This is a genomic window from Tautonia sociabilis (genome assembly GCF_003977685.1).
Classification (GTDB): domain Bacteria; phylum Planctomycetota; class Planctomycetia; order Isosphaerales; family Isosphaeraceae; genus Tautonia; species Tautonia sociabilis.
On sequence record NZ_RYZH01000010.1, the window covers coordinates 57,672 to 144,608 of the forward strand.

Annotated in this window: 67 protein-coding genes (1 of these 67 cut by a window edge); 30 read left to right on the top strand and 37 right to left on the bottom strand. The window is 70.3% G+C overall.

Annotation, left to right across the window (positions count from 1 at the left end):
* Together TsocGM_RS07005 and TsocGM_RS07010 are read right to left on the bottom strand one after the other, a co-directional pair.
* On the bottom strand, positions 1-1,233 hold the 5' portion of the coding sequence (locus TsocGM_RS07005) for a Tm-1-like ATP-binding domain-containing protein (protein ID WP_126724590.1). The gene continues 9 nt to the left of window position 1, outside the view; only the first 1,233 of its 1,242 coding nucleotides appear in the window; it begins with the start codon at positions 1,231-1,233; its stop codon lies beyond the left edge, outside the window.
* Positions 1,234-1,353: 120 nt separating this feature from the next.
* Positions 1,354-2,151 (bottom strand): HpcH/HpaI aldolase family protein, encoded by a 798-nt coding sequence (locus TsocGM_RS07010; RefSeq protein ID WP_126724591.1) that lies wholly within the window; start codon positions 2,149-2,151, stop codon positions 1,354-1,356.
* A gap of 289 nt (positions 2,152-2,440) precedes the next feature.
* Here TsocGM_RS07010 and TsocGM_RS07015 point away from each other — a divergent pair, with 289 nt between their 5' ends.
* Entirely contained in the window at positions 2,441-3,595 is a 1,155-nt protein-coding gene (locus TsocGM_RS07015) for a glycosyltransferase family 4 protein (protein ID WP_126724592.1), read from the top strand.
* On the opposite strand, the gene TsocGM_RS07020 is transcribed toward TsocGM_RS07015, so the two are convergent.
* A complete protein-coding gene (locus TsocGM_RS07020) occupies positions 3,519-5,285 on the bottom strand; it encodes an ArnT family glycosyltransferase (protein ID WP_126724593.1) in 1,767 nt (588 codons plus the stop codon). The genes TsocGM_RS07015 and TsocGM_RS07020 overlap by 77 nt on opposite strands.
* Positions 5,286-5,393: 108 nt before the next feature.
* Between TsocGM_RS07020 and TsocGM_RS07025 the strand changes: the two genes are divergently transcribed.
* Positions 5,394-6,779: a hypothetical protein gene (locus tag TsocGM_RS07025; protein ID WP_126724594.1), complete on the top strand. Its 1,386-nt coding sequence runs from the start codon at positions 5,394-5,396 to the stop codon at positions 6,777-6,779.
* 6 nt (positions 6,780-6,785) lie between these two features.
* Here the strand turns inward: TsocGM_RS07025 and TsocGM_RS07030 are convergent, their stop codons facing one another.
* The 11 genes from TsocGM_RS07030 to groL (TsocGM_RS07080) form a co-directional block, all read right to left on the bottom strand.
* Positions 6,786-7,760, bottom strand: coding sequence for a peroxiredoxin family protein (locus tag TsocGM_RS07030; protein WP_126724595.1), 975 nt, complete (start codon positions 7,758-7,760; stop codon positions 6,786-6,788).
* 154 nt (positions 7,761-7,914) lie between these two features.
* A complete protein-coding gene (locus TsocGM_RS07035; protein WP_126724596.1) occupies positions 7,915-9,309 on the bottom strand; it encodes a glycosyltransferase family 4 protein in 1,395 nt (464 codons plus the stop codon).
* Complete coding sequence (locus TsocGM_RS07040) at positions 9,303-10,265, bottom strand: NAD-dependent epimerase/dehydratase family protein (RefSeq protein WP_126724597.1); 963 nt, start codon at positions 10,263-10,265, stop codon at positions 9,303-9,305. Before TsocGM_RS07040 ends, TsocGM_RS07035 begins: the two co-directional genes overlap by 7 nt.
* A 119-nt stretch (positions 10,266-10,384) precedes the next feature.
* Positions 10,385-11,314, bottom strand: a complete 930-nt coding sequence (locus TsocGM_RS07045) for an NAD-dependent epimerase/dehydratase family protein (RefSeq protein ID WP_126724598.1) — start codon at positions 11,312-11,314, stop codon at positions 10,385-10,387.
* A gap of 317 nt (positions 11,315-11,631) precedes the next feature.
* Positions 11,632-11,829 carry a DNA gyrase inhibitor YacG gene (locus TsocGM_RS07050; RefSeq protein ID WP_126724599.1) on the bottom strand — a complete coding sequence of 66 codons (198 nt, stop codon included), beginning with the start codon at positions 11,827-11,829 and terminating at the stop codon, positions 11,632-11,634.
* Positions 11,830-11,841: 12 nt separating this feature from the next.
* Complete coding sequence (locus TsocGM_RS07055) at positions 11,842-12,159, bottom strand: FmdB family zinc ribbon protein (RefSeq protein WP_233578512.1); 318 nt, start codon at positions 12,157-12,159, stop codon at positions 11,842-11,844.
* A gap of 54 nt (positions 12,160-12,213) precedes the next feature.
* Positions 12,214-12,765, bottom strand: a complete 552-nt coding sequence (grpE, locus tag TsocGM_RS07060; RefSeq protein ID WP_126724600.1) for a nucleotide exchange factor GrpE — start codon at positions 12,763-12,765, stop codon at positions 12,214-12,216.
* 55 nt (positions 12,766-12,820) lie between these two features.
* Entirely contained in the window at positions 12,821-13,978 is a 1,158-nt protein-coding gene (gene dnaJ, locus TsocGM_RS07065; RefSeq protein WP_126724601.1) for a molecular chaperone DnaJ, read from the bottom strand.
* 215 nt (positions 13,979-14,193) lie between these two features.
* Positions 14,194-15,822, bottom strand: a complete 1,629-nt coding sequence (groL, locus tag TsocGM_RS07070) for a chaperonin GroEL (protein ID WP_126724602.1) — start codon at positions 15,820-15,822, stop codon at positions 14,194-14,196.
* Between the two features lie 179 nt (positions 15,823-16,001).
* Entirely contained in the window at positions 16,002-16,298 is a 297-nt protein-coding gene (gene groES, locus TsocGM_RS07075; protein ID WP_126724603.1) for a co-chaperone GroES, read from the bottom strand.
* Between the two features lie 169 nt (positions 16,299-16,467).
* Complete coding sequence (groL, locus tag TsocGM_RS07080) at positions 16,468-18,111, bottom strand: chaperonin GroEL (protein ID WP_126724604.1); 1,644 nt, start codon at positions 18,109-18,111, stop codon at positions 16,468-16,470.
* A 362-nt stretch (positions 18,112-18,473) separates the two neighbouring features.
* Here groL (TsocGM_RS07080) and TsocGM_RS07085 point away from each other — a divergent pair, with 362 nt between their 5' ends.
* Complete coding sequence (locus TsocGM_RS07085; RefSeq protein ID WP_126724605.1) at positions 18,474-19,388, top strand: alpha/beta hydrolase; 915 nt, start codon at positions 18,474-18,476, stop codon at positions 19,386-19,388.
* 10 nt (positions 19,389-19,398) lie between these two features.
* Here TsocGM_RS07085 and TsocGM_RS07090 read toward each other — a convergent pair whose 3' ends face one another.
* From TsocGM_RS07090 to TsocGM_RS07100, 3 genes are all read right to left on the bottom strand, one after another.
* Positions 19,399-20,007, bottom strand: coding sequence for an NUDIX hydrolase (locus TsocGM_RS07090; RefSeq protein WP_126724606.1), 609 nt, complete (start codon positions 20,005-20,007; stop codon positions 19,399-19,401).
* A gap of 21 nt (positions 20,008-20,028) precedes the next feature.
* Positions 20,029-21,783: an aspartate--tRNA ligase gene (gene aspS / locus TsocGM_RS07095; RefSeq protein ID WP_126724607.1), complete on the bottom strand. Its 1,755-nt coding sequence runs from the start codon at positions 21,781-21,783 to the stop codon at positions 20,029-20,031.
* A gap of 361 nt (positions 21,784-22,144) precedes the next feature.
* Positions 22,145-23,260 (bottom strand): aminopeptidase, encoded by a 1,116-nt coding sequence (locus TsocGM_RS07100; RefSeq protein ID WP_126724608.1) that lies wholly within the window; start codon positions 23,258-23,260, stop codon positions 22,145-22,147.
* A 169-nt stretch (positions 23,261-23,429) separates the two neighbouring features.
* On the opposite strand from TsocGM_RS07100, the gene TsocGM_RS07105 reads away from it, so the two are divergent.
* Positions 23,430-24,203: an SDR family NAD(P)-dependent oxidoreductase gene (locus tag TsocGM_RS07105; protein WP_126724654.1), complete on the top strand. Its 774-nt coding sequence runs from the start codon at positions 23,430-23,432 to the stop codon at positions 24,201-24,203.
* Positions 24,204-24,238: 35 nt separating this feature from the next.
* On the opposite strand, the gene TsocGM_RS07110 is transcribed toward TsocGM_RS07105, so the two are convergent.
* A complete protein-coding gene (locus tag TsocGM_RS07110) occupies positions 24,239-25,663 on the bottom strand; it encodes a hypothetical protein (protein ID WP_126724609.1) in 1,425 nt (474 codons plus the stop codon).
* A 216-nt stretch (positions 25,664-25,879) separates the two neighbouring features.
* On the opposite strand from TsocGM_RS07110, the gene TsocGM_RS07115 reads away from it, so the two are divergent.
* The 3 genes from TsocGM_RS07115 to TsocGM_RS07125 all read left to right on the top strand — a co-directional run bounded on the left by TsocGM_RS07115 (position 25,880) and on the right by TsocGM_RS07125 (position 29,464).
* Positions 25,880-27,013: a metallophosphoesterase family protein gene (locus TsocGM_RS07115; RefSeq protein ID WP_126724610.1), complete on the top strand. Its 1,134-nt coding sequence runs from the start codon at positions 25,880-25,882 to the stop codon at positions 27,011-27,013.
* Positions 27,014-27,209: 196 nt separating this feature from the next.
* Positions 27,210-28,673 carry a glycoside hydrolase family 13 protein gene (locus TsocGM_RS07120; RefSeq protein ID WP_126724611.1) on the top strand — a complete coding sequence of 488 codons (1,464 nt, stop codon included), beginning with the start codon at positions 27,210-27,212 and terminating at the stop codon, positions 28,671-28,673.
* Positions 28,670-29,464, top strand: coding sequence for a class I SAM-dependent methyltransferase (locus TsocGM_RS07125; RefSeq protein WP_126724612.1), 795 nt, complete (start codon positions 28,670-28,672; stop codon positions 29,462-29,464). The genes TsocGM_RS07120 and TsocGM_RS07125 overlap by 4 nt, the downstream gene beginning before the upstream one ends.
* 28 nt (positions 29,465-29,492) lie before the next feature.
* Here TsocGM_RS07125 and TsocGM_RS07130 read toward each other — a convergent pair whose 3' ends face one another.
* Positions 29,493-30,491, bottom strand: coding sequence for a nucleotidyl cyclase domain-containing protein (locus TsocGM_RS07130; RefSeq protein WP_126724613.1), 999 nt, complete (start codon positions 30,489-30,491; stop codon positions 29,493-29,495).
* Between the two features lie 288 nt (positions 30,492-30,779).
* On the opposite strand from TsocGM_RS07130, the gene TsocGM_RS07135 reads away from it, so the two are divergent.
* The gene (locus tag TsocGM_RS07135; protein ID WP_126724614.1) at positions 30,780-31,364 is read left to right on the top strand and encodes a hypothetical protein; all 585 of its coding nucleotides are present in this window, start codon (positions 30,780-30,782) and stop codon (positions 31,362-31,364) included.
* A 33-nt stretch (positions 31,365-31,397) separates the two neighbouring features.
* On the opposite strand, the gene TsocGM_RS07140 is transcribed toward TsocGM_RS07135, so the two are convergent.
* From TsocGM_RS07140 to TsocGM_RS07155, 4 genes are all read right to left on the bottom strand, one after another.
* Complete coding sequence (locus TsocGM_RS07140) at positions 31,398-32,576, bottom strand: M20 family metallopeptidase (RefSeq protein ID WP_233578520.1); 1,179 nt, start codon at positions 32,574-32,576, stop codon at positions 31,398-31,400.
* Between the two features lie 103 nt (positions 32,577-32,679).
* On the bottom strand, positions 32,680-33,243 hold the full coding sequence (efp, locus tag TsocGM_RS07145; protein WP_126724615.1) for an elongation factor P: 564 nt from the start codon (positions 33,241-33,243) through the stop codon (positions 32,680-32,682).
* 141 nt (positions 33,244-33,384) lie between these two features.
* On the bottom strand, positions 33,385-34,443 hold the full coding sequence (locus TsocGM_RS07150) for a methyltransferase (RefSeq protein ID WP_126724616.1): 1,059 nt from the start codon (positions 34,441-34,443) through the stop codon (positions 33,385-33,387).
* A complete protein-coding gene (locus TsocGM_RS07155) occupies positions 34,440-34,964 on the bottom strand; it encodes a hypothetical protein (protein WP_126724617.1) in 525 nt (174 codons plus the stop codon). Before TsocGM_RS07155 ends, TsocGM_RS07150 begins: the two co-directional genes overlap by 4 nt.
* A 175-nt stretch (positions 34,965-35,139) precedes the next feature.
* On the opposite strand from TsocGM_RS07155, the gene epsC reads away from it, so the two are divergent.
* Positions 35,140-36,093, top strand: a complete 954-nt coding sequence (epsC, locus tag TsocGM_RS07160; protein WP_126724618.1) for a serine O-acetyltransferase EpsC — start codon at positions 35,140-35,142, stop codon at positions 36,091-36,093.
* A gap of 16 nt (positions 36,094-36,109) precedes the next feature.
* On the opposite strand, the gene pyk is transcribed toward epsC, so the two are convergent.
* Positions 36,110-37,576, bottom strand: a complete 1,467-nt coding sequence (pyk, locus tag TsocGM_RS07165; protein WP_126724619.1) for a pyruvate kinase — start codon at positions 37,574-37,576, stop codon at positions 36,110-36,112.
* A 385-nt stretch (positions 37,577-37,961) separates the two neighbouring features.
* Here pyk and TsocGM_RS07170 point away from each other — a divergent pair, with 385 nt between their 5' ends.
* The 6 genes from TsocGM_RS07170 to TsocGM_RS07195 all read left to right on the top strand — a co-directional run bounded on the left by TsocGM_RS07170 (position 37,962) and on the right by TsocGM_RS07195 (position 45,601).
* Entirely contained in the window at positions 37,962-39,935 is a 1,974-nt protein-coding gene (locus TsocGM_RS07170) for a hypothetical protein (RefSeq protein ID WP_126724656.1), read from the top strand.
* Between the two features lie 105 nt (positions 39,936-40,040).
* Complete coding sequence (locus tag TsocGM_RS25880; RefSeq protein ID WP_158633412.1) at positions 40,041-40,976, top strand: hypothetical protein; 936 nt, start codon at positions 40,041-40,043, stop codon at positions 40,974-40,976.
* Positions 40,977-41,124: 148 nt separating this feature from the next.
* Positions 41,125-43,488, top strand: coding sequence for a TRAFAC clade GTPase domain-containing protein (locus tag TsocGM_RS07180; protein WP_126724620.1), 2,364 nt, complete (start codon positions 41,125-41,127; stop codon positions 43,486-43,488).
* A gap of 186 nt (positions 43,489-43,674) precedes the next feature.
* Positions 43,675-44,412 carry a hypothetical protein gene (locus tag TsocGM_RS07185; protein WP_126724621.1) on the top strand — a complete coding sequence of 246 codons (738 nt, stop codon included), beginning with the start codon at positions 43,675-43,677 and terminating at the stop codon, positions 44,410-44,412.
* 133 nt (positions 44,413-44,545) lie between these two features.
* Positions 44,546-45,325 carry a class I SAM-dependent methyltransferase gene (locus tag TsocGM_RS07190; protein WP_126724622.1) on the top strand — a complete coding sequence of 260 codons (780 nt, stop codon included), beginning with the start codon at positions 44,546-44,548 and terminating at the stop codon, positions 45,323-45,325.
* A gap of 69 nt (positions 45,326-45,394) precedes the next feature.
* On the top strand, positions 45,395-45,601 hold the full coding sequence (locus TsocGM_RS07195; protein ID WP_126724623.1) for a hypothetical protein: 207 nt from the start codon (positions 45,395-45,397) through the stop codon (positions 45,599-45,601).
* 112 nt (positions 45,602-45,713) lie between these two features.
* Here the strand turns inward: TsocGM_RS07195 and TsocGM_RS07200 are convergent, their stop codons facing one another.
* Complete coding sequence (locus TsocGM_RS07200) at positions 45,714-46,061, bottom strand: hypothetical protein (protein ID WP_126724624.1); 348 nt, start codon at positions 46,059-46,061, stop codon at positions 45,714-45,716.
* A 168-nt stretch (positions 46,062-46,229) separates the two neighbouring features.
* Between TsocGM_RS07200 and TsocGM_RS07205 the strand changes: the two genes are divergently transcribed.
* A complete protein-coding gene (locus tag TsocGM_RS07205) occupies positions 46,230-47,363 on the top strand; it encodes a M28 family metallopeptidase (protein ID WP_158633413.1) in 1,134 nt (377 codons plus the stop codon).
* Between the two features lie 45 nt (positions 47,364-47,408).
* On the opposite strand, the gene TsocGM_RS07210 is transcribed toward TsocGM_RS07205, so the two are convergent.
* Positions 47,409-49,232: a tetratricopeptide repeat protein gene (locus TsocGM_RS07210; protein WP_126724626.1), complete on the bottom strand. Its 1,824-nt coding sequence runs from the start codon at positions 49,230-49,232 to the stop codon at positions 47,409-47,411.
* Between the two features lie 307 nt (positions 49,233-49,539).
* On the opposite strand from TsocGM_RS07210, the gene TsocGM_RS07215 reads away from it, so the two are divergent.
* The 12 genes from TsocGM_RS07215 (at position 49,540) to TsocGM_RS07270 (ending at position 62,761) form a co-directional block, all read left to right on the top strand.
* Positions 49,540-50,085, top strand: coding sequence for a 3-hydroxyacyl-ACP dehydratase FabZ family protein (locus TsocGM_RS07215; RefSeq protein ID WP_126724627.1), 546 nt, complete (start codon positions 49,540-49,542; stop codon positions 50,083-50,085).
* 284 nt (positions 50,086-50,369) lie between these two features.
* Positions 50,370-50,759, top strand: a complete 390-nt coding sequence (locus TsocGM_RS07220) for an acyl carrier protein (RefSeq protein ID WP_126724628.1) — start codon at positions 50,370-50,372, stop codon at positions 50,757-50,759.
* Positions 50,760-50,922: 163 nt separating this feature from the next.
* Positions 50,923-51,501, top strand: a complete 579-nt coding sequence (locus TsocGM_RS07225; protein WP_233578522.1) for a 3-hydroxyacyl-ACP dehydratase FabZ family protein — start codon at positions 50,923-50,925, stop codon at positions 51,499-51,501.
* 109 nt (positions 51,502-51,610) lie between these two features.
* Positions 51,611-52,927 (top strand): beta-ketoacyl-[acyl-carrier-protein] synthase family protein, encoded by a 1,317-nt coding sequence (locus TsocGM_RS07230; RefSeq protein WP_126724629.1) that lies wholly within the window; start codon positions 51,611-51,613, stop codon positions 52,925-52,927.
* Positions 52,928-52,988: 61 nt separating this feature from the next.
* A complete protein-coding gene (gene fabF / locus TsocGM_RS07235; protein WP_126724630.1) occupies positions 52,989-54,284 on the top strand; it encodes a beta-ketoacyl-ACP synthase II in 1,296 nt (431 codons plus the stop codon).
* 66 nt (positions 54,285-54,350) lie between these two features.
* The gene (locus TsocGM_RS07240; RefSeq protein WP_233578524.1) at positions 54,351-55,373 is read left to right on the top strand and encodes an alpha/beta hydrolase; all 1,023 of its coding nucleotides are present in this window, start codon (positions 54,351-54,353) and stop codon (positions 55,371-55,373) included.
* Between the two features lie 160 nt (positions 55,374-55,533).
* A complete protein-coding gene (locus TsocGM_RS07245) occupies positions 55,534-57,243 on the top strand; it encodes a GH3 auxin-responsive promoter family protein (protein ID WP_126724632.1) in 1,710 nt (569 codons plus the stop codon).
* A 117-nt stretch (positions 57,244-57,360) separates the two neighbouring features.
* Positions 57,361-58,602, top strand: a complete 1,242-nt coding sequence (locus TsocGM_RS07250; RefSeq protein WP_126724633.1) for a DUF1571 domain-containing protein — start codon at positions 57,361-57,363, stop codon at positions 58,600-58,602.
* Between the two features lie 247 nt (positions 58,603-58,849).
* Complete coding sequence (locus TsocGM_RS07255; protein WP_126724634.1) at positions 58,850-59,257, top strand: response regulator; 408 nt, start codon at positions 58,850-58,852, stop codon at positions 59,255-59,257.
* Complete coding sequence (locus tag TsocGM_RS07260; RefSeq protein ID WP_126724635.1) at positions 59,184-60,626, top strand: hypothetical protein; 1,443 nt, start codon at positions 59,184-59,186, stop codon at positions 60,624-60,626. Before TsocGM_RS07255 ends, TsocGM_RS07260 begins: the two co-directional genes overlap by 74 nt.
* Before the next feature lie 82 nt (positions 60,627-60,708).
* Entirely contained in the window at positions 60,709-61,890 is a 1,182-nt protein-coding gene (locus TsocGM_RS07265) for a dipeptide epimerase (protein ID WP_126724636.1), read from the top strand.
* Entirely contained in the window at positions 61,883-62,761 is an 879-nt protein-coding gene (locus TsocGM_RS07270) for an alpha/beta fold hydrolase (protein WP_126724637.1), read from the top strand. Before TsocGM_RS07265 ends, TsocGM_RS07270 begins: the two co-directional genes overlap by 8 nt.
* Positions 62,762-62,815: 54 nt before the next feature.
* Here the strand turns inward: TsocGM_RS07270 and TsocGM_RS07275 are convergent, their stop codons facing one another.
* From TsocGM_RS07275 to TsocGM_RS07315, 9 genes are all read right to left on the bottom strand, one after another.
* A complete protein-coding gene (locus TsocGM_RS07275; protein ID WP_126724638.1) occupies positions 62,816-63,874 on the bottom strand; it encodes a hypothetical protein in 1,059 nt (352 codons plus the stop codon).
* 30 nt (positions 63,875-63,904) lie between these two features.
* A complete protein-coding gene (locus TsocGM_RS07280; RefSeq protein WP_126724639.1) occupies positions 63,905-65,419 on the bottom strand; it encodes a class II fumarate hydratase in 1,515 nt (504 codons plus the stop codon).
* A 146-nt stretch (positions 65,420-65,565) separates the two neighbouring features.
* A complete protein-coding gene (locus TsocGM_RS07285) occupies positions 65,566-66,360 on the bottom strand; it encodes a UDP-2,3-diacylglucosamine diphosphatase (RefSeq protein ID WP_126724640.1) in 795 nt (264 codons plus the stop codon).
* A 101-nt stretch (positions 66,361-66,461) separates the two neighbouring features.
* The gene (locus TsocGM_RS07290; RefSeq protein ID WP_126724641.1) at positions 66,462-70,880 is read right to left on the bottom strand and encodes a DEAD/DEAH box helicase; all 4,419 of its coding nucleotides are present in this window, start codon (positions 70,878-70,880) and stop codon (positions 66,462-66,464) included.
* Positions 70,881-70,997: 117 nt separating this feature from the next.
* Positions 70,998-72,467 carry a sulfatase gene (locus tag TsocGM_RS07295; protein ID WP_126724642.1) on the bottom strand — a complete coding sequence of 490 codons (1,470 nt, stop codon included), beginning with the start codon at positions 72,465-72,467 and terminating at the stop codon, positions 70,998-71,000.
* 47 nt (positions 72,468-72,514) lie between these two features.
* Complete coding sequence (locus tag TsocGM_RS07300) at positions 72,515-74,371, bottom strand: DUF5060 domain-containing protein (protein WP_126724643.1); 1,857 nt, start codon at positions 74,369-74,371, stop codon at positions 72,515-72,517.
* A 94-nt stretch (positions 74,372-74,465) separates the two neighbouring features.
* Positions 74,466-75,896, bottom strand: coding sequence for a dihydrolipoyl dehydrogenase family protein (locus tag TsocGM_RS07305; protein WP_158633414.1), 1,431 nt, complete (start codon positions 75,894-75,896; stop codon positions 74,466-74,468).
* A gap of 252 nt (positions 75,897-76,148) precedes the next feature.
* On the bottom strand, positions 76,149-76,913 hold the full coding sequence (locus TsocGM_RS07310) for a sugar phosphate isomerase/epimerase family protein (protein ID WP_126724645.1): 765 nt from the start codon (positions 76,911-76,913) through the stop codon (positions 76,149-76,151).
* 162 nt (positions 76,914-77,075) lie between these two features.
* Positions 77,076-80,831 carry a hypothetical protein gene (locus TsocGM_RS07315; RefSeq protein ID WP_126724646.1) on the bottom strand — a complete coding sequence of 1,252 codons (3,756 nt, stop codon included), beginning with the start codon at positions 80,829-80,831 and terminating at the stop codon, positions 77,076-77,078.
* 268 nt (positions 80,832-81,099) lie between these two features.
* On the opposite strand from TsocGM_RS07315, the gene TsocGM_RS07320 reads away from it, so the two are divergent.
* Positions 81,100-82,299 (top strand): alpha/beta hydrolase, encoded by a 1,200-nt coding sequence (locus TsocGM_RS07320; RefSeq protein ID WP_158633416.1) that lies wholly within the window; start codon positions 81,100-81,102, stop codon positions 82,297-82,299.
* A 47-nt stretch (positions 82,300-82,346) separates the two neighbouring features.
* On the opposite strand, the gene TsocGM_RS07325 is transcribed toward TsocGM_RS07320, so the two are convergent.
* Complete coding sequence (locus TsocGM_RS07325) at positions 82,347-83,546, bottom strand: baeRF10 domain-containing protein (protein ID WP_126724648.1); 1,200 nt, start codon at positions 83,544-83,546, stop codon at positions 82,347-82,349.
* Positions 83,547-83,674: 128 nt separating this feature from the next.
* On the bottom strand, positions 83,675-84,286 hold the full coding sequence (gene nadD / locus TsocGM_RS07330) for a nicotinate-nucleotide adenylyltransferase (RefSeq protein WP_126724649.1): 612 nt from the start codon (positions 84,284-84,286) through the stop codon (positions 83,675-83,677).
* Positions 84,287-84,417: 131 nt separating this feature from the next.
* Between nadD and priA the strand changes: the two genes are divergently transcribed.
* A complete protein-coding gene (priA, locus tag TsocGM_RS07335; protein ID WP_126724650.1) occupies positions 84,418-86,718 on the top strand; it encodes a replication restart helicase PriA in 2,301 nt (766 codons plus the stop codon).
* The last annotated feature ends 219 nt before the right edge of the window (positions 86,719-86,937 follow it).

Genomic DNA, 86,937 nt, shown 5'->3' on the forward strand with positions numbered 1-86,937 from the left:
GCTGCCCTTCCGCATCACCCCGAGCAGAAGGCGGGCGGCCTCGTCGGCGAAGGCGGGGTCGTTGAGATGCAAGGGGAGGGACTCGACCCGGACGTGACTGGCTCCCGCCAGCCCCTCTCGGATCGCGCCGAAGAGGCGGGCATCGGCCTCGGGATCATGGAAGGGCTGGCCGGGGGCGTCGAGGGCCGAGACGCCGAGTTCGGGGAGGAGGACGACGGTCTCGGCCCGGGAGGGTCGGAGGGTGGCGGCGATCCGACGACCGAGGGCCTCGCACTCGTCGGGAAGGGTCCGCATCAGCGTGACGGTCGGATTGTGGACATGGAGCGTCCGGCCCCGGAAGGCCTCGGGGACCGTCGCGATCGGCCCGAAGTTGACCATATCGAGCGCCCCGACACTGACGACCTGGGGCACGCCGGCGTCGACGGCCGCCTGGAGGCGGTCGGGGCCGGCGGAGAGGACGCCGCCGACGAGCTCGTCGGCCAGCTCGGTCGTCGTCAGGTCGAGCACGGCATCAACGAGGCCGTCTCGGATCAGACGTTCCATGGACTGGCCGCCGACTCCGGTCGCGTGGAAAACGATGACCTCGCAGCCCTCGGCTTCGAGGGCCCTGCGCGAGCGGTCGACGCAGGGGGTCGTGACGCCGAACATCGTCGCGGTGACGAGCGGCCCGTCGGGGGCCCCGGACTCGTCCCCGGGCAGGGGGAGTGACCGGCCTCGGACCATGCCGGCCATCGCATCGGCCGCGTTACCGAGCACTTGGCGGGTGATCCGGTTCAGGCCGGCCACGTCGGCGACGGCGGGCAGAAGCATCAGGTCGCTGCCGCCGACATAAGGCCGGGTCTGCCCGCTGGCGAGCGTGCTGACCATTACCTTCGGGAGCCCGAAGGGAGCGGCCCGCATCGCGGCGGTGCCGATGGTCGTGCCGGCCGAGCCCCCGAGGGCCAGGATGCCGTCGACCGTTCCGGTCGCAAGGAGGCCCTCGACAACCCGGGAAACCCCGAGGGCGGCAGCGGAGACGGCCCGGCCGCGATCCCGATGGCGGAGGACCTCCTCGGTCGACGTGCCCGCCTCCTGGAGCACGCGATCTCGGCCGATGTCCGGCTCGATCGCCGGAGGGGAGCCGGTGCCGGCATCGATGACCAGCACCTCCAGGCCCGAGGCGAGGAGCCGATCTCGGACGAACGCGATCTCCAGTCCCTTCGTGTCGAGCGTCCCGATCAGGACGACGGCCATCTCGGCGACCTCCCCCCTCGGCGGCCGGCCTCACCAGGTGGCCGGCCGCCGGGTGATCGATTCCGGATTACCGATTCTCCAGCGTCCGAGGCGATGGTCCGGGGACGACCGGCGAGTCCGTCAATAATTCGCCAGCGTACCGGCCCCTTCCCCCTGGTTGAAGCGATTGGCCAGCGCGGAGGCGTTCTGGAGCATCATCGCCAGCTCGCTGCCGACCGCGATGAAGCGCCAGCCCTCCTCGATGCGTCGGGCCGCGTCGTCGGCGGTCTTCACATGAATCCCGCAGGGGACCTTGTGGCGGGCGGCGGTCTCCCGGATCCGGGTGAGGACCTCCTCCAAGCGCTCGGGGGTGGGAGCGACTCCCCGGGAATCCCGGAGGGAGGCGGCGAGATCGTTCGGCCCGACGAAGATGGCGTCGATGCCGGGAACGGCGTAAATCTCGTCGGCCCGGTCGACGGCGTCGATGTGCTCGGTCTGGAGCACCACAAGGATCTCCTCGTCGGCGCCGGCGAAGTAGCGCTCGGCGGTCGTGCCGTAGTTCAGGGCATGCAAGGCCCCGCCGAGGGAGCGGTTGCCCCGAGGGGGATACTGGCACGCGGCGACGGCGACCTGGGCCTCCTCGGCAGTCATCACCATGGGCACGACGATGCCCATGGCACCGCAATCGAGCACCGACTTGATCAGGTCGTGCCGGCAGCAGTTGACCCGGGCCAGGGGGGTGCAGCCGGCGTCGGCGATGGCGCCGAACATGAGGGCGGCGGTCTGGATGTCGGTGTGGGTGTGTTCCATGTCAACCGTCAGCCAGGGCAGGCCGGTGCGTGCCAGGAACCGGGCGGCGAAGGCGCTGCCCAGCGACAGCCAGGTGCCGACCTGCGGCTTGCCCTCGCGCAGGGCCCGCTTGACGGGATTCGGCTTCACGGTTCGGGGCTCCCTCGGGGTGGGGACGGGGCCCGGCGGAGCCGGGCGGTTGGGCGCCCAGTCTGGCACGGCGGAGGCCGTCGGGCAAGCGATCGGCTGGCGGCGGAGGAGAGGCCGATCCTCCTCGGTGTCCTTAATGGGATGTTCATTTTCCCCGCCGGCGGGCGAGAACCTCCGGTTCGCGTGGCCTCTCGGCCCAGGGAATGCGATGATAGCCACGATGGGACTCAACATCCCCTGGCCCGATCGGTGAACCGAGGACATCGGGGGGAGATCGCGAGGCGAGAGGATGCGGATCACGATTGTCAGCGAGACCTACTTCCCGCAGGTGAACGGCGTCTCCCGGACCCTCTCGCAACTGGTCCGGGTGCTGACCGAGGCTGGCGACGAGGTCCAGCTGATCCACCCCGATTACGGGGAGCCCTCCCGAGCGGTCGGAGCGTACCGGGTGCCCTCGGTGCGGATCCCGTTCTATCCGGACCTCCGCCTGCCGGTGCCGCCGTATCGCGGGGTCCGCCGCGCGATCGCCCGGTTCCGGCCGGAGCTGGTCCACATCGCCACCGAGGCGACGCTGGGCCTGGCGGTCCTGCTCGACGCCTCGGCCAGGGGGATTCCGATCGTTTCGAGCTTCCACACGAACTTCGACCAGTACTCGGACCACTACCGGGTGGGGTGGGCCCGAGGGGGGATCTGGCGGTATCTGCGCTGGTTTCACAACCGGACGAGGGAAACCTACGTGCCGTCCCGGGCCACGATCCTGAACCTGGAACGCCGGGGATTCCGGAACCTGGTGCTCTGGCCCCGGGGGGTGGACGCCTCGCTCTTCCGCCCGGATCGCCCCGGGAGGGCCCAGCTCAGAAGGGCGCTTGGCTTCTCCGAACAGGACGTGGTGATCGCCTACGTTGGCCGGGTGGCGGTGGAGAAGAACGTCGAGTATCTCGCCGAGGCCCTGGCGGAGGCGGCCCAGAAGTCGTCGAGGGCCCGGCCGCTGATCGTGGGGGAGGGGCCGGCCCGGCCCGTGCTGGAGGAACGGCTCCGGGGCGTCGCCACCGTTGTCGGCTTCCGATCGGGGGAGGAGCTGGCGGACCACTACGCCGCCGCTGATCTGTTCGCCTTCGCCAGCCGGACGGAGACGTTCGGCAACGTGGTGCTGGAGGCGATGGCCTCGGGCCTTCCCGCGATCGTACTCGCCGAGGGAGGCCCGGCGGAGATCGTCCGCCACGGCGAAACCGGTCTGGCGATCGCACCCGATGCCCCTCCCGGGACCTTCGCCGAGGCCCTGCTCGCCCTGGCCGAGGACGGCCCGCTGCGCCGCCGGATGGCGGAGAACGCCCGGGATTTCGCCCGGTCGCAGAGCTGGGAACGGATTATGGGAGCCCTCCGGGACCGCTACGCCGCGATCGTCGAGGCCGACGACCCGGCGACGCTGGAGCCGATCGCCTGAGCCGGTCGGCGTCGAGTTGGAGGTCCGCCCATCGGTCCTCCCGGATCCAGAGCCCCCTTCCGTCGGGGGAGACGGGCACGAGGCTCGAGGGCAGATATCCGGAGGAGAGAAACTCCCGGAGCGCCGGGAAGGGCGGATAGGCCACGAAGACGAGTTCAGGGCGGGTGTCTCGGAGGTCCGCCATCAGCTCGTCGATCCGGGGGGAGACGACCGGATGCGGCCGGTCGGCATAGTCCCGCATCAGGTTGTTCGTGAAGAAGTGCCGGGAGGCGGCATCGAGCCCCGAGTAGAAGAGCAAGGGGCTCTGCCATCCCCAGATGTGCAGCCTCGGGTCGTCCCAGCCGGCGGTCTGCTCCCCGAGCAGCCGGCCGAGCTTGCGCAGCTCGACCCACTGCCGGCCCCCCTTGTACCGGATCGTCAGCTCCTCGGCCGGGACGAGCAGGTAATCCCGGATCTGGATCGCGCCGAAGGCGAGGATCGCCGAGAGGAGGCCGAGCCCGATCGCGGTCGACCACCACCGTCGGGGACGGGCCGCGAAGGCGTCCGAGACGGCGACCGCGACCGACAGCGCCAGGCCGGGGACCGGCAGCAGATAGTAATGCGCCCAGTACAGCCCCGGGGCGAGGACCTGAAGCACCGCCGAGGCCGTCCACGCCGCGGCAGCCCTCCGGCCGAAGCCTCCTCGACCGATGGCGAGCCAGATCAACGACGGCAGACCCGCCAGCCAGATCGGCCAGGAGCCGAGTCCCCACCAGACGAGGTAGTCCGAGGTCCCGAACGGAGGGGGGAGGTTGCCCGAGGGGTCGGCGTTCCCGGTGAGCCATCGGATCGCGGGGGACGGAGCGTTCGGCTCCGGGGAGACGTCGGCCGCCAGGGCTCGGCCGTGTCGGACGATGTCGTCGAAGGCCTCCGCCGTGACCCCCTGGGCGGCCAGGACGGCCCCGGCGACGAGGATCGGGGCGACGAGGCCCAGGAAGAACGCTCCGAGAGACCGGAGGAGCGACCTCACCCCGGCCTCCCCGGGCTCGCCTTGCCTCGGCAGGGCGAGCACCGCCACCACGAACACCGGAACGTGGAGCGCCGCCACCTGCTTGACGAGGATCGCCAGCCCGAGGGCAACGCCCGCCGAGACGAGCCAGGCCCCCCGCCGTCGGGAGGATCCGGCGGCGGCGACCGTCGCGGCCAGCGCGGCCACCGAGAAACAGTTGATCGCCTGTTCGAGCTGCGCCCCATTGCCGTAGAGGTACGGGTCGGTGCTCAGCAGGGCGCAGAGCAGGCCGGAGAGGACCGCCGCGCCAGGCCCTCCGAGCCGGAGGCCGAGCCACCAGACGATCGCGACCGAGGCGAGGACGAAGGGAATCGGCAAGAGTCGGATCGCCAGCTCATCGGGGCCGCCGAGGGCGACGGCCCCTTCATAGATCCAGTAGCCCAGCGGCGGCTTGTTCTCGCTCAGGTCGGCGTAGAGCCGGTCGCCTTCGATCAGGCGGCGGGCCATGTAGGCGTAGGCCGCCTCGTCGCAGTCAAGGGGCTCGGACTCTCCCCGGACAACAGGATACGGAGCGACGCCGAGGCGAGCGTCCAGGGTCGGCCCGATGGTATGGCCGCGCCACCAGGCGGTGACAGCGAGGATCGCGAGGAGACCGATCAGAGCCGGGGCCGGCGTCCGGGGGCTCGTGTCCAGGTTGGCCAAGGGGCCCCTCCGGCGGTTAGAATCCAGGTCGACAGCCCCGGGCGGGCCCGGATCGCCCCTCCCGCTGCCCAGGAGCGAGGGGACCTCACCGCTCCCCCGATCGACCCGATGGCTCTGAACGATTCTACCGAGACGGCCCGGCCCGGTGCATCCGGCCCGACGGCTCCCCTGCCTCGGCCCATCGGGCGACTGCGGGCGGCGATCCCGGCCGCGCTCTATGCCGCCGCTCTGATCGGGCTGGCCGAGCCGCCGAGGATGAGCGGGAACGTCTGGTCGCGGTACATGACGATCGAGTCGATCGTGGAACGGGGGACGCTCTCGGTCGACGACTGCCCCTACCTCGTGCCGAGCGGGTCTCCCGACCTGGCGAAGTTCGGCGGCCGGCTCTATTCCGACAAGCCCCCGGTCCTGCCGGCGATGGGGGCCGCGGTGTATGCTCCGCTCCATCGGATCGGCTGGAAGATGTTCGACCTGCGGTCTCCCCAGGCGTTCATCTCCTCGTTCGGGCCGGTGAACCGGGCGCTGGTGGGGGTCCTGATCGCGTTGCCGTCGGCGCTGGCGTTATACGCGATGCGTCGGATGTTCCAGGCGATCGCCATCGCTCGGCGGCTGGCCGACGCCCTGGCGATCGGGTTCGGGTTCTCCTCGCTGCTGCTGTCCTACGGCGTGACGTTTAACAACCACAGCGTCGCGGCGGGTCTGCTGACCTCGGCGTTCGCGATTGTGCTCCTGAGCGACTCGCAGGGGAAGGCCGGCGTGGCTCGGTCGGCAATGGCGGGGCTGCTCGCCGGGCTGGCAAGCACGATCGACCTGCCAGCGGGAGGGGCGTTGTGGGCGGGGTTGCTGGCCTGGATCCTGGTGAGATCGCGGAAGGCGGGGGCCGGATACCTGGCCGGCTCGGCGCCTCCGATCCTCGCCCATTGCGTGCTCCAGTCGATGGTGACCGGATCTCCGCTGCCGGTGGAGCTCTACCCGGAGGCCCTGGCCTATGACGGGTCGTACTGGTCAACCGAGATCGGCACCTTCAAGGAGTCGATCCCTCGATCGCTCTTCCTCGTGGAGCTGCTCGTCGGCCCGCAGGGGTGGCTGACCGTGACCCCGGTCCTGATCTTCTCGCCGGTCGGCCTGGCCTGGGCGATGTGGGGGAGGACCGGCGCGATCCGCTCGGGGGCGATCGTCTCGGCGATCGTCTCGGTCGTCCTGCTGGGCTATTACAGCTTCGGCGTCCGGAGGACCGACTACTCGGGGCAGTCGTTCGGGGTGCGGCACCTGTTGCCGATCACTCCGATCCTGTTCACCTACGCCGTGGCGGCGCTCGAGCGGCTGAGGATGCGCGTCTGGCGCGGGATCTTCGTCGCCTTGATGCTCATTGGCGGTGTCTATGCGTTTGAGGGAATGGAGGATCCCTGGTCCCGAATCGAGCGCCGGGACGATCTTCCCCTGCGGATCGTCCGGAAGCTGGTCGTGTATCCCCATTCGAGCTATGCCCGGTAGGGGGGATCACTCCGACGAGTTCGGGCCGAGCACCTCGGCGAGGGCCCGGGAGAGCGAGGAGCCTCGGAGGCCCATCCGGAGGATCGTCCCGTCGGGGGCGATGAGGAAGGTGTCGGGCACGCTGGTGACACGGAGCGGCCCGGACCAGTCGGCTCCGGAGGTGCCGTTGTGGACGAGTCGCCAGGGGAGGGGCTCCCGATCGACGACCCGGTCCAGATCCTCGATTGAGGCATCGAGCGCGACGCCGATGACCTCCAGGCCCCGATCGCCGTAGGAGTCGAGGGCATCGGCCAGGGCGGGGAGCTCGGCCAGGCAGGGCTCGCTGAAGGTGGCCCAGAAGAAGACCAGGCGGTGGCCGCGGGGGGAGGGGCCGAGCGAGATCGGCTGGCCGGAGACGTCCCTCGCCTCGATGGCGGGCGCGGGGGAGCCGAGCAGGGCGATCCTCGAGAACTCCGCCTCGACCTTCTCGGGGACACCGGGGACGGCGCCGAAGCGGTCGAGAAAGCAGGTGTAGACCTCCCGGGCCGACTCGGCGTCGGCCGAGGCGAGGGCGAGGTCGGCGATCGTGTCGGCGAGGTCGGCGGCCAGGCGGACCTGGGCTTCGCCGTCGAGCCCGGCCATGAGCTCTCGGTAGAGGACGATCGCGGCGCGGATGCGCCCGGCCTCGGCGTCGGCCATCGCGGAAACGAGCTGGCCGAGCGGGGTGGCGGCCCCCCGATCCGGGCTGGCAACGTACGCCCGAGCGGCGGAATCGGCCTCGGCGAACCAGCCGTATCGGATCGCCAGGTCAAAGAGCAGGCGATGGGCCTCCTCGCGGTCGGGGCCGTGGCCGTGCTCGGCGACGAATGGCAGCAGCTCCTCGAAAAATCGGCGGTCGTGTTCGCGGCGAAGGGCGTCGAGGGAGCCCGAGGCCCCGGGGCGATCGGGGGGCGTCGGGTCATCCGCCGGGAAGAGGAGCAGGGCAAGGAGCAGAGGGCACACGAGAGGATCTCCCGCTCGATGGGAAGGGATCGGGGAGGGTACCGGACGCGGGGCCGATCTCGGATCCCGGCCGATCGAGCAGGGATCCAGGATCCGGGATGGGAGGATCAACCGCGCCGAGGAGAGGAGGCGATCGGGATCACCGAGGCCGCCGTCACGCGGCCGAGGGGACGACCACCGCCGGGCCGCCGGGGACGGAGGCGGGGCGGAGGTCGCCGACAAGCTCGCCGATGAGGTCGGCCCAGCGGTCGCAGCAGGACAGGCGCTCGAACTCGTCGAGGAAGGAGGAGCGGCCCTTTCGGCCCATCTCAGCCGAGAGTTCAGGATGGGAGGATAGAAGCTCGATCGCCTCCACGAGGGGACCAGGCTCGCCGAGCCGGACCGTCACGCCGCAGCCGGCGCGGCGGATCGTGTCGGCCGTCTCGCTGTGGTCGGGGCCGACGAACAGAACGGGACGCTCGGAGGCCATCGCGCCGTACAGCTTCCCAGGGACGACGATGCCGGTCATCTCCGACCTCATGGAGACGAGGTGGGCGTCGGCCACGGTGAGGGACTCGTGGAGCTGCTCCCGGGGGACGTAGTCGAGGAGTCGGATGTTCTCCAGGCCCTCGGCCTGTTTGGCCTCCTTGACCTCGCGGAGGCGGGGGCCGCCGCCGACGAAGAGGAAGACGATGTCGTCCCGGTCCCGGAGGCGTCGAGCGGCCTCGAGGAACTCGCTGGCGGAGTGAGCGAGGCCGAGGTTGCCGGAATACATGACCACAAACTTGTCTGAGAGGCCGAGCGCCTCGCGCATCGGGTGGCCCTCCCGAGGGAGGGGGAAGACCTCGTCGCGGCGGCTCCAGACGGGGATCTCGACCATCCGGGAGTCTCGGACCCCCTTGGCCCGGATCCGGTCGGCCATGTAGGGGCCAAGCACGACGACGCGGTCGGAGCGGCGATAGATCGCGTCGCTCAGCCAGGAGAGGAGGGCGACGACCGGGTTCCGCCGGGACATCTGGCCGAGGGCCAAGCTGGCGTCGGGGTGGAGGTCCATGCTCCAGTAGACCTGGCACGAGCCCCGGAGGCGCCGGAGCAGGGTGCCCACAAGACCGATGAGCGGCGGGGTGGTGAGTGTGACCACCACGTCGAACCTCGGCAGGGTCAGGGCGGTGAGGATCGCCCCGACGTAGAAGCTGAGGTAGTCGGTCATCCGCTTCAGGACGCTGCCGCGTCCGAGCGAGGTGGCCCGGACGCGATGGATGGTGACGCCGTTGCGCTCGTCGCGGGCGGGAGGAGGCTCGGCCCCCGGCTCGTAACGCCCCCGGGCGCAGAGGACGTGGCACTCATAGCCGCGATCGGCCAGCGACTCGGCCAGATCGGTCAGGTGCTGGGCGGTCGAGGCGTGGTCGGGCCAGTAGTACTGGTTGACGAACAGGAGGCGGGGCCGCCGTCGGGCGCGGGGCCCGGCCGACGGGGAGTGGGGGCGGGCCGCCCTGGTCCCGTCCGGCTCAACCCGCCAGCGGCGGAGGGGACGGGGGGAGGGGCTGGGCTCGGGGATGTCGCTCACCATTTGGCGTCGGCCTCATCCTTGTTGGCGCGATACCAGGAGATCGTCTTCGCCAGGCCGGTGCGGAGGTCGGTCGGCGGCGTCCAGCCGCCAAGCACCTGCTTCATCCGGGTCACGTCGAGCACCTTCTTCGCAGCACCGTCGGGCTTGTCGGTGTTCCAGCGGAGGGCGCCCTTGAACCCGGACAGATCGTGGACCGTCTCGGCCAGTTCCCGGATCGAGGTCCCAATCCCCGTGCCGATGTTCAGCGGCAACGAGACATCGTCGTAGACCTCGGCGGCGAGGACGATCGCATCGGCACAGTCCTCGACGTAGATAAATTCCCGGATCGGCTTGCCGGTGCCCCAGACCTCGACCTCCTTCGCTCCGGCCAGGTCGGCCTCGACCCACTTCCGCACGAGGGCGGCGACGACGTGGGAGCGGTCGGGGTTGTATGAGTCGCCGGGACCGTAGAGGTTCGTGAGAATCAGGTGGATCGAGTCCAGGCCGTACTGCTTCTTGTACGCGACCCCCTGAACGGCCAGCATCTTCTTTGTCAGGCCGTAGTTGACCACACTGGCGTGGCACGGGCCGGCCCAGAGATCCGTTTCCTTCAGTTCCCCCTCGAGATAGCCGGGGTAGCTGCAAGCGGTGCCGATGTTGACGACCTTGCCGACGTTCGCCAGCCGGGCCGCCTCCATCAGGTTCGCACCCATGACGAGGTTTTGATAATACAGCCGGCCCGGCTCGTTCACATTGATTCCGATGCCGCCGTAATACGCCGCCGAATGGATGAGCAGGTCGCAGGGGTGCTCCAGCAGGCATCGGAGGCAGGCGTCGAGCGCGGTCAGGTCGAAGTCCCGCTTGCGCGGGACGAAGACCTCGGCTCCGAACGACTCCAGCCTCTTGACGATGTGCTGCCCGAGGAACCCGGCCCCGCCGGTGACGGTGACGCGCTTGCCCGACCAGAAGCCCTTCATCGCTGGCTGTCCCCTGGTGATCGGAGGAGGCAGGAGGCGGTCGGCAGCAGGCGGCCGCGACGGCGCGGCGGGCGGGAAGCCCCAAGCCCCCGCCTCCCGCTCCCGGCCGACTCCGGAGATCAGACGTTGCTGAACGGGTTGGACCACTCGATCAGGCGAGCGGCCTGGACCAGCTCGGCGATGCCGCGGTCGAGGTCGATCGTCGTCTCGAACCCCTTGGCGCGGATCTTCTCGTAGCTGACCTCGTAGTTCCGCTGGTCGGCGTCGCTGCCGACCTCGGCGAAGTGCAGGTAGTAATCGACGTGCTCGAGGATCTTGCGGGCGACGTCTTCCTTGGTGAAGTTCATGCTCTCGTGGCCGACGTTGTAAACGTCATCCTTCACCTCGTCCCAGCGCTCCAGGGCGAAGATGAAGGAGCGGGCCATGTCGCGGACGTGCACGAAGGTCCGCTTGAAGCCGCCCTCGTAGACGATGAGGTTGCGGTTCTTGACGGCCTGGTAGGTGAAATCGTTGGGCATCAGGTCCAGGCGCATCCGGTTGCTGACGCCGAAGGCGGTGGCGAAGCGGTAGGCGATGCCGTTGCCGGCGTCGAGGACCATCTGCTCGGCCTTGGCCTTGGTTTCGCCGTAGAGGGTGATCGGAGCGCGCGGGGTGTTCTCGTTGCAGACGTAGTCGGGGATCGACCCGTAGATGCTGCCGGTGGAGGCGAAGAGGAACTTTTGGTCCGTCTTACGCTTCTCCAGCAGCAGCCTTGTCGCGTCGACGTTCACCGCTTGGGCGAGTTGCGGCTCCTTCTTGCAGGCGGGATAGCCGACGATGGCGGCCAGGTGGATGACGGCGTCGACACCATCGAGGGCCTTCTCGACATCCTGGGGGTTGCAGACGTCCCCCTTCTGAAGTTCGAAGAAGCGATTCTGGCAGCAGGGGAGTAGGCCGTGGCCGCCGAACTTGAGGCTGTCGAGCACTCGGACCCGGTGGCCCTGGTCGAGCAGGGCGGGGACCAGGGTCGAACCGACATAGCCCGCGCCGCCGGTGACGAGGATGCGCATGGGAGTCCCATCCATGGACGTCGAGTCGTGCGATCTCATACCGCCTCGGCTTCCGGACCGAGGCGGGGGCTCGATGAAGGCAACGGGGGAGAGGTCGGGTTGGTGTGGCGGCCCCGTCCGTGCGGCCTCTCGTCGAGCGGTCGGATCAGGTCAGGACAGTTCGGGACGCTGCGAGCGGGCCGGCCGGTCGTCGTCGCTTCCGTGGTGGGCTCTCGGTGCCGGGGCCGACCCGCATGGACGGGATGGTAACCGATCCTCGATCCGCGTCAACGTCGCTTTGGAGACGGTTGCTGACTCGCCGGGCCGAAGCGCCCGGGTCAGTCGTCCTCCTCGTCGCCGGGAAGCGTCGGTGGGGGGACGGGGGCGGGGGGGCCGGGGATCGCGTATTCGCCGTCGATCCAGCGGCCAAGGTCGACGAGGCGGCAGCGCTCGGAGCAGAAGGGGAAGTGCGGCAGGGCGTCGAGGCTCGGACCCTCGACCGCCCGGCCGCAGGTGGGACACTTGCCTCGGATCATGGCGGGTCCGGGTCAGTCGGACGAGGGGCTGCTTGACGACGCTGGCTTGGAGCCGGAGTTCGAGGAGGAGCCGTCGGCCGACGAGGACGAGGAGGACGAGCTATCCTTGTCGGCCTTGGCGGCCTTCTTGTACGAGTCGCTGCGGTAGTCGGTCAGATAGAAGCCGGAGCCCTTGAAGAGGATCGCCGCGCCGGCGCCGATTTTGCGCCGAAGGGTCTCCTTGCTGCAGGACGGGCAGGTGGTCTGCGGGTCGGCCTTGATCGACTCGAAGGCCTCGAACTCGTGCTTGCAGTCGTCGCAGATATAGTCGTAGGTTGGCATGGACGTCATTCGACTCCGGGGGGAGGGCGTGCCCTCCCCGGAGGGAGGGGGCCGCCCAGGGTGTCACGGCTTGACCGAGACGGCGACTCGGCTCGGCCTGAGGACTCGGTCGTGGAGGCGGTAGCCGCGATTCAGCTCGGCGACGACCGTCCCCTCCGGCCGGTCGGCGTCGGGCTGCTGCATCAGCGCCTCATGGACGTTGGGGTCGAAGGGCTGATCGAGGGCGGGGATCGGCTCCACACCGTGCTTGGCGAGGGCCTCCAAGAGCTGGCGGTGGACCATATCCAGGCCGGTGATGATCGCCTCGGAGCCCGACTGGCGGGCGGCGTCGATGGCGCGCTCGAAATTGTCGATGACCGCGAGGAGGTCATTGGCCAGAGGGGCGACGGCGTAGGCGCGATCGGCCTCGGCCTGGGAGCGGCTGCGTTTCTGGAAGTTGAGGAAGTCGGCCTGGGAGCGGCGCAACTGCTCGAGGTAGTCGTCCCGCTGACGGGAGACCTCATCGAGCTGAGCGCGGAGGGCGGCGTTCTGGTCGTCGGCCCCCTCGGCCGAGGCTCGGGCGTCGGCGTTGGGCTCGACCCCGTCGGGAGGGTTGGGGGCGTTCGGGTCACTCATCGCGTCGGGATCCGTGCTCGCTGGGGAAAGGGGGCCGGGCCGGGAAGCGGTCGGGTCAGCGCGTCGGCTCGGCGTCGCCCTCCTCGGGCTCAGTGAAGAAGTCGCGGAGCTTCTCCAGGAAACTCTTGCGCCGGGGGCTCACGTCGTGGTGTTCGAGCTCGGCCAGCTCCCGGAGCAACTCTTCCTGGCGCGGGGAAAGCCGCTTGGGGGTCTCGATGATCACCTCGACCAGCTCGTCGCCGCGGCCGTTGCCGGAGAGGTCGGGCATGCCTCGGCCCCGGAGCTTGAGGATGTCTCCGCTCTGAGTGCCTCGAGGGATGGTGAGATCGGCGGGACCGTCGAGCGTGGGGACCTCGATCTCGGCGCCGAGGGCGGCCTGAGGGAAGCTGATCGGCACTTGGCAGACCAGGTCGTTCCCCTTGCGGATGAAGAAGGCATGGGGCCGGACCTGGACCTGAACGCGGAGATTCCCTCTCGGGGCGCCGGGGTCGCCGGGCTCCCCCTGGTTGCGGAGCTGGAGGATCGTCCCGGTGTCGACGCCGGCGGGGACGCGAACCTGGACGGTCGCGATCTTGTCCGCCCGGCCGGAACCCCGGCAGGAGGGGCAGGGGTCGACGACCCGGACCCCTTCGCCACCGCAGGCGGGACAGGTCTGGGCCATCTGGAAGAAGCCACGGGCGGTGACGATCTGGCCTCGGCCGCCGCAGTAGTCGCAGGAGGTGGCCACGGTGCCGGGCTTGGCGCCGGTGCCGTCGCAGGTGTCGCAGTATTCCTTGCGGGGTAGCTCGATGGTGCGGGTGGCGCCGCGGGCGGCCTCCTCCAGGGAGATCTCCAAGCGAACCAGCAGGTCGGCGCCGGCGCGGGGGCCTCGGCGGCGGGCCCCGAAGAAGTCGCCGAAGAGGCCGGAGCCGCCGAAGATCTCGCCGAAGGCGGAGAAGACTTCCTCGGCGGACCGGAAGTCGTGCACGCCGGCCCCTTCGAGCCCGGCGTGGCCGTAGCGATCGTATCGGCGCCGCTTCTCGGCGTCGGAGAGCACCTCGTACGCCTCGGCGGCCTCGCGGAACTTGCGCTCGGCCTCCTGGTCGCCGGGGTTGCGGTCGGGGTGGTATTTCTTGGCCTGCTGGCGATAGGCCGACTTGATCTCGTCGGCCGAGGCGGACCGCTGGAGCCCGAGAATCTCGTAATAGTCGCGCTTCGTGGTCGCCATCGGCATCGCGTCTCGATCGGTGGCCCTTGCGGCGGATTCGGGTTCTGCGACCGGGTCGTCGTGATTATCGTACCATCCGACACCCGATCCCGGATACCGCGCCGCCGGGCATCCCGCCTCCCCGTCCGCATTGTCCGGATCCGCATCGCGAACCGGGTCGGCAGCACGAACGGTGCTGCCGACCCGGCCCGCTTGGTCGACGACGAGTCGGGCTGGCTGGCTCAGCGGATCGAGCCTTCGATCCGCTTGGCCCCCTTCTCCTCGTCCTCGTCCTTGAGGTTGGTGATCATCGCCTCGGTGGTCAGCATCAGGCCCGAGATCGACGCGGCGTTCTGGAGGGCCGTCCGCGTGACCTTGGTCGGGTCGATGATGCCGGCCTCGAACATATCGACGTAATCGCCGGTGTTGGCGTTGAAGCCGATGTTGCCGCCCTTGTCGATGATCTCCTGGGCGACGACGGCACCGTCGTGCCCGGCGTTCTGGGCGATCATGCGGGCCGGCTCCTCCAGGGCCCGGAGGACGATGGCGGCGCCGATGCGCTCGTCCCCCTCCAGCGCGTCGTGCAGGGCCTTGACCGCGGGGATGGTCCGGAGCAGCGCGGTGCCGCCGCCGGGGACGATCCCCTCCTCCGCCGCGGCCCGGGTGGCGTGCAGGGCGTCCTCGACGCGGGCCTTCAGCTCCTTCATCGCGGCCTCGGTCGGGGCGCCGACGCTGATGACGGCCACGCCTCCGGTGATCTTGGCCAGGCGCTCCTGGAACTTCTCACGGTCGTACTCCGAGTCGGTCTCGGAGATCTGCTTGCGCAGCTGCTCGATCCGCTTCTGGATGTCTTCCTTCTTACCGGCGCCCTGGATGATCGTGGTGCTGTCCTTGGCGACCTTGATCTGCTTGGCCTGGCCGAGCTGCTGGAGGGTGAGGTTCTCCAGCTTCAGGCCGAGGTCCTCGCTGACCACGGTGCCGCCGGTCAGGATGGCCATGTCCTGAAGCATCGCCTTGCGGCGGTCGCCGAAGCCGGGGGCCTTCACGGCGCAGACGTTGAGGATGCCACGCAGCCGGTTGACGACCAGGGTGGCCAGGGCCTCCCCCTCGACGTCCTCGGCGATGATCAGCAGCGGCTTGCCGGACTGGGCGACGCGCTCCAGCAGCGGGATCAGGTCACGGAGATTGCTGATCTTCTTCTCGTGGAGCAGGATGAGAGCGTCGTCGAGGACGGCCTCCATCGTCGTCGGGTTGGTGACGAAGTAGGGGCTGAGATAGCCCTTGTCGAACTGAAGGCCCTCGACGAACTCGAGCGTGGTGGTGGAGGTCTTGCCCTCCTCGACCGTAATCACGCCGTCGTTGCCGACCTTGCTGACGGCCTCGGCCAGCATCTTGCCGATCTCAGGGTCGTTGTTGGCCGAGATGGCGCCGACCTGGGCGATCTCCTCGGGCTTGGTCACCTCCCGGCTGATCTTCTCGACCAGCTCAGAGACAGCGGCGTCGACCGCCTTCTCAATGCCGCGGCGGACGGCGGTCGGGTTGGCACCGGTGGTGATGGTGCGGAGGCCCTCGCGGAAGATGGCTCGGGCGAGGATGGTCGCCGTGGTGGTCCCGTCGCCGGCCACGTCCGAGGTCTTCGACGCGACGACGTTGACGAGCTTGGCGCCCATGTTCTCAAACGGGTCGGGCAGCTCGATCTCCTTGGCGACGGTCACGCCGTCCTTGGTGACGGTCGGCCCGCCGAAGGACTTGCTAAGGATCACGTTGCGGCCGGTCGGCCCGAGTGTGGTGCCGACGGCCTGCGCCAGCGTGTCGATGCCCGAGAGCATCTTCCGGCGGGCGGCGTCGGAGAAGAGCAACTGTTTGGCCACGTGCGAAGGCTCCTGTCTGAATCGTTCGTCCGGATGATTCGATGAGGTCTCGATGGGCTGGGCCGGCCGAGGGGAAGGGCCGGACCCGGCCGGCGTCTCGTCGGGGGTCCTCGGCGCCGGCCGGAGTCGTCTCGACCCCGGCCGACCCGGAGGGCCTCCCCGGTGCGAGCGGGGGAAGATCAGCTAATGACCTTGGCGAGCACGTCAGACTCGCGGAGGATCTTGATCTCCTCGCCGTTGAGCTTGATCTCGGTGCCGGCGTACTTGCCGAAGAGGACCTCGTCCCCCTCCTTCAGGCCGATCTCGGCGCGGTTGCCGTTGTCGAGGAGCTTGCCGGGGCCGACCGCCACGACCCGGCCCCGCTGCGGCTTCTCGCGGGCGGTGTCGGGCAACACGATGCCGCCGGAGGTCTTCTCCTCGGCCTCGATCTCCTTGATCACGATGCGGTCGTCGAGCGGGCGAATGGTCGTCGCCATTGCGGAGGTTCCTGTGCAAATGTGGTGGAGAGGGTGTCTCAGACTCGGAGTGTGTGGGGAGGGAACGCGGGAACGATGGCCGAGGAAGGGGCGAGGGCCGTCGTTGGTGACGGCCGCTCGGACGCCCGCCGGGGTTCGACGATCGGCGGGCGACCGCCTTCGCGTCGGCTCACATCATCCCCATGCCGCCCATGCCGTGGTCGTCGTGGTGCGGATCGCCGCCGGCGGGCTTCTTCTCCTTCTTCTCGATGACGATCGCCTCGGTGGTCAGGAGCAGTGAGGCCACCGACGCGGCGTTCTGCAGGGCAGTGCGGGTGACCTTGGCCGGGTCGACCACGCCGAAGGAGAACATGTCGCCCCACTCGCCGGACTCGGCGTTGTAGCCGAAGTTCGGGTCGGAGGAGCGGCGGAGCTTGTTGACGACGACCGAGCCGTCCAGGCCGGCGTTCTCGGCGATCGAGCGGCAGGGCTGCTCCAGGGCGCGGCGAACGATCTGGACGCCCAGGTCCTCGTCGCCGGAGAGCTTCAGGTCGTCAAGCACCTTGGCGGCCCGGACCAGGGTGGTGCCGCCTCCGGGAACGATCCCCTCCTCGATGGCGGCTCGGGTGGCGTGCAGGGCGTCCTCGACGAGGGCCTTGCGCTCCTTCATCTCCGTCTCGGTGGCGGCACCGACGTTGATCTTGGCCACGCCGCCGGCGAGCTTGGCGAGGCGCTCTTGAAGCTTCTCGCGGTCGTACTCCGAGTCGGTCGTCTCGATCTCGCGGCGAATCAGCTCGGTGCGGCCCTTGATGGCGTCGGCCGAGCCGCGTCCCTCGACGATGGTGGTGTGGTCGCCGGTGATGATGACCTTGCCGGCACGACCGAGGTCGGCCAGGTCGACGTTCTCCAGGTTGATGCCGAGGTCCTTGAAGATCGCCTTGCCGCCGGTGAGGGTGGCGATGTCCTCAAGCATCGCCTTGCGGCGGTCGCCGTAGCCGGGGGCCTTCACCGCGGCGACCTGGAGGATCCCGCGGAGCTTGTTGACGACCAGGGTGGCCAGGGCCTCGCTCTCGACATCCTCAGCGATCACCAGCAGCGGCTTGTTGGCGCGGGCGATCTGCTCCAGCAGCGGAACAAGAACGCGAGGGGTGCTGATCTTCTCCTCGTGGATGAGGATGTAGGGGTCCTCGAGAACGACCTCCATGCGGTCCTGGTCGGTGATGAAGTGGGGGCTGAGATAGCCGCGGTCGAACTGCATCCCCTCGACGACGTCGACCTCGGTCTCGAAGCCCTTGCCCTCCTCGACAGTGATGACGCCGTCGGTGCCGACCTTCTCGAAGGCGTCGGCCAGCCGCTCGCCGATGCCGCGATCGTTGTTGGCGGCGATCGAGGCGACCTCGGTGATCTGCTTCTTGTCGCCGCCGACGCTCTTGGCGCGGGCCTTGACCTCGGCGACGACGCGATCGACGGCATGCTCGATGCCGCGCTTCAGGGCCATCGGGTCGGCGCCGGCGGCCAGGGCCTTCAGACCCTCCTTGAAGATCGCCTCGGCCAGGACGGTGGCGGTGGTGGTGCCGTCGCCGGCGGCGTCGGAGGTCTTGCTGGCGGCCTCCTTGACGAGCTGGGCGCCCATGTTCTCGTAGGCGTCGATCAGCTCGATCTCCTCGGCCACGGTCACGCCGTCCTTGGTCACGGTCGGGCTGCCCCAGCCCTTGTCGATGACCGCGTTGCGGCCCCGGGGGCCGAGCGTGCTCCGCACCGCCTTGGCCAGCTTGGACACGCCGCTGGCCAGCTTCTGGCGCGCTTCCTCGTCGTAAGCCAACAGTTTCGCCACGGTCGTCGTCTCCCTCCGGCGCCGTCGCGCCGGGCGATATCGATGGGGCTTCGGTCTCTGATCTGCTCGGGTCCAGCTGCCGGCGGCCCCGCCCGGGCTGCCCGGACGCCGGCCACCGTGTTCGCCGCGGCATGAGGCAAGTGGTGTACCACAACGAATTCACGACACAAGTCGAACTGCAACAAGAACCTTCGACAATCCCATCGCTCCGGCCGCCGCTGCCAAACTGGCAGTTCGCCTCGGGCCCATGCCATTTCGGCCGGGGGGACCGGGGCCTTGCCTCGGGCCTTGTCGGCGGTTCAGATAGGGGCCCTCGGCCGACCTGATTCGAGCTGATCCTCCCCCTTCCCGAGACCCAACCGATGCCGACGCGATTGCTCTCCGCCGCGCTGTTGCCGCTGCTCCTTGCCCCGATTCCATCCCTCGGCGACGAGCCGGTGGAACTGAGGCTCTGGCCCGACGCCGCCCCTGGGGCGCTGGGGAACGAGGCCAAGGACATCCCGACGATCACCCTCTACCGGGCGGATCCGAGCGTAGCGACGGGGGCCGCGATCGTCATCTGCCCCGGGGGAGGCTACGGGGGGCTGGCGATGGATCACGAGGGGCATCAGGTGGCGGAGTGGCTCAACTCGGTTGGCATCACGGGGGTGATCCTCAAGTACCGGCTCGGCTCGTCGGGATACCGGCACCCGATCCCGCTGACCGACGCCCAGCGGGCGATCCGGACGGTCCGGGAGAAGGCGGAGGACTGGGGGATCGATCCGAATCGGGTGGGAGTGCTCGGCTTCTCGGCGGGAGGTCACCTTGCCTCGACCGTCGGCACCCACTTCGACTCGGGGAACCCGGAGGCCGACGATCCGATCGATCGGCAGAGCAGCCGGCCCGATCTGATGGTCCTTGGCTATCCGGTCGTGGCGATGGCGACGGAGTACGCCCACGGCGGCTCGAAGCGGAACCTGCTGGGGGAGGACCCATCGGCCGATCTGGTCGAGTCGCTCTCGAACGAGCGGATGGTGACTCCCGAGACGCCGCCGACGTTCCTGGTCCACACCAACGAGGATACCGGCGTGCCGGCCGAGAACAGCCTGCTGTTCGTCCTCGCGCTCCGGAAGGCCGGGGTGCCGGTCGAGCTGCATCTCTTCGAGGGCGGCCGGCATGGGCTCGGGCTGGGCAACGGCCTGCCCGACCGCGGCATCGGTCCTGACGAGGCGTTCTCCGCCTGGCCGGGCTTGTGCGAGACCTGGCTGAAGAAGCACGGATTCCTGGACCGGAAGTGAACCGGCCGACCTAGCCGGCTCCCCCGGACCGATCGAGCCGCCCCTGGAACTCGGAGAGCTCCGGGAAGCGGCCCTCGGCGATCACCCGGGCGGCGAGCATCGCCGCGGCGACGTGAGAAACCTGGACCCGGACCTCCGGGCAACCAAGCCGGGAGAGCCAGTCGGCGAAGGGCTCCGTGGTGACGAGGATCTCCTCCGAGGGATCGAGCCGCTGCGGAGCGAGCTCGGCAACGCCGACGGCGAGGAAGCAGCACACGTCGTTGGTCTGGTTGGCCGGGTTGGCGGGAAAGCGGCCGAGCGAGACGAAGGTCCCGCCGCCGTGCCCGGTCTCCTCCAGCAGCTCCCGGCGGGCGGCGGCCTCGGGGTCCGGGTCGTCGGGCTCCATGGCGCCGCTGGGCAGCCCGGTGAGGATCTCTCCGGTGCCGTGGCGATACTCGGTGACCAGGACGATCCGGCCCTCGGCGGTCAGGGCGACCACGTTGAGCCAGGTCGGCAGTTCCAGGACGTGAAAGGGGGCGACCGGCCGGCCGGAGGCCGTCCGGCAGTCGTCGCTGCGGACGGTCAGCCAGCGGTCGCGGTAGGAATAGGAGGTGCGCTCGACGCGCCAGGGTTCGATCATCTCGGAGGGACGCCTCGGCGGTCAGCGCTGGCGGATGTGAAGCTCTCGGAGCTGCTTCTCCTCGACGGTGCCGGGGGCGCCGGTCATCAGGTCGGTCCCCTTGGCGGTCTTGGGAAAGGGGATCACGTCCCGGATGTTGTCTAGGCCGGCGTAGAGCATCACCATGCGGTCGAGCCCGAAGGCGATGCCGCCGTGCGGCGGGGCGCCGAAGCGAAGGGCGGAGAGCAGGAAGCCGAATTTCTCCTCCGCCTCCTCGGGGGAGAGGCCGAGGTGCCGGAAGATGGTCGACTGGATCGCCGGGTCGTGGCAGCGGATGGTGCCGCCGGCGGCCTCCTCGCCGTTGATCACGAGATCGTACGCCTGGGCCCGGACCTTCAGCGGCTCGGACTCGAGCAGGTGCAGGTCCTCGGGCAGCGGCATGGTGAACGGATGGTGCTCGGCGACGTACCGGCCCTCCTCGGCGTCCCAGGAGAAAAGGGGGAAGCGAACGACCCAGGAGTAATGGAACGACTTCGGGTCGTAGAGCTTCAGCTCTCGGCCGAGCCGGTGGCGGAGGGCCGACAGCGCCGCCGAGGTGACGTCCTTCGTGTCGGCAACGATCAGCAGAAGATCCCCCGGCTTCGCCCCGAACCGCTCCCGGAAGGCGGCCTGGACCTCGGGGGAGAGGAACTTGGCGGTCGGGCCGGTGAATTGCTCCGCCTCGACCTTGAGCCAGACCAGACCCTTCGCGCCGTAGTCGCCGGCGAAGGAGGTGAGCGCGTCGAGATCCTTGCGGCTGTACTTCTCGGCGGCGCCGGGGGCGCAGATGCCCCGGACCCGTCGGCCGTGCTCGATGGTGTCCTTGAAGACCTTGAACTCGGTCTGCGCGGCGAGGTCCCCGAGGTCGATGAGCTCCATCCCGAACCGGAGATCCGGGCGGTCGGTGCCGAAGCGCTCCATCGCCTCGTGGTAGTCGAGGCGGGGCAGAGGGGTGGAGAGCTCCTCCCCGGTGAACTCTCGGGAAAGGGCCTTGACCAGCCCCTCCATCGTCGCAAGGACGTCCTCGAACTGGACGAAGGACATCTCGATGTCGAGCTGGGTGAACTCGGGCTGGCGGTTGGCGCGGAGGTCCTCGTCCCGGAAGCAACGGGCGATCTGGAAGTAGCGATCCATGCCCGCGACCATCAAGAGCTGCTTATAAAGCTGCGGGCTCTGGGGCAGCGCGTAAAAGTGTCCGGGATGGATGCGGCTGGGAACGAGAAAGTCTCGGGCTCCTTCGGGGGTGCTGCGGCCGAGGATGGGGGTTTCGACCTCCCAGAAGCCCAGCTCGGTCATCGTCCTCCGCATCGTCTGGGCGAGCCGGTGGCGGATCTCGACGATGCGGTGCATCTCCGGGCGGCGGAGGTCGAGGAAGCGGTACTTCAGCCGGAGCTCCTCGTTGGCCTCGCCGTCGATCTCGAAGGGAGGTGTCTGGGTGGCGTTGAACACCTCCAGTTCGGTGGCCTGAAGCTCGATTTCGCCGGTCTGGAGCTTGGGATTCTCCTTGCCGGGGAGGCGGCGGCGAACGGTCCCTCGGACGCCGATCACCCACTCGTTGCGCAGGGACTGGGCGGCCTCCTGGAGCTGCGTCCCCGCCTCGGGCTCAAAGACGACCTGGGTGAGGCCGGCCCGGTCTCGGAGGTCGATGAAGACGACGCCGCCGAAGTCGCGGTAGGCATTCACCCAGCCGTTGAGCACGACCTCCCGGCCGAGGTGCTCGGCCGTCAATTCGCCGCAGGAGTGGGTCCGCTTGAGCATGTCCCGAGACCGTCCTTCACCCAGCTTGAGGCATCATCGCCCGGCCCCGGCTCCCCGCCGAACCGGCGACGCAAGTCCTCCAAGCTATGCTGATCGCCCGTGAATCGTCAAGCGTCGCGAATCGCCGTCATTTCGGACGAGGGCCGGGTTTCTGGGACGCTCCCCGCGGCCTGCGCCCGGCAGGCGTCGAGGAAGGCGAGCTCCCCTGATGCGAACCCCGAGCGAGGGAAGCGGCCCCGACCCGATCGATCGGATCCTCGAGCACCATGCCCGGCCGATGAGACACCCGGACGTCGATCCGAGTTCGCCCGGCCCGGCTCGATGATCGTCGATCGACCGGCGCCAGGACGAACGAGCCGGCTCACTCCGGGTCGAGCGGGCTGAGCTCCTCGTCGACGAATCGGCCGTCGACCCGAATCGGCTGGCCGTCGAAGGAGATGGTGCCGCCGCCGTACTCGGGGGTCTGGAGCTGGACGAGGTCCCAGTGGATCTTCGAGCGATTGCCGTTGTCGGCTTCGTCGTAAGCGTTGCCGGGGGTGAGGTGGAAGCTGCCGGCGATCTTCTCGTCAAAGAGGATATCGCGCATGGGCTTCTGGATCTTCGGGTTGCAGCCGAGAGACCACTCGCCGACGTAGGAGGCGCCCTCGTCGGCCTGGAAGATCCGGTTCAGGCGGTCCTGATCGCCGGCCTCGCACGTCGCCTCGACGATCCGCCCGGCCTCGAAGACAAGGCGGATGCCGTCGTAGGCGGCCCCCTGGTAGATGGTCGGGGCGTTGAAGCGGATGTGGCCCTCGACGGACTCTCGCACCGGGGCGGTGAAGACCTCGCCGTCGGGGATGTTCATCTCGCCGGCGCAGGGAACGACGGGAATGCCGGCGATGGAGAACCGCAAGTCGGTGTCGGGCCCGGTGATGTGGACGTCCCGGGCGGCCTCCATCCGATCCGCCAGGGGCTTCAGCGCCTTGGCGAGCCGGGGATAGTCGACGTTGCAGGCCTCGAAATAAAAGTCCTCGAACGCCTCGGTGCTCAGACCGGCCTGCTGGGCCATGCCGGGCCCGGGGAGGCGGAGGACGCACCATCGAGTGTTCTTGATCCGGCGCTCGAAGTGGACCGGGCGCATGAAGTGCTCGTTGTAGAGGTTCATGCGGTCGGCCGGCACGTCGGCCAGCTCGCTGATGTTCCGGGAGCCCCGGAGAGCGATGTACGCCTGGACCCGGTCCATGCGGAAGGACTCGGCCTCGGCCCAGGCTCGGAGCTGGGGCTCGGTCGCCTCTCGGAGCAGTTCCCGGAGGATCGAGGCCCGCTTCAGGTCGACCAGGGGGATCGCGCCGAGTCTGCTGGCCTTGTGGACGAGCAGGCGAGGGAGGGTGTCGTCCTCCAGGTCGACGCACTCGATCAGCAGCGTCTGGCCGGCCTTCAGGCGGGTGGAGTGCCGGATGAGGGTCTCGGCGAGCGTCTCCCAGCGGGGGTCGGGCATGGCGGGCTCCGGGGTCGAGGCGCGGCCCGGCCGGGCGATGAGGAGAAGGCCGGGGGATTGCGGCGGGGCCGGGGCTGGTCTAAGCTGACGCCGGTCCGGGCCGCGGCGGAGAGCCGAGGCCGGCTTCATTCTTCGGGATCGACCCGGCCGACGCAAGCGGGGGAAGATGATGGCGGCGCACCCGTTCGACCTCACCGGAAAGGTGGCGATCGTCACCGGGGGCAACGGCGGTATCGGACTGGGGATGGCCCGGGGTCTGGCCCGGGCCGGCGCCCGGCTGGCGCTGGTCGGCCGCAACACCGAGAAGACCGCTCAGGCCGCCCAGGAGCTGGCCAAGGAGACCGGGGTCGAGGTCCTGGCGGTGACCGCCGACGTCTCTTCCGAGGGGGACTGCTCCCGGATCGCCCGGGAGGTGCTCGACCGCTTCGGCCGCATCGACATCCTGTTCAACAATGCCGGCATCAACATCCGCAAGCCGCCGCACGAGCTGAGCCTGGAGGAGTGGCGCGAGGTGATCGACGTGAACCTCACCAGCGCCTTCCTGCTCTCGAACGCGGTCTACCCGGCGATGAAAGCGGCCGGCGGCGGGAAGATCGTGAACATCGGCAGCATGACGTCGATCTTCGGCTCCGGCTTCGCGCCGGCCTACGCGACGAGCAAGGGCGGGATCGTCCAGCTCACCAAGAGCCAGGCGATCGCCTGGGCGGCCGACAACATCCAGAGCAATGCCATCCTGCCCGGCTGGTTCGACACGGAGCTGACCAAGAAGGCCCGGGTCGAGATCTCCGGGCTGCACGAGCGGGTGCTGGCCCGCATCCCGGCCGGGCGCTGGGCCAACCCCGACGACATGGCCGGAACCGCCGTCTGGTTGGCGAGCCCGGCCAGCGACTACGTCACCGGCGTCGCCATCCCCGTCGATGGCGGCTACGCGGCGATGCTCTGAGCGAGAGCGAAGACGACGAGCGGGAGGCGGCCCGGTCAGCGCCGGATCGCCTCGCACGAGTCCGAGGACTTGTCTCCGGTCGGCCCGGTCTTGGTCAGGGCCGAGGCGGTGGCGGGCCGATCCCCGTCGCCCAAGTCGACGTCGACCGACAGGCCCCGGGAGAGGCCGAACGAGAGCCGGACCTTGAACACCGACCGGGGCTCCTCGGGAGCCGGGCTCGGGGCCTCGGCGGAGGTCGGCCGGACGGCGAGGTCCGGGCCCGGCGAGGGCCGATCACTCGAGGCGGATTGCGGCGTCGTCACCTGCGGCGAGGGGACCGGCTCTCCATCGACGAACGGGGAGGAGTCGGTCTGTTCGGCCTCGCGGTCCTTCTCCGTGCGGGGGTCGACCGCCCGTCCCTCGCGGTCAATCGCTCGGGGCAGGTTTCGGCTCGGCAGGGCCGGCAGGGCCGGCGCGGGGATCGCCGGGGCCGAGACGCCAACGACTGCTGGATCGCTCGGGACGACCTCGACCGGGAAGATCGGCAGCAGTCCCCAGGGCGTGGCCGCCAGGGCGGTCGGAACGCCCGAGGTCCGGACGACCAGGGCGGGAGCGGTGGGGGAGACGGCGGTGGTCGGGAGCGGCACCGCCGGTTGGGCGGTGGGGGGGAGCGGCGAGGGGACGACGACGGCCGCCTTCGGGATCGACTGCGCCCGGGTGATCCGGGCATCGACCGCCGGCTTCGAGGGCAGGCCTCCCGTCATGGAGGGGGAGATCAGCAGCAGTCGCTCCCGGACGGCGGACTTCCCGTCCTGCGCGGGGGCCGACTCGACGCCGAGGCTGAGGATCAGGCCGTGTTCCTTGGGCACGAGCCATTCCCCGCCCATCTCTCGGCGGGAAACCTCGGGGACCTGGACCTTGATCACGCCTCCCCCGGCCTCCGCCGGAGCCTCGATCACATGGACGGCGGCCACTCGGGAGTCGATGACCTGGACCTGGAGGTGCATCCCCTGGCTCTCCGGACGGCCAACCAGGCGAACCTGGGCTCCGTCGTCGATCGGAGCGACGACGGGACGGGGAAGAATCGCCCCGTCGGTCTCGGGCGAGGCATCCTTCGTTTCCGCGTTCGGCCCGGCATCGGCCGGCTCGGCGTGGACGACGAAGTGCCGAGTGGTGCTGGTGCCGATGATGGCCGGGTCGCCGGGGTTCGCCAGCACCTTCGGCGCCGCCACGACCTGGCAGTCGTCCGAGGAAGTGAAGTGATCGGTCAGGGAGGTCATCGTGGCCTCGTCGGCGATCCAGGCCGAGCTGCCGGCGCGATGGCCGCCGAACTTCAAGCGGGGCTGGAACTGGGACCTCCAGGAAAGCGTCTCGCAGTCGACCAGTCGGAGCTGGAACGCGATGACCCCCGGGGGCAGGTCTCCGGAGGCCGGCGGCCCCTGGGCGTCGAGGAGGAGCGGGAGCGCGAGGAGAGCAATCATGCGAGGACCCCCTTCCGTGAAGGCTCAATTACGGACGCGACGGGCCGTCCCAACAGGCGCGCCGGACTCTAGCAGGGGTCGGGAAACCCGTCAATCGCAGCATCGAGATCTCCTGATGGGCGCCTCCGTTCCGCCGGGTCTGGCCAAGGGGGCCGGCGTTCTGGTAGCGTTTCGGGGGGAATCCTCGCACCCCTGCCCCCCGCTCCCCTTCCCGGCATGAGTCTCCGCCTCCGATTCCTGCACACCGCCGACTGGCACCTCGGCCAACCGTACCGCAGCCTTCCCCCCGGGCTCGCCTCCCGGCTGAGGGAGGAGCGGCTCTCGGCCGTGGGGAGGCTCCTGTCCCTGGCCGAGCGGCAGGGGGTCAACCTGGTGCTCGCCGCCGGCGACCAGTTCGACGGTCCGAATCCGGACCCGGACCTGGTCCGGGAGGTGCTCGGAAAGATCGCCGAGCATCCGGGAATCGAGGTCCACCTGATCCCCGGCAACCATGACCCCGGCGAGCCGGGCTCCATTTACCGCCGGGCCCTGTTCGAGCCGCCGCCGAACCTTCGCGTCCACCTGGACGCCTCCCCCGTCCCGCTCCCCGAACGGGGGGCGACCCTGTACCCGTGCCCCTGCGATCGGAGAAGCGGCGACGATCCCCTCTCCTGGATCGGTCCCCGACGGCCGGAGGACGGGCTGCGCATCGCCCTGGCGCACGGGTCGCTCCCGGAATGCCTCGACCCGGAGGGCCGCACCTACCCCATCCCCGCCGACGCCCCGACTCGGTACGACCTGGACTACGTCGCCCTGGGAGACTGGCACACGGCCAGGCCCGCCCCGGAGCAGCATCCGACGGGCCGGATGTATTACGCCGGCGCGCCGGAGGTCGGCGGCTGGGACGAGGTCGGGGCGGGGTCGGCGCTGCTCGTCGACCTGGGGGCGGAGGGCGAGCCAGCGATCCGACGCCTCCGCTGCGGCGGGTTCCGCTGGGACGAGATCACGGTGGAGCTCTACGCCGACGGCGACGTCCTCGCCCTGAATCGGAGGCTCGATCCCCTCAAGGGAGCGGATCGGCTGGTCCGGCTCCGGGTGTCGGGGAGGCTGTCGGCCTCGGGGAGGGAGGGACTCGATCGGCTGATCGAGGAGAGAGCCCCCGAGTTCGCGGCCCTGCTCCTGAGGGACGAGGCGCTGGTCATCGCCGCCGACGGCGATCTGCCGGAGCCGGCCGACCCGATGCTCCGGGAGGCCCTGGCCCGGCTCGTCCGACTCCGGGACGGGGGAGGGGGGCCGGCCGGGGAACCCCCCGAGGTCGTCTCCCGGGCGATCGAGCTGTTCCGAGCCCTCGCTCCCCGGGAGCAAGATTAAGCCGATCCCGGTCCCGGGGGGACGCCGGTCGCTGGCTTGATTGAGGTCGAGCCCCCCGGGCCGGGTCGGGAACCGATCCCGAGCGACGGGCGAGGGCAGGGCCCGGTCCCTCCGTCTTTCATCCGGCTTCCCGATTCCCCCCGACGCATCGAGAGATCCCGAGGGATCGCCGACGACTGACGACTGGAGTGTCCCCGTGTCCGAGCCGCAGACGCCCGACTGGGTCCGAGACGCCGTCTTCTATCAGATCTTCCCCGACCGCTTCGCCCGGTCGGATCGGGTGCCGAAGGCCGCCGGGTTGCAGCCCTGGGGGGCGACTCCGACGATCCACGGCTACCAGGGCGGGGACCTGCTCGGCGTCTCGGAGCGGCTGGACTACCTGGAAGACCTCGGGGTCAACGCGATCTACTTCACCCCGGTCTTCCAGTCGGCCTCGAACCACCGATACCACACGCATGATTACTCGAAGGTCGACCCGATGCTCGGGGGGAACGCGGCCCTCCGAGAGCTGCTCGACCGGGCGCACGAGCGGGGCATCCGCGTCGTGCTCGACGGGGTGTTCAACCACTGTAGCCGGGGGTTCTTCCCGTTCCACGACCTGCTGGAGAACGGCCAGGAATCGGCCTACATCGACTGGTTCCACGTCGAGGACTTCCCCCTGACCGCCTACCACCCCGACCAGCCGGCCAACTACGCCTGCTGGTGGGGATTGCATGCGCTGCCGAAGTTCCGGATCGAGACGCCGGCCGTCCGAGAGTTCCTCTGGGGGGTCGCCCGGAGCTGGATCGACTTCGGAATCGACGGCTGGCGCCTGGACGTGCCCCAGGAGATCGACGACGACAGCTTCTGGCGGGAGTTCCGCCGCCGGGTCAAGCAGGGGAACCCCGACGCCTACATCGTGGGGGAGATCTGGGGAGACGGCTCTCGGTGGCTGAAGGGGGATATGTTCGACGCGGTGATGAATTACATCTTCACCAGGGCGTGCATCACGTTCTTCATCGGGAAGTCGCTCCAGCGCCGACACCTGGAGCCCGAGCCGCTCCGAGACGCCCAGCCCGCCGACGCCCGAGAGTTCGCCGCTCAGATCGACCGGATGCGCGGGCTCTACCACCCGAATGTCAACGCGGTGCTCATGAACCTGCTCGGCAGTCACGACACGGCCCGGTTCCGGACCCTGGCCGGCGGTGACACCTCGGCCGTTCGGCTGGCCTCGCTCTTTCAGATGACCTTCCCTGGCGCTCCGTGCATCTATTACGGCGACGAGATCGGCATGGAAGGCGGCCATGAACCCGCCTCCCGGGGAGCCTTCCCGTGGGACGAGTCGCGCTGGGACCTCTCGCTGCGCGACGACATCCGGCGGTTCACCAGGCTGAGGCACGACGAGCCGGCCCTGCGCCGGGGTTCCTTCGAGACGATCTTCGCCGAGGGAAGCGTCTTCGGCTTCCTCCGTCGGCTCGGCGACGACGCGATCGTCGTCCTGCTGAACGCCGGACAGGACGAGCGGATCGTCACCGTCGCGTTGCCGAAAGAGATCGCCGACGGGACGATGTTCGCCGACCGCCTGGAATCGGGGGCGATCCGGTTGGAATCGGGGGCCCTGCGATCGGTTCGGGTCGGCCCGAGGAGCGGCCGGGTGCTGGCGGCCGAGGCGAGGCGATGAACCCTCCCCCGCGCTGGCTCTTGCCTCCGGGAGTGGACCCGGCGCTCTGGGAGTACTCCCGATCGGATCGGCTCGCCGAGGAGGAGGCCGGCTACTTCGCCGAAGACCCGCTGACTCGGGCCGACGAGGAGATCCTCCGCTCCCGGCTGACGACCCCCTGCGACCTGATCGACCTCGGGTGTGGGGCGGGCCGCCTGGCGATCAGTTTCGCCAGCAGGGGGTTCCGGGTAACGGCGGTCGACCTGTCGGCCCCGATGCTCCGGCAGGTGGGCCGGGCGTCGCAGGCCGAGGGCCTGGCGATCTTTCGGGTCCGCGCGAACCTCTGCCGGCTGGAGGGGCTTCCGGATTCCCGGTTCGATGCGGCGATCCTGATGTACAGCACCCTGGGGATGATCTCCGGGAGGGAGCAGCGGCGCCGGGCGCTGGCCTCGGCGGCGAGGGTCCTCCGGCCGGGGGGCGTGCTGGCCCTGCACGCGCACAACCTGTGGCTGCACCTGGCCGACCCGCAGGGGCGTCGCTGGCTGCTCGGCGAGCTGGGCCGGAGGGCGATCGGGCGGCCGCCGAGCGACCGCCGGATGACCTATCGCGGCATCCCCGGTCTGGCGGTCCACGCCTTCTCCTGGCGGGAGCTGCGGAGCGATCTGCGTTCGGCCGGCTTCGGCATCGACTCGGTCATCCCCCTGGACGCGAGGACGGCCCGTCCGATCCGATGGACTCGGCTGCTGCACCCGATCCGGGCGGGAGGCTGGATCGTCTTCTCCCGGTCGAGGGACGGCTCCCGGACGGGCTGACCGACCGGGCCCGTTCCTTCCCGGCCACTCAGCAGAGGAGGCGTTCCGATTCGGCTGGCACGATCCGAGGGAACGAGCCGGATCGGTTGGCGATGACGACCCGGAACTCGGCGCTCAGGCGGGCGCGCCGGAGGGCCTCGAGGGCGACATCGATCAGCACGTCGGCCTCCCGGGAATCGTCCGGGAAGCACGAGACGCCGATGCAGGGGCCCTCCCGGCAGTCGTTCTCGGCGGCCTCGTCAGCGGCTCGGAGGACGGACTCGGCGATCAGCGGGGCGTTGACGGCGGAGGCGTTCGGCAGAACGACGATGAGCGTCCGAGGGTCGTCCTGCACGACAAGGTCGCTCTCTCGGATCGAATCGAGGATCGCTCCCAGGACCGGGTCGGAAGCCCCGTCGACCGCTCGGCTCAGGATCTCGCCGGGGGTCCCGATCGGGCGGTCGAGGCCGAGGGCGAAGACGGTGAGCGGCTCTCGCCGACGCCGGGAGAGCAAGATCAACTGCCGGAGGAATGGCAGGAGCATCGCCCGGGGCCGGCCGTCGGCCGAGGGGGAAGGGGGGGCGGAGAGCTTCAGCATCGGCTCCCGACCAAGCAGGCGGTCGACGATCGCGGCGATCGCGCAGAGGGACTCGAGGGACTCGACCTGAGAGGGTCGCGGCCGCCGGCCGGTTCGGGTCCAGACGGTGAGGCTCCCGAGTTCCTCGCCCCGATATCGCACCGGCATCGTGAACCCCTCCCCGGGAGCGAAGGCGCCCCCAGACGGGGTGACCAGGATCCGGCGCGCTCCGCCGACCGGTCGAAGCTCGACCCGTCGGGCGCCGGTCAGCTCCATCGCCGTCCGGAGGAACAGCTCGTGGACCTCCTCCCGACGAGAGGCCGACCCCACCCGGGAGAGGAACCGGGAGAGCGAGCGATGCGGGCCCCGGAAGGCCGGCCAGAACCGCGCTGGGGACCAACCCGATCGGGTCATCGCGGGGAGGTCGGAAACTTGCGTCGTGATCGTCGCGTCGGGGGGAGATGCCTTCATGGGACCCTCGGTCCTGGCGGGGCATCGGCCCGACGGCGACCGACCCGGCCACGCCCCGAGGGGAGCCTAGGTCGCGGTCTGACGCTCGACAACAAATCCGCCTTGCCGGGATCTGGGCGGCGGCGCAAGATGGGACTCGCGCCGGCCGTCGGATCGTTCCCATCGCCCGGCGATCCGAACCGAGCCCCCCAGACCGGTTCCCGACCGAGCCGAGAATCCTCCCCCTTCCGTCCCTGCTCCCCGAACGGTTCGGACCGAATCCCCGTCGAGCTGGAGCAGAGGACCGTCATGATGCGATCCAGGCCCCTCCTGGCCGCGCTGCTCGCGGCGGCAATCGCCCCGGCGGGCCTGACCGGCTGCGCGACGATCCGCAACCGGACGGTCTACCCCAACCCGATGGTCGTCCACGCCACCAGCTTCGACGCCGCCTGGGACGCCACCGTCCACGCGCTGGACGAGGACTTTGAGATCGACGAGGAGAACCGCCTGGCCCGGCGCATCAGTACCTTCCCCGAAACCGCCGCCACGATCGTCGAGCCCTGGCGGCGAGACTCGATCGGCCTTCGCCAGCGGCTCGAAGCCACCTTGCAGACCTACCGGCGGTTTGCCATCGCCCGGGTCGAGCCGGTGGAGGGGGGCTTCGAGATCGACGTCGAGGTCTGGAAGGAGCTGGAGTTCCTCGACCGCCCCGAGCGGGCGACCGGCGCCCAGGCCGCATTCCCCCAGGACTACCAGATCAACCGCTCCCGAGAGGTCATCGGCCCGGTGGCCCCGCCGCTGGGGTGGCTCCCCAAGGGACGCGACTTCGCGCTGGAGCAGCGGATCCTGCGCCGGATCGAGCGGGAATTGCTCGGCGAGGGGGCCTTCCCTTGATCCGATCGGCCGAGAAGAGAAGGCCGGGCCGGCTCAGGATGGGTCGACCTCGTTGAGGCGGAGGGCGACGGCGTAGTAGGCCTCGACCGCGCGTTCAAGCTGGTCGACCTCGATCCATTCATCCTTCGTGTGCGCCTGGGCGATATCGCCGGGACCGAGCACGAGGGCGGGGATCCCGGCGGCGGCCAGCGGCCCGGCGTCGGTGCCGTAGGGGACGGCGGCCTCCCGGGGGGGGGAGCCGAGGGCATCGGCGAGGGCCGATCGGACGGGCTCGACCCAGCCTCGGGAGCACTGGGGAGAGAGCGACGGCATCCGGACCCAGGGCTCGGAGAAGGCGAAAGAGTGCTCGGGGCCCAGGTCGGCCTCGAGGGCCTGCCGAAGCTCGGATCGAACGCCGTCGACGTCCTCTCCGGGAATGACCCGGCGGTCGAGGTCGATGGCGCACCAGTCCGGGACGACATTGACGCTCTGGCCCCCCTCGATCCGGCCGACGGAGAGGGAGGGGGGGCCGAGGATCGGGTCGGTGCGCAGGCCGGGCAGTCGAGCGGCGAAGCGCTCCAGGGAGGCGAGCACCGGAGCCATCCGGTAGATCGCGTTGACGCCGTCCTGAGGGCGGGAGCTGTGGCAGGCAACCCCCTCGGTGATGACCTTCCAGCGGACGGCCCCCTTGTGCGCGGTGACGACGTCGAGCATCGTCGGCTCCGCGACGATCGCAAGGTCGACCGCCAGCCCCTGATCGGCCAGCGCCGAGGAGCCGGTATGGGTGTATTCCTCGTCGACCGTGCAGGCGAGGAGCACCCGGCAGGAGCCGGCGGGGCGCTCCCGGACCAGTCGGGCGAAGGCGGCGAGCATGCTCGCCATCCCTCCCTTCACGTCACAGGCTCCTCGGCCGTAGACGCGGCCCCCCTCGACCGAGGGGAGGAAGGGCTCGATGGTCATCCCCTCGACGGGGACCGTGTCCTGGTGCGCGTCCCAGAGCAAGGTCCGGCGCGGGCGGCCGGGAGGCTCGTAGCGGGCGATCAGGTTGTCCCGGCCCGGGGAAACGGTCCGGCGCTCAAACGGAACGCCAAGGTCCCGGAAGAAGGCCTCGAGGTAGTCCGAGACACGACCCTCGAAAAAGGGAGGGGCGTCCGGGACGGTTCGACCCATGGGGTTGACGCTCGGCAGCGCGACGAGGTCACAGAGCAGCGGGAGGACCGTCGGGGCGGGCACGGGGCTGGGCTCCGAGGTGGGCCCGGCCAGCCCGACCGGGTCGTCCCCTCGGGCAAACCGGTCGGGCCGCCGGGCGACTGGCGGGGAGTGGGATTCGAAAGGATTACTTCACACGCTCGACATACTTGCCATCTCGAGTGTCGATGCGAACCTTCTCGCCCGGCTCGATGAACGGCGGAACACTGATCTTGAGGCCGGTCTCGGTGGTGGCCTCCTTGTACTGGTTGGTGGCCGTGGCCCCCTTGATCGCCGGCGGCGTGTCGACAATCGTCTGCTCAACGGTATCGGGCAGCTCGACGGAGACGGGCTTCTCGTCGACGTACCGGACGCTCACCTTCGTGTTCGGCAACAGGTAGGGCATCGAGCCGCCAATCATGTCGGGCGGGAAGGAGATCTGGTCGAAGGTCGTCGTATCCATGAAAACATGGTCGTCACCCGAGGAATACAGATACTCGAATTCCTTCGACTCGACGAAGGGCACCTCGATCTGATCGACGGAGCGGAACCGCTTGTCGATGATCGAGCCGGTCTGCATGTTCTTCAGCTTCGCCTGGACCATCGCCCGGAGGTTGCCGGGGGTGTGGTGGTAGAAGTCGTGGACGATGAAATTGGTGCCGTCCAGCGTGATGACCATTCCCTTGCGGATATCGGTCGCTTTGATGTTCATGGGAAAAGGGAGCGGCAGGAGGGTGGCGGGCCCCTTGGGACGTCGGCCCGACGCCGGGCCCGGGCCGACGTCGGCAAGATGTAAGAACGTACCCGATCGGGGGCTACGATGGCTAGGCCAGTTCCCCCCGGGGCGGTCGCCTCAGGAGGATCGGACGGCCGGCAGGACCCCGCAATGGACCAGCGTCGGCACCACCTCGCCCGGCTCGAAGCCGGCGTCGGTCAGCATCTCCCGGTACTCGGCGGCGCTGTAGGCACGACCCTCGGTCAGGGAGAACAAGGAGGCCGAGTAGAGGGCGATCGGCAGGGGGCCGTCCATCTCGTCGTTCAGGAACACATCGTGGATCAGAAGCCGGCGGCCGGGGGAGAGGGCTTCGGCCAGGCGGGAGAGGAGCGTCCGGCATTCCGGCACGTCCCAGTCGTGGAGGATGTTCGAGAGCAGCACGACGTCGGAGCCGTGGGGGACCGGGTCGGTGAACATGTCGCCCGATCGGCACTCCAGGCGGTCGGCGACGCCCAGTTCCTCGGCCAGTTCGAGGGCGACCTTGAGGACCTCGGGGCGGTCCCAGACGATCGCGGTCAGGTCCGGGTGCCGCTGGAGGTAGGCGATGCTATATAGCCCGGAGCCCCCACCGACGTCGAGCAGGGTCCGGCACTCGGGCAGCGGGTAGGTTTCGGCCAGGATCGGAGCGACGTTCCGGGCCCGGCCGGCGAGCGACAGGGTGAGCGACCGGGCGGACGACTCGCGCTCCATGGCCGAATCGAGCCCCTCCCGGTAGACGAAGGCCACCCCCTCCTCGGTCGCCGACCCGGACGGGTTCGGGTGGTTGGAACGGAGCCGATCGACCATCTCCCGCACGCCGGGGCTCCTCGCCGCCAGGCCGATATAGCCGCCCACATCGAACGGGCCGCCGGGGACGAGGTGCTCCCGGGCCAGCTCGGTGAGCGAGAGACGCCCCTGATCGTCGCGGCACAGCAGTCCCATCGCCCGAAGCGCGGTGAAAAGCACGACGGCCGGCCGCTCGGCCAGCTTCAGGGCGAGGCGGAGGTCGTCGGCGGCCATCGGCCCGCGAGAGAGGCGGCCGAAGACGTCGAAGTGGGCGACCGCGGCGGTGAGCAACTCGGTGGCGAAATTGCCCCGGAACAACTCGAAGATCGGGGTGGGGTCGGTCGAGGGCCGGTGAAGCTCGTGTCGGCTCATCGGTCAGGCACTCCGCCGCCGGCCAGCGGCCGGGCTTCGACGATCATCGGGAAGCGGGTGGGCTCGGGCCCAGGGCGAGCCGCCATCAGACGGACGGCCGCCCCCAGCAGGGCGAGATTGGCCGCCCACTGCGCCGTGCTCACGATCAGGTACGCCCGGTGCCAGGGATAAAAGCCGCGGAGGCCGACCTCCTCCAGGTGGCGATCCATCACCTCGTGCATGGCAACCAGCGCGAGCAGGAGGGCCGAGCTGGTGAGCAGAAGGAGCAGCCGGGCCAACCGCCAGGGGCGATGCCCCAGAGGACGCGACGAGCCGGCCCAGAACCACCAGATCCCTAGCGTCGCCAGGCCGACCAGGTTCAACACGTCGGTCGCTCGGCGGGTGACGGCCGAGCCGGTGAGGCTGTCGAATTCGTCGTGGAGGATCGGCACGACGGCCCCGGCGTAGAAGGTGAAGCCCCCGAACCAGACGGCCATCGCGGCCAGGCAGATCGTCCGGAGCAGGAGCGACCCGGGCGTCATCGGTCGCATCCTCCGAGGCGTTCAGCGCATGGATCAAGGGGAGGCCTCCGAGAATACCAGGCCTGCTCCTCCAGGAGAAGCGTTCCCCCTCCCTTGGACGCCCGGGGAGCTGGCCCGTACAATCTGCGGACGGGCCCCTTCCCGATCCGCCCCGGACTCACAAGACGAGCGACCGATGGCTAGCGACCCCCGCCTGAAGGACCGCCTCCCCGCCCTCACGGAGCGGATCGTCGGCACCTATGAGCGGTCCGGCGGCATCAACCACCTGGGTCATCCCTGTTTGCCGAGCTACCGGGAGGTCACCGAGATCCTCGTCGACCTGCGGGAGATCCTCTATCCGGGCTTCGGCCGCCGGCAGAACCTCTCGATGCGAAACGTCTCGTATCACGTCGGCGACCTGATCGACGGCCTCTACGACCGCCTTGCCGACCAGATCAGCCGCGCCCTTCGCCGGCTCGACTGCGACGGGGAGCAACCCAGTTCGGACCAGCAGGCGAAGGCCGAGCAGATCACGCTCGAATTCCTGGAAGCCGTGCCCGAGCTGCGCGACGTGCTGGCCGACGACGTGGCCGCGGCCTTCGACGGCGATCCGGCGGCGAAGGCGTTCGACGAAATCATCTTCTGCTACCCGGGCGTGGCGGCGGTGACGGTCTATCGAGTCGCCCATACCTTGCACCGCCTCGGCGTGCCGCTGATCCCCCGGATGATGACCGAGTACGCTCACTCGAAGACCGGCATCGACATCCACCCCGGCGCCCGGATCGGCCGCCGGCTGTTCATCGACCACGGCACCGGCGTCGTGGTCGGCGAGACGACGGAAATCGGCCAGAACGTGAAGCTGTATCAGGGCGTCACGCTCGGCGCCCTCAGCTTCCCAAAGGACGAAAACGGGGAGATCGTCCGAGACCGGAAGCGGCACCCGACGCTAGAAGACCACGTGGTGATCTACGCCAACGCGACGATCCTGGGGGGCGAGACCGTGATCGGCCACCACGCGGTCATCGGCTCGTCGGTCTGGATCACCCGGAGCGTCGAGCCGTACACGACCGTCACCATCGAGAGCCCCCGGCTCCGCTATCGGGCGCCGGCCAGGGACCCCGAGGAACAGGACGCGACGGCGGGCTCCTGAGGCCCTGGCCGGGCAATCATCCGTCGGACCGCTCGATCTCCCGGACAACCATCGTGTTGTGCGTCGGATGATCGGGGAAGAATCCCCGGAGGATCACGACGCGATCCCCCCCGTTGACCAGCCCGTGCCGCGCTCCCCAGCAGAGGGCGTGATCGACCGCGCCGTCGATCTCTCCCGCCGGCAGCGGGGAGGTCCGAGGAACGACCCCCCAGAGCAGGGCGAGCTGGCGAGCCACCTCGGGGGTCTGCGCCAGGGCGATCGTCGGCGTCCGGTTGCGCTGCATCGAGACGGCCAGGGCGGATCGGCCGGATCGGGTCGCCACGACGAGCAAAGCGGCGTTGAGCCGATGGCAGGCCAGGCTGGCGGACTCGACGACCGCCTCGGTGATCGGAGAGATCCAGCCGACCCGGCCAGCGGAGCCCTGCCCGTTGGGAGGCGGGGCCGCAGGAGCCGTCCGTTCGGCTTCGGCCAGGATCCGGCTCATCGTCCGGACGGCCTCGACGGGAAACTCGCCGATCGCCGTCTCGCCGGACAGCATGACGGCGTCGGCGCCGTCAACGGCCGCGTTGTAGACGTCGCTCGCCTCGGCCCGAGTCGGGCGGCTGGACCGTTCCATGCTGGTGAGCATCTGCGTGGCGATGATCACCGGCACCCGGGCCTTGTGGGCCTCCCGGAGGATCGTTCGCTGGATCGAGGGGACCCGGGCCACGTCGACCTCGACGCCAAGATCCCCCCGGGCGACCATCACCACGTCCGTCAGGGCGAGGATCGCCGCCAGGTCGTCCACCGCCTGCGGCTTCTCGATCTTGGCGACGACCTTGGCGCGAATCCCCCGGGCGTCCAGCTCCTGCCGGAGCCGGGTCAGGTCGGCTCCCGACCGGACGAAGGAGAGGGCGATGAAGTCGACCGCGTTGCGAGCGGCCCAGTCGAGGTCGGCGAGGTCCTTCTCGGTGAGCGACGGGAGGCTCAGGCCCGTCCCCGGGACGTTGATCCCCTGCCGGGACCGGATCGGGCCGGGCAGGACCACCCGGAGCGTCACCCTCCCCGGGGAGTGGTCGACAACCTCCATCCCCACGGTGCCGTCGGCGAACAGGACCGGGTCGCCGATCGTAAGGTCATCGGCGAGATCGGGATAGGTGCTCGTCAGCTCGTTCTCAGCCCCGCTGGGCTCCCGGACCAGGGTGAAGGTCGCGTCGATCGGGCACTCGAGCACGCCGCCGGGAAGCTCTCCAAGCCGGATCTTCGGCCCCCCCAGATCCATCAGGACGCCCACCTCGCGATCCCGCTCCTGGGCGACTCGTCGGATATCCTGGAGGGTCGCCGAATGCTCCTCGTGCGTACCATGGGAGAAGTTCAGGCGAAACACGTCGACCCCGGCCCCGAGCAGTCGGTCGAGCACCCGGGGGTCGCTCGAGGAGGGCCCCACGGTCGCCACAATCTTGGTCCTCACGCCGGCCAGAGGTTCATCGGGATCGATCCGCACGGGAAGACCTCTCGCAACAGGGATCGGGTTCGGAATGGCCGAGGCCGGGGGGCGAATGCCTTGCGGCAGGAGCTCGGGACGCCCAAACCGTGTCGGGCGATCGCCAGCGACGGCGAGGCGAAGTGTAAGGCGAACAACCCGCGCACGTCGAAAGTATAACGAGACCACCCTTCAGGCCCATCCATCCCCCGGCGAACCAGCCCATCAGCTCGGATTGACGACCCGGCGGGCTCTCGGGAGACTGGCGATCCCCCCGGTCAGCCGGGGCGAGGGCTCGGGCAGCGACGGGCTTGGCATGCGATTCGCAACTTGTTCCCCGAAAAGGGCATAGAACGACGGGCCCCCGTTGCCCGGGCGGTCCCTTGAGGATCGAGGCCAGTTGACCATGAAGCGAATCATCGCGATTGCGGCCCTGCTCGGTTCGCTCGGCGTGCTGCTGAAGCTTGGCACGAAGCGCGCCGACGTCTCGGCCCGCAACGGCGGCCCCGATCGCCCGGCCGTCCCCACCGAGCCGGCCGGCGACGAGCGATCGCGGATCGAGGAGCGGATCCGGGCGACTTACCCCGAACACCTCGAGCTGGTCGATCGGGTCCTCGACCGATTTGGCCGCAACGCGATCCTCGTCGAGCGGACGGACGGCCTGCGGGGGCTGCAACTCCTGGACCGGCTCGACCTGGAGGCGCTCTACCTCTACGAGCACGCCTCGGAGGACTTCCGGCGACTGGCCTCCCTCGTGGACGACGACGCCGCGGCCGAGATCCTCTTGAACTGGCGGGAGTACTTCGGCCTGAAACGATCGGACGCGACCGACCGCAAGGTTCTGATCACCGCCATCTCCCGGCTCAACACCCGCCAGCGGCGGGCCTCGGCCGCCTACCCGTCCGCCTTGCCTTTGATCCTGAGCGACCCCTCGGGCGTCACCGCGCTGATCGACCGCTGGGAGGGAGACCAGGACCGGCTCGGCCAGGCGCTGGCCGTCCTGATGTGCATCGACCTGGCCGAGGGGAGCACCGACCTCTCCTCGGCCGTCCGGACGATCGACCTGTATGGCGATCTCGCGCTGGACGCCTTCCGGCTGCAAGGCCTGGAGGGATTCGCCACCGTCCACCGCTTCGGGACGGTGCTCCTGGCCCTCCGGGACGCGATCCCGCTGGACCAGGCGCTGATCGTGCTCCGGGTGAATGAGGACTACGTCGCCGAGCGGCTCCGGAGCCGTTCCCCCGAGGCGATCGCCGGGGAGTTGCGGCACGTCGCCGCGGTGAACCTTGTGCCCGAGGTCGGCGGCAGTCCCTCCGGCCTTCGGCTGATCGCCGACCACGGCCAGGCCGCCGAGCGGGCCTTGCGCCGGGTCGGCCCGGACGCCGCCACCGTCTCCTACGACCATTACCACAACATCAGTGACCGCCAGGAGGCCGTCGAGGCGATCGCCGAGTACGGCCCGGCCGCGCTGGCGATGCTGACGAAATACGCCAACCACGAGGGATTCCGCGACATCCTCCGGCGCCACGGCCCGGGGGTGATTCCCCCGGTCGCTCGCGCCGACGCCTCCCCCGAAGACCTGGCGAGGCTCCAGGAGAAGGACGATCGTTCGACGCTGGAGTGGATCTCCTACGCCATGACCTCCTTCTCGGGGGAAAGCGGCCAGGCGATGATCGCCCGGATCCGGGAGGACGGCCTCGCTCGGGTCGAGGAGCTGGCATCGGCCGACACGGCCTATTACGAGTTTCTTCCGCTGTACGACCTGCTGCACCTGGGGAACGTCGCCCGACAGGGGTACTCCCCGACCCGGGGGGAGTACGCCTGGGCGGCGGTCGACGCCGCGTTTGTCATCGCCGACGCCTTGAGCCTGATGTCCCTGCAGCCTCACGGAGCGGTCGCCTTCGAGGTGGCTCGATCGGAGCTGAAGGCGGCCGCCCGAGGGGCGATCAAGCGGACGGGCCGGGAAGCGGCCGAGGAAACCGCCGAGGTCGCCGGTCGGCTCGCCGCCCGGGAGGCCGCCGGCGAGGCCTCCGACGCGGCGGCCCGAGCCGCCCGCTGGTGGATCGTCCGGGCCTCGGGAGGCCTGTACGAGACGCTCCGCCACACTCCCGAGGCGCTCTCCCGCCTCAGCCTCCGCGAGGCGACCGAACTGGCCCGCCCCTACGGCAGGCAGGCGGGCCTCCGCCTGACGCGCTGGGAGCCGCTCCGATTCCTGAAGGACGGGGCCCTGGTCGTGCGTCGAATCCCCCCCGATCGAGGGCTGAAGTACCTGGTCTTCGAGGCGGCCCAGGCCGCGGTCGGCCTGGGGGCGATCCACAAGATGGAGGAGCACCTTGCGTCCCGGAGGCCGCTGCCGACCGCATCGGCCTCGGGGAGATGACCCTGTTGGCACCGGACGTTCCGTTGAGACTCCCCCACATCGACCCGGGCCCAGCCGAGGGGCTGCCCCGGGGCATGCCAAGGCGAACTGCGAGGGCTTGATCGGATGATTCGGAACCGCACCATCGCTCGGGCCGCGCTGCTGGCCGTGGCGATCCTGGCCCTGCCCCAGGCCGCCTCGGCGAACAAAGTCGGCTGGCTGGAAGACGTGGTCCATCGCGTCGTCAAGGCGTCCGACCCCGAACTGGCCCGTTCGGGCCGAGTCTCCGGCCGGCTCTTCGAGGAGTCGGCCGAGCAGGGGCTGTCGTCGCTCGCAAGACGGTCGGACGCGATCGCGCTGGCCGGCAAGCCGGCCGACGAGGTGGCCGACGCGGCGCTCGACCTGCGCTTCAACCGCATGGTCGGGCAGGCCGATCCCGAGCTGTCCCGGACCTTCCGGGCCCTCGCCCCGGCCGAGAAGCGGCTGGTCCTCCGCATGGGGGAGGCGGCCGAGCGGATCTCCCGGCGCTTCCCGGATCGGGCCCCGGAGATGATCCGGAAGCTCGGTGTCGAGGGGATGACCGCCGTTCGCGTCTACGGCGACGACGTGGCCGAGGTGATCGTCCGAGAGGGGCCCGAGGCGGTCAACGTGCTGCGCAAGTCGGGCCGGTCGGGCTGGGAGTTCTACGTGGGCACGGTGCTGCGGCACAAGCGGAAGCTCGCCGCGGCCGGCGTGCTCGGCCTGTTCCTGGCCGACCCGGATCGGTTCGTCGACTCGGCGGGGCGGATCACCGAGTATGCCGTCGCCAAGTTCGCCGAGGCCGGGATCGACCTGGCCGGGGCCGTCGGCTCCGGAGCGGCCCGGGGACTGGAGCGATCGCTGGCCGATCGCCTGGGAGTCCTCGGTCTGGGAGGCGCCGTGCTGAAGTGGACGGCCCTGATCGCCGCCGGGATCGTGGCGGCGGCGGCCTTCCTCGTGATCCTCGGCCTGCCGGTCCGTTGGCTCACGCTCCCGTTCCGGATGGTCGGCCGAGGCCTGAGGGCGACGGTCCGGTCCTCCTGATCCCGGCATCGGGCGGGCCCCCTCGCTTCGATCCAAGCGGGGCGTCCCGAGGAGGTTCGGCCGATCATCGGCCTCGAGGCCCGGGGCGCCCGCCCGACAATCCTCCCGAATTGCACTCTCACCCGGGTTCGCCCCTCGGAATCGAGCCATGTCCGCCCGCCGCTCCCCCGATCTCGACGCCCTGGAGCGCCGCCTGACCGGCCCGAAGCGGATCGCGCTGTTCGGTCACCGCGCCGTCGGCAAGACGACCCTGCTGGCGATGTTCTACCGAGAAGCATCGGCCGGCGGCGTGCCGGGCATCCGGCTGGCGGCCGTCGGTGCTCGGGGAGCGGAATACCTGGCCGACAAGATCGCCCGGATCGAGGCCGGAGAGCCCCCCGCCGGCACCCTGACCGAAACCGACCTGGAACTGCGGCTCTACCGGGGCCCGGCCCGGATCGACCTGATCGTGAAGGACTACCAGGGGGAGCACGTCGCCCTGGGCTCGGACGCCTCGATCCTGGAGTTCTTCGCCGACTGCGACGCCGTGCTGCTCTGCCTGGAGGCCGTCGGCTCCGACGACCCGGCGGAGCGCCGGAGGCGGCAGCAAGAGGTGGAGCACCTGCTGGAGCGCTACATCGGCGCCTCGGACGATACGATGGTCGGCCGGCCGGTGGCCCTGCTTCTGACGAAGTACGACCGAGTGCTCGCGGCGGGGGGGCCGCCGCCGGATCGGGCCGAGGAGATCGTCGAGGCTCGGTTCGGGATGACGAGGCACGCCCTGGCCTCTCATGCGCCGAGAAGCGCCGTCTTCGCCGTCAGCTCCTACGGGACGAACGCCCCTGCCGACGGCTCCCCTCCGGACCACCTGGAGCCGATGGGGCTGGACGGCCCGCTGCTCTGGCTGGTCGAGCAGGTGGAGGCGACCGACCGGGAACTGCTGGAATGGATCTGGGACCTCTCGCCAAAGGACGCCGGACGGCTTGGCCGATGCGTGTCGGCGTTCCGGAAGCGTTACCCGAATTCTCCGAAGCTGATCGAGTACCGCCGTCGCCTCCGAGCGCTCCGCCGCCGGAGCGTGATTCGGGGGGCGTTCCGGGCGATCGGGGCGCTGGTCGCCCTGGTGGCCGGGTTGGCGGTCTACGACGCGGCGGGGTTCTACCTCGCCTCGAATTACGAACGGCAGGGGCATCCGCCCCCGGAGGTCGCCCGGCGCTGGGAGGAGTTCCTGGCCTGGCACCCGACGCAGCCCCTGTTCTGGCCGGACGAATCCCGCATCGCCCGCACCCGGAGGGACGAGGCCCGGGTCGCCTCGGCGAAGCTGAGGGCGGAGGTCGGGACCGTCGAACCGGACGAGCTGCGCGGCGAGCTCGCCGCGCTGAAGGAGACGGCTCCGGATCACCTCCCGGCCATCGAGGAGGCCGAATCGGCCATCCGGCGCCGGGAGGCCGAGCGCCGATGGCAGGAGATTCGGGCCGAAGCCCTGCTCCCGAGCAAGCCGGCGGAAGACCGCCTGGAGATGATCCAGCAGTTCCTCCGAGACGACCCCGACACTCCGTTCGCCGACCAGGCGGTCGAGCTGGCCTCCCTGATCCGCAAGGAGCTTGACGAGCAGACCGCCCGTCGGGACCGGGAGGTCGTCGACGCCTGGCTCGTCGACGCGAGACTGCCGGATCCCGACTATCTCGACCTGATCGAGCGCGCCCGCACCTTTCTCGAGGCCCGCCCCGACAGCCCGAGAGCGGAGGAGGTCCGCGGCCTGATCGACGACTGGCTGGAGCGGCTCGACCGGCGCGACTTCGATCGGGCCGTCGCCTTCGAGGAGGCCTCTCCCCAACACGGGTTCGAGGAACAGATCCGACGCTACCGGGATTATCTGCACGACCACGCCGAGGGCGGGTTGTATGTCGAGCAGGCCAAGGCGGCGATCTCCCGGATCGAGCGCAGGCGGGATGACTACCTCTATCGCCAGGCGTTCGACCACTGGTCGTCCCACCCGGGGGACCTGGCCGAGGTGGCCCGACGCCTGCGAGACTACCTCTCCTCCAACCCCGAAGGCCAGTATGCCGCCGCCGCCCGGTCGTTCCTGGCCCGATGGGAGGAGATCACCCGCCCGAACACCTACCGCGTCACGCTCGTCCGGGGGAAGGTCGACCCGAGCCTCACCAAGACCTTCTCCGGAGGAGGTCCTGATCTCGGTGTGGTGCTCTACGTCGCGGGAGAGAAACACGGGCCGTCCCCGGTCATCCCCAATTCGACCGAGCCGGTCTGGAACTACACCTTCCCCCGCCCGATCCGCTGGAAGTACGGCGACGACGTGGTGATTCAACTGATCGACAACGATTGGTCCGACTCAACCGTCGCCACCCTCCGCAGCGGAGACGACCCGCTGGCGATGCGGGTCCTCGACGGCACCGTCCGGCCTTCCCGGAGCAAGGGAAAGGTGCTGCTGGAATTCCGATCCGACTTCGAGCTTCCCCGGCTTCCTCCTCCCCGGCAATACGAGAAGGATGAGGGCACGGCCGGCGGGTGACGGAGCGACGGCGGACGCGGGCGGACCTCAGACGATTGCAGGGGGAGGAGAACCCGGCACGAAGGGCCAGCCGTCGATCTCCCGATCGCGACCCGGCGCGGGATGGCCCCCGCCGGCCCAGGCCTCCCAAGGTGAGCGTCGTCCCGGGACGAGCGCTCCCGACCGGACCCCGAGGGCGACGCTCCGATGCCATTCTGGCCCTTCACCCGACCCGAGATCGGCTTCGAGCAGGCCGTCTACGGCAGCTTCCCGTTCTGGCATCGGGGATACGACTTGCTCGGGCGCTCCCCCGGATGCCGGCCCGAGTGGGTCGCTGGCATGAAGGAGGCGTGCCAGCGGCTGGGAGAGCGCCGCAGAGGGGAGAGTCCGCCGGGGGGGCTGGTCTCTCGGTGGCTGGCCGACGGCTGCTGGATGGTCTTGCGGCCGTTCTCCCCCGGGAGCGACGACGTGGGACGGCCCGACGCCGTGGCCTTCCACGCCCTGTTCCTCCAACCCAAGGCCGCCGCGACGGCGGCGTTCGACCCCTTCCAGCTCCTGCCCGCCTTTCGAGAGGACTTCGGGCCGGATTCCGACGCGCTGCCCTCCGGCGCGATCGCGCTGTCGAGATCGAGCGCCGGAGGCCAGCCCGCCGACGCAAGGGTCGAGGCGATCGTCGAGGCGCTCTGCAAGGGATGCCGGGTCCTGGTCGAGTCCGACGGGCCGATCGACCCGCTTGCGGGACGGGTCTGGGAACGCCTGCCGAGGCGGGTCCGCCATCGCCGGTCGCTGGCGACGTGGGCCTACTCGGATTCGGGGATCTTTGACCTCGTGGGGCTGGCCCGGCTGACCGGAATCGACCCGTCGGATCGGCGTCTCCTGCTCCTCCCGGCGGCGGAACGGGGGGAGCGGCCTCCCGTCGCCGCGCAGGGGGGAGCCTCGGCGTGAGGAGCCGGTCTCCAGGTCCTGTCCGAAGTCGTACGGTTCCGAGTGTCGGGATCGGGTAGAATGGCCTTCCGAGCTTCTGGCCCCCGAGCCCGGCTCCTCTCCCCCGGGCCGAAGCGTGCGAGGATCATCGCGAGTGACGAGCACCACGACGAGGGCCCAGTCGCGCCACTGGAGCCGACACGCGACGAAGTACGACGAGCTGTTCCTCGACCCGTTCGAGCCGGGGGTCGAGAACCCGATTCTCCAAGAGATCGAGCGGCTGCCCGACGCCGGATCGAAGGTGGTCATCGACCTGGGATGCGGGACCGGACCGCTGCTTCCGACGCTGCTGTCGAGGTTCAAGGAGGTGATCGCCGTCGACTTCGCGCCGGCGATGATCGACGCCTCCAAGGCCCGCCTGGGGGCCGAGGCCGACCGGGTGCGGTTCTTCGTCCGGCCGATGGATCAGCTCGACGAGTTCGAGGGGGCCGTCGATGTCTCGGTGGCGATCAACTCGATCGTGATGCCGGACGTCCGGGACATCGACCGGTCGCTGGCGGCGATCCGGAGAACTCTCCGCCCCGGGGGCGTCTTCTTCGGTGTGGTGCCCGCGATCGACGCGATCCAGTATCAGACGATGCTCCTGCTCGACCGGGAACTAGCTCGGGGAACCGCGCCCGCCGAGGCCGACCGGCTTGCCTCCCAGCAGGCCGAGCACCACCTGTACGACTTCGCCTTCGGCCGCTTCGCCTTCCAGGGCCTCCGGCAAAAGTTCTGGCAGTCGTTCGAGCTGACCTACCGGCTCCGCAAGGCGGGGTTCAGCTCCGTCCGGCTCGACAAGGTCCTCTATCCCTGGGACTCCAACCTCCCGCTCGGCGACGAGTTCCGGGACCAGCCCCGGAGCTGGGACTGGGCCTTCGAGGCCCGCCCCTGACGAGACGGCCGGATTCGGCCCCGTCCGATCGACCGAGGACGTTCCTCCCCGATCTTTCGAGGTGCCCCGATGCCGACCCGAGACGACCTGTTCGACGAGGACGAGCAATCGCCCCCCGCCGGCACCATCCTCTCCCGCCCGGCCAAGCCGTTCGCCCAGTACCTCCAGGAGACGCCCGCCAAGCCGCTCTCCCAGGGGGTCCGGTTCGCCCTGTGGGCGGCCGGGGGACTGACAGCGCTGCTGTTCCTGGCGTCGGTCCTGAAGGTCGCCGGTTGAGCTCCAGGGGATTCTCCCCGTCCGCTCCCGACCGGAAACGCGGAGGGGCCCGAGAGGCACAACGCCCCCCGGGCCCGCCCCGGAGCGATCGATCGCCGGGCGATCGAACCGATCAGAAGACGTCCAGGGCGAAGTGGGCGCCCTGGTAGTACTTCTTCTTGTGGCTCCAGTCGTGGAACCAGTGGGGCTGGCGGTCGAGGCCAAGCACCTTCTTGCCGCCGTAGAAGTTCCGGTAGTAGGGGCCCTGAATCTGCGGGACGATCCGCATCTCCCGGGGGTAGAGATACCAGCCGTCATAGAGCTGGTTGGACTGGACGCCGTTGCCCGGGACCTGGGGAGGGACATACGGCCAGTGGTAGAAGGTCGTCCAGTCCTGGGCCCGGGCCGGCGTGGCGAAGGCCCCGAGTCCGAGCACCAAACCGATCAGCAGCGCCGATCCGGTCATCATCCTGCGAGTCATGCGACACCTCCGTGTTCGACTCCGACAGAGTCCCGAGTATGATCGACCGGCGGCCGTCGGATTGGAGGCCGATGGCCGGCCTTTTTCCCCCCTCCGGTTCGCTTCGGGACGCTCGTAGGGATGTTGGCGGCGGCTGTTCGAGCCGCTCCCCTTCAGGAAGGAGACTCGATGATGCCCGCCCTCCTGCCCCTCATCCTGGGCTCGCTCTGCCCCCCACCGCCGCCGGTCTCCTCCGGGGTCGAGCCCAACCGGGATCGGCTAATCGAGATCGTCTACCAACTCGCGTCTCCCGAGTTCGAGGGGCGCCGAGGGGCAGGGGGCAGGGCCGCGGGAGACTACCTGATCGGGCAGCTCCAACGGCTGGGGCTCGATCCCGCCTTCGGCGACCGGTTCGACCAGGAGTTCACCGCCGGGGACCGATCGGGCCGGAACATCGCCGCGATGCTGCCGGGTGCCGATCCCGAGCGGACCGACGAGTGGATCATCCTCTCGGCGCACTACGACCACCTCGGCATCAGGGGAGGCCGGCTCTTCCCGGGCGCCGACGACAACGCCTCGGGCGTGGCGATGGTCCTGGAGGTCGCCCGATGCCTGGTCGATCGCGACGAACGGCCGGGGCGGGGGATCCTCTTCGTCTTCTTCGACCTGGAGGAAGAGGCCCTGCTCGGCTCCCGGTACTTCGTGCAACATCCTCCGGTGCCGCTGGATCAGATCCGGCTGTTCGTGACGGCGGACATGCTCGGCAGGTCCCTGGCGGGGATCGCCGGAGACGCGCTGTTCGTGATGGGGACCGAGCATGCCCCGGGGCTCCGCCCCTGGGTGGTCGAGGCCGCCGAGGGGCTCCCCCTGACGGTAGGGGTGGTTGGGGCCGACCTGCTGGTCATCGATCGGAGCGACTACGGCCCGTTCCGCCAGCGCAAGGTGCCGTTCCTCTTCTTCTCAACCGGCGAGAGCCCCGTCTACCACACCCCGGACGATGTGCCCCAGACGATCGACTTCGAGAAGCTGGCCTCGGCCACCACGCTCATCGGTCGGGTCGTGCTCCGGTCGGCCTCGGCCGACACGATGCCGGCCTGGACCTCCGAGCGATCCCCCTGGATCGGCGAGGCGGTCGCCATCCGGGGGGTCTTCGAGTTGCTGCTGGAGCACCAGGAGGAGCTGGGAATCCCCGGGGCGCAACGCGCCCTGATCCGGGGGATGCTGAATCGGATCAGCCGATCGATCGAGGAGGGGACGATCACTCCGGAGGACCGGACCGCGATGCTCCGGGTCTCCCAGCTGGTGCTCTTCACGGTGCTCTGACACCGCCGCTGCCACGGCCGCTCCCAATCCCGTCCTGAGCCGCCCTCAGGGAAGATTGGCCCCGGGAGGGCGACGCTCGGGCGACGGGTCGATCGATCGGGGAGTGGCGGGCCGCTCGAACGGGGAGACGACTCGGGAGGCGGAGCCGGGGCGAGGCGAGGGCTCCTCCTCCGGAGGCTCCTCGCCGCTCCGTGCTTGGAGCCGCTGAAGGGCCTGCAGCCAGGGATGTTCGGGGGGAAGTTGCTCCTCGACCATGCGGCCCAGGCCGTCGCGCTCGACCCGGGCCCGGGGGGGCTGGTCGTCCCGGTCGCCCTGGGCCTGCTCCTCGATGAACTCGAGGATCTCCCTCGCCTCGGCGTCCTGGCCCTGGGCGAGGCGAAGCTGGGCTCGCAGGCCGAGCAGCCGGAGGGACGCGTCGGCCGACTCGGGATCGATCGACGCCAAGACCGAGAGGGAGCGCTCGGCCTCCTCATAGTCGCCAGCCAGGTAGGAAAAGAACAGCGTCGCGCGCTCGGTCTTCGGGTCGGCCCCCAGGGCCCGGATCACCTCGTCGGTCAGGCGACGGCCCAGCTCGCCGAGCCGCTTGTAGGAAGTCGGGGAGAGGCCGCTCCGCTCCAGGTCGCCAGGGAACGGGAGAAGCGTCGGCCGCTCCGCGGGAGACTCGGGCAGGTCGGCCGCCTCGGCCAGGGCGGCGATCCAGCACGCCGTCTCCTCGATCGCGGGGGCGAGGGGGGTCACCTCCTTGCTCTCGGTGTCGATCAGGCCCACGACGGTCCCGGGGCGCTCCTTCGCCCCCGAGAACCGGAAGGCGATCCGATCCCCCGAGGGGGAGAGCACCGGCGCGCCAACCCTCCCGAGCCCCTGGAAGGGGAAGACCCGGTCGAACGGCTGGTTCCCCCGATGTCGGGCCAGCGCGGATGGCCGGCTGGAGGACAGGACGGAATAGTATTGCTCGATGCCGTCCACCCCGACGGTCAGATACGCCCCGAGAAACCGATCCTGAGAGAGCAGGGGGGCCTCAACCTCCTTGATCTTCTCCGGGAAGGCCTCCCCCTCCACCCGGACGCAGGACAACTGCGTCGGGATCCCCTCGGGGCCGGAGGAGCCCCGCTCAAGATAAAGGATCGCCCGGCCGTCGGCGGTCCAGACCGGCGCCTGCACGGGGGCCTCAACCAGATCCAACGGCCGGTCGTCCGCCTCCCAGCCGCCAACTCGGGAGAGGACCAGCTCCCACCGATCCCCTCGCTCCCGGTAGAAGGCGATCCGGCCGCCGGCCGGAGCGATCGACGCGAGGCGGGCCCCCGGAATCTCCCGCCGGACCTCCCGCCGGTCGAGGTCGATGATCGAGAGGCCGAGGCGATCCGGCCCGGGGACAACAATCAGCCGATCCACCGGATCCCAGGCCACCGCCTCGCCGGGCCAGCGGTCGCGGAGGGCATCCGCCTCCCCCTCGGCCAGGGTCCTCGAGAACACCACCTCCTGCTCCTGGCCGTAGCCGACGACGACCTCCCAGCGGCCCGGGCCCGGCTCTCGATCCGAAACGACCCGGGCGAAGGCCAGGGAACGGCCGTCGGGCCCCCATGCCGGAGAGGACAGCGCCCCGGGCCCCTCGGCCACCTTGACCGCCTTGCCGTCCGCCACCCGGACCGCCCAGATCCGGTACATCGAGCGGTCGTCCCCCCTCGGCGCCGCATCGCCCCCCGGCCGATCGGGCAGGATCCGGATCGTCTCGAACGCCCGGCCGACTCCCGGCAAGGCCACCGAGAAGGCCAGCCACTCCCCCGACACCGTCCAGGCCGACGGCGGATCGGGAGGCGGCGAATCCAGAGACGCGATCGCCAGCGCACAGACGAACAGAGGTGCGAACATGGGTTCGGGCGCTCTTGGGTCGAGAGGGATCGGGGCTTCGGTCCGGTGGCGCCGATCGTACGGGTTGGGCGGAGCCGGTCATCCCGGGAACCGGCTCCGGGGCCGATTCCCATTTGACCGTCCCTCGGCCGGGGGTAGACTGTCCGTAATTCAACAGTAACCCGAAGTCATGTACGGGGATAGTCTTGTTGGGCCGAAACGGTCTCCGCTATAGTGGCCCGACCCCTTCAGGTCGGCCCCTGGAGCCGGGCCTGGACACGACGCTCCGATCGGATGACCGGGCGAACCCCTGCGTTGAGAAGCATCCATGAGATTCGTGCTCATTGATCGAATCCTCGACCTCGATCCCGGCCGTCGGATCGAGGCGGCCAAGAACCTCTCGCTCGGCGAGGAGTACCTGGCCGACCACTTCCCCGGGTTCCCCGTGATGCCCGGGGTGCTGATGCTCGAGGCCTTGACGCAGGCGGGGGCCTGGCTGATCCGGGACATGGAGGACTTCGCCCACAGCGTGGTCCTCCTGAAGAAGGCTCGCACCATCAAGTACGGCAGCTTCGTCGAGCCGGGCCGGCAGCTGGTCCTCCAGGTCGAGCTGGTGAGCCACGGGGAGCGGGAGACCGAGTTCAAGGGCAAGGGCCTGATCGACGACCAGGTCATGGTCGGCGGCCGGTTCACCCTCACCCGGTACAACCTCCGGGAACGCGACCCGGCCTTGCATCGCACCGATGCGATGATCGTTGAGCAGCTGCGAGACCTGTACTCGACCCTTCGGAAGGGGTCGGTCGGCGCCAAGGCGATGCTCCGGAACGGGGTCGCTGACGACGCCCGTCCGATCGGCGCGCCGCAGCCCAACTGACCCGGCTCGGCCCGTCGAACCCCGGCCGGAGCCTCCGATCCGCTCCAGTCCCCCATTCGGCGGGGCCGATGATGTTGCAAAGACTCGGGGAAACCGGCATCATAGGGCGCTTGCCCGAGGCCTACCCCGAGTAACCCCTTCGATTCATCGCGGCCGCGGTCGGCCCGATCGACGCTGATTCTCCCCCCCACGAAGCGACGCGGAGCCCGGGTCTCGGCCGGACGTCCCGGCTCCCCGTTCCCGTCGGGACCTCCCCCAACTCGACAGGCAAGATCGAGGGAACCATGCCGACCCAAGACGAAATCTACCAGAAGGTCCAGTCCACGCTGGTCGACGCCCTGGGCGTGGATGAGGAGGACGTCACCCGGGACGCGACCCTCTTCGGCGACCTCGGCGCCGAATCGATCGACCTGCTCGATATCGTCTTCCGCCTGGAGCGGAACTTCGGGATCAAGATTCCCCGAGGCGAGCTGTTCCCCGAGAACATCTCCGACCCCGAATTCACCGAGAACGGCAAGCTCACCGCCAAGGGGCTCGGCGAGATCAAGCAGCGGATGCCCTTCGCCGACCTCTCGGAGTTCGAGGCGGACCCCCAGGTCGACAAGCTGATGAACCTGTACACGGTCGAGACCCTGGTCCAGTACGTGTCGGGCAAGCTCGAGGGCTCGAAGTAAGGGCCTGGCGGCGGCCGCACCTCCCGGCGGTCGTGCTCCCCGACTTCGCCAGTTCCCCCCGCCCCGGAGTCGGGTCCGGGTCCGGTTCGAGACGACCACCGCGTCGGGGCCGACCCCGGGCCGACTCCCCGGGGAGCCCTTCGTCCTAGCCCTCGGCCCCGCCATGAGATGGATCTGGATCGACAAGTTCCTCGAGTTCCGGAGCGGTGAGTTCGCCAAGGCGATCAAGAACCTGACCCTGGCCGAGGAACACTTGCACGACCACTACCCCGGCTACCCCGTCATGCCCGCCTCCCTGATCATCGAAGGGCTGGCGCAGACCGGCGGGATCCTGGTCGGCGAAGCCAAGGGGTTCGCCGAGAAGGTCGTCCTGGCGAAGATCCCGAAGGCCGAGTTCTTCGGTGTGGCCTGCGCCGGCGACCAGTTGGTCTACGAGGTGACGCTGACGGATCTCCGGAGCGAGGGGGCCGTGGTCGACGCGAAGGCCTTCCTCGACGGCCAGTTGCTGGCCGACGTCGAGATCGTCTTCGCCCACCTCGACCAGTCGCGGTCGAACCAGATCTTCGGGCCCAAGAATTTCGTGTTCACGCAGCAGCTGCTCGGGGTGCTTGACTTGGCCAAGGCCCAGGAACGGGCCCGGCAGCTCTCGGCGCCGGGGCGGCCCGACGCCGACCACGACGCCAAGGTCGTCGACTCCTCCTCGTCGGAGCCGGGCAAGGGGCTGACGATCTCGAGCGAATGACCCCGGCCCGAGCCGTCTCCGGGCCGGCGAGCACCCCGGTCCTTCTCCCGGCCGCAGCACCTGACGCCCGAACCGCTCCCGGCCCGTCCCGTTGTTCCGAGTCCTGCTCATGGTCGTTCCGAGACGTCGCGTCGTGATCACCGGACTGGGGATCATCTCCCCGCTCGGCATCGGCCCGGAGGCCACCTGGTCGGCGCTGCGCGAGGGACGCGGCGGCGTCTCCCGGCTGGACGCCTTCCCCATCGACGGCCTGCCCAGCGATGCGGCCGGCGAGGTGAAGGACTTCTCCCCGAAGGCCCTGGCCGTCGACAAGCACCGCAAGGCCCTCCAGAAGAACCTCAAGTACATGGCGAGGGACATCCAGCTCGCCGTGGCGGCAGCCGAGCTGGCCGTGGTCGACGGGAAACTGCTCGACGGGCAGGTCGACCCCGCCCGCATCGGCATCGACCTGGGGGCGGGGATGATCTCCTCGGACCTCGACGAACTGGCCCCCGCGATCAACCTCTCAACCCGAGAAGACGGCTCGTTCGACTTCGAAACCTACGGCAAGGCCGGCATCCCCGAGATCGAACCGCTCTGGATGCTCAAGTACCTGCCGAACATGCTCGCCTGCCACATCTCGATCCTCAACGACTGCCGAGGACCGAGCAACACGATCACCCAGGGCGAGGCCGCGGCCAACGCCGCCATCGGCGAGGCCTTCCGGATCATCCAGCGCGGGCAGGCCGACGTGATGATCACCGGCGGAGCCGACTCCAAGATCCACCCCCTCAGCTTCATCCGGATGAAGCTCAACGGCGTCAACTGCCGCTGGGAAGGAGAGCCCTCCGCCGCCTGCCGCCCGTTCGACGTCCGCCGCTGCGGCGTCGTGCCGGGAGAGGGGGCCGGCATCCTCGTCGTCGAGGAGCTGGAGCACGCCCGCAGAAGAGGCGCGACCATCTACGGCGAACTGATCGGCTTCGGCTCCGCCTCCGACGCCAATCCCCGGGGAGGACTGCACCCCGAAGGCCGAGGCACGGAGCTCGCCATCCGGGCGGCGCTGCGGGACGCCGGGCTCGAACCGTCCCAGATCGGACACATCAACGCCCACGGCTGGTCGACCGTCGAGGCCGATCTGGCCGAGGCCCGGGCCTACACCCGTCTGTTCGGTCCAGGCGTCCCGGTCGTCGGCCTGAAGGGGTACACCGCGAACACCGCCAGCGGCTGCGGGGCGATCGAACTGATCGCCAGCCTGCTGGCGACCCGGCACGGCCTGCTCCCGGCCACCCTGAACTGCGACGAGCTCGACCCCCGAATCGAGCTCGACGTCGTCCGAGGAGAGCCCCGGACGCTGGTCGACCCGACCTTCGTGAACGTGAACTTCAACCGCTACGGGCAGGTCGCCGCCCTGGCGGTGCGGGGCGGACCCGTGGACGATGCCTCCTGAGCCGGATTCGAACTGGTCGGGCCGGGCACTCCCGGTCGGGACCTCCGAGGACCCTCGAACCATGCGACGTCGCGTCGTCGTGACCGGAATGGGGATGGTCACCCCCGTCGGCACCGACCTGGAATCGAGCTGGGCCGCGCTGCTGGCCGGCCGAAGCGGCGTCGGCCGCATCTCCCTGTTCGACGCCCACACCTTCCCGACCCAGATCGCCGCCGAGGTCAAAGACTTCCGCCTCGGCGACTATCTGCCCGAGGCGGACGCCGCCCACTATTCCGAATTCTCCCGGAATACCCAGTTCGCCCTCTCCGCCGCGGTGATGGCCGTCAAGGACGCCGGGTACGACCGGTCGCACCGCCCCGACCCCGCCCGGTTCGGCGTCTACCTCGGCGCCGGCGAGGGGCAGCAGGACTTCCCTCGCTTCGTCGACTTGGTCCACCGGGCGAGCAAGCAGGACAACCGGGTCAATACCGCCGAGTTCGTCCGCCAGGGGCTCGACCTCCTGCACCCGATCCACGAGGCCGAGCAGGAACCCGGCAGCGCCTCGGCCCATCTGGCCTGCTACCTCGACGCCCGAGGGCCCAACGCCAGTTGCCTGACCGCCTGCGCCGCCAGCGCCCAGGCCATCGGCGAGGCCGTCGAGCTGATCCGATACGGAGACGCCGACGTGATGCTCTCCGGCGGCACTCACAGCATGATCCACCCGTTCGGCGTCACCGGGTTCAACCTGCTGACCGCCCTCTCCACCCGCAACGACGAGCCCGAACGGGCCAGCCGCCCGTTCGACCGCGACCGGGACGGCTTCATCATCGGAGAAGGGGCCGGGATGCTCATGCTCGAGGAGCTCGAGCACGCCAAGCGTCGCGGCGCCCGCATCTACGGCGAGATCCTCGGCTACGGCTCCACCGCCGATGCCTTCCGGCTGACCGACAGCCACGACGAGGGCCGAGGGGCGATCACCTGCATGAACGAGGCGATCGCCGACGCCGGCATCTCCCCCGACCAGATCGACTACATCAACGCCCACGGCACCAGCACCGAGGTCAACGACCGCATCGAGACGCTGGCGATCAAGCGATCGCTCGGCGACCATGCCTATTCGGTGCCGATCTCCAGCACCAAGAGCATGATGGGCCACCTGATCGCCGCCACCGGCAGCGTCGAGGCCATCGTCTGCCTGCTCGGGATCCGGGACGGGGTCGTCCCCCCGACCATCAACCTGGAACACCCCAGCCCCGACTGCGACCTCGACTACATCCCCAACCAGGCACGCGAATTGAACGTCGACCTCGCGTTGTCCAACAGCTTCGGTTTCGGCGGGCAAAACATCGCCCTGATCCTGGGACGGTACCGAGACTGAACCCCGTTCGTCCCGGTCTCCCCTCAGCTGCCCCTCGGACGATGGCCCGCTTGGAGTGCTCTCCCCGTGTCCAGCAACCAGGTCCTCGCGCTGCTCGCTCTCCTCCCCCTGGGGGTCGTCGGTTTCGTTGCCTACGTCCTGATCCGATACACTCCGGTGATCGGCCGGATTTTCGAGGAGAAGCCGGTCTTCTTCCCGCTCCGGGTCGACCCCGCCCCCGACGGGGAGGAGGTCGCCTTCAAGACCTCGGACGGGCTGGAGCTGGTCGGCACCTATTTCCCCTGCCGGACGGCCGAACGCCTGGGCGTAATCGTCTTCTGCCACGAGTTCCTCGGCAACCGCTGGAGCGCCTTGCCCTACGCCGACTACCTCCGGGACGAGGGGTTCGACCTCTTCAGCTTCGACTTCCGCAATCACGGCAACAGCGACTCCGAGGATGGCTACGAGCCGTTCCAGTGGGTCTGCGGCCGGGAAACCCGAGACCTCCGGGCCGCCCTGAATTACCTCCGCTCCCGCCCCGACCGGGATCCGGCCGGCTTCGGCCTGTTCGGCGTCAGCCGAGGCGGGGGGACGGCCATCTGCGTCGCCGCCGATGAGCCGGACGTCTGGGCCGTGGCCGCCGACGGCGCCTTCCCGACCCGGGGCACGATGCTCGCCTACATCATCCGCTGGGCCGAGATCTACGTCGGCCGCTGGTTCATCTGGCGCTACATGCCGATCGCCATGTTCGCCTTCGTCGGCTGGGTCGGCCGGCTGCGCTCCCAGTGGCGGCTCAAGCGGGTCTTCCCCGACATCGAGCGGGCCGCCTCCCGCCTCTCCCCCCGGCCGCTGTTCATGGTCCATGGCCAGAAGGACGCCTACATCAACCAGGACATCGCCCGGGCGCTGTTCGACTCGGCCCGCCCCCCCAAGAGCTTCTGGCTGGTCCCCGGCGCCAAGCACAACCGCTGCCGGGAACTCTGCCCCGAGGAATACCGCGACCGGATCACCGCCTTCTTCCGCCAGGCCGCCCCGAGGGGAGCACGCTCCGACCTGCGCTCGGCCGACCTCGACGGCCGGGCCGTCGAACAGCTCGCCGGACACGCCTGAGCCCCCGGAACCGCTCCCGGTCCCGCCCCTGCCGAGTGCGGCGTCTGGCAGTTCGTCTTGACAGCCTCGACCGATCATCGTCTGATGCCCGCTCATCACGGGCGGGCCTCGGGCCCGGTCAGGGACGACCGATTCCTCCCCCCACCGAGCCGGAGTCGAGATGATCCGATCGATCCGACGCTGGGTCGGTGCACCCATTGCCAATCGGGCTCGCCGGCTGGCCCAGGAGTTCCTCCGACAGGCGGCCGAGGCCGATCGGGTCCAGCGCGATCGGCTCCTCTCCCAGATCCGCCGCCACGCCGACTCCGCCTTCGGCCGAGCGCACGGCTTCTCCGAGATCCGGTCCCCCGAGGACTTCCGCCGCCGCGTCCCGATCCGGGACTACGACGGCCATGAGCCCTATCTCGCCCGCGTCCGGGAGGGCGAAACCTCGGCCCTCTTCGCCGAGGGGACCGAGATCCTCATGTTCGCCATGACCTCCGGCACCACCGCCCGCCCGAAGACGATTCCCGTCACCCGGGAGGCGCTTCAGGCCTATCGCGACGGCTGGCGGATCTGGGGCATCCTCGCCTTCGACGCGCACGACGGGATGATCCGAGACGGCATGCGTCCGATCCTCCAGCTCGCCAGCGATTGGAAGGAGTCCCGAACCCCCTCCGGCATCCCGTGCGGCGCCATCACCGGCCTGACGGCCGCCATGCAGCACCCGCTCATCCGACTGAACTACTGCATGCCCCCCGCCGCCTCCCGGATCAGGGATGTGGAGGCGAAGTATTACGTGGCGCTGCGGCTCTCGGCCTACCGGAACGTCGGCGCCCTGATCGCCGCCAATCCGAGCACGCTCCTGGGCATCGCCCGGCTGGGGGACCGAGAGAAGCAAACGCTCATCCGGGACCTCTTCAACGGTACGATCGACCCGAAGTGGGACATCCCCGAGGAGGTCCGCCTCGCCTTGAGGGCCCGCTCCCGGTTCAAGCGACGCGCCGCCGCCCGCCGGCTGGAGGAGGCCGCCGAGCGGCAGGACCGCCTCCTGCCAAAAGACTTCTGGCCGGATCTCGAATTCGTCGCCAACTGGACCGGCGGCACCATGGGAGCGTACCTCCGCCAGTACCCCGACGCCTTCGGCGAGGTCCCCGTCCGGGACCCCGGCCTGATCGCCTCGGAAGGCCGGATGACGATCCCCGTCGAGGATTTCTCTCCGGCCGGGATCCTGGACTACCGGCACCACTACTTTGAGTTCATCCCCGAGTCGCAGGAGGACGCCGAGCAACCCGAAACGGTCGAGGCGGCCGACCTCATCGAGGGCCAGCGCTACTTCATCCTGCTGACGACTCACGGCGGGCTTTATCGCTATCAGATCCGGGACCTCGTCCAGTGCGTCGGCTTCGAGGGAAAGGCGCCGCTCCTGGTCTTCCTGAACAAGGGGTCCCACATCTCCAGCCTGACCGGTGAGAAACTCTCGGAGTTCCAGGTCGTCGCCGCCGTGAAGGAGCTCCAGCACGAGTTCGGGCTGACGTTTCACTCGTTCATTCTGCTGCCGAGCTGGGGAGATCCGCCCTCGTACTCCCTGCTCGTGGAGCGCCAGGATCTCGCCGCCTTCCCCGGGAGGCTGGAGGAGCTGTCGGAGCGGCTCGACCGCGCCCTCTGCCGCCAGAACGTCGAGTACGAGAACAAGCGAGAGACCCTCCGCCTGGGCCGGGTGCGAGTCCGGCCGGTGGCGGACGGTTCGTGGAACGCGTTCCGCTCGCGTCGCCTGGCCTCAACCGGAGGAACGCTGGAGCAATACAAGCAGCCCTGCCTGCTGTCGGACCTGGAGGTCATCGGTCAATTCTCGTTCGTCGACGCCCCGGAGGGATCGAAGGCGGTCTGACCGCCGCCCCGATCTCCCTGGGTTCCCCGCTCCCGACGGGCCGGTCAGGGACTCCCGGCCCTCGGGCGCGTCGGTCGGACACGGAGGTCGTCACGTCCCGGCTCGGAGGCCAGAGGGATGACTTCGGGAGAGCACCGCGGCCGGGGCGCCGCCGCTCGAGGGTCGGTCCTCGGGCTCCTCGCCGCGCTGGCCGGACTCTCGGGAGTCGGTTGCGCCCAGCTCCAGACCAACTGGATTGACCGGATCGGTGCCGACCGGATCGGCCTCGCGCAGCGAAGGCCGCCAGCCGAGCGATCTCGGGTCAGCCCCGAGGCAGACGACCCGTACGCCTCTCGGGTCGGGCTCGACGATCGTCCCCCGTCCTTCTCCAGGCCCTGGACGCCGACCCAAGACCGCTCCGCCCCTCCGGGAGCGATGCCGCCCCCCCAGACCGCCTCGCTGCCGGAACCTCCTCCGATCCCGCCGCCGACGGGCTCCCCGGTGATCTCCGCGACGATCCCCCCCCCCGTGCCCCCCCCCGCTCGGCCGGGACGTGCGGTCCCCCCCTCGGAGAACGCTCCAGCGGCGGTCTCCCCCTCGCCTCCGACCGTCCTCGCCTCGCGATCCTCCCCCTCCTCGGGCCCCGCCGAAGCGCCTTCCCCGACCGCCGAGGACCCCCTCTCGGGGATCGATCGCGTGATCGAACGGGGCATCACCCGGCTCGAATCGCTCCGGAATTACCGGGTGTCGCTCGATCGCCAGGAGCGCGTCCGGGGAACGCTGCTGCCCGCCGAGCGGGTGACCCTAAGCGTCCGCACCGCGCCGTTCGCCGTCCGGCTCGAATGGCCCGACGGGCCGAATCGAGGGCGAGAGGTGCTCTACTCGGAGGCCGAGTGCGGCGGGCTCATGCATGTCAAGATGGGGAAGACACTGATCCCGATCCCTCCGATGCAACTGGCTCCGAACAGCCCGATCGCGATGAGCAACTCCCGGCACCCGATCACCGAGGCCGGCCTGCTGCATATCCTCACCACAACCCGAGACCAGCTCGACGCCTCCCGGGGAGGCGACCCCAGCATCGGCACCTTCTCGATAGTCGGCCCGCTCATCCCTCCCGAATGCGACGCTCCGTGCGTGGAGATCCTCCGGGAGACTCCCGAGGGCGAGCGCTGGCGCCTGGTCGTGGAAGACGAAACCGGGCTCCCCGTTCTGCTCGAAGCCGAAACCGCCGCCGGAGAGCTGCTCGAACGCTACCACTTCCAGGACCTCCAGACCGACCTCGCCGAGCTGGACGCCCCCGGCTCCTTCGACCCGGCCGTCCGCTTCGATCGGTCGATCATCCGCACCGGAGGGACCGCCGAGGAGGAGCCTCAATCATGAACCGACTCGCCCAGGGCGCCCTGCCTCCAGACGCCGGAGCCGCCTGCCAAAGTGGCACGACCTGCCAGGCCAATCGCTCCGGAAGCGGGCCCCTTCACCGACCCGACTGATACCGTACCCCATCGGAATTCACGACTTGCGCCGAGAGGACGCTCAGCGCTCGACAGGAGTCTCCGATCGGCCTAGAATTTGCCGATCGCCCCATGCCCTCGCACCGATCCGCCGACCGTTGTGAGAGATCCGTCACGTGCCTGGCGACCATCCCTTCTCGATCTTGATCACGGACGATGACTCCGAGAGCCGGGAGTCGCTCCGGGAGATCTTCGAGCCGGCCGGTTATCGGACCCTCCTGGCCGAGACCGGCGAGGAGGCCGTCGACATCGCGACGGCCGAGGACGTTCACCTGGCGCTGATGGACATGCATCTGCCCCGCCTCAGCGGGCTGGAGACGATGCAGCTCATTCGCCAGATCAAGGGGGTCTTGCCCATGATCCTGATCTCGGCGGATCAGGATGACAACCTCTTGCGCAAGGCCCTCTCGGCCCATGCCTTCTGCGTCCTGGCCAAGCCGGTGAGCCGCCATGTGGTCATCTACGTCGTCAGCCGGGCGATGGAGAAGTTCTATCGCTCCGACGCCCCCGGCGCCGTCGGCTGATCGACCCCGAACCCTGGCCTCCCTCCCCCTGACGCTCCTCGTCGCGACGGTCCTCCTCCAGGCGATCGCCGCGCCGAGTGGGGCCCATGACATCCCGGACGAGCGGGTCGACCGCGCGCTGCAGGTCGTCCTGGAGCCGACGATCCTGAGGCTCTCCTACGAGCTGTGCCTCTCGGAGTGGACCCTCTTCCAGGATCTCAAACGCCTCGCCCCCGACCGGTCGGCGGGGGCCCCGATCGACCTGCTCGAAGGCTATGCCGAGCTGGTTGCCCCGCTCAACGCCAAGGGCCTGCTCGTCGAGGTCCAGGGGGTCGAACTCCCGTTGCGCGTCGGTCGCGTCGAGGTCGAGGTCGAGCAGCATCCCCGGCTCACCTTTCACTTCGAGGCCGACGTCCCCTCCCGGGGACGGCTCCGGATCCGGGACACCAACTACCTTTCCTCCTTCGGGACCGGCCGGCTTGCCTTCCGGGTCGCGCCGGGCATCGTTCAGGAGGGGTTCGACGGCGCCGAGGACCTGGAAGACGTGCCCGAGATTCCGTCCTGGGCCCTCTCGGACGAGGAGCAGGAGAGGACCCGGCAGGTCGAGGTCGACTATCGACCGACCGATCGGGACAAACCGATCGAGACAATCCAGACGCCCTCGGTCCCGGACTCCCCCTCCTCGAACTCGGCCAGCCCGACGGCCTCCTCGCCGTCCGGCGATCGTCTGACCCGGCTGTTCTGGGATCCGGCGGAGCGAACGACGCCGTTCCTCCTGCTGGCGGCGATGCTCCTCGGCGCGGCCCACGCGGTCCAGCCGGGGCACGGGAAGACGGCGATCGTCGGGGCATCGCTCCCGGGCCGGCATCCGATTGGCCGGGGGCTGCTGCTGGCCGGCTCGGCGGCGGTGTCCCACGTGACGGTGGCGGTCCTGCTGGCGATTGTGGCGGTTGTGCTCGTCCCGGCGGCGTTCGACCGGATCGACGCGGTGCTGACCCGGGCGATCGGCCTGGTGCTGGGGATCGTCGGCGCGTGGCGGATCGGTCGTGCCCTCGACGGATCAGCCTCCTCCCCCGAGGGGCCCGGCCTTCGCGTCGAGACGACCCGAGACGCGATCCTCTCGGGACTGGCGATCGGGGCGATCCCCTGCTGGGACGCCGTCCTGCTGCTCGCGTTGGCCTGGGCGGCAGGACAGGCGGCGTTCGGAGTCCTGCTGGTCGTGAGCTTCAGCGTGGGAGCGTCGGCAACGCTCCTCGGCGTCGCCCTGGCGTCCGGGGCGTTCCGGACGGCGGCCCGACGACTGGCGTCCTCGAGCCGGATGGAACGGTCGATGGGGATGGTCGGCGGGCTGTTGCTGGCGGGGATCGGGGCGTTCCTGTTCCTTGGATAATCAAGACCGGCCGAGGCCGGCACGAACGCCTTCCCCAGGGTACACTTGCTCCCGACAACGGCCCGGGAGCGAGGGGGATGCGATGGCGCTGGCTCGGATTGACTGGTTCCACGTCGCCTTGCCCTTGAGGAAGGCGATCAAGCACTCCTCGCACGAGCGGACGACCAGCGAGAGCATCTTCGTCCGGGCGACGCTCGACGACGGCTCAATCGGCTTCGGCGAGGGGGTCCCCCGCCCGTATGTGACGGGGGAGTCGATCGCGACCGCGATCGAGGCGATCGAGGCGATCGACGTGGCCCCGATGCTCGGCGAGCCCGACAGCTTCGAGCAGGCGGTCGATCGCATCGACGCCGTGACGCTGCCGACCATCCAGGACGACCCGCGCGGGATGTTCGGCAACGCCGCCCGGTGTGCCCTCGAGCTGGCGCTGCTCGATGCCTTCGGCCGACGGTTCGGCAGATCGGTGGGAGATGCGGTACGGCACCTGATCCGGGGCCGGCGGTTCCTGCGCCCTGAGCCGGGCCCGGTGCGCTACAGCGGGGCGATCACGGCGGAATCTCCCCGGAAGGAACGGATTTCCGCGATCAAAATGCGGGCCTACGGCTTCCGCCAGGTGAAGGTGAAGGTCGGCGTGGCGGGCCAGGACGATCCGGCTCGCCTCCGTCGCTTCCGACTCCTGCTGGGATCGGCGATGGATCTCCGGCTCGACGCCAACGAAGCCTGGTCCGCCGCCGAGGTGCTGGACCGGGTCGAGCCCCTGAGGCGCTTCGATCCCAGCGCCCTGGAGCAGCCGGTCCCCCACGCCGAGATCGAGGCGATGGCCGAGCTTCGGCCCCGGATCGGCCTTCCGGTGATGCTCGACGAGTCGCTTTGCGGCGAACCCGACGGCCGACGGGCCGTCGAGCGAGGGCTGGCCGACCTGTTCAACGTCCGGATCTCGAAGTGCGGCGGCATCGGGCCGACCCTCCGGCTCATCGAGCTGGCCGACCGGCATGGACTTGGGGTGCAACTGGGTTGCCACCCGGGGGAGTCGGGCCTGCTCTCCGCGGCCGGGAGGCACCTGGCCTGCAACCTCTCGGGGCTGCGCTTCCTGGAAGGGTCCTACGACCGGCACGTGCTGCTCGAGAACCCGACCACCCCCGACATCACCTTCGGCTACGGCGGCCGAGCCTGGCCGATCCCGGGCCCGGGGCTGGGCGTCCAGGTCGACCCGGCTCGGCTGGAGCGCTTGAGCCTCGCCCACCGGGAGGTCTCCCATGGGTGAGCCGACCCCTCGGGTGTTCGAAGTCTCCGACGGCTACCCGATCCACCTCCTCTCCTGGGAACCGGACCGCGACCCCTCGGCGATCGCCGTCGTCTTGCACGGCGTGCAGAGCCACGCCGGCTGGTATCACCACCTGGGCCGCACCCTGGCCGGGGCCGGGATCGAGGCCCATTTCCCCGACCGCAGGGGATCGGGGTCGAACCAGCGGCAGCGCGGGCACTGCCCGTCGGCCCGGAGGCTGATCGACGACGTCCTCGAGATCATCCGGGACATCCGGACCCGACGTCCGGGCGTTCCCCTGATCCTCTCCGGCATCAGCTGGGGGGGAAAGCTCGTGGTCGTCTCGGCGGCGAGGGAGCCGGACGCGATCGACGGGATCGCGCTGATCTGCCCGGGATTGCAGCCGAGAGTCGGCGTCTCGTTCCGGGAGAAGCTCCGGATCGCGGTCGGCTTCTTCCTCTGGCGATCGAGAGCGACGATCCCCATCCCCCTGGCGGATCCGGCTCTGTTCACCGGGAACCCGGAGGCTCAGCGGTTCATCGCCGAGGACGAGTTGGGATTGCGGTTCGCCTCCGCCGGGCTGCTGGTGGCGAGCATGTTCCTCGACCGGGCCGCCCGGCGGGCTCCGGCTCGGGTCGAACAGCCGAGCTTACTGATGCTCGCCGGCCGGGACCGGATCGTGAACAATGACCGGACCCGGGCCTACTTCGATCGCCTCGCGAGTCCGGACCGGCAGATCCTGGAGTATCCCGACGCCCACCACACGCTCGAATTCGAGCCCGACCCCGGCCAGTACGCTCGGGATCTGATCTCCTGGATCGACTCCCGGTGGCCGGCGACCAACTCGACCGCCTCCCAGCAGGGGCCCTGAGCGCGCCGCCGACCGGGGCCGATCGATTTCGGGCTCGGCCGCCAGGTCGATCGGCTACCGCTCCAGCGGAACTGAGAGCAGCCTCCGGGCGGCGAAGACGCGGGCCTCCATCCGGTCCCGGGGACCGTGCCGGGCGCCGATGGTGCGAGCCATCTGCTCGCTGAGCCGGTCGAGCAGGTACGGCTCCGGGGCTCCCGCCCGGCGGAGGAGGATGATCGTCCGGTCCAGGTCCACCCCGGGGAACCGGAAGTTGTTCCCGAGCCGCTGCTCCAGCGCGTCGAGCTCCGGAGGCAGGCCGACCCCGGACGACCGGCACAGGTCGTCGATCTGATAACCCGCCTGGCGGCCGTAGCGCTGGATCGCCTCGGCGACCAGCCGGAGGAAATGGAGCCGCTGCTCGATCGTCGGCGGCTGGAAGGCCGGAGCCGGTGGCATCGAGGGCTCAACCGCCAAGACCCGGTCGGCGTCGGGGTCGATTGGGCGGGCCGGCGTTCCCTCGGGCCCGCCGACCGGCTCGTCGGGGCGGAGGATGCCCAGATCCCAGAGGATCTCCCGGGAGCTTCGGGGAGGAGGAGCCGCTTGCTCCTCTGGGGCATCGAGCGCATCGAGGGAAGCAAGCGGCTGGGCCGCGATGGGATCGGGGTCGGCCGGCCTCGGGCCGGTCGTTGCCGAGGCGAGCCGGTCGTCGGGTTGGGGATCAGTCGGAGGGAGATGGCTCGCCTCGGGCCCGGCCAGGGGGGGCTCCTCCTCCGGGGCCGGGATCATCGCGAGCCGGTCCCTCCGCGGCGGCTCGGTCGGGGGCGGTGCGATCGGGCGCCCTCCCTCCCTCTCGGCCTCGGCCCGGACGATGACCCCCCCCTCGGCGACCGGGGAGACGGGGCTGGCCTCGACGGATCGGCCGAGGGCCCGGGGGACGTCTCGAACGATGACCGAGGGACCGCGATCCTCCTCGACAAGGATATAACCGGCGGCCCCGAGCAGCAGCAGCAGAAGCAGGAACTCCCGGGCCCAGCTCGACCGGCCGCGCTGGACGATCACGATCGGGGAGAGCGACGGGGCCTCGGCCTCAGGGGCCTCGACGGGATCGATCCGATCGTCGTCCAGCGTCGCCATGGCGTCCTTCCCCGAGGAGGTCGGTGATGGTCAGGACCCGGTGCCGCGGTGGGTCTGTCGCATCGGGTCGAGCAGCTGGTCGACCTCGGCCTGAGAGAGGGGCCCAAGCTGCTGGGCGACGGGAGCGGCCGGGACGCCAAGGATCGCCTCGTAATCCGCAGGGGGCTTCCCGACAAGGTCGTTGACCACCTCCCGCACGTTCCGGCCGGTGTTCGAGGCGACCTTGGCGACGGCCGCCGCCGCGTCGTAGCCGATCCGAGGGGCTAAAGCGGTGCACATCGCCAGGCTCTGCTCGATCAGGGCGGTGCAACGCTCGACGTTGGCCTCCATCCCCCGGACCTCTCCGAAGACGACGACCTCGGGATCCACCTGGACGCAGCGCGAGGCCAGCACCCGGGCGGCCCCTTCCAGCAGGGAGATCGACTGGAGCAGGTTGTAGGCCAGCACCGGCATCATCACGTTCAGCTCGAAGTTCGACCCCAGGGCGTTGGCCCAGCCGACGGTCGCGTCGTTGCCAACGACCTGGGCGGCGACCATCATCACCGCCTCGGGGATCACCGGGTTGACCTTCCCCGGCATGATCGAGCTGCCCGGCTGCAGCTCCGGGATCTTCAGCTCTCCGATGCCGCATCTCGGGCCCGAGGCGAGCCACCGGATCTGGTTGGCCACGTTCGACAGGCTGATCGCCACCGTCTTGAGCGCCGAGGACGCCTCGACCGCCGCATCCTTGTTGGCCATCGCCTCGAAGTGGTTTGAGGCGGGGCGGAACGCCAGGCCCAGCTCCTTCGAGAGCGCGGCGGCCATCCGGGTCGGGAACTCCTCGTGCGTGTTCAGGCCGGTCCCCACGGCGGTGCCGCCAATGGCGAGCTCGCCGAGCGCCTCGCGGACCCCCTCGAGCCGACGAATCGAGTGGGCCACCTGAGCGGCGTAGCCGGAAACCTCCTGGCCCAGCCGGATCGGCACCGCGTCCTGCAGGTGGGTGCGGCCGATCTTGACGACGCCGTCCAGTTCCTTCGCCTTGGCGTCGAGCCGGCCGAGCAGGTCGCGGAGGGCGGGGATCAGGTGGTGCTCGATCCCCTCCCGGGCGGCCAGATGAATCGCGGTGGGGAAGACGTCGTTCGAGGACTGGCCGTAGTTGACGTGGTCGTTCGGGTGCACGGGGCTCTTGCCCCCGCGTTTGCCGGTCAACCTCTCGTTGGCGATCCCGGCGATCACCTCGTTGGTGTTCATGTTCGACGAGGTGCCGCTGCCGGTCTGGAAGACGTCGACCACGAACTGATCGTCGTGGCGGCCGTCGGCGACGGCGTCGGCCGCGGCGATGATCGCGTCGGCGAGCTTCGGGTCGAGCAGGCCGAGATCCTTGTTCACGGCCGCGGCGGCCTTCTTGATCAGGCCGAGCGACCGGATCATGGCCCGGGGCATCCGCAGGCCGCTGATGGGGAAGTTGAGCTCGGCCCGGCGGGTCTGGGCCCCGTAATAGGCGTCGGCGGGGACCTCCATGGTCCCCATCGAATCCTTCTCGACCCGCGTCTGATCGCTCGCCACGTCGGCCTCCGTCTCAAGGAATCCGGGTCCGGGGACCCCGGCAGGGAGGGCGTCCTCTCGCCTCGGGGCGAGGGCCCCGGGTGGTATCGTATTCCGGCGGGTCGGGGCGACGCAACGCGGAATCCGACGGTCGGCCCGCCCTCGGATCACTCCCGGCCCGGCTCCGCCGACGAAGCGGAGGCCAGCCCCGCCTCTCGGGGAGGGAGCGGCTCGGGGGTGGCTCGGGGCCAGTACTCCAGGCCAACCCGCGCTCCCGAGATCGTCACAAAGGGGCAGGGGGGATGCTCGGTCCAGGTGCCGCTGTTGACGTAGTTCACCCCGTCGATGAACGCCTCGAGCGGCGCGTGGGTGTGGCCGCAGGTCACGTGGTCGCAGCCGAGGGATCGGGCATACTCGACCGCGCCGTCGCGCACCACCTGGCTATTCCGCTGGAACCGCTTGGAGATCCGTCGGATCCACCGGGCGGCGCTGTGGGGCATCCACTTCTGGATGTAGTAGAACAGTCCGCAGGCGACCGAGGTCATCCACTTGTACCGGGTGATGAAGTGGTCGAACTGGTCGCCGTGGAGGATGAGCAGCCGCACCTGGCCGTTGTCGAAAATGTACTCATCGAGGAAGTCAACGCCGACAATGTGACTGATCACGTCGGCCGCGCCGTCGTGGTTCCCCCGGATCCAGGTCAGGCGGAGGTCGTCTCGGTCGGAGTGGCGGCGGATCGCCTTGAGGCAGGCGAAGTGCCGCTTGCCGAGGCGGTTGAAGTTCAGGTCGTCGAAGATGTCGCCGTTGATGACCAGCTCCCGGGTGTGCCGGACGGCCCATTCCAAGAACTCTTCCAGGAGCCTGGCCTGGCAGACGTCGCTGCCGAGGTGCAGGTCGCTGATGACCAGGCAATCGTACGGCCGCTCCCGATCATCAGGGTCGTCGGGTCGGACGTCGGTCATCGGAGGGCCTCGATCGGGGGAGGGCTCGATTCCGGGGGCGGGGGCTCCAGGAGGGTCGTCGACTCCTGCTCTCGGAAAGGTTACCATGCGAGGCGAAAGGCTTACCACCCGGCATAGAACGCCAGGCCGGGGGGATCCCGAACAAACCCGACCTCCTGCAACAGTCCCGCCAGCCGGCTCGTCCAGGCCGGCTCGCCATTCACCTTCCGGATCCTGAGGATCCGGCGGGACGGCCCCGCCAGGCCGGGCAGCAGGGCGACCGCCGCCGCCAGATCCGCCTCGCTCGCTCCGGGCAGGGTCGAGAGCGATCGACCGAACCCCTCGGAGAGCAAGACCGGCCGCCCTTCCCGGATCGCGACGTGATTGCTCGGCAACCGCGCCAGCCGGAAGGGGGACGGCAACTCGACGGCCCCTCCCGCCCCGTACAAGTTCGCCGGGTCGGCCGCCGAGAGCAGGACCGCGGCCGAGTCCCCCGCTCCCGGCCGATGCCGGCAAAGCAGGTCGGCGAACTCCTGCGCGGCGAACTGGACGCCGGAGAGGCCAGCCACGAAATACCCGCGCCGGACCTCCCCGCGCAGCTCGGCCGAATCGAGCACCTCCCGCAACGTCGACCACGGCGGGCTCCAGGGGTCCAGGCCCGCCGTCTCCCGGCAAACGACGCCGTAACGGTCGAGCAGCGCCAGCGCCCAGGCCCTCGCCGATCCCTCGTCGTCTCCCCCTCTGTCGTCGAAGGCCGACCACCGCACGCCGGATGCCTCCCAGGGCCTCCCGGCCTGTTCCCTCCGGCCGGCTCGGGACCGGCCGCTCCTTCGGGTCGACGCGACCGGGGAGGAGCGGGGCCTCGCGGAGCCGGCCTGCCGGATCGGGTCGAAGTGGTCTCCTCCGATCGCCCCCCGGCTCGAGAGCTCGGCCAGCGCCGGCCCAACGGCCGCCTCCTCGACTCCCGAGAGGGCGATCAGGTCCTCCTTCTCCACGCGACCGGCCGTTCGGATCGCGTCGAGGATCCGGGAGGCCGAGGCCGAAAGCGGAGGGCCATCGACCGGTGGCCAGCCTCCGCCGAAGTGCCTGGGCACGATGGCGACCCGGCAGGATTCCGCGCCGAGATCGACGCGACGCCAGGCCCACTCCTCGATCCGGAGCAGCTCATCGAGCCTCCCCGGCGCGTAATCCAACAGCCTCCTCGGCAGCAGTTCGGCCTCCCAGGCCTCCGGGGAGGCGGCGAAGCCGCGCAAGCGTCCGAGCACCGCCCCCAGCCCCTCCCGATCGGAGAGCCTGGCACCGGGATGGGCGTGCTGGTGCCGGAGCAGCAGGTCGGCGAAGACGTCCGGATCGACCGCGACGGCCTCCTTCCTCCGCATCGCGATCGAGATCCGGCGGACCTCCTCGACGTTCCGGCGCTCCCCCCAGCGGTCTCCCCCCTCGCCGGGGATGGCCAGCGCCTCTCCGTCCTGGGCGATCCGCTCCAGGACCGACCGGGAGCGCGTTGGGGAGAGGCCATACCGCGCCGCCACGTCCCGGACGCCGACAAGCGCCCTGGTCCTCAAGTACATGCGAACCACCCGATCGATCGCCCCGGGGTCGCCGATCGCAGTCCCGTTCGCCTCGGGGAGGCCGATCCCGAAGGCGGCCTCGAACAGCGGCAGGGCCTCGACGGCGACCCAGCGTTCGGGGTCCTCCGCCCCCTCCAGGAAGATCCGGGCCGCGACCCCCCGCTCCGCCAGCCGATCCAGCATGGGACGCACCTGCGCGGGCAGCTCGCTCTCCGACAGGTCGCCGCAGATCCGAAGAAGCTCGGCCAGTTCCTCAGGAGTCCTCGGGGCCCGGGATCGGCCTCGAAGTCGGGAATCGACGCGGTGCACCGCGTCGGGTTCGATCAGGGAGGGGGAGAGTCCGGGGCTGGCCCTCCTCGATCGGGGGGGAGGAGCCCCGGGGGCCGAGCCCTCCCCGATTCTCCCCCGGCGGCGGGCCCGACGCTCGAAGAGCGCCGCGGAGCGATCGGCCATCGCCCTCCCGGCGAGCAGGGAGGCGATGGGAGAGGGGGAGTCCGCCTTGGGGTCGAAGACGACTTGGATCGAGCCGTCCCGGATTTCCTGGAAGAAGGCCCGGAGGGAAGGCAGATCGAGGTCGTCTTCCAGGCACTCCCGGGCGGCTTCGAGGAGCAGCGGGTGCTCGGCGAGGTGGCCGATCGCGTCCAGCAGCTCCTCCGCCCTCAGCCTCTGGAACCAAAGCGGCGTCCGTCCTCCCATCGACGCCCGGCCGGCCATGAGCGCCCGGGCCGAGACCTGCCGGAACCGGAGGGCGAAGAGGCTCGACCCGCGCAGCTCCCCGAGCAGGATCGCATCGCACTCCGAGGGGTCGACCCGACGCAGCAGATCGACGGGAGGGGAGTCGACCCCGGGGAGCCGGATCAAGATGCCGTCGTCCCCGTGCTGGAGTTCGGCCGAGAGCCCGAGCCGATCCCGCAGGACCCCCTGGAGGACGAGTTTCACCCCCAGGTGGAAGCGGCTCCCGAAGGGGGAGAGGACCGCCATCGCCCGGACCCCGTCTTGGTCGAGGAACGTCTCGACGAGCACGCTCCGGTCATCGGGCATCTGGCCGGTGGCCCGGAGCTGGCGATCGACGAAGCCGAGGATCGGCCGGATGGCCTTGGGGTCCACTGCTCCGCGATCGGCCAGCCAGCCGGGGAGGCCGGGATCGGCCCGGCGATCGGCCAGCGATCGCCGGAGGGCGCCCAGCCGCTCCCCCAGTCGGCTCGACCGGCCAAGCCCCTCCCCCCTCCAGAACGGCACGACCGCCGACCGGCCCGGCCCGGGGACAACGGTGACGCGCCGGAGGTCGATCGACCGGATGACCCAGCTCGACGTCCCGAGCAGCACCGCGTCGCCGGGCCGGCGCTCCAGGACGAACGCCTCGTCGAACTCGCCGAGCCGGGGGCCTCCGTCGAGGTAGACGGGGATCTGGCCCGAGTCGGGGATCGTCCCCCCTCCCATCAGGGCGAGCCGCGACGTCCCGGGCAGCGGCTCCAGGAGATTCGAGATGCGGTCCCACCGGATCCGGGGGCGGAGGTCGCGCACATCGACCAGCTCCGACCGGCCCGAGAGCAGCTCCAGCACCGCCTCGAACCGATCGGCCGGCAGCGACCGGAACGGGTCGGCCCGCCGGACGAGCCGGAAGAGCGCCTCGGCGTCGATCGGTCCTCCGGCCACGATCGCGACCACCTGCTGCGCGAGCACATCCAGGCAGTTCCTCGGAATCCGCACCGGCTCGACGGCGCCAGACCGCATCGCGTCGGCCAGCGCGGCCAGCTCGATCACCTCCGCCTCGCTCCGGCCGAACAGACACGCCCGGCTCGGCAGCCCGGCCGAGTGCCCGGCCCGGCCGACCCGCTGCAACCCCCGGGAGACGCTCCCCGGCGAGCCGACCAGACAAACCAGCTCCACGGATCCGACGTCGATCCCCAGCTCCAGCGAGGCCGTCGCCACCACCGCCGGCAGCTCCCCGCGCTTGAAGGCCTCCTCGGTTTCCCGGCGACGCTCCAGGCTCAGGCTGCCGTGGTGCGGCCTCACCAGCTCCCGGTCGGCCGGGAGGCCGTTCCCACCCAGGCCAGCCTTCCGATTCAGGCGGATCGCGAGCCGTTCCACATCGGCCCGATTATTCGAGAAAATCAGGGTACTTCGATGCGACCGGATCAGCTCGAGGAGCTGATCCTCCAGCGCCCCGGGCACCCGGTCGTCCTCGTTCGAGGTCGGGAAGGCCGGCAGGACGCGCAGTTCGAGCCGCTTCGAGACGCCCGCGTTCACGATCGTCACTGGCCTCGGCTCGGCTCCGCCCTCCCCCCGCGTCCAGCCGCCGAGGAACCGGGAGACGTCCTCCAGGGGCTCCAGCGTGGCCGAGAGGCCGATCCGGACGAACCCGGTCGGCGTCAGCTCCTCCAGCCGCTCCAGCAAGAGCGCCAGGCTCGCCCCTCGCTTGCTGGAGCAAAGGTCGTGGATCTCATCAACAATGACATGCGAGACGCCCCGCAGCGCCTCGCGCTGCCGGCTCGACAGCAGCAGGTGGAGCGACTCCGGCGTGGTGATCATCACCTCCGGTGGGCGCCTCGCCTGCGCCCGGCGCTCGGCGGCGGTCGTGTCCCCGGTTCGGACCCCGACCGAGAGCGGTCGGAGCGGCGTCCCCAGCCGATCGGCCTCCTGGACGATCCCCGAGAGCGGGGCCTCCAGGTTGACCGCGATGTCCCGGTTCAGCGCCTTCAGCGGAGAGATGTACAGGACCCGGGTCCCATCGGGTCCGTCGGATCGCCAGGAGGCATCCAGGCAGGCGAGAAAGGCCGCCAGCGTCTTCCCGGTGCCGGTCGGTGCGCAGATGAGCGTGTGCCGGCCGCTCGCGATGGCCGGCCAGCCTCCCCGCTGGGCCGAGGTGGCGGTGCCGAACGTCTCGGAGAACCAGGCCCGGACGGGCGGCAGGGCCCAGTCGAGGTCCCCCGTCGGGTCCGGTTTCGCTCGGTTCGAGGGTCGAGGCAAGGGGAAGGCCGCCGGCGGAGGGTCGGACGGGGAGGAGGCCCATGCCTCCGCCCGACTGAACGGTGGTGGGCGAGCGTCGCCACGCGCCCGGGGCGGCGTCCGGCCGCCCTGTCCCGATCACGGATGCCAGGGCTCCGGCCCGCCGTCGCGAGCCCGGAGGAACTGGGCGCCGACCTCCTCGTACCAGGAGTGCAGCCGGCTCCGCAGGCGTTCCACCGCCTCGGGCCGTTCGGCGGCGAGGTCGCGACGCTCGCCGGGGTCTCGGGACAGGTCGAACAGGTGGACGCGGCCGTCCTCGAAGCGTTCGATCAGCTTCAGGTCGCCGTCCCGGATCGCCCCTCCCGGGAAGCCCCCCTGGTTGGAATAGTGCGGATAGTGCCAGAACAGGGCCCCTCCCGGCCGATCCACCGCGCTGGCCTCCCCTCGGAGGAGCGGCACCAGGCTCACCCCGTCCCGATGCTGCTCCGGCTTGGGCGGCAGGCCGGCGATCTCCAGCAGGGTGGGGTAGAAGTCGGTGCTGATGACCGGCTCGTCGCAGGTCGTTCCCGAGTCGGTCACTCCCGGCCAGGCGATCAGGAACGGCTCTCGGATGCCCCCCTCGTACAGCCATCCCTTGCCCCCTCGGTACGGGAGGTTCGAGGTGGGGGAACCCTCGGAGGTCGACAGCCCGCCGTTGTCGGACATGAAGCAGACGACCGTGTCGTCGGCCAGCTCGAGCGCCTCCAGCCGGTCGAGGACGACCCCCACGGCCCGGTCCATGCTGTGAACCATCGCCGCGTAGGTCGGGTGGTCCTGCGCCACCCGGACGCGGCGGGGGCCGGCACCGGGCCAGACCTGTTCCTCGGGGGCGAACCGCCCGGCGTCGGTGAGGCCCAGCGCCTTTGCGGCCTCCCGGTAGGGGGCGATCCGCTCCTCCGGGGCCTGAAGGGGCGTGTGCACCGAGTGAAACGAGAGGTAGACCAAAAACGGCTCATCCTTGAACTGCTCGATCAGGCGAGCGGCCTCGTCTCCGAGGCGATCGGTCAGGTACTCCCCCTCCGGGCCGCTCTCCATCCTCGGGTTCTGGTAGGGGGAGAAGTACCCCCCCGGCGGCGAGCCGGCCCGGAAGCCGCCGACGTTGACCTCGAACCCCTGCGCCTCGGGCCAGTATTCCTCGGTCGGCCCGAGGTGCCACTTGCCGAGGAAGGCGGTCCGGTAGCCGGCCTCGCGGAACGCCTCGCCGAGGGTCACCTCGTCCAGCGGCATCCGGTCGTTCAGCGGAGCCCCCCGGAACCGGGCCTCGCGATCGCCGGAGAACCAGTTGGTGGCCCCAACCCGGGTCGGATACCTGCCGGTCATGATGCTGTACCGCGTCGGGCTGCAGACCGGGTTGGCGGCGTAACCGGCGGTGAAGCGCATCGCCCGGGACGAGAGGCGGGAGAGGTTCGGCGTGTCGTAGAACGTCTCCGGGTTGTACGGCTCGATGTCCATCACGCCGAGGTCGTCGGCCAGGATGAACACCACGTTCGGCCGCTCCGAGGCATCGGAACCGGGGAGGCTGGAGGCCACCAGCAGCGAGGCGATGGCGATACCGAAGGGAATGCTCATGTCGGTCTTCTCCCGAGCCTTGCGGTGCGCGCGGATCCTCGCGATCGTCAGTCCCGATCCGCCCGGAGCACCGCCACCCAGTCCTCGTCCGGCTCGGCCGGCGGCAGGCCGAGCGCGACCCTCCGGCCGCCCTCGACGGCCTCGACCGATCCCGATTGAAGCTCCCCTCCCGATTTCGGGGAGAACCATCGGACCGAGTAGCTCCCCTCGGGCAGATCGAGCGCCGCTCCCCGGCCGGTCGGCAGGTAGGCGACGTACAGCGCTCCCGGCTTCGAGAAGCCGAAGCCCCCCCGAGGCGAGACGACGATCCCGTCGTCGTGCCTCATCTCGGGGAAGGGGAGGTGCCGCCGGAAGAACTCGAGCGCGATGCGGGTCTGGGCCCACATGCTCGCCCGGCCGCGGAAGTCTTCCAGGTTCAGGTCGTTGTCCGGGTAGCGATAGCCAAAGTACCACTCGACTCCCGCTCCTCCCGCCATCAGGTTGCCCCAGAGGGCATGGCGGCGGACGTCGTCGTGGTCGGGGTCTTCGGCGTCCGGCTTGACGCCGGTGTCGGCCGGACCGATCTCGTCGAGACAGACGAACCACGGGCGGCCGGCGGCCTCCGAGGCGTCGACCCACCGGATCGTCTCCTCGTGGGTCCTCGTCATGTCCCCCATCTGGAGCGAAGGGCCGTCGATCGTCGGATGGCCGAGCAAGGGACGGTAAATCTTCTCATATTGGCCCGGGAACGTGTGCACAACAATCGGATGATCATACGGATCGATCGCCTTGAGGTCATCAGCGAACGCCTTCCGCTGGGCGTCGGTGTTGGCGAGCCCGAACGGGTTCGGATCGTCCCTCGGGCCGTCGTTGCCGCCGTTCTCCTCGCCCAGGTTCCAGACGATCATGGAGTGGTGGCCGAACCGGGCGACGAGTTCTCGATCGTACAGCTTCCGGGCGTCGGCGAAGAAGACGCCTTCGCCCGCTTCGAGTTCGAACAGGTTCTCGTTCTCCGTCTCCGAGAGCAGGACGTGCATCAGGATGCCGAGGCGGTCCATGTGGTCGAAGACGATCCCCCACTGGGCCAGCTTCGACACATCGAACCGCTCGCGATCGTCTCGAGAGGTCCAGGGCCAGACGTCGTCGCCGTCCCCCCGGACGTTCATCGTGATGAAGTAGACGGAGTTCACTCCCTCCGAGGCCAGGTAGTTCAGGGCGCCGATGATCCCCTTCCCCTTGCCTCCCCTCCAGGACGGGTCGCCGTCCTTCCAGTCTCGGAGGTGGGGAGCATACGAGTGCAACCCTCGGGAGGCGGCCTCGCCGGGCCGGGGATCGCCCGCCCGGCGGCGGCCGGAGGAGGTGCCGTCGAAGTCGGCGAAGGCGAGGAAGTTCTCCGGGCTGTCGGCGCCTCCCTTGAGGAACCACTCCCCGTTGCCGGCGAAGCGGAGGTAGCGATGGTCGTCATGCCGAAGCATCCCCCGGGCCTCGGCATCCTCCCGGACGATGATCGTCCCGGCGGTGCCGTCCCCGACGACGGGTTCCCCCGCCTCAGGGTCGTCCGACAGGGCGATCCGGTCCCCTCGGCGGAGCGAAACCGCGAAGGTCCAGCGCCCCGGCCGGTCGGGGACGACGTGGGCCCGCCAGGTGTTCCCTGCCGTCGCCCCCGACTCCGCCGCGTTGCCGTCGGCGGCGAAGTAGCCGGGGACGACCAGCCGGACGCCGTCCTCGGCCTGGAGAACGACGGTCATTCGGTAGTCGAGGAACGGGTTCGGGTCGCCCCCCTCCTCGGCCCGGGGACCGGCCACGTCGATGGTGACCGATTGCCACTGTCGGGCCTCCTCCTCCTGCCGGGGAGCCGAGGCGATCGCCGGCATCGGGGCGATCAGGACGAAGACCAGCGAGAGTCGGGTCGGTGCTCGTCTCATCGGTGCGGTCGTCCTCCAGGTCCGGGGGAGCGCGTCTTGGGGGAACGTGCCGGACGATCGCGGCGGCGGCGCCGATCGGTCCCGTCCCGTCCCGTCAGGGAGACGGCCGGGGCGAGTAGCCGTAGACCAACCGCAGCGCCGCCCGGGTCATGCCGCTTTCCAGCCGGGTCGCGGCGAACTGGGTGGCCAGTGCCCGAGCCAGGCCGGCGTGGGTCGGATACGGGTGGACCGTGTTGACCAGTTGCGGGAGCCTCAATCCCTGCTCCATCGCCACCACGAACTCCTGGAGCACCAGCGCGGCGTGGTCCCCGACAATCGTGGCGCCGAGGATCTTCCCCGAGGGGGTCGCGGCCACCTTCGCGAAGCCGATCGTCCGGCCCTCGATCCTCGCCCGGTCCAGGTCCTCATACGCGACCCGGAAGATCCGAGCCCCTTCGGCCGGATCGAGTCCGGCGGTGCGGCCGACCGAGGCGACCTCGGGATCGGTGTACGAGGCGCGAGGGATCGCGGTGTAATCGATCTTCCTCGGGATGCCAAGCACCGCGTTGACGAAGGCGACGGCTGCCTCGCGCTCGGCGGCGTGAGTCCACTGGTGGTGGCCGATCACATCGCCGATCGCGTAGATGTTCCGGGCCCGAGTTTGGAGATATTCGTCGACCGGGATGCCCCGATCGGGGTCCGCCTCAATCCCGACCGCTTCCAGGTTCAACCCGTCCACGTTCGCCCGCCTGCCGGCCGCCACGAGCAGGGCGTCCCGGACGGCCTCCATCTCCTCCCCGGAGCGGCGGTCGACGAAGCGGACGACCTTCATCCCGTCCCGGGGCTCGACCCGGGTGATCTCAACATCCGTGAAGACCTGGATCCCTTCGGCCTCCAGCGCGGCCCGGAGCTGGTCGCTGGCCTCGGGATCCTCCCCCGGCAGAATCCGCGGGGCGGATTCCAGGATCGTGACCGCCACGCCGAGCCGGGCCATCGCCTGGCCCAGCTCCAGGCCGGCGGCGCCGGCGCCAATGACCGCCATCGAGTCGGGGCGCGTCTCCAGGGACCAGATCGTCTCGTTGGTCAGCGGGGAGGCCGCCTCCAGTCCCTCGATGGGAGGAAGCGCCGGGCGGGAGCCCGTGGCGATGACGAAGGACCGGCCGTTGACCCGGGCCGAGCCGTCGACGACGACCGAGTCGTACGCCTCGAAGGCCGCCCTCCCGTACCGGACCTCCACCCCTCGAGATCGCATCGCCTCGACGTCGCTGCCGGCGAACGACTCGACCACCGATCGGACGCGGCCCATCACCCGGGAGAAGTCAATCTCCGGGGGAGCAACAGCGATCCCGAAGCGATCGGCCGATCGGATCCGGTGCGCTAGGTCGGCGGCGTGGAGCAGCGCCTTGCTCGGCACGCAGGCGGTGAAGGTGCATTCGCCGCCGAGCCGATCGGCCTCGATCAGGGCGACCTTCGCCCCGACCGCCGCCGCGGCCCCCGCCACGTTGAGGCCGCCGGAGCCCCCTCCGATCACCACCAAGTCATACATCGATGCGCCCGCCCGCCCGGCCCCGGTGCTTCCCCTGCCGGCCGATCCTGGCCGACCGGGCCCTCGTCCCCCTCGCATCGGATCGCGAGGCGGATTATAGCCGGGCCCCCGGGGCCTCGCCAGCGTCGAGGAGCCGGGGGGGTTGGGGCGGGAGAGATCACGGAGCCGGACGTCGAGCCCCGGGCGATCGTCCCTGAGGGGGATGCCGGATCATCGCCCCCCGGGGGATGCCGCGGAGATCGAGAGGCCCAGTTAGATGAGACTCTCCAGCAGCAGCTTCATCTTCCGGACCTCGACCTCGATGTTGAACGGGCAGTCCCCGCGATTGATCAGGGAGACGGTCAGCGATCGGTTGTAGCCATGACGCTCCAGGATGGTGACGATCCGGGCGTAGTCGACCTTCCCCTGTCCGATGCGGACCTGCTCCTCTCCCGGGTTCTTGCCGGTATCGCGGAAGTGAGCGTTCTGGACGAACGGGAACAGCTCGTCGTAGTTCTTCCCGGCGTAGGGGCCGAGCACATAGTGGCTGGGATCGAGCGTCACCCCGAGCCCGGGCACCGCCTTGCACAGGGCGAGGGCCGCGGCCGGGTCGGCGGTGACGGTCTCCCGATGCGTTCGGACGGAGAGGACCAGTCCTTCCCTCCCGGCGATCGCCGCCAGCTCGGTGAGCCGACGCACCTCGTCGTCCAGTGGAGAGCCGATCGGAGCCGCCGGGATCGTCAGCACGGCGACCGTCAGCAACTTGGAGAACCGGCACATCGCCTCGAACCGCTTGCGCAGGGTCGTCGGGTCGACCGGGCCAAAGTCCAGCTCCAGTGCCGTGGGGGCGAGGCTGGGGCCGGTTCTCAGGCGATGCAGCGCCGACTCGGGGTCGGAGGCCACCTCGGAGGGGGACAGGTGGGGCCCTCCCTCGACGATCGCCAGATCGATCTTGTGGAATTCCAGCTCCGCGATCTGCCGCAGGGCCGCCTCGAGCGGCCGGTCGCCGAAGCAGAGGGTGCTGCACGCGACGAACATCCCTGGCCCTCCTGACCCTCCCGTAGAGGTCGACGAGTCGAGGCGATCGGGCCCGGCATCGCCGACGCCCCGGGACCACCCTCGGGCGATCCCCTGCGCCCCGGGCCTCGGGCGGCCCGGAAGCCTCCGGATCGGCCCTCCTTCCATCCGGGAGGGGGGATCTTACCGCAGTCGGGCCCGCTCGGGTAGGTCAGTCGCGATCGCCCCGGCCGGCGCCGATCCCGGGGACGGGGACGTCGCCCCCCCGGGGAGGATCGGGCCGCCGGACGCCTCGACCCAGTGCGATCGGGAGAGCCTCGCGAAGTCGGCGTATCGCCCCTCGTCATACGCCTGCAGCGCCGCCGTCAGGCAGCTCCTGGCCTGGGCGAGCCCCTGCCCGACCAGCGACAGGTCATCCACCCAGAGCTTCCCCGGGGACCTCAGCTCGAAGCGGAGTCGGAGGGAAGACGACGACCCGGTCGGCAGCCCCGGGGCCCGCAGCGCCAGCGGCGACCAGTTCCTTCGGTCGGCCCGGGGAAGGTCGGCGGCCAGCCGGACCGGCTCGGAGGCCCCGGGCTCCGAATCGATCCGGATCCTCACGCTCGCATCGGGGGGTTCGGTCCTCAGGAAGGCCCGGAGCGTGGCCGCCGGCCCCGGAGCCGCGAAGCTCGGGCTGGAGGCCGCGGCCGGGGCCTCGGGGGCGATCAGCAGCAGGCTCCCCCTCCCTGTCCTGGGGCGATCGGAGACGATCGCCACAGAAGGTCCTCCCGCCCCCTCGGCGGTCCATCCGGCGGCGGTCCACGAGTCCTCTCCGTCCGAGGCAGCCCGACGGAGGGCCGCCTCCGGCTCGAACCCGGGGTTGAGCCGGGCGATCGACCCTCCCGAGGCGAGCTCCTGGAGCCGACGGGCGATTTCCTTCCGGTGCTCCTCGCGCGCCGGGTCAAACGTCGTCGACACCGCCCCGAGGTGGGCCCCGGGCGCTCCCACCCGGAACGCCGCCACCCCGAACGGCCCGAGGTCGACCGACACCCGACGCCCTCCCGACGCGGCCTCGACCCGCAGCGGAGTGCCCCCTGCCAGATCGACGATCGGGGCGGAGGCCGGCGCCGCCAGCAAGGCCGAGAACTCGACCGCGAACGGGGTGTCGTTGGCGATCGCGATATAGGTGTCCTCCCCGGCGGAGATCTCCCGGGCAAGCACCCCCGAGGTGGACGCCCCGGCCGGGACGCCGGGAGACGACGGCAGGGCTCGGAAGGCCCGGGAGAACCGACGGACGGCCTGCTCCGCGCCGCTTGCGGTCGGGGAGGAAACCACGACCCAGCTCGCATCCAGCGCCGCCAGGGCGTGCCCGAAGGGCTCGTCCGCCCCGGGATCGGGGCCAACGCCCCGGGCCGAGAGCTTCAAGGGGGACGACCGGGGAGCGGCGTCCTCGATCCCGAGCAATACCCCCCGGGTCGAGTGGTCCAGCAGCGGGGCGTCCAGGGCGGGATGCGAGGCCAGGTCGTGCTCCAGGCCGACCGGCCTCGCCCCGACTCCCCGGAGGACGATCGGAGCGGGCCCGTCTCCCCGGGGCCAGTCGTCCAGGTCCAGGCCGAGCGACCTCCAGGCCGCCTCGGGGGAGAGCCCCTCTCGGTCGACCCGGCGGGCCTCCGCCCCGGCGGGGCCGTCGTCGAGCCCCGGAGTGGCGACCAGCAGCCGGACTCCCGGCCGGGCCTCGGCGATCCGGGAGGCGAGCCCCGAGTAGTACTCCCCGACCTGCCTCGATCGCCAGGAGAGCCACGGGACCGAGGCCGGACCGGTCAGATACTCGAGCCGGGAGGCGAATCGGGCCGGGTCCGTCGGGTCGAGCCCGGGAGCCGAGGCCCCCTTGATCGCCTCGGCGACGAACCGCCGGTACGTCTCGTCGTCGAAGCCGGTGTCGGCCCTCCCGGGCAGCGTCGGGCCGGTCCCGAGCCGGACGAGGAGCCCATCCGGCCTCGAGGAAGCCGGCGCCCCCTCATCCTCCAAGGCGGCCAGGAGATGCCGCGTCAGCGCCCGTTGGACCTCGGGTCGGAGCAGGTTGTACGACGGCGTCCCGGCCTCCGCCCGGCCGGTTCCGTCCAGCCGGACCAGCCCTCGGGCCTCGGCCTCATAGGACCCCGGGGGAGGTAGTCCGGGCAGCGAGACACCCTCAAGGTCCACCTCGAGGATCAGCTCCACCCCCTGACGGTCCAGGATCGACCGCAGGACCCCATCGCGATCGGGACCGATCGGATCCTCGTCGGCCTGGCCTTCGAGCGCCGATCGGATCGGCCGATCGGCCGGGCTATCGGGCACGACCACCGCCGAGGCCCCGAGCCAGTCGAGGTAACTCGCCAGGTGCGATGCTCGGGAGAGGGGATCGTCCGGGCCGTCGTCCGAGAGGCCGCCGAACCGGTCGAGATCGCCCGGGCCGGTCAACCGGAGGGCGACCGCCCTCCCGCCGTCCGGAGGAGGGTCGGAAACCTTCAGGGGAGCGGGCTCCCCGGCCAGTTCGACGAGCGAGGCGTCTCCCAGGGCGAGGGGACGGTCGGGGGATCGGTTGACGACCACCAGGACCGGCTCGCTCGCATCGGGCCAGATCGGCCAGGAGAGGACCCTGGGCGGTCCGGCCCCCTCCACCCGGCCGCCGCTTCCCCTCGCGTCCAGCAGCAATCGGGGACGGACCCCGGGGGCGATCAGGGCGACCGAGAGTGCGGAGGGCTCCCCGTCCAGGATCTCCAGGTCCAGCCGGTGAGGCCGGTTCGGGTGCGCGACCTTTAGCGGGGCCGCGGTCCAGGAAAGCCCCTCCGGCCCGGCCTCCCGGAGCGGCCGGGAATCGGTGCCGACCCGGGACAGCAGGGTCCAGTGGCGATCCCTCCTCGGCGGATCGACGAGCAGCTCGATCGGCACCGCCCAGGGGGATTCCGGGTCGGGGAGGTCGGCCGGCGCCCGGCCCTCGGGCCGGGGACGGATCCCCCGGGCTCGGCCCAGACCGACGGCATCGACCACGACCTCGGCCGGTTCGGCCCCCGACTCCGGAGCCGAGCCGGGAGGGGAAGGCCCGGAGCGGGAGAGCACCGTCAGGCTGACCCGTCGGACGCTCCCGTCCGGAGGCTGCTGGGGCCGGAGCCTCCGCCACCATCGGCCGAGCCGGGAGGAGTCGGCCTGGGGGCCCCGGGGGGCCCAGGTCGTCGCGAGCTCCAGGACGTAGGTCCCCTCCTCGTCCGGCATCTGGACCGGGAGGATCAGGCCGGGGGGCTGCCCCGCGTTGGTTGGGACGACGACGCGACGGGAGTCCTCCCAGAGCACCCGATCCCCTCGGATCGGCCGCAGCCGGACCGAGAGGGACAGGTCAACCTGGGTCGGCTCGGGGGCGAGCACGTTGACGCCCACGGTGACGGGCACGACCGCTCCGGGAGTCGCGGTGCCGTCGCCGGGCACGTGGACCTCGATCGCGTCCCAGGGCAGGCGACGGACCTCAATCATCGTGCCGCCGTCGACCGGGGTTGCCTGGGGGCCGTCCAGCAGGGAAAGCAACGGGATGGTCCATCGAGACGAGCCGAGCCGGACGGTCATCGAGGCCTGAATCGGCGCCTCGATCCTCGCCCGAGCCTTCCCGACCGGCTCGCTCCCGATTCGCCAGGCGCCGCCGGGGAGGGGTTCGGGAGAGGGCAGGGAGGGGACCCCAGTGGGGTCGTCGTCCTCGGGCCAAGCCAGGGCCTGGACGACCCGTCCCTCGGTCACTTCCAGGACCACGCCTCCCGGCGCGGGGGCCCGAGGGCCGAGGATCACCCCGGGCGCGGCCCGCCAGTTCACCTCGACCGTCAGCCGGATCGGCGGCGTCTCGGCCTGGGCCGGGCCGGCCTGGAGAAGCCAGGGGAGCATCGCGGCCAGGGACGCCCTCCAGGCTGCCCCGACGCCGCGCCGATCGCCTCTCATCCGCACCCCGAATCGTTCGGAACTCGTCCCAGGCCCGCTTCCTTGCCGGCCCGATCCGATGTTCAACCAAGATCATCGCCCCGACCCGGTTCCGAACTTGAGCGATTTTCCGATCGAAGCCGGAAAACCGGGTTCCCGCCCGGACTCATCTTCCCGGATCGGGGCGAAGCCGGTATGGATGGTCCGACCGGCATCGCGGGGCCCGCCCCGGGATGGTCCAGGGACGGCCATCCCCCGCGGCGATCGCCACTCCAGGGAGGGTCTTGCCGTGGCTGCTGCGCCGATCCTGCTCCTGGCCGCGATCCTGTCCGGCCCGGCCATTCCGAGGGACTCGGGCACGCAGGGCGGCGAGTCGGAGCATTCGGGCCCGCCTCATTCGGCGATGCTCGCCTTGAGCTTCGGCGAGGGGGAGCGCTCCTACTGGCTGTTCGAGCCGATCGACCCGAAGCCCGACGCCCCCGCGCCGGTCGTCGTGTTCCTCCACGGCTGGATGTCGACCAATCCCGGCCTGTACGGCTCCTGGATCGCGCACTTGACCCGTCGGGGGCACATCGTCATCTACCCGAGGTACCAGGACGACTGGAGGACCCGGCCGGCGGAGTTCCTCCCCAATGCGCTGGACGCGATCCGAAGTGCCCTGCACGTGCTGGACACCGCCCCGGGGCACGTCCGACCCGACCGGAACCGCTTCGCCCTGATCGGGCACTCGGCCGGGGGGAACCTGGCGGCCCAGCTCGCGGCGCTGGCGGCCGAGGTCGGGTTGCCTGAGCCCAAGGCGGTCGTGGCGGCGTTGCCGGGAGAGGTCCTGCCGGCCAGCGGGCCGGATCTGTCCCGGATTCCCGGCACGACCGCCCTGGTCGTGGCGGCGGCGCAGGAGGACGTGGTGGTGGGAGACGTCCGGGCCCGGGAGATCTTCGAGGAGGCCTCGGCGATCCCCCCCGAGCGGAAGCAGTTCATCTTTCTCCGGAGCGACCGGTCGGTTGATCCGCCGCTGGTCGCCGACCACGCCTCGGCCATGGCCGGCCTGCCCTGGCTCGACACCGGGGAGGGTCCGTTCCACACCCTGCAGATGAACGCGGCGACGGTCGACCGCCTGGACACCGCCCTGTACTGGAAGGCCGCCGACCTGGCGCTTCAGGCCGGTTTCACCGGCCTTTCGCTGGATTCGATCACACGATCGGGGGCGATCTTCCGGGCCCTGGGGGACCGGGGGGACGGCCTGCCGATCCGGCCGCCGCTGGTTTCCGACGACCTGGAGCGGATCCCCCGGGTGACCCTGGCCAACGGCGTCCGCCTGGTGCGGTGGCCCTCCTCGGTCTTCGACCCGGTCGCCCGGCCGGAGGTCGCCCGGCATCCGAGACGGACGCTCCCCCGCACCATCGCGATCCCCGACGAGGGGGCATCGGCCCCGATCGACCCGGGCGTGACCCGGGCCGCCTCTCGGCCCGCTCCCGGCCGGCTCCGTTGAGGACCGAACCGGGACGGGGCGGGACGGTCATCGATCGAGGGGCCTGCTCAGCGGCCCTCCGGGGAAGTGGCGGGGGCCCAGTTCGCCTCGGCCCGCAGCAGCGCGGCGACGCCGTGGGCCCGCTCCAAGGGATCGGGGGCTCGGCCGTCGGGGCGATCGAGCAGGTGGACCGAGGCGATCCGCTGGCTGAGGGCCATCTTCATGATCTCCTGGGCGGCGTCCACCATCGACGCCCTCCCGCCGCAGTAGACGCACTGGACCGTCGGGGCGCCGAAGCGGTAGCCGCAGGATCGGCAACGCGATCCGGGCATCGCCCGGGAGGAGCCGAAGACGATCTCATACGCCCGTCCTTGCTGGAGGGCGTCGAGGACCTCCGTCGGCCCGTTGGCGACGAGGTGGCCCCGCGCCCAGCGCTGCTCCAGCTCGCCGAGCAGCCGGTCGCGCTCCGCCCGCTTCCACGCCTCGATCGCCCGAACCACGTCGTCCTCCACGTCGGCGGTCTTCGGCTGCGACCGCATCGCCTGGGAGTGCTCCAGCACGACAGCGGCGGCGGCCTCCTTGTGCAAGAGCCGGCGGACGGCGGCGGTCGTCGGCGGCTGCCCCAGCAGGATCAGGCCGGTGGGGGAGGTGGATCGGAAGTGCTCGGAGATGACGTCGGCGACCGCCCTGAGGAACTCGTCGTTGGTGAGCCGCTGCTGCCGCTCGTGCCAGGTGTGGTTGAATCGCTTCTTGTAGGTGAACCAGGGCTTGTCCCGCTGGATCTCCGTCGGCACCTCCTTGTTGAGCCCGGCGATGCGTTCGGTTCGGCCCGAGTGGGCCTCGAAGAGGTGCAGTTCATGGGAATCGACCAGCGCGATGAGGTAGCTCGGCGCGCCGTACCAGCGTTCCAGCAGCGGCAAGACGTAGGGTTCTTCGTCAAGCACCAGCTTGTTGCCGACCGGGAAGGCCAGCTGCATCACGTGGAAGAGGCCCCGGCCCGGGGCGCTGAAGGCGGCCAGGCCCTTGGAGGAGGGCTCGGCGTGCTCGACCGCCTGGAGGATCGGTCCCATGTGCTCATCGAGCGCCCGGCTGGCCTCGGCCTCCGACAGCGCCGCTCCGGCTTGCCGGACAATGTTGGCCAGCTCGGTCTCGGCGAAGCGGCGGAAGCCGTCCCGGACGGTCAGGTCGGCAAAGGCGCTGACGACATAATCGGTCTGATCGGGAAAATCGATCAGGATTTCCAGGTCATTCCGAGTGATCGGCATCATCGCGGTCGGTCCTTTCGCGATCGGGGGGCGGCGCGTCGCCTCTGGTCAGTCGCTGATCGGCGGAGCGCCGCTCCCTATGATACGATGACCGACCTGCGACTCGGTCGCCAGGCCGGCGCGCGGAGGGATCAGGGGGCCGGGCGATAGAGCCGATGGGCCTCGATGTACGCCTCGACCCCCCTCGGGACGAGGTATCGGATGCTGCGGCCCTCGGCGACCCGGCGGCGGAGGTCCCGAGAGGAAACCTCCACCAGCGGAGCGTCGACCCGGGCGATCGGCCGGGCGTCGGGGTGGGCGTCGAGGATCTCCCGCGTGGCGTTGGCCGGCGGCTCGGCGGTGCCGGGGCGGCCGACGGCGACCACGGTGGCCAGGCTCATCACCCGGCCGGGTTCCCGCCAGGTCGGCAGGTCGGCGAGGCTGTCGCCGCCGATGAGGAAGAACAGCTCGTCCCCAGGACGGCTCCGAGCCACCTCCTCCAACGTCCGATAGGTATAGTGCGGGCCCGGCGAGCGGGCCTCGATCTCCGAGACCTCGAAGGCCGGGTTCCCCGCGATCGCGATCCGGACCATCTCGAGCCGGTCGGACACCGGGGTGCGCCCCTCTCGCTGCTTGTGCGGCGGCTGGCCGGCGACGACGAACCAGACGAGGTCCAGAGCCATCGCCTCCCGGCACGACTCGGCCAGGATGAGATGCCCCAGGTGGATCGGGTCGAAGGTGCCGCCGAAGAGGCCGAGTCGCATCGCCGAGGCTCGGGGGTTGCTGTGGACAGGCGATCAGGATTACCCTGGGACGGTGGCCGAGGCGGCCAGTCTAGCAGAACCGGGGCGGCCCGGGGCAGGCCCCGCCGCCTCCCCCCGAGGGGCCCTCGCCCATGAGCCGACTCGACGCCGGGAGCCGAGACGACCAGGGGGCGCTGTTCTCCGTCGAGGCCGAGGGACCGTTCGCCGGCGTCGTCTTCAACCGGCCGCTCGATCAGGTCTTCTCCTACGCCATCCCGAAGCGGCTGCGGGGGAGCGTGAAGGTCGGCCAGCGGGTCCGGGTGCCGCTGGGGAGGGCGAACCAGCCGATCACCGGCTACGTCGTCTGGATCGAGCCCTCCGCGGCGGTCGACCCGGGGAAGGTCAAGGACGTGCTGGAGGTCCTGGACGACCCTCCCCTGATCGACGGCGTCATGCTTGAGCTGACCCGGTGGATGGCCGGCTACTACGCCTGCTCCTGGGGACAGGCGCTCGACGCGGTCGTCCCCGCCGGCGTGAAGAAGCAGGCGGGAACTCGGATCGCCACCTGCCTGATCGTGCCCGACGAGGTCCGCCTCTGCCGGGACACCTGGACGCTGCCCTCCCGCCAGGCCGAGATCCTGGAGCTGCTCTGCAAGGCCGTGGGGACGCTCACCGTCACCGACGTCTGCCGGCTGGCGAAGTGCACCACGGCCCCGATCGCCTCGCTGCGCAGGCGGGGCCTGATCCACACCGTCCGGCGCCGGATGAGCCGGGCGCCGGTGGTCAAGCCGTCCGACCCGACGGTTCCGGAGGACGACCACGACGGCAAGGCCCCCGTGGCGCTGACCTCCGAGCAGTCCGACGTGCTCGATCGGCTGGCGCCGAGCCTGGCCGGCGACGCCTTCGCCACCTTCCTCCTGCACGGCGTGACCGGCAGCGGGAAGACGGAGGTGTACCTCAGCGCCATCGAGCGGGTGGTCGCCCGGGGGAAGGAGGCCATCGTCCTGGTCCCGGAGATCAGCCTCACGCCGCAGACGATCCGGCGGTTCCGCCGGCGGTTCGACCGCGTGGCCGTCCTGCACAGCCATCTCAGCGACGCCGAGCGGCACCGCCACTGGCGGGCGATCGCCTCGGGGGAGGTCCAGGTGGTCGTCGGCGCCCGGTCGGCGATCTTCGCCCCGGCCAGGAAGCTCGGCCTGATCGTCATCGACGAGGAGCACGAGTCGACCTTCAAGCAGGAGACGACCCCGAGGTATCACGCCCGGGACGTGGCGGTGAAGCGGGCCCAGTTGGAGAAGCTGCCGGTGATCCTGGGCTCGGCCACCCCGGCGCTGGAAACCTGGGCCAACGCCGATCGGGGGAGGTACACGAGGCTGACCCTCGGCCGAAGGGTCGCCGAGCGGCCGATGCCCCGGGTCGACATCATCGACATGAGGAGAGAGAAGCCGAGCAAGGGGCAACCCGCGCACGCCCTCGGCGGCCTGATGCGGCGGGCGATGGCCGAGGCGCTCGACGACAACGGGCAGGTGATCCTGCTGCTCAACCGTCGGGGGTTTCACACCTTCATCCTCTGCCCGAAATGCGGCTGCGTGCTCAAGTGCGGCGCCTGCGACGTCGCCCTGACGCACCACAAGGAGCGGCACACCGCCCTCTGCCACACTTGCGACGCCGAGTACCCTCCCCCCGACCGTTGCCCCTCCTGCTCGTGCAACACGCTGCACTACGGCGGCATCGGCACCGAGCGGCTGGAACGAGAGGTCCGAGAGGCGTTCCCAAACCACGTCGTCCGGCGCATGGACTCGGACACGATGCGGTCCCCCGGCGCGTATGAGCAGGTGCTCGCGGCGTTCCGGGCCCGGCAGGTGCACATCCTGCTCGGGACTCAGATGATCGCCAAGGGGCTGGACTTCCCGGATGTGACCCTCGTCGGGGTGGTCAACGCCGATACCTCGCTCCACCTGCCCGACTTCCGGGCCGCCGAGCGGACGTTCCAGCTCGTCGCCCAGGTCGCCGGCCGCACCGGCCGAGGGGAACGGCCCGGCCGGGTGCTCGTGCAGACCTACGCGCCGGACGCCCCCGCGATCTCCTACGCCGCCCGGCACGATTACCTCGGCTTCGTGGCCCAGGAACTCCCCGAGCGTAAGAAGCACCACTACCCCCCCTTCGGCCGGGTCGTCCGGCTCATCGCCCGGGGGCCGATCGAGGCGGACGTCGTCGCCTTCCTCGACTCCTTCGCTGGAGTGCTCCGGGGCCTGGCCGATCCGGGAGTCCTCCTGCTCGGCCCGGCGCCGGCACCGGTGATGAAGATCAAGCACCTGTTCCGCTACCACCTCCAGCTTCGAGCGCCGACCGCCCCCCCGTTGCAGGCCCTCCTCCGGGCCGCCCTCCCCCTGGCCGACCCGCCTCACCCCATCGAGCTGGCGGTCGACGTCGACCCCGTGAGCCTGCTCTGATTCCCCGGGCGGTGCGCTCGCGGAACGCTGGGCTCATTTCCCAGAACCCAATTCAATACTACGACTTACGCGACTCGCGTTGGCTTCGTTCCGGGCACTGTCTCATCCGCCATCCTGTTGGGTTGACAGTTGTTGCGTCAATGCGGCGGGGTCGGCCTGCAGCAGCTCCCAGAAGTCGGCGGTCGGCAGCACCAGGCCCAGGACCTGGTAGGGGCAGCG

Coding starts and splice junctions, on each gene's coding strand:
- TsocGM_RS07015 (WP_126724592.1), top strand. CDS start 2,441: ATGCGGATCACGATTGTCAGCGAGACCTACTTCCCGCAGGTGAACGGC.
- TsocGM_RS07025 (WP_126724594.1), top strand. CDS start 5,394: ATGGCTCTGAACGATTCTACCGAGACGGCCCGGCCCGGTGCATCCGGC.
- TsocGM_RS07035 (WP_126724596.1), bottom strand. CDS start 9,309: ATGGTGAGCGACATCCCCGAGCCCAGCCCCTCCCCCCGTCCCCTCCGC.
- TsocGM_RS07040 (WP_126724597.1), bottom strand. CDS start 10,265: ATGAAGGGCTTCTGGTCGGGCAAGCGCGTCACCGTCACCGGCGGGGCC.
- TsocGM_RS07045 (WP_126724598.1), bottom strand. CDS start 11,314: ATGCGCATCCTCGTCACCGGCGGCGCGGGCTATGTCGGTTCGACCCTG.
- TsocGM_RS07050 (WP_126724599.1), bottom strand. CDS start 11,829: ATGATCCGAGGCAAGTGTCCCACCTGCGGCCGGGCGGTCGAGGGTCCG.
- TsocGM_RS07055 (WP_233578512.1), bottom strand. CDS start 12,159: ATGACGTCCATGCCAACCTACGACTATATCTGCGACGACTGCAAGCAC.
- grpE (WP_126724600.1), bottom strand. CDS start 12,765: ATGAGTGACCCGAACGCCCCCAACCCTCCCGACGGGGTCGAGCCCAAC.
- dnaJ (WP_126724601.1), bottom strand. CDS start 13,978: ATGCCGATGGCGACCACGAAGCGCGACTATTACGAGATTCTCGGGCTC.
- groES (WP_126724603.1), bottom strand. CDS start 16,298: ATGGCGACGACCATTCGCCCGCTCGACGACCGCATCGTGATCAAGGAG.
- TsocGM_RS07085 (WP_126724605.1), top strand. CDS start 18,474: ATGCCGACGCGATTGCTCTCCGCCGCGCTGTTGCCGCTGCTCCTTGCC.
- TsocGM_RS07090 (WP_126724606.1), bottom strand. CDS start 20,007: ATGATCGAACCCTGGCGCGTCGAGCGCACCTCCTATTCCTACCGCGAC.
- aspS (WP_126724607.1), bottom strand. CDS start 21,783: ATGCTCAAGCGGACCCACTCCTGCGGCGAATTGACGGCCGAGCACCTC.
- TsocGM_RS07100 (WP_126724608.1), bottom strand. CDS start 23,260: ATGCCCGACCCCCGCTGGGAGACGCTCGCCGAGACCCTCATCCGGCAC.
- TsocGM_RS07105 (WP_126724654.1), top strand. CDS start 23,430: ATGGCGGCGCACCCGTTCGACCTCACCGGAAAGGTGGCGATCGTCACC.
- TsocGM_RS07110 (WP_126724609.1), bottom strand. CDS start 25,663: ATGATTGCTCTCCTCGCGCTCCCGCTCCTCCTCGACGCCCAGGGGCCG.
- TsocGM_RS07115 (WP_126724610.1), top strand. CDS start 25,880: ATGAGTCTCCGCCTCCGATTCCTGCACACCGCCGACTGGCACCTCGGC.
- TsocGM_RS07125 (WP_126724612.1), top strand. CDS start 28,670: ATGAACCCTCCCCCGCGCTGGCTCTTGCCTCCGGGAGTGGACCCGGCG.
- TsocGM_RS07130 (WP_126724613.1), bottom strand. CDS start 30,491: ATGAAGGCATCTCCCCCCGACGCGACGATCACGACGCAAGTTTCCGAC.
- TsocGM_RS07135 (WP_126724614.1), top strand. CDS start 30,780: ATGATGCGATCCAGGCCCCTCCTGGCCGCGCTGCTCGCGGCGGCAATC.
- efp (WP_126724615.1), bottom strand. CDS start 33,243: ATGAACATCAAAGCGACCGATATCCGCAAGGGAATGGTCATCACGCTG.
- TsocGM_RS07150 (WP_126724616.1), bottom strand. CDS start 34,443: ATGAGCCGACACGAGCTTCACCGGCCCTCGACCGACCCCACCCCGATC.
- TsocGM_RS07155 (WP_126724617.1), bottom strand. CDS start 34,964: ATGACGCCCGGGTCGCTCCTGCTCCGGACGATCTGCCTGGCCGCGATG.
- epsC (WP_126724618.1), top strand. CDS start 35,140: ATGGCTAGCGACCCCCGCCTGAAGGACCGCCTCCCCGCCCTCACGGAG.
- TsocGM_RS07170 (WP_126724656.1), top strand. CDS start 37,962: ATGAAGCGAATCATCGCGATTGCGGCCCTGCTCGGTTCGCTCGGCGTG.
- TsocGM_RS25880 (WP_158633412.1), top strand. CDS start 40,041: ATGATTCGGAACCGCACCATCGCTCGGGCCGCGCTGCTGGCCGTGGCG.
- TsocGM_RS07180 (WP_126724620.1), top strand. CDS start 41,125: ATGTCCGCCCGCCGCTCCCCCGATCTCGACGCCCTGGAGCGCCGCCTG.
- TsocGM_RS07185 (WP_126724621.1), top strand. CDS start 43,675: ATGCCATTCTGGCCCTTCACCCGACCCGAGATCGGCTTCGAGCAGGCC.
- TsocGM_RS07195 (WP_126724623.1), top strand. CDS start 45,395: ATGCCGACCCGAGACGACCTGTTCGACGAGGACGAGCAATCGCCCCCC.
- TsocGM_RS07200 (WP_126724624.1), bottom strand. CDS start 46,061: ATGACTCGCAGGATGATGACCGGATCGGCGCTGCTGATCGGTTTGGTG.
- TsocGM_RS07205 (WP_158633413.1), top strand. CDS start 46,230: ATGATGCCCGCCCTCCTGCCCCTCATCCTGGGCTCGCTCTGCCCCCCA.
- TsocGM_RS07210 (WP_126724626.1), bottom strand. CDS start 49,232: ATGTTCGCACCTCTGTTCGTCTGTGCGCTGGCGATCGCGTCTCTGGAT.
- TsocGM_RS07215 (WP_126724627.1), top strand. CDS start 49,540: ATGAGATTCGTGCTCATTGATCGAATCCTCGACCTCGATCCCGGCCGT.
- TsocGM_RS07220 (WP_126724628.1), top strand. CDS start 50,370: ATGCCGACCCAAGACGAAATCTACCAGAAGGTCCAGTCCACGCTGGTC.
- TsocGM_RS07225 (WP_233578522.1), top strand. CDS start 50,923: ATGAGATGGATCTGGATCGACAAGTTCCTCGAGTTCCGGAGCGGTGAG.
- TsocGM_RS07230 (WP_126724629.1), top strand. CDS start 51,611: ATGGTCGTTCCGAGACGTCGCGTCGTGATCACCGGACTGGGGATCATC.
- fabF (WP_126724630.1), top strand. CDS start 52,989: ATGCGACGTCGCGTCGTCGTGACCGGAATGGGGATGGTCACCCCCGTC.
- TsocGM_RS07245 (WP_126724632.1), top strand. CDS start 55,534: ATGATCCGATCGATCCGACGCTGGGTCGGTGCACCCATTGCCAATCGG.
- TsocGM_RS07250 (WP_126724633.1), top strand. CDS start 57,361: ATGACTTCGGGAGAGCACCGCGGCCGGGGCGCCGCCGCTCGAGGGTCG.
- TsocGM_RS07260 (WP_126724635.1), top strand. CDS start 59,184: ATGTGGTCATCTACGTCGTCAGCCGGGCGATGGAGAAGTTCTATCGCT.
- TsocGM_RS07265 (WP_126724636.1), top strand. CDS start 60,709: ATGGCGCTGGCTCGGATTGACTGGTTCCACGTCGCCTTGCCCTTGAGG.
- TsocGM_RS07270 (WP_126724637.1), top strand. CDS start 61,883: ATGGGTGAGCCGACCCCTCGGGTGTTCGAAGTCTCCGACGGCTACCCG.
- TsocGM_RS07275 (WP_126724638.1), bottom strand. CDS start 63,874: ATGGCGACGCTGGACGACGATCGGATCGATCCCGTCGAGGCCCCTGAG.
- TsocGM_RS07285 (WP_126724640.1), bottom strand. CDS start 66,360: ATGACCGACGTCCGACCCGACGACCCTGATGATCGGGAGCGGCCGTAC.
- TsocGM_RS07295 (WP_126724642.1), bottom strand. CDS start 72,467: ATGAGCATTCCCTTCGGTATCGCCATCGCCTCGCTGCTGGTGGCCTCC.
- TsocGM_RS07300 (WP_126724643.1), bottom strand. CDS start 74,371: ATGAGACGAGCACCGACCCGACTCTCGCTGGTCTTCGTCCTGATCGCC.
- TsocGM_RS07305 (WP_158633414.1), bottom strand. CDS start 75,896: ATGTATGACTTGGTGGTGATCGGAGGGGGCTCCGGCGGCCTCAACGTG.
- TsocGM_RS07310 (WP_126724645.1), bottom strand. CDS start 76,913: ATGTTCGTCGCGTGCAGCACCCTCTGCTTCGGCGACCGGCCGCTCGAG.
- TsocGM_RS07315 (WP_126724646.1), bottom strand. CDS start 80,831: ATGAGAGGCGATCGGCGCGGCGTCGGGGCAGCCTGGAGGGCGTCCCTG.
- TsocGM_RS07325 (WP_126724648.1), bottom strand. CDS start 83,546: ATGATGCCGATCACTCGGAATGACCTGGAAATCCTGATCGATTTTCCC.
- nadD (WP_126724649.1), bottom strand. CDS start 84,286: ATGCGACTCGGCCTCTTCGGCGGCACCTTCGACCCGATCCACCTGGGG.
- priA (WP_126724650.1), top strand. CDS start 84,418: ATGAGCCGACTCGACGCCGGGAGCCGAGACGACCAGGGGGCGCTGTTC.